102 protein-coding genes, 1 tRNA gene and 2 pseudogenes (2 of these 105 only partly in view) are annotated in these 112,768 nt (G+C 68.4%); 37 read left to right on the top strand and 68 right to left on the bottom strand.

What is annotated here, in order from left to right; translation table 11 throughout:
• The 3 genes from IU514_RS02990 to IU514_RS03000 form a co-directional block, all read right to left on the bottom strand.
• Nucleotides 1-195, bottom strand: the 5' portion of a protein-coding gene (locus IU514_RS02990; RefSeq protein WP_194929605.1) for a tyrosine-type recombinase/integrase. The gene continues 1,038 nt to the left of window position 1, outside the view; the window shows 195 of its 1,233 coding nt (coding positions 1-195); the start codon lies at nucleotides 193-195; the stop codon falls past the left edge of the window.
• 177 nt (nucleotides 196-372) lie between these two features.
• Nucleotides 373-448: transfer RNA gene (locus IU514_RS02995), tRNA-Ile, on the bottom strand.
• Between the two features lie 82 nt (nucleotides 449-530).
• On the bottom strand, nucleotides 531-2,891 hold the full coding sequence (locus tag IU514_RS03000; RefSeq protein WP_228760460.1) for a GH92 family glycosyl hydrolase: 2,361 nt from the start codon (nucleotides 2,889-2,891) through the stop codon (nucleotides 531-533).
• A 162-nt stretch (nucleotides 2,892-3,053) separates the two neighbouring features.
• Here IU514_RS03000 and IU514_RS03005 point away from each other — a divergent pair, with 162 nt between their 5' ends.
• The gene (locus IU514_RS03005) at nucleotides 3,054-3,425 is read left to right on the top strand and encodes a nuclear transport factor 2 family protein (RefSeq protein ID WP_194929606.1); all 372 of its coding nucleotides are present in this window, start codon (nucleotides 3,054-3,056) and stop codon (nucleotides 3,423-3,425) included.
• A 257-nt stretch (nucleotides 3,426-3,682) separates the two neighbouring features.
• Here IU514_RS03005 and IU514_RS03010 read toward each other — a convergent pair whose 3' ends face one another.
• The 3 genes from IU514_RS03010 to dtd all read right to left on the bottom strand — a co-directional run bounded on the left by IU514_RS03010 (nucleotide 3,683) and on the right by dtd (nucleotide 7,355).
• Nucleotides 3,683-4,843 (bottom strand): suppressor of fused domain protein, encoded by a 1,161-nt coding sequence (locus IU514_RS03010; protein ID WP_194929607.1) that lies wholly within the window; start codon nucleotides 4,841-4,843, stop codon nucleotides 3,683-3,685.
• A gap of 116 nt (nucleotides 4,844-4,959) precedes the next feature.
• Nucleotides 4,960-6,816, bottom strand: coding sequence for an RNA polymerase sigma factor RpoD (gene rpoD / locus IU514_RS03015; protein WP_194929608.1), 1,857 nt, complete (start codon nucleotides 6,814-6,816; stop codon nucleotides 4,960-4,962).
• 98 nt (nucleotides 6,817-6,914) lie between these two features.
• Nucleotides 6,915-7,355, bottom strand: coding sequence for a D-aminoacyl-tRNA deacylase (gene dtd / locus IU514_RS03020; RefSeq protein ID WP_194929609.1), 441 nt, complete (start codon nucleotides 7,353-7,355; stop codon nucleotides 6,915-6,917).
• Between the two features lie 145 nt (nucleotides 7,356-7,500).
• Between dtd and IU514_RS03025 the strand changes: the two genes are divergently transcribed.
• Genes IU514_RS03025 through IU514_RS03040 form a run of 4 tightly spaced genes read left to right on the top strand, consistent with a single transcriptional unit; the run spans nucleotide 7,501 to nucleotide 11,897 of the window.
• Complete coding sequence (locus IU514_RS03025; RefSeq protein WP_194929610.1) at nucleotides 7,501-8,433, top strand: lauroyl acyltransferase; 933 nt, start codon at nucleotides 7,501-7,503, stop codon at nucleotides 8,431-8,433.
• Between the two features lie 20 nt (nucleotides 8,434-8,453).
• Entirely contained in the window at nucleotides 8,454-9,899 is a 1,446-nt protein-coding gene (locus IU514_RS03030) for a tetratricopeptide repeat protein (RefSeq protein WP_194929611.1), read from the top strand.
• Nucleotides 9,896-10,411: a PH domain-containing protein gene (locus IU514_RS19135; RefSeq protein WP_324187772.1), complete on the top strand. Its 516-nt coding sequence runs from the start codon at nucleotides 9,896-9,898 to the stop codon at nucleotides 10,409-10,411. Before IU514_RS03030 ends, IU514_RS19135 begins: the two co-directional genes overlap by 4 nt.
• Entirely contained in the window at nucleotides 10,401-11,897 is a 1,497-nt protein-coding gene (locus IU514_RS03040; RefSeq protein ID WP_194929976.1) for a PH domain-containing protein, read from the top strand. The genes IU514_RS19135 and IU514_RS03040 overlap by 11 nt, the downstream gene beginning before the upstream one ends.
• An 88-nt stretch (nucleotides 11,898-11,985) precedes the next feature.
• On the opposite strand, the gene IU514_RS03045 is transcribed toward IU514_RS03040, so the two are convergent.
• Entirely contained in the window at nucleotides 11,986-13,044 is a 1,059-nt protein-coding gene (locus tag IU514_RS03045; protein WP_194929977.1) for a CDP-glycerol glycerophosphotransferase family protein, read from the bottom strand.
• Between the two features lie 58 nt (nucleotides 13,045-13,102).
• On the opposite strand from IU514_RS03045, the gene IU514_RS03050 reads away from it, so the two are divergent.
• Both IU514_RS03050 and IU514_RS03055 read left to right on the top strand, forming a co-directional pair.
• Entirely contained in the window at nucleotides 13,103-13,885 is a 783-nt protein-coding gene (locus IU514_RS03050) for a glycosyltransferase family 2 protein (RefSeq protein ID WP_194929978.1), read from the top strand.
• Entirely contained in the window at nucleotides 13,882-14,736 is an 855-nt protein-coding gene (locus IU514_RS03055) for a glycosyltransferase family 2 protein (RefSeq protein ID WP_194929612.1), read from the top strand. The genes IU514_RS03050 and IU514_RS03055 overlap by 4 nt, the downstream gene beginning before the upstream one ends.
• A 4-nt stretch (nucleotides 14,737-14,740) precedes the next feature.
• On the opposite strand, the gene IU514_RS03060 is transcribed toward IU514_RS03055, so the two are convergent.
• From IU514_RS03060 to def, 5 genes are all read right to left on the bottom strand, one after another.
• The gene (locus IU514_RS03060; RefSeq protein WP_194929613.1) at nucleotides 14,741-16,420 is read right to left on the bottom strand and encodes an ArnT family glycosyltransferase; all 1,680 of its coding nucleotides are present in this window, start codon (nucleotides 16,418-16,420) and stop codon (nucleotides 14,741-14,743) included.
• A 47-nt stretch (nucleotides 16,421-16,467) separates the two neighbouring features.
• The gene (gene rsmB, locus IU514_RS03065; protein ID WP_194929614.1) at nucleotides 16,468-17,763 is read right to left on the bottom strand and encodes a 16S rRNA (cytosine(967)-C(5))-methyltransferase RsmB; all 1,296 of its coding nucleotides are present in this window, start codon (nucleotides 17,761-17,763) and stop codon (nucleotides 16,468-16,470) included.
• 100 nt (nucleotides 17,764-17,863) lie between these two features.
• The gene (locus IU514_RS03070; protein WP_194929615.1) at nucleotides 17,864-18,301 is read right to left on the bottom strand and encodes a hypothetical protein; all 438 of its coding nucleotides are present in this window, start codon (nucleotides 18,299-18,301) and stop codon (nucleotides 17,864-17,866) included.
• 10 nt (nucleotides 18,302-18,311) lie between these two features.
• On the bottom strand, nucleotides 18,312-19,241 hold the full coding sequence (gene fmt / locus IU514_RS03075; RefSeq protein WP_194929616.1) for a methionyl-tRNA formyltransferase: 930 nt from the start codon (nucleotides 19,239-19,241) through the stop codon (nucleotides 18,312-18,314).
• A gap of 3 nt (nucleotides 19,242-19,244) precedes the next feature.
• Complete coding sequence (gene def, locus IU514_RS03080; RefSeq protein ID WP_194929617.1) at nucleotides 19,245-19,760, bottom strand: peptide deformylase; 516 nt, start codon at nucleotides 19,758-19,760, stop codon at nucleotides 19,245-19,247.
• 155 nt (nucleotides 19,761-19,915) lie between these two features.
• Here def and IU514_RS03085 point away from each other — a divergent pair, with 155 nt between their 5' ends.
• The 11 genes from IU514_RS03085 to IU514_RS03135 all read left to right on the top strand — a co-directional run bounded on the left by IU514_RS03085 (nucleotide 19,916) and on the right by IU514_RS03135 (nucleotide 30,817).
• Nucleotides 19,916-21,064, top strand: a complete 1,149-nt coding sequence (locus IU514_RS03085) for a LysM peptidoglycan-binding domain-containing protein (RefSeq protein WP_194929979.1) — start codon at nucleotides 19,916-19,918, stop codon at nucleotides 21,062-21,064.
• Nucleotides 21,065-21,155: 91 nt separating this feature from the next.
• Nucleotides 21,156-22,289, top strand: coding sequence for a DNA-processing protein DprA (dprA, locus tag IU514_RS03090; protein WP_194929618.1), 1,134 nt, complete (start codon nucleotides 21,156-21,158; stop codon nucleotides 22,287-22,289).
• A gap of 61 nt (nucleotides 22,290-22,350) precedes the next feature.
• Entirely contained in the window at nucleotides 22,351-22,839 is a 489-nt protein-coding gene (locus IU514_RS03095; RefSeq protein WP_194929619.1) for a DUF494 family protein, read from the top strand.
• A 78-nt stretch (nucleotides 22,840-22,917) separates the two neighbouring features.
• Nucleotides 22,918-23,619 (top strand): GYF domain-containing protein, encoded by a 702-nt coding sequence (locus IU514_RS03100; RefSeq protein ID WP_194929620.1) that lies wholly within the window; start codon nucleotides 22,918-22,920, stop codon nucleotides 23,617-23,619.
• A 34-nt stretch (nucleotides 23,620-23,653) separates the two neighbouring features.
• Nucleotides 23,654-24,589 (top strand): RDD family protein, encoded by a 936-nt coding sequence (locus tag IU514_RS03105; protein ID WP_194929621.1) that lies wholly within the window; start codon nucleotides 23,654-23,656, stop codon nucleotides 24,587-24,589.
• Nucleotides 24,590-24,789: 200 nt separating this feature from the next.
• On the top strand, nucleotides 24,790-27,303 hold the full coding sequence (locus tag IU514_RS03110) for a DNA topoisomerase I (RefSeq protein WP_194929622.1): 2,514 nt from the start codon (nucleotides 24,790-24,792) through the stop codon (nucleotides 27,301-27,303).
• Between the two features lie 91 nt (nucleotides 27,304-27,394).
• A complete protein-coding gene (gene tsaC, locus IU514_RS03115) occupies nucleotides 27,395-27,958 on the top strand; it encodes an L-threonylcarbamoyladenylate synthase type 1 TsaC (RefSeq protein WP_194929623.1) in 564 nt (187 codons plus the stop codon).
• 91 nt (nucleotides 27,959-28,049) lie between these two features.
• Nucleotides 28,050-28,655 carry a DUF1579 domain-containing protein gene (locus IU514_RS03120; RefSeq protein ID WP_194929624.1) on the top strand — a complete coding sequence of 202 codons (606 nt, stop codon included), beginning with the start codon at nucleotides 28,050-28,052 and terminating at the stop codon, nucleotides 28,653-28,655.
• Between the two features lie 79 nt (nucleotides 28,656-28,734).
• The gene (locus IU514_RS03125) at nucleotides 28,735-29,424 is read left to right on the top strand and encodes a DUF4124 domain-containing protein (protein ID WP_228760461.1); all 690 of its coding nucleotides are present in this window, start codon (nucleotides 28,735-28,737) and stop codon (nucleotides 29,422-29,424) included.
• On the top strand, nucleotides 29,424-30,068 hold the full coding sequence (locus IU514_RS03130) for a DUF4124 domain-containing protein (protein ID WP_228760462.1): 645 nt from the start codon (nucleotides 29,424-29,426) through the stop codon (nucleotides 30,066-30,068). The genes IU514_RS03125 and IU514_RS03130 overlap by 1 nt, the downstream gene beginning before the upstream one ends.
• Before the next feature lie 71 nt (nucleotides 30,069-30,139).
• Nucleotides 30,140-30,817, top strand: coding sequence for a VTT domain-containing protein (locus IU514_RS03135; protein ID WP_194929625.1), 678 nt, complete (start codon nucleotides 30,140-30,142; stop codon nucleotides 30,815-30,817).
• Nucleotides 30,818-30,820: 3 nt separating this feature from the next.
• Here the strand turns inward: IU514_RS03135 and IU514_RS03140 are convergent, their stop codons facing one another.
• On the bottom strand, nucleotides 30,821-31,597 hold the full coding sequence (locus IU514_RS03140) for an SDR family oxidoreductase (RefSeq protein WP_194929626.1): 777 nt from the start codon (nucleotides 31,595-31,597) through the stop codon (nucleotides 30,821-30,823).
• An 82-nt stretch (nucleotides 31,598-31,679) separates the two neighbouring features.
• On the opposite strand from IU514_RS03140, the gene IU514_RS03145 reads away from it, so the two are divergent.
• Entirely contained in the window at nucleotides 31,680-31,898 is a 219-nt protein-coding gene (locus tag IU514_RS03145) for a hypothetical protein (protein WP_194930012.1), read from the top strand.
• Nucleotides 31,899-31,993: 95 nt separating this feature from the next.
• Here IU514_RS03145 and sppA read toward each other — a convergent pair whose 3' ends face one another.
• Together sppA and IU514_RS03155 are read right to left on the bottom strand one after the other, a co-directional pair.
• The gene (sppA, locus tag IU514_RS03150) at nucleotides 31,994-33,877 is read right to left on the bottom strand and encodes a signal peptide peptidase SppA (RefSeq protein ID WP_194929627.1); all 1,884 of its coding nucleotides are present in this window, start codon (nucleotides 33,875-33,877) and stop codon (nucleotides 31,994-31,996) included.
• 108 nt (nucleotides 33,878-33,985) lie between these two features.
• Entirely contained in the window at nucleotides 33,986-35,365 is a 1,380-nt protein-coding gene (locus IU514_RS03155; protein WP_194929628.1) for an MATE family efflux transporter, read from the bottom strand.
• A 191-nt stretch (nucleotides 35,366-35,556) separates the two neighbouring features.
• On the opposite strand from IU514_RS03155, the gene IU514_RS18900 reads away from it, so the two are divergent.
• Together IU514_RS18900 and IU514_RS03165 are read left to right on the top strand one after the other, a co-directional pair.
• Nucleotides 35,557-37,074: a DUF3667 domain-containing protein gene (locus tag IU514_RS18900; protein WP_228760463.1), complete on the top strand. Its 1,518-nt coding sequence runs from the start codon at nucleotides 35,557-35,559 to the stop codon at nucleotides 37,072-37,074.
• A 5-nt stretch (nucleotides 37,075-37,079) separates the two neighbouring features.
• Nucleotides 37,080-37,400 (top strand): DUF4286 family protein, encoded by a 321-nt coding sequence (locus IU514_RS03165; RefSeq protein WP_194929629.1) that lies wholly within the window; start codon nucleotides 37,080-37,082, stop codon nucleotides 37,398-37,400.
• A gap of 37 nt (nucleotides 37,401-37,437) precedes the next feature.
• Here IU514_RS03165 and IU514_RS03170 read toward each other — a convergent pair whose 3' ends face one another.
• Nucleotides 37,438-38,103 (bottom strand): DUF3106 domain-containing protein, encoded by a 666-nt coding sequence (locus IU514_RS03170; protein ID WP_194929630.1) that lies wholly within the window; start codon nucleotides 38,101-38,103, stop codon nucleotides 37,438-37,440.
• Entirely contained in the window at nucleotides 38,087-39,070 is a 984-nt protein-coding gene (locus IU514_RS03175) for a sigma factor-like helix-turn-helix DNA-binding protein (RefSeq protein WP_194929631.1), read from the bottom strand. Before IU514_RS03175 ends, IU514_RS03170 begins: the two co-directional genes overlap by 17 nt.
• Before the next feature lie 450 nt (nucleotides 39,071-39,520).
• On the opposite strand from IU514_RS03175, the gene IU514_RS03180 reads away from it, so the two are divergent.
• Entirely contained in the window at nucleotides 39,521-41,728 is a 2,208-nt protein-coding gene (locus tag IU514_RS03180; RefSeq protein ID WP_194929632.1) for a primosomal protein N', read from the top strand.
• On the opposite strand, the gene IU514_RS03185 is transcribed toward IU514_RS03180, so the two are convergent.
• The 3 genes from IU514_RS03185 to IU514_RS03195 form a co-directional block, all read right to left on the bottom strand.
• Nucleotides 41,662-44,190, bottom strand: coding sequence for a polyamine aminopropyltransferase (locus tag IU514_RS03185; RefSeq protein WP_194929633.1), 2,529 nt, complete (start codon nucleotides 44,188-44,190; stop codon nucleotides 41,662-41,664). The genes IU514_RS03180 and IU514_RS03185 overlap by 67 nt on opposite strands.
• 2 nt (nucleotides 44,191-44,192) lie before the next feature.
• Nucleotides 44,193-44,930, bottom strand: a complete 738-nt coding sequence (locus tag IU514_RS03190; protein WP_228760464.1) for a protein-L-isoaspartate(D-aspartate) O-methyltransferase — start codon at nucleotides 44,928-44,930, stop codon at nucleotides 44,193-44,195.
• A 72-nt stretch (nucleotides 44,931-45,002) separates the two neighbouring features.
• On the bottom strand, nucleotides 45,003-45,776 hold the full coding sequence (locus tag IU514_RS03195; RefSeq protein WP_194929634.1) for an NYN domain-containing protein: 774 nt from the start codon (nucleotides 45,774-45,776) through the stop codon (nucleotides 45,003-45,005).
• Between the two features lie 118 nt (nucleotides 45,777-45,894).
• On the opposite strand from IU514_RS03195, the gene tal reads away from it, so the two are divergent.
• The 4 genes from tal (at nucleotide 45,895) to IU514_RS03215 (ending at nucleotide 50,606) form a co-directional block, all read left to right on the top strand.
• Nucleotides 45,895-46,848 carry a transaldolase gene (gene tal, locus IU514_RS03200; protein WP_194929635.1) on the top strand — a complete coding sequence of 318 codons (954 nt, stop codon included), beginning with the start codon at nucleotides 45,895-45,897 and terminating at the stop codon, nucleotides 46,846-46,848.
• A 7-nt stretch (nucleotides 46,849-46,855) separates the two neighbouring features.
• A complete protein-coding gene (locus tag IU514_RS03205; protein WP_194929636.1) occupies nucleotides 46,856-48,214 on the top strand; it encodes an MFS transporter in 1,359 nt (452 codons plus the stop codon).
• A gap of 67 nt (nucleotides 48,215-48,281) precedes the next feature.
• Nucleotides 48,282-49,334, top strand: coding sequence for a serine endopeptidase (locus IU514_RS03210; protein ID WP_194929637.1), 1,053 nt, complete (start codon nucleotides 48,282-48,284; stop codon nucleotides 49,332-49,334).
• A gap of 45 nt (nucleotides 49,335-49,379) precedes the next feature.
• On the top strand, nucleotides 49,380-50,606 hold the full coding sequence (locus tag IU514_RS03215; protein WP_324187782.1) for an NAD(P)/FAD-dependent oxidoreductase: 1,227 nt from the start codon (nucleotides 49,380-49,382) through the stop codon (nucleotides 50,604-50,606).
• Between the two features lie 135 nt (nucleotides 50,607-50,741).
• Here IU514_RS03215 and rpoH read toward each other — a convergent pair whose 3' ends face one another.
• The 8 genes and pseudogenes from rpoH to rhlB all read right to left on the bottom strand — a co-directional run bounded on the left by rpoH (nucleotide 50,742) and on the right by rhlB (nucleotide 60,095).
• Complete coding sequence (rpoH, locus tag IU514_RS03220) at nucleotides 50,742-51,632, bottom strand: RNA polymerase sigma factor RpoH (RefSeq protein WP_194929639.1); 891 nt, start codon at nucleotides 51,630-51,632, stop codon at nucleotides 50,742-50,744.
• Between the two features lie 175 nt (nucleotides 51,633-51,807).
• On the bottom strand, nucleotides 51,808-54,705 hold the full coding sequence (locus IU514_RS03225) for a DUF748 domain-containing protein (protein WP_194929640.1): 2,898 nt from the start codon (nucleotides 54,703-54,705) through the stop codon (nucleotides 51,808-51,810).
• A 103-nt stretch (nucleotides 54,706-54,808) separates the two neighbouring features.
• Nucleotides 54,809-55,555 carry a uracil-DNA glycosylase gene (gene ung, locus IU514_RS03230; protein ID WP_194929641.1) on the bottom strand — a complete coding sequence of 249 codons (747 nt, stop codon included), beginning with the start codon at nucleotides 55,553-55,555 and terminating at the stop codon, nucleotides 54,809-54,811.
• Nucleotides 55,552-55,908 (bottom strand): annotated as a pseudogene (locus IU514_RS19200) (response regulator); the annotation flags it as partial. The pseudogene IU514_RS19200 and the gene ung, both read right to left, overlap by 4 nt.
• Nucleotides 55,887-56,394: pseudogene (locus IU514_RS19205) on the bottom strand (response regulator); the annotation flags it as partial. The pseudogenes IU514_RS19200 and IU514_RS19205, both read right to left, overlap by 22 nt.
• Nucleotides 56,395-56,396: 2 nt before the next feature.
• Nucleotides 56,397-57,368 (bottom strand): permease-like cell division protein FtsX, encoded by a 972-nt coding sequence (ftsX, locus tag IU514_RS03240; RefSeq protein WP_324187773.1) that lies wholly within the window; start codon nucleotides 57,366-57,368, stop codon nucleotides 56,397-56,399.
• Nucleotides 57,365-58,051, bottom strand: a complete 687-nt coding sequence (ftsE, locus tag IU514_RS03245; RefSeq protein WP_194929643.1) for a cell division ATP-binding protein FtsE — start codon at nucleotides 58,049-58,051, stop codon at nucleotides 57,365-57,367. Before ftsE ends, ftsX begins: the two co-directional genes overlap by 4 nt.
• Before the next feature lie 325 nt (nucleotides 58,052-58,376).
• Nucleotides 58,377-60,095: an ATP-dependent RNA helicase RhlB gene (gene rhlB / locus IU514_RS03250; RefSeq protein ID WP_194929644.1), complete on the bottom strand. Its 1,719-nt coding sequence runs from the start codon at nucleotides 60,093-60,095 to the stop codon at nucleotides 58,377-58,379.
• Nucleotides 60,096-60,380: 285 nt separating this feature from the next.
• On the opposite strand from rhlB, the gene trxA reads away from it, so the two are divergent.
• Nucleotides 60,381-60,707, top strand: coding sequence for a thioredoxin TrxA (gene trxA / locus IU514_RS03255; protein ID WP_194929645.1), 327 nt, complete (start codon nucleotides 60,381-60,383; stop codon nucleotides 60,705-60,707).
• Nucleotides 60,708-60,977: 270 nt separating this feature from the next.
• Nucleotides 60,978-62,660, top strand: a complete 1,683-nt coding sequence (rho, locus tag IU514_RS03260) for a transcription termination factor Rho (protein WP_194929646.1) — start codon at nucleotides 60,978-60,980, stop codon at nucleotides 62,658-62,660.
• A 57-nt stretch (nucleotides 62,661-62,717) separates the two neighbouring features.
• Here rho and IU514_RS03265 read toward each other — a convergent pair whose 3' ends face one another.
• Genes IU514_RS03265 through IU514_RS03280 form a run of 4 tightly spaced genes read right to left on the bottom strand, consistent with a single transcriptional unit; the run spans nucleotide 62,718 to nucleotide 65,313 of the window.
• The gene (locus IU514_RS03265; protein ID WP_194929647.1) at nucleotides 62,718-63,542 is read right to left on the bottom strand and encodes an energy transducer TonB; all 825 of its coding nucleotides are present in this window, start codon (nucleotides 63,540-63,542) and stop codon (nucleotides 62,718-62,720) included.
• Between the two features lie 43 nt (nucleotides 63,543-63,585).
• On the bottom strand, nucleotides 63,586-64,257 hold the full coding sequence (locus IU514_RS03270) for an energy transducer TonB (protein ID WP_194929648.1): 672 nt from the start codon (nucleotides 64,255-64,257) through the stop codon (nucleotides 63,586-63,588).
• Nucleotides 64,258-64,266: 9 nt separating this feature from the next.
• A complete protein-coding gene (locus IU514_RS03275) occupies nucleotides 64,267-64,431 on the bottom strand; it encodes a hypothetical protein (RefSeq protein ID WP_194929649.1) in 165 nt (54 codons plus the stop codon).
• Between the two features lie 39 nt (nucleotides 64,432-64,470).
• Nucleotides 64,471-65,313 carry an energy transducer TonB gene (locus tag IU514_RS03280; RefSeq protein ID WP_194929650.1) on the bottom strand — a complete coding sequence of 281 codons (843 nt, stop codon included), beginning with the start codon at nucleotides 65,311-65,313 and terminating at the stop codon, nucleotides 64,471-64,473.
• Nucleotides 65,314-65,418: 105 nt separating this feature from the next.
• On the opposite strand from IU514_RS03280, the gene IU514_RS03285 reads away from it, so the two are divergent.
• Nucleotides 65,419-67,248: a monovalent cation:proton antiporter-2 (CPA2) family protein gene (locus tag IU514_RS03285; protein WP_194929651.1), complete on the top strand. Its 1,830-nt coding sequence runs from the start codon at nucleotides 65,419-65,421 to the stop codon at nucleotides 67,246-67,248.
• Nucleotides 67,249-67,286: 38 nt separating this feature from the next.
• On the opposite strand, the gene IU514_RS03290 is transcribed toward IU514_RS03285, so the two are convergent.
• From IU514_RS03290 to IU514_RS03305, 4 genes are all read right to left on the bottom strand, one after another.
• Nucleotides 67,287-70,598, bottom strand: coding sequence for an ankyrin repeat domain-containing protein (locus tag IU514_RS03290; RefSeq protein WP_194929652.1), 3,312 nt, complete (start codon nucleotides 70,596-70,598; stop codon nucleotides 67,287-67,289).
• Nucleotides 70,591-70,860: a YcgL domain-containing protein gene (locus IU514_RS03295; protein ID WP_194929653.1), complete on the bottom strand. Its 270-nt coding sequence runs from the start codon at nucleotides 70,858-70,860 to the stop codon at nucleotides 70,591-70,593. Before IU514_RS03295 ends, IU514_RS03290 begins: the two co-directional genes overlap by 8 nt.
• A 185-nt stretch (nucleotides 70,861-71,045) precedes the next feature.
• Nucleotides 71,046-72,059: a cytochrome d ubiquinol oxidase subunit II gene (cydB, locus tag IU514_RS03300; RefSeq protein ID WP_194929984.1), complete on the bottom strand. Its 1,014-nt coding sequence runs from the start codon at nucleotides 72,057-72,059 to the stop codon at nucleotides 71,046-71,048.
• Entirely contained in the window at nucleotides 72,059-73,471 is a 1,413-nt protein-coding gene (locus IU514_RS03305) for a cytochrome ubiquinol oxidase subunit I (protein WP_194929654.1), read from the bottom strand. Before IU514_RS03305 ends, cydB begins: the two co-directional genes overlap by 1 nt.
• A 265-nt stretch (nucleotides 73,472-73,736) precedes the next feature.
• On the opposite strand from IU514_RS03305, the gene IU514_RS03310 reads away from it, so the two are divergent.
• Nucleotides 73,737-76,127, top strand: a complete 2,391-nt coding sequence (locus IU514_RS03310) for a S9 family peptidase (protein ID WP_228760465.1) — start codon at nucleotides 73,737-73,739, stop codon at nucleotides 76,125-76,127.
• Nucleotides 76,128-76,195: 68 nt separating this feature from the next.
• Here the strand turns inward: IU514_RS03310 and IU514_RS03315 are convergent, their stop codons facing one another.
• The 4 genes from IU514_RS03315 to IU514_RS03330 form a co-directional block, all read right to left on the bottom strand.
• Nucleotides 76,196-77,092, bottom strand: a complete 897-nt coding sequence (locus IU514_RS03315) for a DUF2950 domain-containing protein (RefSeq protein WP_194929655.1) — start codon at nucleotides 77,090-77,092, stop codon at nucleotides 76,196-76,198.
• A gap of 30 nt (nucleotides 77,093-77,122) precedes the next feature.
• Nucleotides 77,123-78,532, bottom strand: a complete 1,410-nt coding sequence (locus tag IU514_RS03320) for a DUF3300 domain-containing protein (protein ID WP_194929656.1) — start codon at nucleotides 78,530-78,532, stop codon at nucleotides 77,123-77,125.
• Between the two features lie 164 nt (nucleotides 78,533-78,696).
• The gene (locus tag IU514_RS03325) at nucleotides 78,697-79,605 is read right to left on the bottom strand and encodes a DUF2950 domain-containing protein (protein WP_194929657.1); all 909 of its coding nucleotides are present in this window, start codon (nucleotides 79,603-79,605) and stop codon (nucleotides 78,697-78,699) included.
• Nucleotides 79,606-79,616: 11 nt separating this feature from the next.
• Complete coding sequence (locus IU514_RS03330; protein ID WP_194929658.1) at nucleotides 79,617-81,284, bottom strand: DUF3300 domain-containing protein; 1,668 nt, start codon at nucleotides 81,282-81,284, stop codon at nucleotides 79,617-79,619.
• A gap of 112 nt (nucleotides 81,285-81,396) precedes the next feature.
• Here IU514_RS03330 and hemF point away from each other — a divergent pair, with 112 nt between their 5' ends.
• On the top strand, nucleotides 81,397-82,323 hold the full coding sequence (gene hemF / locus IU514_RS03335; RefSeq protein WP_194929659.1) for an oxygen-dependent coproporphyrinogen oxidase: 927 nt from the start codon (nucleotides 81,397-81,399) through the stop codon (nucleotides 82,321-82,323).
• 18 nt (nucleotides 82,324-82,341) lie between these two features.
• On the opposite strand, the gene IU514_RS03340 is transcribed toward hemF, so the two are convergent.
• Together IU514_RS03340 and IU514_RS03345 are read right to left on the bottom strand one after the other, a co-directional pair.
• Nucleotides 82,342-82,836, bottom strand: coding sequence for a DUF421 domain-containing protein (locus IU514_RS03340; RefSeq protein WP_194929660.1), 495 nt, complete (start codon nucleotides 82,834-82,836; stop codon nucleotides 82,342-82,344).
• A 47-nt stretch (nucleotides 82,837-82,883) separates the two neighbouring features.
• Entirely contained in the window at nucleotides 82,884-83,222 is a 339-nt protein-coding gene (locus IU514_RS03345) for a P-II family nitrogen regulator (RefSeq protein ID WP_194929661.1), read from the bottom strand.
• A gap of 295 nt (nucleotides 83,223-83,517) precedes the next feature.
• On the opposite strand from IU514_RS03345, the gene ubiK reads away from it, so the two are divergent.
• Nucleotides 83,518-83,793, top strand: coding sequence for a ubiquinone biosynthesis accessory factor UbiK (ubiK, locus tag IU514_RS03350; protein WP_194929662.1), 276 nt, complete (start codon nucleotides 83,518-83,520; stop codon nucleotides 83,791-83,793).
• Between the two features lie 11 nt (nucleotides 83,794-83,804).
• Nucleotides 83,805-85,316 carry a YifB family Mg chelatase-like AAA ATPase gene (locus tag IU514_RS03355; RefSeq protein ID WP_194929663.1) on the top strand — a complete coding sequence of 504 codons (1,512 nt, stop codon included), beginning with the start codon at nucleotides 83,805-83,807 and terminating at the stop codon, nucleotides 85,314-85,316.
• A 48-nt stretch (nucleotides 85,317-85,364) separates the two neighbouring features.
• Here IU514_RS03355 and IU514_RS03360 read toward each other — a convergent pair whose 3' ends face one another.
• The 5 genes from IU514_RS03360 to IU514_RS03380 all read right to left on the bottom strand — a co-directional run bounded on the left by IU514_RS03360 (nucleotide 85,365) and on the right by IU514_RS03380 (nucleotide 88,819).
• Nucleotides 85,365-85,826: a hypothetical protein gene (locus IU514_RS03360; protein ID WP_194929664.1), complete on the bottom strand. Its 462-nt coding sequence runs from the start codon at nucleotides 85,824-85,826 to the stop codon at nucleotides 85,365-85,367.
• A 44-nt stretch (nucleotides 85,827-85,870) separates the two neighbouring features.
• Nucleotides 85,871-86,365 (bottom strand): hypothetical protein, encoded by a 495-nt coding sequence (locus IU514_RS03365; RefSeq protein WP_194929665.1) that lies wholly within the window; start codon nucleotides 86,363-86,365, stop codon nucleotides 85,871-85,873.
• Between the two features lie 65 nt (nucleotides 86,366-86,430).
• On the bottom strand, nucleotides 86,431-86,892 hold the full coding sequence (locus tag IU514_RS03370) for a hypothetical protein (protein WP_194929666.1): 462 nt from the start codon (nucleotides 86,890-86,892) through the stop codon (nucleotides 86,431-86,433).
• Nucleotides 86,893-87,076: 184 nt separating this feature from the next.
• The gene (locus tag IU514_RS03375) at nucleotides 87,077-87,598 is read right to left on the bottom strand and encodes a hypothetical protein (protein ID WP_194929667.1); all 522 of its coding nucleotides are present in this window, start codon (nucleotides 87,596-87,598) and stop codon (nucleotides 87,077-87,079) included.
• 54 nt (nucleotides 87,599-87,652) lie between these two features.
• Entirely contained in the window at nucleotides 87,653-88,819 is a 1,167-nt protein-coding gene (locus IU514_RS03380; protein WP_194929668.1) for a putative peptide maturation dehydrogenase, read from the bottom strand.
• A 127-nt stretch (nucleotides 88,820-88,946) separates the two neighbouring features.
• Between IU514_RS03380 and IU514_RS03385 the strand changes: the two genes are divergently transcribed.
• Nucleotides 88,947-89,282, top strand: a complete 336-nt coding sequence (locus IU514_RS03385) for an NHLP-related RiPP peptide (RefSeq protein WP_194929669.1) — start codon at nucleotides 88,947-88,949, stop codon at nucleotides 89,280-89,282.
• Here the strand turns inward: IU514_RS03385 and IU514_RS03390 are convergent.
• From IU514_RS03390 to aceB, 4 genes are all read right to left on the bottom strand, one after another.
• Nucleotides 89,237-91,822 carry a putative peptide modification system cyclase gene (locus IU514_RS03390; RefSeq protein WP_194929670.1) on the bottom strand — a complete coding sequence of 862 codons (2,586 nt, stop codon included), beginning with the start codon at nucleotides 91,820-91,822 and terminating at the stop codon, nucleotides 89,237-89,239. The genes IU514_RS03385 and IU514_RS03390 overlap by 46 nt on opposite strands.
• 26 nt (nucleotides 91,823-91,848) lie before the next feature.
• A complete protein-coding gene (locus IU514_RS03395; protein WP_194929671.1) occupies nucleotides 91,849-92,895 on the bottom strand; it encodes a diguanylate cyclase domain-containing protein in 1,047 nt (348 codons plus the stop codon).
• A 170-nt stretch (nucleotides 92,896-93,065) separates the two neighbouring features.
• The gene (aceA, locus tag IU514_RS03400) at nucleotides 93,066-94,367 is read right to left on the bottom strand and encodes an isocitrate lyase (protein WP_194929672.1); all 1,302 of its coding nucleotides are present in this window, start codon (nucleotides 94,365-94,367) and stop codon (nucleotides 93,066-93,068) included.
• A 75-nt stretch (nucleotides 94,368-94,442) separates the two neighbouring features.
• A complete protein-coding gene (gene aceB / locus IU514_RS03405; protein WP_194929673.1) occupies nucleotides 94,443-96,074 on the bottom strand; it encodes a malate synthase A in 1,632 nt (543 codons plus the stop codon).
• A gap of 123 nt (nucleotides 96,075-96,197) precedes the next feature.
• On the opposite strand from aceB, the gene IU514_RS03410 reads away from it, so the two are divergent.
• Nucleotides 96,198-97,166 (top strand): LysR family transcriptional regulator, encoded by a 969-nt coding sequence (locus IU514_RS03410; RefSeq protein WP_194929674.1) that lies wholly within the window; start codon nucleotides 96,198-96,200, stop codon nucleotides 97,164-97,166.
• 102 nt (nucleotides 97,167-97,268) lie between these two features.
• Here the strand turns inward: IU514_RS03410 and IU514_RS03415 are convergent, their stop codons facing one another.
• The 5 genes from IU514_RS03415 to arfB form a co-directional block, all read right to left on the bottom strand.
• Nucleotides 97,269-98,714, bottom strand: a complete 1,446-nt coding sequence (locus IU514_RS03415) for a PgaA family protein (RefSeq protein WP_228760466.1) — start codon at nucleotides 98,712-98,714, stop codon at nucleotides 97,269-97,271.
• Nucleotides 98,714-100,105, bottom strand: a complete 1,392-nt coding sequence (locus tag IU514_RS03420; RefSeq protein WP_194929675.1) for a glycosyltransferase family 2 protein — start codon at nucleotides 100,103-100,105, stop codon at nucleotides 98,714-98,716. Before IU514_RS03420 ends, IU514_RS03415 begins: the two co-directional genes overlap by 1 nt.
• Nucleotides 100,059-101,087, bottom strand: a complete 1,029-nt coding sequence (locus IU514_RS03425) for an NAD-dependent epimerase/dehydratase family protein (protein WP_194929676.1) — start codon at nucleotides 101,085-101,087, stop codon at nucleotides 100,059-100,061. Before IU514_RS03425 ends, IU514_RS03420 begins: the two co-directional genes overlap by 47 nt.
• A 137-nt stretch (nucleotides 101,088-101,224) precedes the next feature.
• Nucleotides 101,225-101,833, bottom strand: a complete 609-nt coding sequence (locus tag IU514_RS03430; RefSeq protein WP_194929677.1) for a lysophospholipid acyltransferase family protein — start codon at nucleotides 101,831-101,833, stop codon at nucleotides 101,225-101,227.
• A gap of 40 nt (nucleotides 101,834-101,873) precedes the next feature.
• Nucleotides 101,874-102,293, bottom strand: a complete 420-nt coding sequence (gene arfB / locus IU514_RS03435; RefSeq protein ID WP_194929678.1) for an alternative ribosome rescue aminoacyl-tRNA hydrolase ArfB — start codon at nucleotides 102,291-102,293, stop codon at nucleotides 101,874-101,876.
• Between arfB and IU514_RS03440 the strand changes: the two genes are divergently transcribed.
• Complete coding sequence (locus IU514_RS03440) at nucleotides 102,292-102,894, top strand: DUF2059 domain-containing protein (RefSeq protein WP_194929679.1); 603 nt, start codon at nucleotides 102,292-102,294, stop codon at nucleotides 102,892-102,894. The two genes, arfB and IU514_RS03440, sit on opposite strands and share 2 nt — an antisense overlap.
• A gap of 8 nt (nucleotides 102,895-102,902) precedes the next feature.
• Here the strand turns inward: IU514_RS03440 and IU514_RS03445 are convergent, their stop codons facing one another.
• The 7 genes from IU514_RS03445 to oleC form a co-directional block, all read right to left on the bottom strand.
• A complete protein-coding gene (locus IU514_RS03445; RefSeq protein WP_228760488.1) occupies nucleotides 102,903-103,580 on the bottom strand; it encodes a pseudouridine synthase in 678 nt (225 codons plus the stop codon).
• Nucleotides 103,581-103,672: 92 nt separating this feature from the next.
• Nucleotides 103,673-104,020, bottom strand: coding sequence for an endonuclease domain-containing protein (locus IU514_RS03450; protein ID WP_194929680.1), 348 nt, complete (start codon nucleotides 104,018-104,020; stop codon nucleotides 103,673-103,675).
• Between the two features lie 82 nt (nucleotides 104,021-104,102).
• A complete protein-coding gene (gene ubiB / locus IU514_RS03455) occupies nucleotides 104,103-105,779 on the bottom strand; it encodes a ubiquinone biosynthesis regulatory protein kinase UbiB (protein WP_194929681.1) in 1,677 nt (558 codons plus the stop codon).
• Entirely contained in the window at nucleotides 105,776-106,426 is a 651-nt protein-coding gene (locus IU514_RS03460; protein ID WP_194929682.1) for a ubiquinone biosynthesis accessory factor UbiJ, read from the bottom strand. Before IU514_RS03460 ends, ubiB begins: the two co-directional genes overlap by 4 nt.
• Nucleotides 106,427-106,504: 78 nt before the next feature.
• Nucleotides 106,505-106,663 carry a DUF1328 domain-containing protein gene (locus tag IU514_RS03465; RefSeq protein ID WP_194929683.1) on the bottom strand — a complete coding sequence of 53 codons (159 nt, stop codon included), beginning with the start codon at nucleotides 106,661-106,663 and terminating at the stop codon, nucleotides 106,505-106,507.
• A gap of 59 nt (nucleotides 106,664-106,722) precedes the next feature.
• Nucleotides 106,723-107,733 (bottom strand): 2-alkyl-3-oxoalkanoate reductase, encoded by a 1,011-nt coding sequence (oleD, locus tag IU514_RS03470; RefSeq protein ID WP_194929684.1) that lies wholly within the window; start codon nucleotides 107,731-107,733, stop codon nucleotides 106,723-106,725.
• 103 nt (nucleotides 107,734-107,836) lie between these two features.
• Nucleotides 107,837-109,489, bottom strand: a complete 1,653-nt coding sequence (oleC, locus tag IU514_RS03475) for an olefin beta-lactone synthetase (RefSeq protein ID WP_194929685.1) — start codon at nucleotides 109,487-109,489, stop codon at nucleotides 107,837-107,839.
• 104 nt (nucleotides 109,490-109,593) lie between these two features.
• On the opposite strand from oleC, the gene IU514_RS03480 reads away from it, so the two are divergent.
• Complete coding sequence (locus IU514_RS03480; RefSeq protein WP_194929686.1) at nucleotides 109,594-109,956, top strand: YkgJ family cysteine cluster protein; 363 nt, start codon at nucleotides 109,594-109,596, stop codon at nucleotides 109,954-109,956.
• Between the two features lie 50 nt (nucleotides 109,957-110,006).
• On the opposite strand, the gene IU514_RS03485 is transcribed toward IU514_RS03480, so the two are convergent.
• The 5 genes from IU514_RS03485 to IU514_RS03505 all read right to left on the bottom strand — a co-directional run.
• Entirely contained in the window at nucleotides 110,007-110,177 is a 171-nt protein-coding gene (locus tag IU514_RS03485; protein ID WP_194929687.1) for a hypothetical protein, read from the bottom strand.
• Between the two features lie 24 nt (nucleotides 110,178-110,201).
• Nucleotides 110,202-110,573, bottom strand: coding sequence for a hypothetical protein (locus IU514_RS03490; protein ID WP_194929688.1), 372 nt, complete (start codon nucleotides 110,571-110,573; stop codon nucleotides 110,202-110,204).
• 230 nt (nucleotides 110,574-110,803) lie between these two features.
• Nucleotides 110,804-111,223 (bottom strand): EF-hand domain-containing protein, encoded by a 420-nt coding sequence (locus IU514_RS03495; protein ID WP_194929689.1) that lies wholly within the window; start codon nucleotides 111,221-111,223, stop codon nucleotides 110,804-110,806.
• Between the two features lie 204 nt (nucleotides 111,224-111,427).
• Nucleotides 111,428-111,916 (bottom strand): GNAT family N-acetyltransferase, encoded by a 489-nt coding sequence (locus tag IU514_RS03500; protein ID WP_194929690.1) that lies wholly within the window; start codon nucleotides 111,914-111,916, stop codon nucleotides 111,428-111,430.
• Between the two features lie 63 nt (nucleotides 111,917-111,979).
• Nucleotides 111,980-112,768, bottom strand: the 3' portion of a protein-coding gene (locus tag IU514_RS03505; protein WP_194929691.1) for an alpha/beta fold hydrolase. It continues 126 nt past the right edge of the window; only the last 789 of its 915 coding nucleotides appear in the window; the start codon falls outside the window, past its right edge; it ends in the stop codon at nucleotides 111,980-111,982.

Raw genomic sequence — 112,768 nt, forward strand, 5'->3', positions numbered from 1 at the left:
GGCGCGTGCCTCCGCCAACCCCATGGCTGGGTACTCCGCCATCGTGATGATGCTCGGCTTGCCGGCGTAGCGGTATCGGTACCGCCACGCCTTGGCGCCACTCGGGCGCACCTCGATGCACAGGCCGTTGGTGTCAGCGACGCGATAAGCAGTATCGCGCGGCTTGAGTGTCCGGATCTTGGTGTCGGTGAGCATGTGAGTCAGCCATTTGTGAGTCAGCGACCCCAGCGCCGACCTCTGACTCACAGCCTGACTCACTTTTTTGCCGGATTCAACTGGACAACCACGGACTTGCACGCACAAAAAAACCCCGCGATTTGCGGGGTTTTTTGCCGATAACTGGACCAACCTGGACAACGTTAGACGCCGATGTGGTGGGCCCACCAGGATTCGAACCTGGAACCAAGGGATTATGAGTCCCCTGCTCTAACCGTTGAGCTATAGGCCCCCGTGCCGCGGCATTTTATCAGTCGCGGCGGTGGCGGCGCCCGCTGGTGTGCGGGCACCGGGTACCAGCCTGCCGGGCAGGATCAGGGCCGCGACATCGAGTACGGGCGCTGGTCCGCGGCCGTCGCCCAGCTGGTGTCAGCCCCGCCCTGCATGATGAAGTGCAGCTCGCCGCCGGCCATGATCTCCTCGTGGCGCAGGTACGCGCGCTCCAGCGGCTGGCCGTTGAGCATGGCGCGGCCGATGTAGGGGTGGGTGTCGTCCAGGCCTTCGGCGACCACGGTAAAGCGCTTGCCGTTGGGCAGGTTGAGCGTGGCGCGCGGCAGGAATGGGCGGCCGATGATGTACTCGTTGCTGCCCGGCGCGACCGGATAGAAGCCCAGCGCGGTGAACACGTACCAGGCCGACATCTGGCCCAGGTCGTCGTTGCCGGCCAGGCCGTCCGGGCGCGGCGCGTACTGGGTCTTCATGATCTGGCCCAACCGCTCCTGCGTGCGCCACGGCTGACCGGCGTAGGCGTAGAGGTAGGCGACGTGGTGGCTGGGCTCGTTGCCGTGCGCGTACCAGCCGATCAGGCCGGTGATGTCTTCCATGTGTTCGAAGATCTTCGGATCGACCTTGGCGTCGAACACCTGGTCCAGGCGCGCGATCAGCTTGTCCTCGCCGCCGTGCGCGTCGGCCAGGCCGGCGACGTCCTGCGGCACGTACCACGAGTACTGCCACGCGTTGCCTTCGGTGTAGTCGGTGCCGTAGCCGCTGGCGCTGGGATCGAACGGCTCGCGGAAGCTGCCGGTGCGGGTGCGTGCGCGCATGAAGCCGGTTGCGGGATCGAACGCGTTGCGCCAGTTCGCCGCGCGCTTGCCGAACTGCGCGGCGATGTCGGCGCGACCCATCTTTTCGGCCATGCGCGCGATGGTCCAGTCGTCGAACGCGTATTCGAGCGTCTTCGATGCGGCCTCGCCTTCTTCGTCGATCGGCACGTAGCCCAGCTGCATGTACTGTGCGACACCGTCGTAGGGGCCATAGCTGGCGCTCGCGACCATCGCCTGCAGCGCTTCGTCGGCATCGAAGCCGCCGATGCCCTTCATGTAGGCGTCGGCGATCACCGGCACGGCGTGGTAACCGACCATGCACCACGTCTCCAGGCCGTGGAACGACCACACCGGCAGCGTGCCGTACGCGCTTTCGCGGCGCGAGGCGAGCAGCGAGTTGACGAAGTCGCTGTTGCGCTGTTCGGGCTGCACCAGCGTCAACAACGGATGCAGCGCGCGGTAGGTGTCCCACAGCGAGAACGTCGAGTAGTTCGTGAATCCCTTGGCCTGGTGCACGGCGTTGTCCGGGCCGCGGTAACGGCCATCGCTGTCCATGAACAGACTCGGGCCCATCAGCGTGTGGTACAGCGCCGTGTAGAAGCTGCGTCGCATCGGTTCTGGCGCGTCGATGTCGACCGCGCCCAGCGCCTTGGCCCAGAGCGCCTTGGCGTCGCGGCGCACGCCGTCGAAATCCCAGCCCGGCACTTCCGCATCGAGGTTGGCGATCGCGTTGTCCTCGCTGACCGGCGAGATCGACACCTTCACGACCAGCGACTCGCCCGAGGCGTCGGCGAAATCGAATGCACCGACCAGCTGCCGGCCTTCGATCTGTGCACGCTGACGCGGCTCCTTCTCGCCCGGCGGCGGAAAACCCTTGTAGACCAAGTCCTGCTCGGTGTCGTGGAACTGATGTCCGCTGACCGGACGCGAGAAACGCATCGCGAAATACAGCTGGCGGCCCGGCGCCCAGCCACGGGTTTCGCGGTAGCCGGTGACGGTGCCGTCGGGACGCAGGCGCAGCCGCGACCACAGCACCTTGCCGGGGTAGTCGTACATGCTGGTGCGCAGATCGACCAGCACGTGCGCAGGCTTGCCTTTCGGGAAGCGGTATCGGTGCATGCCGACGCGTGCGGTCGCGGTGAGTTCGGCGCGGATCGAGTAATCCTGCAGCGTCACCGCGTAGTAGCCGGGCTCGGCGACTTCGCCGTCGTGACTGAAGCGAGAGGTATAGCCGCTGCCGGGTTTGGCGGCGGCGCCGCGCTCGAGCTTCACGTCGCCGGAGATCGGCATGATCAGCACGTCGCCGAGGTCGGAATGTCCGGTGCCGGAGAAATGCGTGTGCGAGAAGCCAACGATGGTGCTGTCACTGTGGCGGTAACCCGCGGCCCAGCCGTAGGCCTCCTTGCGCGGCTTGATCTGGGTGTCGGGGCTCAACTGCACCATGCCGAACGGCACGACCGCGCCGGGAAACGTGTGTCCTTCCCCACCGGTGCCGATGAAGGGGTCGACCGAGGCGAACGCTTTCGCTCCCGCGTCCTTTGCCGCCGGCGCGGCGGCTGCGGCGCCCGCCATCAGCACCGCCAGCACCATGCTCCAACGTGCCCCGATCGACGCCCCGCGTGTCACACCCATTCTTCACCCCGGATAGCCTGTGCGCGCCGCAAGCTAGCACGGGCGTTGACCGGCGGCACCGGCGGCCGGCACACCGCGCGCCAACAGACCGATCGGGACTGCTGCCACCGCGCTGTCAGCAGCGCGGCGCATGCTGTTCGAACCTCACCCCTGGAGATTGCGATGAATACCGAAGCTGTTGCGAAGCGCCTGGTCGAACTGTGCAGGACGGGACAATACGAGCAGGCGCAGCGCGAGCTGTATGCGGACGACGCCGTCAGCATCGAGCCCGTGTGGGCGCCGCCGGGAGCGATAGGCAACGCCGAGGGCCTGCCGGCGATCTACGAGAAGGGCCGCAAATTCGCCGAGGGCATCGAGGAGTTCCACGGCGCCAGCTGCGGCGACCCGGTGATCGCGGCGGACTGGTTCAGCGTCGCGATGGGCATGGACGCGACTTTCAAGGGCATGGGCCGCGTGAACATGCAGGAGATCTGCGTGTACCGCGTGCGCGACGGCAAGATCGTGCACGAGCAGTTCTTCTACTCGGCGGATTGACGGCGTCCAGCAGCGGGCAAGCTGCACCGTTCGTCCTGAGCGTAGCGAAGCGGAGTCGAAGGGCGACGGTTGCCCTCACCGTTTCATCCTTCGACTTCGGTGCTGCGCAGTACGCTCAGGACGAACGGTGAACGGGCACGGGGACTGATCCAATGCGTCGCCGCTGCAACGCGGCTTCGCGGCACCCCATGAGTCTTTGTCACCTGGATGTCCCGGGCGCGGCCTCCGCCTTACCCGGGCCATGCATTTCGGATCACCTACAACGACAGGCGATCGGCCTCGATCTCGCTGGCGTAGTCCTCCCAGCCGCGCTCCTCGAGATCCTCACGCTCCTGTGGCGTCAGGAAGTACAGGCACAGCATGCGCACGTTGCGGCCGTCCTTCAGCACGGTGCGCTGGAAACTCTCCGGCAGCGCACGCGGACGCGCCAGCAGCACGCTGTCGTAGGCGAAGTCGGGATGGATCGGTGCCGGCTCCTCGCCGTGCGTCAGCACGTGGCCCTCGCCGAGCCAGCGCCCGCTTTCATAGTGATGCCGCGCCACTCGCTTGAGCCAGCGCAGCGGCCACCAGTGGCGCTCGTCCTCCTGCCACGACTCGCGATCGAGCGGCCAATCGCTAGGCAGCAGCAGCACGAGTTCGATCCAGGCATCGCTGCGGCTGCCTTCCGGCAACTGCATCGCCCGCTCGGCCATGCCGGTGGTCGCAACGATGTGGAACGGACGATCGGCCGTGGCCGGATACGGATACAGATCGATGTGCGCGCTCGGCGAGACGATCTCGTGGAATACGTGTGGGATGCGGCCCAGGTGCGTTTCCAGGTGGGCGCCGATGCCTTCCATCAGCACGCGGTCGCCGTGGCTGTGCTCGACGGTCAGCGGTGCTCCCGGCATCGGTGCATCCGGCGGCCACGGCAGGTGCACCAGCTCGCGCGTATCCCAGCGTTGCTCCAACATCACCCGCGCCTGCTCGCGCTGCGCCTTGGGCATGCGCGGCAGCATCGCGCGCAGCGTGAAGTTGCCCTGCATCAGCCCTTCGCTGAAGAACGTCCAGTCGCTGAGCTGGTCGAGGCCACCGCGCCAGCGATCGCCGAGCTTCAGCGGCACCACCTGCGGGTCGTTGGCGATCTCGCCTTCGAAGCCGGTGCCGTCGACGCGCACGTTGGTCAGCCACAGGTGCTCGACATTGCCCTCATGGGTAACGCCGGCCTTGATCGCGAAGTTCTCGTCGCCGGGCTGCGGGCGGCGCAGGCGCTGGACGAAGAAGTGGAAGTCCTCGCGCGCTTTCCCTATCGCGCGCGCCATGTCGGGGTCGCCCGTCGGGACGAAGTTGATGCCGTCCTCCGACGCGATCATCCGCCGCGAGCGCCACCACCACGCGCCCCCGAGCAGCGCCAGCCCCACCACCAGCCATGCGGTCATGCCCCCTCCCCCAAGGGTCCCAATCGGGCGATCTGAGCACTGGCGGGCGGAAAATGAAAGCGGAAAAGAAAAAGCCCGCGCTGGGCGGGCTTTTTCTGGCCTTGAACGGACGCGACTCAGTCGATGTCGAGGAAGCTGCGCAGCTGCTCCGAACGGCTCGGATGACGCAGCTTGCGAAGCGCCTTGGCCTCGATCTGGCGGATGCGCTCGCGGGTGACGTCGAACTGCTTGCCGACCTCTTCCAGCGTGTGGTCGGTGTTCATGTCGATGCCGAAGCGCATGCGCAGCACCTTGGCCTCGCGCGGGGTCAGGCCGGCGAGCACGTCGCGGACCGTCTCCGACAGGTTGATGTTGGTGGTGGCCTCGACCGGGGACTCCACGTTGGTGTCCTCGATGAAATCGCCCAGGTGCGAGTCCTCGTCGTCGCCGATCGGGGTCTCCATGGAGATCGGCTCCTTGGCGATCTTCATGACCTTGCGGATCTTGTCCTCGGGCATGTCCATCTCCTTGGCCAGTTCCTCCGGCGTGGCCTCGCGGCCGTACTGCTGGAGCATCTGGCGGGAGATGCGGTTGAGCTTGTTGATCGTCTCGATCATGTGCACCGGGATGCGGATGGTGCGCGCCTGGTCGGCGATCGAGCGGGTGATCGCCTGGCGGATCCACCAGGTCGCATACGTCGAGAACTTGTAACCGCGGCGGTACTCGAACTTGTCCACGGCCTTCATCAGGCCGATGTTGCCTTCCTGGATCAGGTCGAGGAACTGCAGGCCACGGTTCGTGTACTTCTTGGCGATCGAGATCACCAGGCGCAGGTTGGCCTCGACCATCTCCTTCTTGGCCTTGCGGGCCTTGGCTTCGCCGTAGGCCAGCGCGCGGCTGATTTCCTTGATGTCGGTCAGCGACACGCGCTGCACCTGCTCAAGGGCGATGGTGGATTCCTGCTCGGAGATGATCTGGTCCTTGACGTCGCGCAGACCCGACGACCACTTCTGCTTGCGCTTGAGCAGGTCGTCGACCCATTCCAGGTTGGTCTGGTTGCCTTCCCAGGCGCGGATGAAGTCCTTGCGCGGCATCTTGGCGACGCGGGTGGACAGGTCGAGGATGCGGCGCTCGTGCTCCTTGATGGAGCTCAGCACTTCGCGCAGGTTCTTGACCAGCACGTCGGTCAGCGGCAGGGGCAGCTTGAACGTGACGAAGATGGCGGCCATGTCCTCGCGCAGCTTCACCACGCTCTTGTGGGCCGGGCCATGCTTGGCGTGGGCCTTCTCGAACTTGGCGTACTCGGCGGCCAGGGCCTCCATGCGCGATGCGACCTCGACCGGATCTGGACCGGTCGGAGTGTCGTCGGCTTCTTCCTCGGCGCCGGCTTCCACTTCGTCCTCATCGGCCTCGGCATCGGCGTCGACGGCCTCGGCGATCGCCGGCACCGGCGCTTCAGGCGCTTCCTGATCGTTGAAGCCGACGATGATCTCGGCCAGGCGCTTCTTGCCGGCCTTGTGCTGTTCGTAGTCTTCCAGGATCAGCTGGATCGTCGCCGGGAACGAAGCGAGCGAGGCCTGAACCTGGTTCAGGCCCTCCTCGATGCGCTTGGCGATGGCGATTTCGCCCTCGCGGGTCAGCAGCTCGACCGTGCCCATCTCGCGCATGTACATGCGCACCGGGTCGGTGGTGCGGCCGCCTTCGCCATCGAGTGCGGTAAGCGCGGCAGCGGCTTCTTCGGCCGCGGTGTCGTCGACTTCGCGATTGCCCGAGCCGCCATCGGCGAGCAGCAGGGTTTCGGCATCGGGAGCGACTTCATGGACTTCGATGCCCATGCCGTTGATCATGCCGATGATGTCTTCGATCTGTTCTGCGTCGACCAGATCGTCGGGCAGGTGATCGTTGACCTCGGCATAGGTCAGGTAGCCTTGCTCCAGGCCCTTGCTGATCAGCTGTTTGATATCGGACTGGGGGGCCTGACGTTCGTTGGCCATGGACTGGGCACCCGGAGGTAGGAGGCTTGGGGAACCGTGCATTATACCCGGCACGGGCTGGCTCTGGCTGAAGAGGACGGAGCGGCGTTGCCTGGCGGCTAGGCCTTCAGCAGGAAGGTCACCGGGCCGTCATTGACCAGGCTGATCACCATATGGGCGCCGAAACGGCCGGTTTCCACCCCCGGCGCGTGCTTTTGCCGGCAGGCCGCCACCAGCCGGTTGAACACAGGTTCAGCCATTTCCGGCGCGGCCGCGGTGCTGAAGCCCGGGCGCATGCCGCTGCGGGTGTCGGCAGCCAGGGTGAACTGACTGACCAGCAGCAGCCCCCCGCCGGTATCGCCCAGGCCGAGGTTCATGCGGCCGGCCTCGTCGGCAAAGACGCGGTAGCCCAGCAGCCGCTCGGCCATGCGCGCGACCTGGGTGTCGCCGTCGTCCGGCTCGACCCCGACCAGGGCCAGCAGCCCCGGACCGATCGAACCAACGACTTCACCCTCGACACGTACGGCAGCTTCGGTGACGCGTTGGATCAGGGCCAACATGGACGGGCTCACTCGCTGGAGGCGGTCGATGCTCGCCGGGGCCGCATGGGGCGGTCAACCGCCCCTCGCCTGAGTTGCAAGAAGCGGTCAACCGCCCCCGCCTGAGTCGCAAGAGCCGGTCAACCGCCCCAGTTAGACTCGTGCGATGACGCAAGCGCTCGCCCGACTCCTGTACCTGCTCGCCGGCCTGGCCGGCCGCCTGCCCTGGTCCTGGCTGATGCGGCTGGGCGACGCGATCGGCGCGGCCTGGCTGCGGCTGGACGCGCGCGAAAGCCGGGTGGCCCTGTGCAACCTCGAGCTGGCCTATCCCGACCTGCTGCCCGCGCAGCGAGAGCAGTGGCGCCGACAGATCCTGCGCACGACCGGCCGGCAGATGGTGGAGACGCTCCGGCTGTGGACCCGTCCGCATGCGCAGAACTTGGCGCTGATCCGCGAGCAGCACGGGGTCGAGCTGTTCGACGCGGCGATCAGGGCCGGCAAGGGCGTGATCGTGGCCGCGCCGCATCACGGCAACTGGGAACTGCTCAACCAGTGGCTGGCCTCGCGCACGCCGCTGGCGATCCTGTACCGGCCGCCGGAGTCGCCCGTCGGCGAGGCCTTCCTCAACCTGGTCCGCGCCGATGCCCGCGAAGCCGACGGCAGCGACCGGGTCACCCAGATCCGCGCCGAGGGTCCGGCGGTGCGCCAGTTGTTCAAGCTGCTCAACGGCGGCGGTGTCACCGGCATCCTGCCCGACCAGCAACCCAAGGCCGGCGACGGCGAGTTCGCGCCGTTCTTCGGCGTGCAGGCGCTGACGATGACGCTGCTCGGCCGACTCGCCGAGCGCACCGGCGCGGCGGTGCTGTTCGCTTGGTGCGAGCGCATCGGCACGGACCACGGCGCTCCCGTCTTCGCGCTGCGCATCGAGGCGGCACCGGCGGATGTCGCCGATCGCGATCCCGCGGTCGCGGTGGCGGCGCTCAACGCGACGGTGGAGCGGATCGCACGCCGCGATCCGGCGCAATATCAGTGGACCTACAAACGCTATACGCTGCGGCCACCGGGTTCAGGGGAAGAGAACCCGTACTGGAACCGCTGATCGAACACCGGGGAGCGTCGATGCGTCATTGGATGTTGTGGCACGCACTGTTTTGGAGCGCCCTGCTGGCCGGACCGGCGCAGGCGAACGAGGAACTGGCCGCGATCAACTCGGTCAGCCAGGCCTGGGACCGCTACGCGGCACTCAGCAGCAAGGACGACCCGGAAAGTGTCTCGCTGCTGCCGCGCGCCAGCCTCGACTACTTCGCATTCCTTCGCGATGCCGCGCTCTACGGCTCAACGGAGCAGGTGCGCCGTATTCCCGTTTCCGAACGCACCGTGGTCTACACGTTGCGCGCATCGATGAGCCCGGAGCAGCTCGCCGCGCTCGACGGAGCCGCAATCGCCCGGCACTGCTTCAAGGCAGGCCTGTACGGCGTTCCGGAGGCCGAGGACGGAGAGTCGCTGCCCAGGCTGACGCATGTGACGCTGATCGACGGCGACCGCGCGGTCGGCGAGCTCGGCCCGCCGACCGGCACGCAGTTCCAGTACGGCCCCGTGCTGGTCGACGAGGTCGGGCAATGGAAAGTGCGCCCGGAATCGATGGCGCTCGACGGTTCGGCCCTGATCCAGCAGCAGACCACCCGCGCCGGGCTGAGCGAGACGCAGATGCTCGAATACCTGGTCGGCGAGTTCCTGCACCAGCCCGGGCCGTCGCTGGCCAGCCTCGACCGGCCGATGCGCGACGACGCCGCGGCACGCACGCGCCTCAACGAATCCTGGCCGCAGTACGAAGACACGTATCGCGCGCGCTTGGCGGCGACCGAGAAAAAGGCCAACGACGGCGACGCCCTGGCGATGTTCGCGATGGGCTCGGTGCTGTACAGCGGCGCGATGCCGCAACTGGTGCCGAAGGACACGAAGCGCGGCGTGCAATGGCTCGAACGCGCCAGCGACGCCGGCCACGTCCCGGCTTCGGCGGCGCTGACGGTCCTGCTGCTGCAGGACTACAAACCAGTGAAGGGCAAGCCGGTGCCGCCCGAGCTGATCGCCAGGACCGTCGTGCACACGCGCCGTGCCGCCGAGGGCGGCGTGCCGGTGGCGATGGTGGCGCTGGGCAACTTCATCTTCAACGGCGCCGCCGGTTCGCGCGACTGCAGGCAGGCCGAAGAGTGGGCCGCGCGCGGCGAGGACGCCGGCATCGCACAGGCGCGCAACGAACGCGTCTGGTACCTGGCGACCTGCCCCAACCCGGCACAACGCGATCCGGCCCGCGCCATGGAACTGGCGGGCCACATGATCGCGAAGGCCGACACGCTGCCGGCGTCCGAGCTCGATACCGTCGCCGCCGCGCTCGCCGCCAGCGGCAGGTTTGGCGAGGCGGTGGATTTCCAGCAGCGCGCCATCGCCAAGCTGGATGCGGACCACAGCCAGAACCGTCGCGGCATGCAGGAGCGCCTCGGCCGCTATCAGAAGCGCCACGACTGGGTGCAGGACTACAACCAGTACGAGCGCCCCGCGCCATGATCGAGACGATCGCTTCCGTCGACACTCCGGGAACCGGCACCGGCCAGGACTGGCAACCGCTGCCGCCGCGCGCGCGCGCCGTCTTCATCATCGGCATGCTGCCGTTGGCGCTTCCGCCGGCCGCAGGCGGACTGATCATGGCCCTGGCCCGCGACATCCCGTGGCCGTGGACGCTGGTTCCCTGCATCGCGGGCCTGCTGCTGGGTGCGGCGGTTTGCTGGTGGCTCGCCGTGAAGTACCACCGCCACACCTGGTGGCGACTGGACGAGGACGGCCTCGCCATCCGGCGCGGACGCATGTGGCAGCGCGAGACGCGCGTGCCGGCGACCCGCGTGCAGCACCTGGACATCAAGCGCGGTCCGCTGCAGCGCCGGCGCGACCTGGCGACGCTGGTGGTGCACACCGCCGGCACGCGCCACAGCGCCGTCACGCTGCCGAACCTGGACGCCGGCGATGCGCAGCGCCTGCGCGACCGCCTCGGCCGCCAGCTGGATCTGGACGATGACGCCTGACGCGGCGCCGCCGCCGTTGCCCGCGGCTACGCAGCCGGAGCGGCGCCTGCACCCGATGTCGTGGCTGTTCGTGCTGCTGCAGCAACTCAAGCAGTTCATCGTGCCGCTGATCGCGCTGGTGGTGTTCGGCAGTGGCGACCGCGACGAGCTGTGGCCACTGATCGGCGTCGCGGTGCTGGTGGTGACGTCGCTGTGGCAGTACTTCACTTACCGCTACGGGGTCAGCGGCGACAGCCTGGTCGTGCGCAGCGGCCTGCTCGAACGCAGCGTGCGCGTGATCCCGTTCGCGCGCATCCACAACGTCGCGCTGCAGCAGTCGGTGCTGCACCGCGTGTTCGGCGTGGCCGAGGTGCGGCTCGAATCGGCCGGGGGAAAGAAGCCCGAGGCGCAGATGCGCGTGCTGAAGCTCGAAGACGCATTGGCGCTGGAAGCGCTGGTGCGCCGTCGCGGCACTGCCGCCAGCGATGCCGGCGAAGTGCGCGAGGCGGACACGCTGCTGGCACTGTCGCCGCTGGAGGTGCTGAAGGTCGGCCTGATCTCCAACCGCGGCCTGATCGTGATCGGCGCCGGCGTGGCCGGCGTTTCGCAGTTCAGCCCGCGCGTGCTGCCGAACTTCTTCGAGGCGTTCGGCACGCGCGTGCTCGGCTTTGCCGGCGAGCACCATTTCGGCCCGGCCGACTATGCGATCGCCGCGCTGAGCCTGTTAGCGCTGGGACTGGTGCTGCTGCGCCTGCTATCGGTGCTGCTGGCGTTGCTGCAGTACTTCGGCTTCCGCCTCAGCGAGCACGAACGCCGCCTCACCGTCGAGCGCGGCCTGCTGGCACGTTGGCGGACCAGCGCCTCGCGCCGCCGAATCCAGGCCTGGACGTTGCGCGAAGGCCTGATCCACCGCTTGTTGAAGCGCCGCAGCCTCGAAGTCGACACCGCCGTCGCCGAGGAGCAGAACCAGCAGCGCGCGCTGCGCGAGATCGCACCGGTCGCGACGCCCGCCCGCTGCGATGAACTGATCGAGCACCTGCTGCCGAAGGCGGCATGGACGCAACTGCAATGGCAGGCGTTGCCGACGTCGGCCTGGTGGCGGCTGCTGCTGCCCGAGATCGTGCCGACGCTGCTGGCCGCGGGGTTCGCCACCTGGCGCTTCGGCGCCTGGGGCCTGCTGGCGCTGCTATGGCTGCCGTGGTCGGCATGGCGTGCGCGCCAGCGCATCCGCCGTGCGGCCTATGGCGTCAACGCCAGCGTCGTCGCCGTGCGCGAAGGCTGGTGGAGCCGTCACTGGCGCTTCGCCGAGATCGACAAGCTGCAGGCGTTGCAGCTGACGCGCTCGCCGATCGATCGCCGTTGCGGAACCGCCACGCTGTGGATGGACACGTCCGGCGCCGGTGCGATGGCGCCGCCACTGCGCATCCGCTTCCTGCCCGAGGCCGAGGCTCAGGCGCTGTACGCGGCTTTGTCGCGCACGCTGGCGAAGCAGGCGTTGCGGTGGTGATGGCGCACTCACTCGTCGCAAACTGCGCGCTCGCATGAAAAACGCACCTCGCGCCCTTCTCCCGCTTGCGGGAGCGGGGTACTAAACCTCAGCCGCCCCGCCCCCAGTACCCCAGCTCACGCCGGATCTGCAGCGCGCGCAGCCACGACGAGAGCGGCTTGCGGCGCAGGCGTCCGAGATCGCCCTGCAGCAATGCTTCGGTCGCGTCGATCACGCGCTCGCTGGAGTGCCCGTCGCGATACGGATGGATCGCATCGCCGTAGGCCGTGATCGAGGCCATCAGTTCGGTCGAGGGCGCGAACGCCTGCGCAAGCATCTGCGGCAAGCGCGCCGGATCATCGAAGTCGAGCATGTGCGGCTTCGGTGCGCGGTTGCGGAACGTGACCACCGGCTTGCGCTGCACGACGAACTCCGACACCACCGAAGTCGTGTCGGCGAGCAGCACGTCGGCGGCGCGCTGGGCGGCGACCAGCTGTTCGGTCTCGAAGAACCTGGCATTGGCGCCGGCCAGCGCGCGGTAACGCTCGAACAGTTCCGGCGCGCACTTGGGATGCAGGGTCAGCAGCCAGTAGCGGTCGCCTCGCGCCACTTCGGCGGCAATCGCGTCGAACAGGTGTGGCGCCGCACTCAGGCGCTCGGTGAAGGTGGAGGCGAACATCACCACGGGGCGGCCGTTGGCCGGTGCCCGCAACGCCGCGGCAGCGCCGTCGTCGTCGCGGAACAGCGGATCGAGCTTGGGCCAACCGGTCTCGATCACGGCGAAGTGCCCGGCCTGGGCCGCCAGCGCCTGGAACGGCGCGGTCGTCGCCGGCCCCTGCGTGCAGTACAGGTCGAACATGCCGCGCACGCGGAAATGGCCGCGTTCGTCGGAGCGCTTCTCGACGTTGAAGCCGTGGAACACCTGGACCTTGGCGCCGGACACGAACGTCGGCACCCAGTTGGCGGCGCTGAACACGGCACGCGGTCGCAGCGCGACGGCCTCGCGCAGCCCTATCATGCGCACCGGCGCTGGCAGCGATGCACCGGCCGCGCCATCGACCAGCCAGGCGTGCACCGCATGGCCCTGCGCTTGCAGCGCCTGCGCCAGCGGTTGCAGGATGGGCAGCGCATAGCGCTCGCTCGCGAACAACAGGTAATCCGCCATCAACGCTTCCTCGCCATCCTCGCCCGCGTCACCGGCGGCGTCTTCGCCGTCGGCCCGCCGGCTGTCGGCCTGCCGGCTCTCAGCATGCATTATCGCGTTCAACGAGGCCGACCGCATCGGCGACTGCATAGCCTCGCTGGCGTTCTGCGACGAGGTGGTGGTGGTCGACTCGTATTCGACCGACTCCACGGTCGAGATCGCGCAGAAGATGGGCGCACGGGTGCTGCAACGCCCGTTCGAGGGTTTCCGCAGCCAGAAGCAGTTCGCCGTCGAGCAGGCCGCGCACGACTGGGTGCTGTGCCTGGATGCCGATGAACGCGTCGGCGACGAGCTGCGCACCGCCATCGAGGCCGAGCGCGCGCGCGGCTTCGATGGCGCCGGCGGTTACCGCTTCGCCCGGCTCAGCGATTACTTCGGCAAGTTCCTGCGCCACGGCAACGCCTATCCCGACCGGGTGCTGCGCCTGTTCGACCGCCGTCGCGGCGGCTGGCGCGGCAAGCGCGAGGTGCATGAGGCCGCCAGCGTCGACGGCACGGTGCGCACGCTGCGCGGCGACCTGATCCACTACCCGTACCGCTCGCTCGAACAGCAGCTGCTGAAGACCCAGCGTTATGCGCAGATGATGGCCGAGCACGATTTCGCACGCGGCAAGCGCGCCACGCTCGCCAAGCTGGTGCTGGCGCCGGCATGGCGGTTCTGGCGCGGCTACGTGCTGCGCGGCGGGTTCCTCGACGGCTGGCACGGCCTGGTCTACGCCTACGTGCGCGCCAACTACGTCCGCCAGAAGACCGTGATGCTGTGGCTGTTGCAGAACAGCCAGAACGTCACCACATCCAGGTCATGAGCCCCCACGCGCCCGGACGCGCCAGCGTCGTCATCACCACCTACAACTGGCCGCAGGCGCTGGAACTGGCGCTGCAGGCGCTGGCCCGCCAGCGCACGTTGCCCTGCGAGGTCGTAGTGGCCGACGACGGCTCGCGCGAGGACACGCGCGCGATGCTCGAAGGCGTCGCCTCCGGCTATCCGGTACCGCTGCGCCACAGCTGGATCGAGGACCGCGGCTTCCGCGTGTCGCTGGCGCGCAACCGCGCCATCGCCGCCACCAGCGGCGACTACGTGCTGCTGCTCGACGGCGACATGGTTCCGCACCCGATGTTCGTCGCCGACCACCTGGCCGCGGCGCGGCCCGGAAGCTTCGTCCAGGGCATGCGCGTGCTCACCGACGCCGAGGGCCGGGACCGCCTGCTGTCGCACGAGGTGCGGGAGCTGGGCTTCTTCGACCGCGGCCTAACCCGCCGCCGCCACACGCTGCGCATCCCGCCACTGGCGGCGCTGTCGCTGCGTGCCACGCGCGGGCAGAGCAGCAGCGCGATCAAGACCTGCAACCAGGGCTGGTGGCGCGAGGACCTGGTCGCGCTCAACGGGTTCGACGAGCGCTACGAGGGCTGGGGCCGCGAGGACAAAGACCTGGCCGTGCGCGCGTTCCATGCAGGGCTGGAGCGCCGCTCGCTGCGCTTCGCCGGGTTGGCCACGCACCTGTACCACCAGGAGCGCCACGAGGAAGGTGCCAGCCCCAACGATGCGTTGCTCGCCGAGGCCAAGGCCAGCGGCCGCGTACGCAGCCCACTCGGGCTGGATCGCCATATCGCCGAGTTCGCGAAGCAACCGTTGCCGGATCTGCGCGGCAGCGCTTGAGCTGCTAGCGACACCCCGCCGTCGCGCTCCCCGGCACTAGCGTCCATCCGCGACGGTTCGCATTGCCCAGGTGCTGCGTGTGCGCCTTGTCGACACACGGCGCCAGCGCGACGTCCTGCACCAGCAGCCAGCGCGTCTGCGGCGACTGCTTCTGCCAGGCCAGTCCGCGGCGCATCTGCTCGTCGAAGTCGACCTTGAAGCCGAACTCGGCGACGCGGCGGTCGGCCATCAGCAGGTTCTGTTCGCGCCACGCCACCAGGCCGAGCTCCGCCTCGGGGCCGATGCGGCGGCCGACTTCGGTCATCAGACCGCGCGCTGACGAGGAGTCGTTGAGCAGCGGCGCCATCAGCAGGCCGAACACGACCCACAGGCCGGTCAGCGTGGCGATGGTGGCCGCGACCGCGCGACGACGTCCGGCCCACAGCAGGCACGCCACGCCCCAGCCGCCGACCGCGGCGACGCTGGCGGCCAGCGCGGTGGAGACGTCCTCCAGTGAGCGCTCGGCGACGAATCGCCGCTCGAAGCCCGGATCGCCGAAGTACATCGCCAATCCGCCGAGCAACATCACGCCGGCCAGCACCGCGGTGAACGCGAACAGCGTGCGTTGCACGGCAACGCGGCGCAGCAGGCCCGGCAGCAGCGGGCCGAGTGCGAGCGCGGCCATCGGCAACGCCGGCAGGATGTACATGTCGCGCTTGCCGCCGGGAATCGAGAAGAACACCAGCACCAGTACCCACCACGCCAGCGGCAGCAGGTAGCGCGGATCGCGGCGGCGCAGGCGCCGGCGCCAGGCCGGGATCGCCCACGGCAGCGCCAGCATCGTCGGCAGCCACATCGTCACGACGACTTCGAGGAAGTACCACGCCGGCTGCCCGTGGTCCCACGACGAGCCATAACGCTTGGCGGTCTGGCGCAGGAGGATGTCATCGACGTAGGCGCGGTACTCCGGCCCGTGCTGGCCGGCAGCCGCCAGCAGCATCGGCACCAGCCACACGCATGCGGCGAGCACGAACGCCAGTGGACCGAGCCAGAACTTCGCACGGCCCGCGTGCACCTTCACGTCCCAGCCGCGCAGCGAGGCGATGCCGGCGGGAATCAGCATCAGCAGCGCGATCGCGCCGACGCCCTTGCTGATCGTGCCGAAGCCGGCCGCAGTCCAGCCCAGCATCCACATCGGCCAGTTCGGGCCCTGGTTGCGAGCGACCTGCAGCACGTGGCGCAGCAGGCCGTAGTTGGCCAGCGTGATCCAGAACACCACCAGCGGATCGATCTGCGCTTTCTTCGACTGCCATGTGAACTGCAGCGCGAACAGCAAGGCGTAACCGGCATACAGGCCGACGCGTCGCGTCCACAGGCGGCGGCCGAGGTCGACCACGCACCACAGCGTGCCGAGCGCGGCCAGCAGCGACGGCAGCAGGAAGGCGACGCGCCAGTCGCGCACCACCGTGTAGGCCGCGGCCTGCAGCCACATGAACAACGGCGGCTTGTCCGAGTACAGCTCGCTGCCGCGATGCGGGAACATCCAGTCGCCGCTCTCGACCATGTGCCTGGCGACGAGGGCGAAGCGCGGCTCGTCGGCCGGCCAGGGATCGCGCAGGCCGAGGCCGGCGCCGAGCACGAGGATGGCAAGGATCCAGAACAGCGTGGTGTCGCTGAGCCAGCGGGGGCGTTGGGTGAAGGTCATCCGCCGATGATAGCCGCCGCAGGTGGGAGCCTTGTCGGAGCGGCGGCTCAGTGCTTGCGCAGGCGTGCGTAGAAGAAGCCGTCGCCGCCCCGCTCGCCCGGGAGGCGCTGGCGGCCGGCGCCGCTGACACGGCCGAAGCGATCGTCGAGCGGCTCGGCGCGGGCGTCCGGCGTGCGCGCGAGGAAGGCGTCGACCTGAGCTTCGTTCTCTTCCTTGAGGATCGAGCAGGTCGCATACAGCAGCACGCCACCTGGCCTGAGCGTGCGCCACAGCGCATCGATCAGGCGGGCCTGCGTGGTGGTCAGCGCATCGAGATCGGCCGGCCGCCGGTGCAGCAGCACGTCGGGCTGGCGGCGGACGATGCCGGTGGCCGAGCACGGGGCGTCGAGCAGGACCGCGTCGAACGGCACACCGTCCCACCACGACGGCAGGTCGGCGGCATCGGCGGCGCGTAGCACGACATCGTGCTCCAGGTGCTGGCGAGCCAGGTTGGTTCGCACGCGGTCGAGCCGCTTGGCATCGATGTCGACGCCGGTGATGCGCAACGACGCATCGCGTTCGAGCAGGTGCGCGGCCTTGCCGCCCGGGGCGATGCACGCATCGAGCACGCGCGCGCCGGAGGCCGGCGCCAGAGCGTCGGCGACGAGCTGCGCGGAAGCGTCCTGCACCGACACCGCGCCGTCACCGAACATCGGCAGCGCGGCGACCGCCATCGCAGAATCAAGGCGCAGCGCGTCGGGCAACGAATCGTCCGCATGCGCGGTGATGCCAGCATCGTCCAGGCGCGTGCGATACGCATCGCGCGACAACACGCGGCGGTTCACGCGCAGCCACATCGGCGGCTCTTCGGCGCTGGCGGCGAGCACGGCCGATTCGTCCTGCGGCCAGTCGCGGGCGATGCGTTCGCGCAGCCATTGCGGCCAGTGCGCGCTGGCATCGACCGTGGGCAGGCCTTCGCGTTGCGCGCGCCGCAGCAGCGCATTGACCAGCCCGGCCTGGTGCTTGCGGCCGAGCGCGCGCGCAGCCTCGACCGTCGCCGCGACGGCCGCGTGCGGCGCCAGTTGCAGGGCGTCGAGCTGTGCGAACCCGGCGAACAGCAGCGCCTTCAGTTCGCTGTCGCGCCGGGGCAGCGGCTTCGGGATCCAGGCATCGAGCGCGGCCTGATAGCGCACCGGCTGGCGCAGCACAGCGAAGCAGATCGCCTCGACCAGCGCGCGATCACGCGGATCGTCGAGTTGCGGAAGCACCGCCGCCAGCTCGGCCTTCAACGAGCGGCCGCGATGCAATACCGCGTCGAGGACGCGTGCGGCGAGGGCGCGAGGTTGACTGCCGGAGTGGGTCATGGAGCGCTCGTTACTGTGGATCGGAGCGGTGCATTGGGCCGACCAGTACCGCTGCCGTTCGGACGACACCGGCCGCATAAGCGGCGTGGTTCGGATGATGTCAGGCCTTCACCGGCCACATCGGAGATTCGCTGTCATCGTAGCGAACGCCTATGTTGATGCAAGAAAGACTGCCGAACTCAAACTGCAGTTCCACCCAGCTTTCGGGATACGTGAACGACTCAAAGGATCTGTAGTCCTCTTTTTCAGGTCGCTCGCCCAGTGACTTGGTGAAGAGGTCAAGAACTTGGGGCTGCGGCATCCCCCAAGGCGATACTCCAAACACAGTCGACTGCTTGTCATGGACCTCGATCCATCCAAGCCGATCATCATTGTTGGGCTCAAACGTTAGCGCGAGCCTCAGCGCAAAGTACTGGACTTCGCGAGCTTCCGACTCCGTGAGGTAGCTTTTGTCGGGGAATCCGAGGCGTTCGAATACCTGGGATTTTGTCATCCCGAAGTTCAACTCACCGACCCCGATACCCGGAAGTATTTCCATCGGCTTGATGCTACTTCGCCGCCATCAGGTCCCGGCGCGCATTGAGGTAATCCGCCGCCGTGATCGCCTTGCCACCTTCACGCTGCAGCACGCGGATGCGCAGCACGCCTTCGCCGGCAGCCACGTCCAATCCGTCGCGGCTGGCGCGGAGCAGCGTGCCCGGTGCTGCGCCGTGCGCTTCGTCGAGGGCGACCGCGCCGTGCAGGCGCAGGCGTTCGCCGGCGACCTGCGCTTCGGCCATCGGCCAGGGATTGAACGCCCGTACCTTGTTCGCGAGCACGACGGCCGGCCGCGACCAGTCCAGCTTCGCTTCGGCCTTGTCGAGCTTGTGCGCGTAGGTGACGCCTTCTTCCGGCTGCGGTTGCGGTACCGGGCGGATGCCCGCACGCAGCAGCGTGAGGCCGTCGGCCAGCACCTGCGCGCCGAGCGCCGAAAGGCGATCGTGCACCTGGCCGCCGGTTTCGTCCGCTCCGATATCGAGCGCCTTCGACAGCAGGACCGGGCCGGTGTCCAGGCCCTTCTCCATCTGCATCAGGCAGACGCCACTTTCGCGGTCGCCGGACTCGATCGCACGCTGGATCGGCGCGGCGCCGCGCCAGCGCGGCAGCAGCGAGGCGTGCACGTTCCAGCAGCCATACGTGGGGATGTCGAGCACCGACTGCGGCAGAATCAGGCCGTACGCGACCACGACCATCAGGTCCGGCTGCAGCGCGCGCAGGGCGTCCTTCGACACCGCCGCCTTGAAGTTTTCCGGCTGCACGACCTCGATGCCGCGCAGCAGCGCCTCGCGCTTGACCGGCGACGGGGTCAGCTCGCGGCCGCGCCCAGCCGGACGGTCAGGCTGGGTGTAGACGGCGACGACTTCATGGTGCTGCGCGGCTGCACGCAGGCACGGCACGGCGAACTCCGGCGTGCCGGCAAAAACGATGCGAAGGGCCATCGGTCAGGCCGCGGCCTGACGGCGCTGCTTGGCCAGCTTCTTGCGCACCATCTCGCGCTTGAGCGGCGAGAGGTAATCGACGAACAGCTTGCCCGCCAGGTGGTCCATCTCGTGCTGGATGCAGACCGCGAGCAGCCCGTCGGCCTGCATCTCGAACGGCTGACCGTCGCGGCCGTATGCCTTGACGGTGATCTCGTTGGCGCGCGTCACGTCGGCGAAGATGCCGGGCACCGACAGGCAGCCTTCCTGGTAGACCTGCTCGCCGGCGCGGACGGTGATCTCCGGGTTGATGAAGACCAGCGGCCGGTCGCGCTCCTCGGACACGTCTATGACCATGAAACGCTGGTGGACGTCGACCTGGCTCGCGGCCAGGCCGATGCCCGGGGCCTCGTACATGGTCTCGAACATGTCGTCGAGCAGCTTCTGGAACTCCGGCTCGGCGATGCGCGCAGGGTCTACCGGCGCGGCGACGGTACGCAGGCGCGGGTCGGGGAACTCGAGGATCGGTAGCTGGGCCATGGCGTCGAAATGGGGGCGTCGGTCACAACCGCAAGTAGACGTGGGATTCTAACGCCGTTATCGGCGCTCGGTGCTTGCAACCGCGCGCACCTTCTGGGCTATAGTGCCCGGGCCCGTGGGGAAAACTGGCAAGGGGAATCAAGTAGATGGCCGCCATGCTTAAACCGATCCGCACGGTTCTGACCGCTGCGCTTTTGACTGTCGCGACCTTCGGGGTCACCGCACAGATGCGGACCGAACACCCGGACACCTATGTGGTGAAAAAGGGCGACACGCTCTGGGACATCGCCGGGCGTTTCCTGACCAAGCCGTGGCTGTGGCCGGAAATCTGGCAGGCCAACCCGCAGGTCAAGAATCCGCACCTGATCTACCCGGGCGACGTCCTGTCGCTGGCCTACCTCGATCGCGTGGCCGTGCAGGAAGGCCCGCGCGAGGAAGCGCCGATCAACGCGATCCCGCTGTCGGAGATCGAGCCGTTCCTGAAGAACCTGCGCGTGGTCGACGAGTTCGAGCAGCTGCCCTACGTGGTCGCGCTCGAGGAAGACCGCCTGCGCGGCAGCGAAGGCCAGGTCGCCTACATCCGCGGCCTGCCCGACGCCCAGCCGGGCCAGCGCTACGCCGTGGTCCGCGCCAACCAGCAGTACACCACCGTCGATCCGAAGCGCTGCTGCGAGAACTCCGGCCGCCGCGCCGAATCGCTGGACTACAGCGGCAAGCGCACCTGGGGTGCTGAGCGCCTGTGGAGCTACCAGATCCCGCATGGCGGCGGCGAGTTCCTCGGCTATGAGCTGGAGCAGCTGACCACCGGCACGATCAGCCGCAGCGAGGGTGACGGCGTCGAGGTCAGCACGCTGGTGATCGACCAGAAGGGTCGCGAGGTCCGCGCCGGCGACCGCCTGATCGCGGTCGACGCGCAGCCTTACGACCTGCAGTTCATGCCGCATCCGCCCAGCCAGCAGCTCGACTACGACCGCGCCCGCGTGATCGCGGTGGCCGACGCTGTCACCAGCGGCGGTCCGCGTGATGTCATCGCGCTGTCGGTCGGCTCGGCCGACGGCATCGACAATGGCACCGTGCTGTCGACCTGGCGCGTGGGCAGCACCGAAGTCGACCGCGTCGCGGTCGGCGTCGATCGTAGCTACGACTCGGTGGGCAGCGGCAATGAAGTGCGCCTGCCGGACGAGTTCGCCGGCCACGTGATGATCTTCCGCACCTTCGACAAGGTCAGCTACGGCCTGGTGATGGACAGCATCCGCCCGACCCGCCTGGGCTATGCGCTGAAGCATCCGGACGCGAAGAACTGAATGACATCGCGGCGCGGCCGCGGTCCATTCCTACGATCCAAAGCGACGGCGCCCTAGGGCGCCGTCGCCGTTTCCGGCCCAGGCTGCGTCGATGCAAGACGCCGACCTCCACGCCCTGCTCTGTCTCATCGCGGCGGCCGGCCCCACCGCCCCGCGCCGTCGTTTACTCGACACGCTTGCCCCGTCCGCTGCGTGGTCGGCCGGCCCGGCGACCTGGCGCGGATGCGGCCTGACCGATGCCCAGGTCGCCGCAATGCAACGCCCGGACGAGCCCCGCTTGCATCAGGCGTGGGCCTGGCTGCAGCAACCCGGCCGCTGCGTGCTTGGCTGGCACGACCCGGACTATCCGCCGCTGCTCAGGCGCGCACCCCATCCGCCGCTGGCGCTGTTCGTCGAAGGCGACGCGGCCCGCCTGTGGCATCCGGCCGTGGCGGTGGTCGGCAGCCGCTCGGCGACGCCCAACGGCCTCGACCACGCGCGTACGTTTTCGCGCACGCTGGCGCACGCAGGCTGGGGCGTCGCCAGCGGAATGGCCGCAGGCATCGACACCGCCGCGCACGAAGCGACGCTCGCCGCAGGCGGCCTGACCGTGGCGGTGCTGGGCACCGGGCCCGATGTCGCCTATCCGCGCGCCAATGAAGACCTGCGCGCGCGCATCGCCGCCGAAGGCGTGGTGGTCAGCGAGCACCTGCCCGGCACCGGCCCGCGCAAGGAGCACTTCCCCAGCCGCAACCGCATACTCGCCGGCCTGACGCTGGCGACGCTGGTGGTCGAGGCCGCCGCGCGGTCGGGCGCACTGATCACCGCCAGGCTCGCCGCCGAGGCCGGGCGCGAGGTATTCGCACTGCCCGGCTCGATCCACAACCCGATGGCACGCGGCTGCCACCGCCTGATCCGCGACGGCGCTTCCCTCATCGAGGACGCTGGCGAGATCGGGGAAGCACTTGCGCCCTTGGCCGCCGTGCTCGCCAGCGACTTGCGCGGACGCCTGAACGGCCCCACATCGACCGGCCACAGGGTTCCCGCGGCGGCCAGTCAGGCTTCAGCCGACGACGAACCCGACTACCAGAACTTGTGGAACGCACTCGGTCACGACCCCACGGATATGGATCAACTGGTGTCGCGCACCCGATTGACGACCGCCGAAGTGTCCTCCATGCTGCTACTCATGGAGCTTGACGGTCGAGTCGCTTCACACCACGGCCGGTACTTCCGCATTCGTTGAAGTTCACTGCGGTTTTGCAAGTTCTGACCCACCGCGCCGCATGCGGCGCAGGCCGAGGGAAATGAAAGAGAGCATCCTGGACGTCCTGCTGTACCTGTTCGAGCACTACCTCACCGACGATGCGGACCTGGTCCGCGACCGTGCTTCTCTCCAAAGCGGCCCGCTGTTCGACGAACTGGGCCAGGCCGGCTTCAGCCCCGCCGAGATCAACAAAGCCTTCGAATGGCTCGATGCGCTGGCCCGCCAGCGCCCGGACGCCAGCGCGCCACGTGCGGACGGCCCGACCCGGGTCTACGCCGGACCGGAGCTGGACAAGCTGGATGTCGAATCCCGGGGTTTCCTGCTGTTCCTCGAGCAGCACGGCGTGCTCGACGCCGGGCAGCGCGAGCTGGTGGTCGACCGGGCCATGGCGCTGGACCAGGACGAGCTCGATCTGGACGACCTCAAGTGGGTCGTGCTGATGGTGCTGTTCAACCAGCCGGGGTCCGAGGCGGCCTACGCCTGGATGGAAACCCAGATGTTCGAGGACGAGCCGGAACCGGTACATTAATTACCGGTTCGCGCGGCACGCCTGGGGAGGCATCGGTCGTCGCGCGGAGCCACCACTCAGGAAGAGACAGGGGGATCCGTGACTGACTGGTATTACCACGACCCGTTGCAGGGGCGTGTCGGGCCGCATACGGCCGAAGAAATCCGCAACCGTTACCGCGACCGCCGCATCCAGCACGACACGCTGGCCTGGCACGCAGGACTGCGCGAATGGCAGCCGCTGGAACGCCTCGCCGAAGCGCTGGGGCTCGACGGCGTGCAACCCGACCTGTCGATGCCGCCGCCGCTGCCGCCCGCCGCCGCGGTGCCCCGCGTTGCCGCGACCGCACGCACGTCACGCCGGGAAGCCGCTCCGCGCAGCGGCCTGTCCGGCTGCGCGATCGCCGCGATCGTGGTCGTCGCGCTGGCGGTTCCGGTCGTCGGCATCCTCGCCGCGATCGCGGTGCCGGCCTACAGCGACTACACCGTCCGTGCGCGCCTGATGGGCGTGTCGTCCGAGGTCCAGCGCGCGGTGGTGGAGCACGTGGATCGAACGGGCCAATGCCCGGACGGCAGCGACATGGCGCCGGTCATCCAGCGCGTCGCCGCGTTGCAGCCGCAGACCCGGCTGCGTTTCGGCCAGGGCGACAGCGGCGAATGCGCGTTCGAACTGACGTTCGGTGGCGTCGCCAAGGGCGTCGATGGCAGCACGTGGGTGCACGTAGCCTCGAACGAGGGCTGGGATTGCACGGGTGGCACCCTGCCCCGCCGCTACCGCTCCGCCGCGTGCCGCGCCCGATGACCCTTTCCAACCTTCACTGCGGGACCGCCCACCGATGAGCCAGTGGTACTACAGCGATTACGACCGCAACCGCCACGGCCCGGTCAGTGCCGGTGACCTCGCTGAGCTGCACGCGCACGGCCAGCTCTCGCCCGACACGCTGGTCTGGCGCGAAGGCCTGGCGCAGTGGCAGCCGTGGAGCTCGCTGGTCGGCGAAGTGATCGCAGGGGCCGGTCGCCCGGCCGTCTCCAGCGCCAGCTTCGCCACCGCGGCCGCCAGTGCGCCCGCGAGCATCGGCGCCAACCCGTACTCGGTGGCCGAACCGGCTTCGCCCTATGCGCCACCGCGCGCGGCGCTGCACGACGCGTCCGACTACGACGTCGGCGGCGAAATCGTCTATGCCGGTTTCTGGAAGCGCCTGGCGGCCTACTTCATCGACTCCTTCGTGCTGATCGTGCTGATCGGCATTCTTGGCGCGATCTTCGGCGTGCTCGGCGTGATGAGCCTGTCCGGCCTCGGCGATGCGAGCGCGATGTCGAGCGGCGGACTGGTGTTCTTCGCGGTGTTCTACGTGCTCGAGATCGCGATCATGGTGGCGTACTTCGCGATCATGCATGCCTCCAGCAGCCAGGCCACGCTGGGCAAGATGGCGGTAGGCATCAAGGTCACCGACGAGGACGGCCGGCGCATCAGCCTCGCCCGCGGCATCGGCCGCTTCTTCGCCACCATCCCCAGCAGCCTGATCCTGTTCATCGGCTACGTGATGGCCGCCTTCACGGACCGCAAGCGCGCGCTGCACGACATGATCGCCGGCACGCTCGTGGTGGATCGCTGGGCCTACACTTCGCATCCGGAAAGGCAGCGCGATGAGCTCGGCACGGTGACCATCGTGATCCTGGTGATCGGCGGCCTGCTGATGCTGGCCTATCTGGGCGTGATGGCGCTGGTCGGCGTGGCCGCCGGCATCGCGGCCAGCGGCGGCGCAAGCTGACTTCGCGAAGCTGAACACGTGACGGACGGCCGTTGCGGCGGCCGCCTTGCGTAACCGTTTGGCGCAGCCACGCTTGACAGTCGCGGCCACCGCGTGGTCCCAATAGAAAAGGAAACAACCTGAACGCCCGCGGCCGCAAGCCGCGGGCGTAGCCTTCTCAGATGCAGCCGGAGCCAGATCCCGGTTGCGGAGCCTCCCCCATGGCCAAGAACCTCCTCATCGTCGAGTCGCCTGCCAAGGCCAAGACGATCAACAAATACCTGGGCAAGGACTTCACCGTCCTGGCCTCGTACGGTCACGTGCGCGACCTGGTGCCCAAGGAGGGCGCCGTCGATCCCGAGCACGGCTTCGCCATGCGCTACGACCTGATCGACAAGAACGAAAAGCATGTCGATGCCATCGCCAAGGCCGCCAAGAGCGCCGAAACCCTGTACCTCGCGACCGACCCGGACCGCGAGGGCGAGGCGATCAGCTGGCATATCGCCGAGATCCTGAAGGAGCGTGGCCTGCTCGAGGGCAAGCCGCTGCACCGCGTGGTGTTCACCGAGATCACGCCACGCGCGATCAAGGAGGCGATGAACCAGCCCCGCGCCATCGCCAGCGACCTCGTCGATGCCCAGCAGGCGCGCCGCGCGCTCGACTACCTGGTCGGCTTCAACCTGTCGCCGGTGCTGTGGCGCAAGGTGCAGCGCGGCCTGTCCGCCGGCCGCGTGCAGTCGCCGGCGCTGCGCATGATCGTGGAGCGCGAGGAAGAGATCGAAGCCTTCGTCGCGCGCGAGTACTGGTCCATCGAGGCCGAGTGCGCGCATCCGAAGCAGGCCTTCACCGCCAAGCTGACGCGCCTGGACGGCCAGAAGTTCGAGCAGTTCACCGTCACCGACGGCGATACCGCCGAAGCCGCGCGCAAGCGCATCGTGGCCGCCGCCGCGGGCCTGCTGCACGTCACCGACGTCGTCAGCAAGGAACGCAAGCGCCGTCCGGCGCCGCCGTTCACGACGTCCACGCTGCAGCAGGAGGCCTCGCGCAAGCTCGGCTTCACCACACGCAAGACCATGCAGGTCGCGCAGAAGCTGTACGAAGGTGTGGCGATCGGCGACGAAGGCACGGTCGGCCTGATCAGCTACATGCGTACCGACTCGGTGACGCTGTCGGTGGACGCGGTGGCGGAAATCCGCGACGTGATCGCCCGCGACTACGGCACGCGTGCGCTGCCGGACAAGCCCAACACCTACCAGAACAAATCCAAGAACGCGCAGGAAGCGCACGAAGCGGTGCGTCCGACCTCGGCGCTGCGCACGCCGGCGCAGGTCTCGCGCTATCTCTCCGACGACGAGCGCCGTCTGTACGAGCTGATCTGGAAGCGTGCACTGGCCTCGCAGATGGTGCCGGCCACGCTCAACACGGTCAGCGTCGACCTGGCCGCGGGTACCGAGCACAGCTTCCGCGCTTCCGGCACGACCGTCGTGGATCCGGGCTTCCTCGCCGTGTACGAGGAAGGCAAGGACAGCAAGGCCGCGGAAGACGAGGACGAGGGCCGCAAGCTGCCGGCGATAAAGACCGGCGACCGCGTGCCGCTCGACAGCATCCACGCCGACCAGCATTTCACCCAGCCGCCGCCGCGCTTCACCGAAGCGGCGCTGGTGAAGGCGCTGGAGGAGTACGGCATCGGCCGTCCCTCGACCTACGCCTCGATCATCCAGACGCTGCTGTTCCGCAAGTACGTGGAGATGGAAGGCCGCAGCTTCCGTCCGTCCGACGTCGGTCGCGCGGTGTCGAAGTTCCTGTCCAGCCACTTCACCCAGTACGTCGACTACGACTTCACCGCCAAGCTCGAGGACGAGCTCGACGCGGTGAGCCGCGGCGAAGAGGAGTGGGTGCCGCTGATGGAGAAGTTCTGGGGCCCGTTCAAGGAACTGGTCGAGGACAAGACCGAATCGGTCGATCGCTCCGAGGCCACCGGTGCGCGCGAACTCGGCACCGATCCCAAGTCGGGCAAGCCGGTCAGCGTGCGCCTGGGGCGCTACGGGCCGTACGCGCAGATCGGCGACAAGGACACCGACGAGAAGCTCGAGTTCGCCTCGCTGCGTCCGGGCCAGTCGATGCACACGATCCTGCTGGAAGAAGCGCTGGAGCTGTTCAAGCTGCCGCGCAAACTCGGCCTCAGCGAAGGCCACGAGGTCAGCGTCGGCATTGGCCGCTTCGGCCCGTTCGCCAAGCGCGGCAGCACCTATGCCTCGCTGAAGAAAGAGGACGACCCGCACATCATCTCGCTGGAGCGGGCGGTCGAGCTGATCGAGGAAAAGGAAGAGATCGCGCGCAACCGCATCATCAAGGCGTGGGACGGCAGCGACATCCAGGTGCTCAACGGACGCTTCGGCCCGTACATCAGCGACGGCAAGCTCAACGGCAAGATCCCGAAAGACCGCGAGCCGGCGTCGCTGACGCTGGAGGAAGTGACGAAGCTGCTCGAAGAGACCGGCAAGCCGGTGCGCGGCCGCTTCGGCAAGAAGGCCGCGAAGAAGGAAACCGCCAAGAAGGAAACTGCCAAGAAGGAGCCGGCGGCCAAGAAGGCCGTGGCGAAGAAGGCGGTCGCGAAGAAGGCGCCGGCCAAGAAGGCCGCCGCCAAGAAGACGGTGAAGAAGGCGGCGAAGAAGACAGCGGCCAAGACCGCCACCAAGAAGGCGGTCAAGAAGGTCGCCAAGGCCAAGGCCTGATCGCAGCCGGGCGCGGCTTTGGCCGCGTCCGGTGCGGCGGTACCGACGGGCGGCGTCCGCCCGGACTTGCAGCGCCCGTTATCCTGTGACCATGACCGCGTCCCTGTCCCTCATCGAAGCCGCATCCGGCATGCAGCAGGGGGACGTTGTCGCCTATCCGACCGAGGCGGTGTGGGGACTGGGCTGCGATCCGTTCGACGAGAACGCGGTGATGCGTCTGCTGGCGATCAAGCAGCGTCCGCTCGAGAAGGGCCTGATCCTCGTGGCGTCCGAGTTGGAGCAGTTCGAAGGACTGCTCGACTGGGATGCGCTGTCGCAGGAAAGCCGCGACGAGGTACTGGCCAGCTGGCCGGGCCCGCATACCTGGATCGTGCCGACGACCAAGCGCGTGCCGCGCTGGATCACCGGATCGCACAACGGCGTCGCGGTGCGCATCAGCGCGCATCCAACCGTGTCGGCGCTGTGCACGGCCTTCGGTGGTCCGCTGGTGTCGACCAGCGCCAACCTCAGCGGGCGGCCACCGGCGCATAACCGCCGCGAACTGGACCCGCAGCTGCTGGAACGGATCGACGGCATCTGCATCGGCGAAACCGGCGGCCTGGCGACGCCGACGGCGATCCGCGACGCGCGCACCGGCGAAGTCCTGCGCGCCTGACGGCTCACCGCACACCACCTTAACGGTCCCGCACGTAGCGTCCCCGGCGCGGCGCCGATCGTCGGCGCCCGACCGAGGTCTGGAGGGTGTCATGAAGTACACGCAGGTTTCGCTGGCCGCGCTGGCGCTGCTGGTCGCGCTGCCGCTGGCGGCGCAGGACAAGCAGCCGCCGAAGATGACCGCCGAGCAGCAGGCGATGATGGCGGCGTGGGAGAAGGCCGCCGCGCCGGGCGAGCCGCACAAACAGCTGGCCGCGATGGCCGGCCAGTGGAACGTCAAGCAGACCATGTGGATGGACCCGAAGGGCGAGCCGATGGTGCAGACCGGATCGGCGACCAACACGATCGCGCTCGGCGGTCGTCATCTGCGCCAGGACTATCGCGGCGAATGGATGGGCCAGCCGTTCGAGGGCACCGGCTATACCGGCTACGACAACGTCACCGGCAAGTACTACAGCACCTGGGTGGACAGCGGTTCGACCGGCCTGTTCGTCGCGCGCGGCGATTACGACGCGGCGACGAAGACCTACACCTTCAAGGGCGAGATGGCCGATGCCGCGGCCGGCGGCAAGCTGGTGCCGATCCGCGACGTGCTGCGCGTCGTCGACAACGACCACCACGTGTTCGAGATGTACGAGACGCGCGACGGCAAGGAAGCGCGCGTGATGCAGCTCGACTACACACGCAGCAGCAAGTAGTGCGACGCCGCGGGTCGGCCGGCGCGACCGGCGCCGGCCGCGCTCGCCTCCTTCACCGGGGGTGGCGCATGATGCGCGCATGACCCGAATGCGTGCCCGCATGTCCGCCCTGCTGCTGACCGCGACGGTGGCCGCGGTGGCCGGCGTGCATGCGGCCGAGATCACCATCTATCGCTGCACCGATGCTTCGGGCCACCTGACTCTCCGCGACACACCGTGCCGCAAGGGCGAGACCCAGCAAGCCCTGCAGATGCAGCGCCCCACCGATCCGCCGCGCCGGGCGAAGGCGCCGGCAACGCCGGCACCCGCTGCGGTCGAGGAGGACGAAGCGCCTGCGCCGTACGAGACCGCGGTGGTCCTGCAGCCGCGACCGATGTACGAATGCATCGACCTCGAGGGCGAGCCCTATCTGAGCGACACCGCCGAGGGCAACCCGCGCTGGGTCGAGCTGTGGGCACTGGGCTATCCGGTCGCCACCCAACGCAACCCGCTCGGCGACAACGTCGGCGGTCCAAGGCCTCGCCCGCCCGAGACTGGCCCCGGTCCGCCGCGCCTGCCGGTAGACGTGGGCCTGGCGATGACGCCCGGCAGCTGGATCCGCGACCCGTGCTATGCATTGCCTCCGGAAGAGATCTGCGCGAGGCTGCGCGACCACCGCTACGAACTCGGGCGTCGCTACAACAGCGCCCTGCAGAGCGAGCGTGCGCGCATCGACACCGAGCAGCGGCAGCTCGATGCGCGCCTGGACAACGAATGCGGAGGACGTTGATGCGGTATGCAGTGATGCGCAATGCGGTGATGCTGGCCCTGCTCGGCTTGGCCGGTGCCGCACCGGCGCAGGTCGTGATCTATCGGTGCACCGATGCCAGCGGCGCGGTCACGATCCAGAACGACACGCCCTGCCCCAAGGGCAGCCAGCAGCAGCGCCGCGTCGTCGGTGCCGCGCCCACGGGTTCATTGCCGCCGGTGGCCGCCCCCGCACCTGCACCGCACCCCACGCCGCACAAGCCGGCGCCGCCGGTCGAGCGCAAGGCGGCACCGCCCGCGCCTGCGATGACGCGCGACACGGCTGTCGACGATGCCGACCGCCTGCCGCCGCCGGTGCTGTACGAGTGCCGTACTTACGACAACGGCCGCTACCTCAGCGACGACGCCAAGCCACCGCCGCGTTGTGCGCCGCTGCGCGTCACCGACCTGGGTGGCGGCGATTCGCGCGTCGCAGGCTCCGCCTGCCAGACGGTCGAGGACCAGTGCCAGCGCATCCCCGACGGCGCACTGTGCGAGAACTGGCGGCAGCGCCTGCGCGAGGCCGAGTCGCAGCTGCGCTTCGGCGTCGTCGAGCAGCGCGAGCAGGCCCAGGCCGAGGTGGATCGCATGCAGCGCATCGTCCGCGAGAGCACCTGCGGCCGCTGACTCCCGGCACCTGGTTCCACACCTGGCCTTCTCCGGCATGCGGGCACACTGGCGATAACCCGGCTGCCCGCATGCCCATGCACGCAATCCCCCTGCGGCACGCCCTCCTGCAATGGCGCACGCTGGCCGTGCTGCTCGGCTTCGCTTTGCTCGTCGCGCTGCTGTCGGTCGATCGCGTCCATGCCTGGCTCGCGGCACTGCTGGCGACGGCGGAGCCGGTGATCGCCGCGTACCCGGTGTGGGGCGCGGTTGCCTTCGTCCTGGTGTCCGCGCTGTCGGCGATGCTCGCCTTCCTTTCAAGCGCGCTGCTGGTGCCGGTGGCGGTGTACAGCTGGGGCACGACGACGACGGTGCTGCTGCTGTGGCTGGGCTGGTGGCTCGGCGGCGCCTGCGCGTTCGCGATCGGCCGCCTGTTGCGGCGACCACTGGTGCATTCGGTGCGCACGCAGCGCCTGGTCACGCTCTATGTCGACCGTGTGCCGCGCAACGCGCGTTTTCCGCTGGTGTTCGTATTGCAGCTGGCACTGCCATCCGAAGTGCCCGGCTACCTGTGCGGCCTGCTCGGCGTGCGCTTCTCCACGTATGCGCCGGCGCTGATGCTGGCCGAGCTGCCCTACGCGATCGGCACGGTGATGGTCGGCCAGGGCCTGATCGAACGCCAGGCCGGCATGCTGATGGCGGTCATCGCCGCCGGCCTCGCGCTGAGCCTGGGCGCGGTATGGCTGCTGCGTCGCTGGGTGAAGCGCTGATCGCTAGAAGCCGTAGCGCAGGAACCCGCCGTCCACCGCGATGCATTCGCCGGTGATGTAGCCGGCCGCCGGCAGGCACAGGAACGCCACCGCGGCGGCGACTTCCTCCGGCTCGCCGATGCGGCCCAACGGCGTGCGCAGCAGCACCTCGTCGAGATAATCCGGATCGGCGAGCTTGTCGGACGTCCGGCGCGTGCGGATGTACCACGGCGCGACCGCGTTGACGCGCACCCCGTCCTCGGCCCATTCGACCGCGAGGTTGCGCGTCATCTGGTGCATCGCCGCCTTGCTCATGCCGTAGGGCGCACCGGTACGCACATGGGTGATGCCGGACACGCTGCCGACGTTGACGATGCTCGATGCGGCATGGCGCGCCAGCAGCGGGTGGGCGTAACGCGACAGCTCGAACGCCGAGAACACATTGACCTCGAACACCTGGCGCCACTCGTCCTCGGTGTAATCGGTCGAGGGCTTGGTGAGGTTGCCGCCGGCATTGTTGACGAGGATGTGCAGCCCCTCGCCGAAGTCCTCGACCCAGTCCAGCAGTTCGCGTCGCTGCTCGTCGTCGGCGACGTCGGCGGTGAACGTCTGTATCTCGCGCTCGGGATGGTCCTCGATCAGTTCGGCACGCGCGGACTCCAGCGCGGTGGCGTCGCGCGCCACCAGCAGCACATCGGCGCCGAAGCCGAGCAGTTCGCGCGCGATGGCGCGGCCGATGCCGGCACTGCCACCGGTGACCAGCGCGAGTTGTCCGTCCAGGCGCCAACGCTTCGGATCCATGTCCACTCCGTGATGACCGTGCCCACCAGCCGGGTTGCCGCCGGCCGGGGTAGCATAGCCGCGGGCCAGGCAGGGAACCGACATGACGCGTGCGAGGATCGGCTGGGTAGTCTGCGGAATCACGGCGGCGATGCTGCTGCCGGGATGCGAGAAGCCGGAGAAGGAACGCCGTCCGGAGCCGCAGGCGACGGAACTGCGCGACGCGATCCAGGCCCCCATCCAAAAGGCCAAGCAGGTCGACACCGACGTGCAAGAAGCGGCCGACCAGCAGCGCGAGGCGATCGAGGCACAGGGCGGCTAGCCCGCAGCGCTAACTACCCGCCGCACCCTCTCCCTTCTCCCGTGCGCGGGAGAAGGGGCCGAAGGGGAGGATGAGGGCGCCTTCCCGGCGTCAGGTCAAAGCCCGCAGAAGCAGTGCGCCAGCGCCTTCACCGGCACGCCGCGGGTCGGCGTGATCGCGCCTTCGAGGAAGCGCAGGTCGTTCGCGGCCTGCGGCGAGGCCTTGGCGAGCAGCCGCTGCGCGATGTCCGAGTGGCTCAGCCAGGCGCCGCCGATGCGGCTTTCGGCAAAACCGGCGAAGAAACGCTCGAACGGCGTCGCCGTCTTCTCGACGTAACGCACCTGGTAGTCGCCGCTCTTGCCGAGCTTGGCGCGAGTGGCGGCGAAATCGACCGCCTGCTGCAGGCCGCCCAGCTCGTCAACGAGCCCGCGCTCCTTCGCCTGCGCGCCGCTCCACACGCGGCCGCGCGCGATCTCGTCGACCTGTTCGACCGGCTTGCGGCGAGCATCGGCGACGCGGCCGGTGAAGTCGCGGTAACCCTTGTCGATCACCGACTGGATCACCTGCCCGACTTCCGGCTGCAGCGGCCGGGTGATGTCGAACGCGCCGGCGAAGCGCGTGGTGCCTACGCCGTCCGAGTGCACGCCGATCTTGTCGAGCGCGCGCGGCAGCGTCGGGATCAGGCCGAAGATGCCGATCGAACCGGTGATGGTCGAAGCATCGGCGTAGATGCGGTCGGCATTCATCGAGATCCAGTAGCCGCCCGACGCGGCGAGGTCGCCCATCGACACCGCCACCGGCTTGCCCGCCTTCTTCAGCTCGACGATCTCGCGACGGATCTGCTCGGATGCGAACACCTCGCCGCCCGGCGAATCCACGCGCAGTACGACCGCCTTCACCTTCTCGTCGTCGCGCGCTTCGCGCAGCAGCTCAGCCGTGGTGATACCGCCAACGCGGCCCGGCGGCTGTTCACCACCGGCGATTTCGCCCTCGGCCACGACCACCGCCACCTGCGGACGCGGATCGACCGCCTGCAGTGCGGTGTCCAGGTGATTCAGGTATTCGTCCAGCGACACCTGGCGGAAGCCGCCGTCGGCATCGTCGTCGGCAATGCCGCGCTCCTTGAGCAGGTCATCGACCTGCTCGCGCGTCTTCAGGCCGTCGACCAGCTTGGCCTGCAGCGCGTACTTGGCGAGATCGCCCTGCACGGCGGCGATGCCTTCGGGCAGCTGCTCGATGCCTTGCGCGAGCTGGGCGGCGTCGAGCTTGCGTGCCTTGGCGACGTCGGCGAGGTAGCGCTGCCAGACATCGTTCATCCAGTACAGGTCCGCTTCCTTGGCCTCGGGCGAAGCGGCGTCGAGCACGTACGGTTCGGCGGCGGACTTGTACTCGCCGACCTTGAACAGGTGCACGTCGACGCCGAGCTTGTCCTGCAGCGCCTGGCGGTAGTACGTGCGGTAGCGGCCGAGGCCTTCCAGCACCATGCCACCCATCGGATCGAGATAGACCTCGCTGCCCTGCGCGGCGAGCAGGTACTGCTTCTGGTCCATCATCTCCGAGAACACGACGACCTGCTTGCCGCTGGCCTTGACCCGCGCGATCGCGTCGGCGACCTCGCGCAGCGAAGCCATGCCAGTGGGCTGCAACTCATCCAGCCGCAGCACGACGCGCTCGATGCGCTTGTCGGTGCGGGCAGACTCCAGCGCGCGCATCAGGTCGCGCTGCTGCACTTCGCCGCCACGCTCGCCGAGCGCACGGCTCAGCGCGCGCGTGGCCGGATCGCTGCTGTATTGCTCGACCAGGGCGCCCTGCGGCGCGATCACCAGCGTGGAGCGGTCGAGCAGCGGCTTGGTGCGCTGGCCGGAACCGAGGATGGACAGGAACAGGATCAACAACGCGAAGAACAGCAGGTTGAGGATCAACCGCCGGGTGAAGTTCATCGCATCCCACAAGCCGATGAAGAAGCGGGCGATCGGGCCGCGACGTGCAGGGACATTCATTGCAAAGGCTCCTTGACTACGACCGCAGCGTACTCGCAGGCGGTGCCGGATTCACCCGCCATTCGTAACACGGAACAGCGGCACCGGATCCGGCATGCCCACCTGTGATTACGGACCCCGCATCATCAGCCGGTCGGGATGACTGGAGCGCACGAAGCGCGTGCACAGCAGCACCGCGGCCACGGTCAGGCCGGCGATCAGCCCGACCCACATGCCCTTCGGCCCCCACCCCAGCCCCAGCCCGAGCCCGGCGCCGAGCGGCATGCCGATGCCCCAGTAGGCCAGCGCCGCCAGCACCATCGGCACGCGTGTGTCCTTCAACCCGCGCAGCGCGCCGGCCGACAGCACCTGCACGCCGTCGGGGAACTGGAATGCCGCCGCATACAGCAGCAGCGACGCGGCCAGCGTCGCCACCGCGGCGTCGCGCGTGTAGAAACCCACCAGCAGTTCGTTGCTGGTCAGCAGCACGATGCCCGACAGCAACTGCGTGCCAAGCACGATCGCATAACCGGCCCAGGCCGCGCGGCGCACGCCATGGAAGTCGCTGCGGCCGAGCGCGTGTCCGACGCGCACCGTGGTCGCCTCGGCCAGGCCCATCGGCACCATGAAGCACAACGCCGCCAGGTTGATCGCGATCTGGTGCGCGGCCGCCGGCACCTGGCCGAGCCGGCCCATCAGCAGCGCCGTGGCGATGAACAGGCCGCCTTCCATCAGGATCGTCACGCCGATGGGCAAGCCGGTCGAAAGCAGGTCGCGGATGGTCGGCCAGTGCGGCGCGTCGAAGCGCTCGAACAGGCGCAGGTCCTTGAAGCGCCTGGCGCGGGCCAGCACGATGAAGAAGCCGATCGCCTGCAGCCACAGCATTGCGGCCGATGCGAACCCGAGTCCGCCGGCACCGAGTTCAGGGAAGCCGAAGCGCCCGAACGTCAGCACGTAGCCCAGCGGCGCAAGCACCAGCAGGCCACCTGCGCTGAGCAGCATCGTCGGCAGCGTCCAGTGCAGGCCTTCGCTCAGGTAACGCATCGTGAAGAACAGCGTCAGCGCCAGCACGCCCCAGCGGATGCCGTGCAGGAAGGCGGTGACGCCCGGGATGATCTCGGGCGCAATGCCCATCGGCCCCAGCGCCAGCGGGATGAAGCTCAGGAAGGCAAACAGCAGCACGCCCAGCCCCAGCGCCAGCCACAGCGCCTGGCGGAACACCGCGCCGATCTCGCCGCGACGGCCGGCGCCGTCGAGTTGCGACACCGACGGCGGCACCGACAGCAGCGTGCCGATCGGCACCATCATCGGCAGGTACCACAACGCCGTGCCGATCGACACCGACGCCAGCGTCGAGGTGGAGTGGTGACCGGCCAGCACGTTGTCGACGAAACCGATCAGGCCGGTGGACACGTGCCCACCCACCAGCGGCGCGGCCAGCCAGGCGGTGGTGCGGATTTCGGCCGCCAACCCCTTGCGGGAGGCGGACGTGACGGAAGGATGCGACATGCGACAGCTCAAGCGCGCGACTGCGGCCGCGCGTCCGCATCCGGTGTCGGGCGCTGGCGCCGGGTCGTGGCGGCCCGCTATCTTAGCCGCCTGATCTGAACAGGCGGTTCACACCGTCGGCACGTTCGATGCCCGAAACGGCATCGCGCGGCCCGCGCGTTCGAACGCCGCGCTCCGGGAACAGGAACGAAATGAGTCAGTCCGACCACGCCGTGCCCAGCCATTGCGAGAACTGCCATGAACCGCTGCATGGCCATTACTGCCATGCCTGCGGCCAGTCGGTGATCAATCCCGTGCGCCACGCCGGGCATGCGCTGGAGGAAGTGCTCGAGTCGTTCTGGCACCTGGACGGCCGCATCTTCCGCACGCTGCGCGACCTGATGTCGCCGGGCCGCGTTGCCGCCAACTACCTTGCCGGCCATCGCGCGCGATATGTCGCACCGCTGCGCCTGTTCGTGATCCTCAGCGTGCTGTCGTTCTTCGTCGCGCAGTTCGCGATCCGCGTCGAAACCGGCTCGCCGGCGACGCCGGTGGTGCAGACCGACGGCGACGACGACGGCGACGTCATCGTCCGCACCGAGAAGGACGACAGGAAGCTCCAGAAGGCTGACTCCATCGCCGAAGTCGAGAAGATCCGCGCCGAAACGCTGCAGGAATTGGCACAGGCGCGCGAGACGATCCCGGCGGTCGTGCCCGGCGCGCGCAAGGGGCTGGATGCAGCGATGCAGGCGATCAACCGCAAGGCCGACCAGCGCGTTGCAGAACTGAGCAAGAAGCAGGGCCTGAGCGCCGCGCAGGTCGAGGCCGCCAAGGCCGAGGCCGCCGCCGCGCGCAAGGACCAGGCCCGTATCGAGGCCGGCGGCACGGCCAAGAAGCCGATGCTGGAAACCGCGCCGACGCTCGCCGACGTCGAACGCCTGCGCGACGAGAAGCTGAAGGTGCGCCAGGAGCGCCTGGCCAAGCTTCCGGCCGATGCAGCGACTGCACGCAAGGTCGAACTGCGCGAGATCCGCGCCGCCAACCTCGCGGCTGGCTGCCGTGCCGCGCAACTGCAGATCGAGCACGCCACCGCCACCGAAGGTCCGCGCAAGCGCAATGCCTCCGACGATGCGCGTGCTTACGGCGAGACTGACTGCGACAGCGTCGATTTCAACCTGTTCGGCACCGAGCCGTGGGACGAGGAAACCAATCCGCTGCGCATCGATTCGGCACCGGATTTCGTCAACCGCTGGATCAACCGCCAGATCGCGCACGGACGCGAGAACGTCGCGCGCACGCAGAAGGACCCGAGTCTGTACTTCCGCGCGCTGGTCGGCGCGATACCTTCGGCCCTGTTCCTGCTGGTGCCGGTATTCGCGCTGCTGCTCAAGCTCGCCTACCTCGGCTCCGGACGCGTCTATCTCGAGCATCTGGTCGTCGCGCTCTACAGCCACGCCTACATGTGCCTGGTGATGCTGGCGTTCTTCCTCGTGCTGGTGCTCGACCATGCGATCGCCCCAAAGTGGGCCGGATTCGGCTGGATCAGCGGGCTCATCGGCACACTGCTGTGGCTTTGGCTGCCCGTCTATCTGCTGCTGATGCAGAAGCGGGTCTACGGCAACGGCTGGCCGGTGACGGTGCTGCGCTACCTGGTGATCGGCACCTGTTACTTCATGCTGCTGTCATTCGCGGCCGCCGTGCTGGCAATCGCCAGCTTCGTCAGGATGTGACGGCCATGGCGGCGGGCGTGCTGTACGCGGTATCGCTGGATGTCGATTCCGCCGTGATCGACGAATACCTGGTGTGGCTGCGCGCCCACATGCGTGAGATCGCGGCGTTGCCCGGCTTCACCAGCGCGCAGCTGTTCGAGCAGGACGAACCGCCGGCGCAGCCAGGGCGCGTCGCCCTGAGCGTGCATTACACGCTGCGCGACGAACAGGCGCTCGCCGATTACCTGCGCGACCATGCACCGCGCATGCGCGCCGACGGCCTGGCCAGGTTCGGCGGGCGCTTCAATGCCACGCGGCAGGTGTTGCGACAGATCGACGCGGCCTAGGGCCTGTTGACGCTATCGGGATAGGCCTAGCCGCACGTCAGCGCGCCAGCCGCGTCCGCAGCCAGTCGTCGCGATTGATCGGCGCGGTCGCCTGCAGTTCGCGGCGCAGCTGGGCACGTTCGTGTGGCGGCGTGCGCCGCACCAGCACCGAGAGATCGGCGCGCTGCTGCGGTGCCATCGTGCGCAGCACCTGAAGCATCGCGCGGTGCTCCTCCGGCGGCAGTTGTGCCAACAGTGGCTGCAGCACCGCGTAATCCGCGCCGAGCAGCGGTCCCAGCAGCCAGCCACGCTGCTGGCTGCGATCGAGCGCTTCGAACTCCCGATGCAATGCCTGCTGCTCGTCGGACGGCAGCGCGGCATAGCGCTGCATCGCCGCTTGCACGTCGGTGCGCTCGGCGGGCGTCAGCGCGCGCCAGGCGGCGTAGCGCTCGCGCTGCCCGCCGCGATCGGCTGCGGGCAGTGCCTCCCAGTCCTTCAGGCGCACCGCGAAGGCGTCGCGTTCGCCGGCAGACCAGTTCATCCACTGCGCGGCGCGCTGTTGCAGGAGGACGCGGGCTTCGGCCGGCAGGTTCGGCAGGATGTCGGCGAAATCGCCCAGCACGGCGGTGGCGGCCAGGCCCGGGCCGGCCACCAGGCAAGCCATCAACGCGGCGAGCCGTGCCCATCGTGGACGGTGACGCACGCGATCAGGACCCGGCTGCATCGTCGTAATCCTCGGTGGTTTCCAGGCGCGAAGCGTCCTCGCCCGGTAACGGTGCTTCGCCCGGTTCGGTCGGCACCATGGCCACGGGATGCAGGCCGGCGTCGCGCGCAGCGAGCCAACTGTAGAAGCCCAGCTCGCGCGACTGCGCGCGGCCGTCGGGATCGGCGAGCAGTTCGAAGTCGCGATTCGACAGCGTCGCCGCCTCCGCTCCATAGCGCGAGGCCGGCTCCTCGACGGCCGCGAGCGGCTCGACGCGGATCTGGCGTCCCGCCAGCCCTGCGAATCCGCCGCCCGGCCACCAGAACGTGGCGGCGAAGGCGATCGCGCACAGCGCCAGCAGGCTCCACAGCGCCGGCATCAGCCAGCGCGGACGCCCCTTGGCCACCACGCCAGCCGGCGCCCGTGCAGGCGTGGCCGGCGCTTCGCCACGCAGCGCCGCCTCGCGCCGGCCCGCCAGGCGCAGCAGCCGATCCGGCGAAAGGGCCTTGATCCGGCGGTGGATCTCGTCGCGCAGCCGCTGCCAGGCCTCGGCGTCCGGCTGCCCGGCGGCGTCGCGCGGCAGAGCCCGCTGCAGGGCCAGCCGGTAGGCCGCGGGCGTCACGCCCAGCGCAGTCGCCGCTTCTTCCTCCGGAAGGCCGGCCGCCAGATGCAACAGCAGCGCGGCGCGCGGGCCGCTTCGCAGTTCGGCGAGACGGTCGCTGGCCGCCAGCGGCAACGTGACCTCGCTGCGGTAACGCAACCGGGGCTGGGCCAGCAGCAGTGCCCAGAATCGCCCTGGCCAGTCCGGCATCGCCAAGGCCGCGGCCTCAACACGGAAGCGCCGCATGGCCTCATCCAGCGCGGCGTCGCCGTCGCCGGCATCGCCGGACTGGAGCTCGGCCAACACGGCGCCCCGGCGTTCCACGCCGCGCAGGAAAGCCGCCAGCGCCGCAGACGACGCCGTATTCGAAACGGGGGAAGGACTCATCGGGACGGCATCACCATGGCCGAATCATAACGGGGCGGCCTTCGGGCAAAACCGCTTGACACATCTTGAAAACCAGCCTCCCCCACGTGGGTCATGGGTTGCGCGGCGAAATCGGTTGTGCACAGCAGTAAAAGCCTGACCGCAGGACATTTCCGCTGGAGCGCGTGAAGACGTACGTCACTTTTGTTTCACAATCAAGTTGTTGATTTTTATATGATTATCCACGTTGGCACTTTTTTCGCCATCGTGGGGAGAGGCCTTGTTACAGCGTGATCAGCCTGTTCTGCCGACCCGCCATGCACAGACTTATCCACAAATGATGTGGATAAAGGTGAATTTTGTTGTAACACATAGGGTTGCGTGAGCTTTGTCACGAAATGCGAAGCTATGGGTTGCAACCTGTAAGCGCGCTTGAAGGCGCTGGACGACCCCGACCGATAGACTGCCGGAATGCCGCAGGCCCCCATTCAGTCCAACCCGTCGACCCCGGTGTGGAAGGTGGCGCTGCCGCTGCCGCTGCCCCGGCTGTTCGACTATCTGCCGCCGGAGGGCGAGGCCGCCACCGAGGGCGACGTCGGCCTGCGGGTACGGGTTCCGTTCGGCAGCCGCGAGCTGGTCGGTGTCGTCGCCGCGGTGGCGGCTGCGGACGGCGACAGCCCCGACCTGAAGGCGGCGCTGGACCGGCTCGACCCCGAACCGCTGTTCCAAGGCGAGCTGCTGGAGTCCCTGCGCTGGCTCGCCCGCTACACCCATGCGCCGCTCGGCGAGGTGCTGGCGACCGCGCTGCCCGCGCCACTGCGCCGCGGCGAACCGCTGCCGGACACGCATGCCTGGGCTTGGCAACTCACCGAAGCCGGGCTGACCGCGCGCGAGCGCCTCCGCGCAGGCAAACCGCGCCGGCTGGCCGACCGGCTCGCCGCGGGCCCTTGCGACGAAGACCTGCTCGACGAATCCGAAGACGACTGGCGCAGCGCCGCCCGAGCGCTCGCCAAGCGCGGGCTGGCCGAGCGGGCCGCCATCCCCGCCGTGCCGCGGGCACCGGCGCCGCAGCCGGGTCCTGCGCTCAATGCCGAGCAGCAGGCCGCCGTCGATGCGGTGACCGCCGCCAGCGGCGGGTTCGCCGCACTGCTGCTCGACGGCGTCACCGGCAGCGGCAAGACCGAGGTCTACCTGCACGCCATCGCCGACTGCCTGGCGCGCGGCCGCCAGGCGCTGGTACTGGTGCCCGAGATCGGACTGACGCCGCAGACGCTGGCGCGTTTCCGCGCCCGCCTCGGCGTGCCGGTGCATGCATTGCACTCGGGCCTGGGCGATGGCGAACGCGCGCGCACCTGGATGGCATTCGCGCGGGGAGAGGCCCGCGTCGTCGTCGGCACGCGTTCGGCGGTGTTCCTGCCGCTGCCGGAGGCCGGGCTGATCGTCATCGACGAGGAACACGACGGCAGCTTCAAGCAGCTCGACGGCATCCGTTACCACGCCCGCGACTTCGCATTGGTGCGCGGCAAGGCGCTGGGCGTGCCGGTGCTGCTCGGCAGCGCGACGCCGTCGCTGGAATCGCTGCGCAATGCACAGGCCGGGCGTTTCCAGCACCTGCGCCTGCGCGAGCGTGCAGGCGCGGCGCAGCCGCCGCGCGTGCGCGTGATCGACGTGCGCAAGCGGCCGCTCGACGCAGGCCTCTCACCCGAGTTGTTCGACGCGATCGGACATGCGCTCGATGCCGACGGCCAGGTGCTGGTATTCAAGAACCGCCGCGGTTACGCCCCGGTGCTGATATGCCACGACTGCGGCTGGAGCGCGCAATGCCAGCGCTGCGACGCTCCGATGACCGTGCACGGCGGCGGGCGTCGCCTGCAATGCCACCACTGCGGCGCGCGGCGTCCGGCACCGGACGCATGCCCCGATTGCGGCGGCCTGGCGCTGCAGGCACAGGGCGCGGGCACCGAGCGCATTGAGGAAGCTTTGACGGCGCGCTTTCCCGACGTGCCGGTGCTGCGCATCGACCGCGGCACCACGCAGCGGCGCGATGCGCTGGAGCAGCACCTGGCCCGGTTCGGCAGCGAGCGCGGCATCCTGGTCGGCACGCAGATGCTGGCCAAGGGCCACGACCTGCCGCAGCTCACGCTGGTCGCGGTGGTGGGCATTGACGAAGGCCTGTTCTCGGCCGACTTCCGCGCACCGGAGAAACTCGCGCAGCTGCTGATCCAGGTAGCGGGACGCGCCGGACGCGCGCAGCGGCCCGGCGAAGTGCTGTTGCAGACGCACCATCCAGCGCATCCGCTGCTCGCGACGCTGCTCGCAGGCGGCTACGGCGCCTTCGCCGATAACGAGCTGGCACAACGCGAGGAAGCCGGTTTCCCGCCGTTCGCGCACTTGGCGATGCTGCGTGCCGAAGCCAGGCACACCGATGCGTGCGAAGCGTTTCTAAGGGCCGCGCGAGAACGCCTGCGCGATGCCGATCCATCGCTCGAACTGCACGGACCGCTGCCGGCACCGATGCCGCGCCGCGCCGGTTACCAGCGCATGCAGCTGCTGTTGTCGTCGCCCGAGCGGCGCACGCTGCACGCGTCGCTCGATAGCGCATTGCCCGCGATCTACGCGTTGCCGGAAGCGCGCAAGGTGCGCTGGTCGCTCGACGTCGATCCGCTCGACCTGTACTGACCGCCGCGCCAGACCCACGCCGCGAATACGTACAGCGCCAGTGCGATCAGCAACGTCGCGCGCAGCCCGAACGCCATCGACAACAGCAGCGCCGCGATCGCGGCAATCACCGACGCGCAGCCATTGATGCCCCATGCCCACGGCACCAGGGCCGGCGCGCTGCGTGCCAGCCGCGCCAGGCCCAGCGGGAACGGCATGCCCATCGCGAACGCCAGCGGCGCAATGCCGGCCAGCCCCAGCAGCGCACGCGCCCACACCGGCCAGGCCGCCGCGAACTCGAGGGCCACGTGGAACATCGCGAACTGCCACAGCAGTCCGAAGGCGATCACGTGCACGGCCCAGCGGATCCGGCGCGCGATGCCGGCATCGGATGTGGCGGCTTCCTCAGCAGGGCCCTCGCGTCCCAGCCAGCGTTGCGCCTGCAGGCTTCCGAGTCCCGCGCACAGCAGGAACGCCGCCAGTCCGGCGTTCACCGCCAGCAGTGGATGCCCGACCAGCAGCGTCAGCCGCGACAACGTCGCGATCTCGATGAAGAGGAATGCCAGACCGAGTGCAAGGAAGTAGCTCGCCGCGCGCCAGCGCGAAGGCGCCCACGCTCCTTCAGCGGCGGCACCATCGCCGCGCGGCAGTGCGCGCAACGGCAGCAGCACGAGCAGCAACGCGATCGGCAGCGCCTGCACCAGCGCCGCGACCAGAAGCAGATATCCGGAGTCCATCAGCACCGCGCTGCCCTGTTCGCGCAGGCGCCACAACTCGGGCAGGCTGCGCCAGCGGAAGAAGTGGCCGAAGTAAGGCCGGTCATCGGTGGCGGGTGCGATCTCGAACTTGTAGTCGCGCACGTATTCACGCGCCTTCGGCGCCAGCAACGCGTCGACGCCCTCGTACAGGGTCGGGGGCTCCAGCACGTGGAAACGATCGGCCGCAGGCATGCGATAGCCGGACACGTGCACCGGATCGAAGCCGCGCTCGTCGATGAACGTACGCAGCCCCGACAACGCGTTCGCATCCAGCGGCTCGCGCGCGATCACCCAGGTGCTCGCGTCCCAGTTGCGGATCGCCGCCAGGTACCGGGCCGGATCCCGGACACCTCGCTCGCGCAGCGCCTCGATCGCGGTGGCGAACAGCTTCAGCTCGTCGCGCGGCGGCTGCTTGTTCCAGCGTGTCACCACCACCATGCCTTGCGGCGTCAGCCGGTCCAGATAGTCGTGCATCGCCTCGACGGTCAGCGCGTACTGCTCGGAGGCCGCCTGCACGCCTGCCCCGGTACTGGCGAAGGAATCGCCACCGCCGAGCACGATCAGGTCGTAGCGCCGGGGCGTCGCCCGCACGTACGCGCGCGGCTCGGCGACGATCGCGCGCACCCGACGATCGCGGTACAGATTGCCGGAATAGCCCGCGTAGATGTCGCGCACCAGGTGCAGCCGCTGCGGATCGAGCTCGACCGCATCCACCTGCGCGGCGCCCATCTGCAGCGCCTGCAGGACGTCGAGGCCGCCTCCCGCTCCGAGCACGAGCACCGATCGTGGCGCACGCATGCGATAGGGAAGGGCCGACGTCATCACCCCCAGCCATTCCCGCGCGCACGCCGTGCCGTCATCGTGGACGATCACCGACATCGCATCGCCATCGGTGTACAGGCCCAGCTGCATCGGCGGTTCCAACGCATAGCCGAGGCTGAGTCCCGGCGCATGGCGCAGCGGCACGCGCGGACTTTCGAGCACGGCCAGGGAGCCGTAGGGGCCTGAGCGGCGCGCAAGCACGCGCGCCTGCGGCAACAGCAGCGTCTTGCTGAGCCCCTTGTACTCGTTCGCGCGGGGTGCGGTCAGCTGTCCGGGCAACAGCAGCACCAGCAATGCCGCGACCACGACCGCAGCGAACTGCAGGCGCCTGCGCTGAGCCACCAGCATGGCCGCGCACGGTGCGCACAGCGACGCCAGCACCAGACCGCGCCCTTCCGGCAGCCAGGTCAACGCCAACGCGGCCAGTGCGCCGGCACCGGCACCTATCAGGTCGGCGCCGTACAGCACCGGAATGCGCGACCCGTGCCGCGCGAATGCCAGGCCAAAGCAGCAGGCGGCGAAGAAGAACGGAACCGACAGCAGTAGATATAGCGCGCTGAGCCAGAGCAACTGGCGCGGGTCCCACGCCAGCTCCAGCCCGTTGAACGGGATCCAATGCGCCAGCATGGGCACCAGCGTCGCGGTCAGACCGAACAGCAGTGCACACGTGGCGAACGCGCTGTCGAACACCGTATCCAGTCGGGAACGCGTGCGCCCCAGCCACAGGCTCAACCAGGTGCCGCTGGCGCCGTGGCCGAGCAGCGCCAGGCTGATGATCATCACCGCGAACGGATGCCAGTGCTCGATCGCCAGCCAGCGCATCAGCAGCAACTGGTAGGCGAGCGCGGCCGCGGACACCAGCGCTATCGCGACCGCCAGCGGCCAGGGGCGCGGCTTGCCCACGCTCAGTGCCCGCCGGTCAAAGGAACGAATCGCACCGGCAGGATCTGCCGCGTGCGCACGCGGCCTTGCGCGTCCTTCTGCACCAGCAGCAATGTCTGCGTGAAGAAGCTGCTGCCCACCGGGATCACCAGGCGCCCGCCCGGCTTGAGCTGCGCGAGCAAGGGCGGTGGGATCGACGAGGCCGCGGCCGTCACGATGATCGAATCGAACGGCGCCGCGTCCTTCCACCCGTAGTAACCATCGCCGGTGCGGGTGACGACGTTGCGATAGCCGCGCAGGCGCTGTGCGGCCTGCGCCGCCAGCGGCTCGATGATCTCGATGGAGTGCACGCTGGCACCGGACTCGGCCAGCACGGCCGCCTGGTAGCCCGAGCCGGTGCCGATCTCCAGGATCCTCTGTCCGGCACGCGGCTGCACCAGCGTGGTCATCAGCGCGACGATGTAGGGCTGCGAAATCGTCTGCCCATGACCGATGGCCAGCGGCCGGTTCTCGTAGGCATGAGCCAGCTCATCCTTCGGCACATAGAGGTGCCTCGGCACGCGCCCCATCACCACCAGCACGTCGCTGTCGATGCGGGTCAGCGAGCCGGCATCACCGCGCGCCTCGGCCTGCAGCTCGGCGATCAGGGCGCGACGTGGCGCGGCGTAAGGATCGCGGGTCTGCGCCGGAGCGAGCGCGCAACACAACAGCGCCGCCAGGGCGGCGTAACGCATCCAGCCGGTGGTGGCGGCGCGTCGCATCCGGGAAGTCTAGGGTGAGGCGCGTTAGAGAGGCGTTTGCGACGGAGGCGTCCCGCGCAGCCGTATCGCTGCTCACTCGGGGGCCTTCTTCGCGATGGCCTTCGCCGTCCTGGCCCGCGCCCCCGGCCGGGCCCGCGAGCGGATCCACACGATCTGGTTGTCGCGACGCACCTCGAACAGTTCGGTGGCCTCGATCAGGTCGCTGAGCTTGCGGTAGCCGTAGTTGCGCGAGTCGAACGAGGCCTGGTTGCTGATCTGGTGTCCCACCGCACCCAGGTGCGACCAGCCATCGTCGCCGCTGGCCGACTCCACCGCGCTGCGCAGCATCTGTACCAGCCGGGTATCGCCGCGCAACTCCTTCGCCGGTTTCGGTTGCGTGGCCGCCTGCGCCACGCCGGTGCTGCTGGGCGGTACCAGCGCTTCGAGGTAGGTGAACTTGGAACAGGCGTTGACGAACGGCTTGGGCGTCTTCTGCTCACCGAATCCGTAGACCTTCAGCCCGTCGTTGAGCAGCCGCATCACCAGCGGAGTGAAGTCGGCATCGCTGGTGACGATGGCGATGCCATCGAGATTGCGCGCGTACAACAGGTCCATCGCGTCGATCACCATCGCCATGTCCGACGCGTTCTTGCCGCTGCTGTAGGCGAACTGCTGCATCGGGCGGATCGCGTACTCGTGCAGCGTCGCCTCCCAGCCTTTCAGGTGCGGGCTCTTCCAGTTGCCGTACGCGCGGCGCACGTTGGCAATGCCATAGCGCGCGACCTCGGCGAGGATCACGTTGATCTTTGCCGCGGGCGCGTTGTCGGCATCGATCAACAGGGCAATGCGGCGTTCCGGTTCGGCCATGACGCCCCTCCATCGGACGGCTTCCGGCTGGAACAACGCAACAACCGCCGCGTAAAGGTCGCGTGCATGACGCGCGCCCGGCAATCGCGCAGAATGCGCAAAACGCACCGATGCCCCCATGACCAGCCAGCTCGAACAGCTCCGCGCCCTTTCGGCCGTGGTCGCCGACACCGGCGACATCGAGGCCATCGCCCGCTTCCAGCCCCTGGACGCCACCACGAACCCGTCGCTGCTGCTCAAGGCGACCTCGCTGCCGGCGTACGCGCCGCTGATCGACGCCGCCATCGCCAAGGCGCGGGGCGACGACCTGCAGGCGCGCGTGGCCGACGCAGGCGATCGCCTTGCCGTGGCCGTCGGCGCCGAGATCCTCAAGCTGATCCCGGGCCGGGTTTCGACCGAGGTTGATGCGCGTCACAGCTTCGACACCGCCGCCACGCTGACGCAGGCGCACAAGCTGGTCGACCTGTACGAGGCCGAAGGCATCGGCCGCGACCGGCTGCTGATCAAGATCGCCTCGACCTGGGAAGGCATCCGCGCCGCCGAGCAGCTCGAACGCGAAGGCGTCCATTGCAACCTGACGCTGCTGTTCTCGTTCGCGCAGGCGGTTGCCTGCGCCGAGGCGGGCGTGTTCCTGATCTCGCCCTTCGTCGGCCGCATCCTCGACTGGCACCTGGGCAACGATGGGGAACGCCCATCGACGCCGCAGGACGACCCCGGCGTGCAGTCGGTCACCCGCATCTGGAACCACTACAAGCGTCACGGCTTCAAGACCGTGGTGATGGGTGCGAGCTTCCGCAACACCGCACAGGTGCTGGCGTTGGCCGGTTGCGACCGGCTGACGATCTCGCCGGACCTGCTGGCCGAACTGGCCGCGCAGGAGGGCGACGTGCCGCGCGCGCTGGCGGATTCCGGCCAGCGCAGCGACGCGCTGCCGCCGCTCGACGAGAACGCCTTCCGCTGGCAGCACAACGAGGATCCGATGGCGACCGACAAGCTCGCCGACGGCATCCGTCGCTTCGCTGCCGACCAGCGCAAGCTCGAGGCGCTGCTCGCCGGCCGCATGCAGGGCTGACCCGGGGATGACGGCCGCCACTGAAGCGCTGACGCCGGCCCGCCGCCTGCGCAGCATCTTCAGCGGTTCGGTCGGCAACCTGGTGGAGTGGTACGACTGGTACGCCTACTCGGCGTTCGCGATCTACTTCGCCCCGCACTTTTTCCCCAAGGGCGACACCACCGCGCAACTGCTCGACACCGCCGCGGTGTTCGCGGTCGGCTTCCTGATGCGCCCCGTCGGCGGTTGGCTGATGGGTCTGTACGCCGATCGCCATGGCCGCAAGGCAGCGCTGATGTTGTCGGTGCTGCTGATGTGCGCGGGCTCGCTGCTGATCGCCATCGCACCCGGCTATGAGCGCATCGGCATCGCCGCGCCGGCACTGCTGGTGTTCGCGCGGCTGCTGCAGGGGCTCAGCGTCGGTGGCGAATACGGCACCTCCGCGACCTACCTCAGCGAGATGGCGCATTCGCAGCAACGCGGATTCTGGTCGAGTTTCCAGTACGTGACGCTGGTGATGGGGCAACTGCTGGCGCTGGCCCTGCTTGTGATCCTGCAGCGCGCGCTGCTCAGCGAGGAGCAGTTGCACGACTGGGGCTGGCGGATCCCGTTCGTGTTCGGTGCGCTGTGCGCGGTGACCGCGCTGTACCTGCGCCGCGGCATGCAGGAGACCGAGTCCTTCGCCATCGCGCGCCGTAGCGAAGGCCCGCGCGGCAGCCTGCGCGTGCTGTTGCAGCATCCGCGCGAAGTGCTGACCGTGGTCGGCCTCACGCTGGGTGGCACGCTGTCGTTCTACACGTTCACGACCTACCCTCAGAAGTTCCTCGTCAACACCAGCGGTTTCAGCAAGGCCGATGCGACGCTGGTCTCGGCAGCGTCGCTGCTGGTCTTCATGCTGTTGCAGCCGCTGGTCGGCGCGCTGTCGGACCGCGTGGGCCGACGCCCAATCCTGATCGCCTTCGGCGTGCTCGGCACGCTGTCGACCTACACCATCCTCAGCGGCATCGCCGGTGCGACCAGCGTGTGGAGCGCTTTCGCCTGGGTGATGACGGGACTCGTGATCGTCAGCGGCTACACGTCGATCAATGCAGTGGTGAAGGCGGAGCTGTTCCCGGCGCACATTCGCGCGCTCGGCGTCGGCCTGCCGTACGCGCTGACCGTGTCGCTGTTCGGCGGCACCGCGGAGTATGTCGCGCTGTGGTTCAAGCAGGTCGGGCACGAATCCTGGTTCTACTGGTACGTCACCGCCTGTGTCGGTGTCTCGCTGTCGGTTTACGTGCTGATGCGGGATACACGCGACCATTCGCGCATTGATCGAGATGCCACGGAGCCGGCGGGTGATATCGATGTGTCGCAGGTGGCGTTGCCTCCGGATCGCGCCTGCTGATCGACAACCGTTTGCAACACTGCACTACCATTCCGGCACAACGCGTGCCCGAGACAAGGATGAGACGATGAGCAAATCCCTGCGCCTATCCGAGAAGTGGTTCCGCCGGGGCCTGTGGGTGGTGTCGCTGGTGTTCGCCGGCTTCCTGATCGGCCTCGGTAGCACCATCGTCGGCGACCTTCCGAAGGTCGAGCACCAGCTCGAACTCGACGACTTCATCGATCGCGCCGCCGCCGAGCCGCTGCGCAATACCATCCGCGCCAGCGAGGCGGCCGAGCAGAAGGCCGCCCGCGACCTCGAACAGAGCGAGCTCGCCCTGGACGTCGCGCAGCAGGCCAATCGAGCCGCGCGCGAGACGTTCTCGAACTGGCTGGCCACGCGCCAGGTCACCGCGCAGCCCGACCAAGATGCCGAGCTGATCGCGCGCACCAAGGGGTTGGACGCGCTGAAAGCCGAGGAGGACAAGGCCGAGCGTCGTGCCGCCGCGCAGCGCCAGATCGCGCTGGACGCGCGTCAGGCGCGCGAGCAGGCGGAACAGCGCCTGGCCGTGCTGAGCGCGCAGGCGGAAGAACGCCTGCAGGCGGAGTACCGCAAGGTCGAACTGCGCGTGTTCGCCTATCGGCTGGCCCTGACGCTTCCGCTGCTGGTGATTGCCGGCTGGCTGTTCGCGAGGAAGCGCCGGAGTACGTGGTGGCCGTTCGTGTGGGGTTTCGTTTTCTTCGCACTGTTCGCGTTCTTCGTGGAGCTGGTGCCGTACCTGCCCAGCTATGGCGGCTACGTGCGCTACGTCGTCGGCATCGTTGTGACCGTGCTGGTGGGGCGATATGCGATCCTCGCCCTCAACCGCTATCTGGAACGGCAGCGGCAGGCCGAAGCGCAACCCGACACAGTGCGGCGCAGCGAGCTCAGCTACGACACAGCGTTGGGCAGGCTGGCCAAGAGCGTGTGCCCGGGCTGCGAGCGGCCGCTTGATCTCAAGAACACCGCCATCGACTTCTGTCCGCACTGCGGCATCAACCTCTTCCACGGCTGTGGCGGTTGCGAGACGCGCAAGAGCGCATTCGCCCGCTTCTGCCATGCCTGCGGCAGCGGCGATGCCGCCCAGCACGCCATGCCCTGACCGAGGGAGGCCGCAATGAACGCCCCTTCCCGCACTGAGATAGTCATTGTCGGTGGCGGCTTCGCCGGCCTGTGGGCGACGCGCGCCCTCGCCGGCGACAACATCCGCATCACGCTGATCGACCGCCGCAACCATCACCTGTTCCAGCCGCTGCTGTACCAGGTCGCCACCGCTGGCCTGTCCTCGCCCGACATCGCCGCGCCGCTGCGCCACATCCTGCGCCGGCAGCGCAACGTGGAGGTGCGGCTGGGCGAGGTCACCGGCATCGACGCGGCGGCGCGCACGGTGGCGCTCGCCGATGGCGACGTGCTTGCGTACGACTATCTGCTGCTCGCCAGCGGCGCGACCCACGCGTACTTCGGCCACGACGAATGGAGCGGCGACGCACCAGGACTGAAGACGCTCGATGACGCGCTGGCGATCCGTCGCCGCCTGTTGATCGCATTCGAGCGCGCCGAAGCCTGCGACGACCCCGCCGAACGCGCGGCCTGGCTCAACTTCGCCGTTGTCGGCGGAGGGCCCACCGGCGTCGAACTCGCCGGCACGCTGGCGGAGATCGCGCGGCACACGCTCAAGCGCGAGTTCCGCCGCATCGATCCCTCGCAGGCCCGCGTGCGGCTGATCGAGGCCGGCCCGCGCGTGCTGGCCTCGTTCCCCGAATCGCTGTCGGAGAAAGCACGGCGGCAACTGGAAAAGCTTGGCGTCGAAGTGGCGACCGGCACGCCTGTCAGCGCGATCGACGCGCGCGGCTACACGTTGGGAGATACGTTCGTGCCGGCACGCACGGTGCTGTGGGCCGCCGGCGTCGCCGCTTCACCGCTCGGTGCGCTGCTCGACGCCCAGCGCGATCGCGCCGGACGCGTGCTGGTCGAACCCGACCTCAGCGTGGCGGGGCATCCGGAGATCTTCGTCGCCGGTGATCTCGCCAGCGTGCAGCAGAACGGCAAGCCCGTACCCGGCGTGGCACCGGCAGCCAAGCAGATGGGATCGCACGTCGCGCGTGCCATCCGCTCGCGCATCGCTGGACGCGCGCCGCCGGCATTCCGCTATCGCGACTTCGGCAACCTCGCCACGATCGGCCGCATGGCCGCGGTAGTCGACCTGCACGGCTTCAAGCTGTCAGGCCTGCTGGCGTGGTGGTTCTGGCTGGCCGCGCATGTGTTCTTCCTGATCGGCTTCCGCAACCGCCTGATCGTGCTGATCAACTGGGCCTGGGCGTACTGGAGCTACCAACGCCACGCCCGGATCATCCTCGGCGGCGACAAGCCGTAGCGAACAAAGCGCCCTCATCCGCCCTGCGGGCACCTTCTCCCGCGCGCGGGAGACGGCTGGGGTGTGGGCAGAAGGATCACCAAAGCAAACGGCCCGGAAATCCGGGCCGCTGCATGACACGCTCTATGGTGAGGCTTACGCCGCGAACAGCGCGCGCATCTTCTTCAGCGCGTTGGCTTCGATCTGGCGGATACGCTCGGCGCTGACGCCGTACTCGTCGGCCAGCTCCTGCAGCGTGATCTTGCTGTCGGCGTCCAGCCAGCGGCGCTTGACGATGTCGCGCGAACGCTGGTCGAGGCCGGCCAGACCCTCGCGCAGCAGGCCGAGCTGGTTGTCTTCCTCGTCCGCACGCTCGTAGGCCTGCGAAGGATCCTCGCTGTCGGCGCGCAGGTAGGCGGCCGGCGACGGCGGGGCGTGCTCGTCGTCCTCGTCGGCCGGGGCGTCGAAGCCGATGTCACGGCCGGACAGGCGCGACTCCATCTCCAGCACTTCGCGCTCGGAGACGTTGAGGTCCTGGGCGACCAGGCGCACTTCCTCGGCGTTCATCCAGCCCAGGCGGGTCTTGGACTTGCGCAGGTTGAAGAACAGCTTGCGCTGGGCCTTGGTCGTCGCGACCTTCACGATGCGCCAGTTCTTCAGGATGAACTCGTGCATCTCGGCGCGAATCCAGTGCACCGCGAAGCTCACCAGGCGCACGCCCTGCTCCGGGTCGAAACGCTTCACCGCCTTCATCAGGCCGATGTTGCCTTCCTGGATCAGATCGCCCATCTGCAGGCCGTAGCCGTTGTAGCCGCGGGCGACGTGCACGACGAAGCGCAGGTGCGAGTGCACCAGTTCACGGGCGGCGTCGAGGTCCTCCCCGTCGCGGAAGCGGCGGGCCAGTGCCTGCTCGTCCTCTGCGGTCAGCACCGGGATGCGGTGCACCGCGTTGACGTAGGCGTCCAGCGAACCGAGCGCCGCCAGCCCGTTGAAAGCGGGAACCGGCAGGTTGTTGGCGATGAGGGCGGTGGAGGGAGTCTGGGTCATGGCAGGCATCTTAGCAGTCGGGTTCTATGACTGCTAAAGGCCCCAGGAGTTCCGCAGTGTTGCACCGCTGGAACGCCGACCGGCCCCTGACAGCCCAGAACAGCGGGAGAGCCTGCCAAAGCGGGCGTAGGGCTAGGTCAACCGGGCAGAAAGCTGAACAGGTGATTCAACTTACTCACTCCAGCCCCAGCTCGATACGCACCTGGCCCTCCTGCTCGGTCGGCGGTTTGCCGGCGGCGGTCACGAAGACACGTGTCGGGTCGAGTTCGCCACCGGCGAGCAGGGCCTCCTGGATGGCATTGGCACGCGCCTGCCCGAGGGCGGTGAGTTCCGCCTCGCCGACCTTGTAATGGTCGATCAGCTCGGTCCTGAGCCAGGCGGCCTCGCCTTCGTCGCGTGCGGCGCGCCGCTCCTTTCGGCTGGCTTCCTCGGCCGCCGGAGCCTCTTGCGTTTCCGGCAACTTCGGCCGCTCGCCCATCTCCTGCTTGTAGAGCTTTGCGAGCAGTTCGGCCCGGCGCTCCGGATCGAGCTCATCCAGCGACGTCAGCCCTTCTTCCTTGCGTCGGCCGAGCGGTGCCATCGCCTGCACGATCTTCTTCTCGGCCAGCGCTTCTGGATCGGCGGGCGCCAACGTGGCGGTGGGGATCTCGATCTTCACCGCGGGCCGATCGACCAGCCCCTTGGCCAGGTTGCCCAGACTGGCGCGCGCTTCCTCGCCCAGATCCGCGGAGCCCGGCGCGAACGCGACGTACTGCGCCTTCTCCGCGCCCTTGAACAGCGAACCGATCCAGTCGAACGGCGCGGTCACTATCTTCACGAGCAGGTTCTTGATGATCTGCCAGATCACCGGCCACACCCGGAACTTCGGATCGTCGAGCGTGCCGGCCACCGGCACCTGCAGGTCAATCACGCCATGGCGGTCTTTCAGCAATGAAGTGGCCATCCGGATCGGCAGCGACACCTTGTCCTTGCTGTCGGTCGCCTCGCCCCATTCGAGCTGGTCGATGACGACGTGGTGCTCGGCCGCCAGGTTGCGGTTGTTGATCTCGTAGTGCAGGTCTGTATTGAGCTTGCCCTTGGCGATGGCGTAGCCGGCCCAGCGCCCGGAGTACGGATTGAACAGTGGCAGCTCGATGTTCTTGAACGACATCGCGATGTCGGTATAGCGGTCGTACGCGAGCGGACTGGTCTTGCCGCGTATGACCACGGGCGAGAAGCGGTTGATGACCTGGCCGCGCAGGTCGATCGTGGACACCGCGTCGGCCTTCGTCGAGAAATCGCTGATGGTGCCTGCCAGTGCCGAGATCTTCGCGCGGAAGTTCGGGTCGATCGAGTAGTCGGCGAAGTCCATCACGCCGTCGTCCAGGCGCAGACGGCCGATCTTTATCGGCATCTCGGGCTGCGCCGAGGTCGACGCAGGCAGCGTGGTATGGGCCGGCGTGGCGAATGCACGCGCCAAATTGAAGTTGCGATCCGGGGTTATGAATACGCGCATGTTCGGCTTGCGGGCGTGGATGCGCTCGATCGACAGCGCGTCGGGGGCCTGCGTGTAGCGCACGCCGTCGGCATCCAGCTTGGCCCACGAGATCAGCTCACTCTGGTCGGCGACCTCGATCACTTCGAAGTCCGTCACCGTCGCCGATCCGCTGAAGCTGATCGACGGACCCGGCGCGTCATCCGGCAACAACACCAGTTGCCCCTTGGCGCCGGCGTCGCCGGAACGCAGCGTCAGCTTCGGGTAGTCCGGCAGGTAACCCTGCACGTCCTTCAGCGGCATGCCCGCCACCTCGACATGCAGGTCGGCGGCCATCGTGTCGAGCACGACCTCACCTTCGATGCTGGCGGTCGCCTTGCCGTTGATCGTGGTCTGCGCGGTGATCGGCGCGGGTTTGGTGGTGTCCAGGCTTCCGGCTTTCGCCGACAGCGTCAGCGGCGCGAGCTTGAACGTGGCCGCTGGCTTAACCGTGCGATCCTCGAACTCGACGTCGCCCTGCTTCACCTCGATCCGGCCGACGTTGGTCTTCCACTTCGCCGCGGCGCCCGCGCGTGTCACCGCGAGAGGTTGCGGCGGCGCCGCCATCAGCCGGTCGATGTTGAACGAGCCGTCGGGATCCAGCCACGCCTTGGCTTTCAGGCCATCGATGCGGACCGCGTCGATGTCGATGCTCTGGCGGGCCAGCGACAGGCGCATGTTGTCGAGCGCGACCGACGGCACCGTGACCCAGTCGTCGCCGGCGCCGCGCGCGCGCAATCCGAGATCCGTGGCGACGGCCTTCGACATCGCGACATCGAGTTTCGTACCGGCGTTGGGCTGTACCGCGAAGTCGTAGCGCCCAGCGAAATCGATGCTGCCGCGGCTGAGCTGGAACGGCAGCTCCTCGCTGAGGAACTCGTACGCGGTGCGCGCCTTCAGTTTGCTCACCGCGATGCGACCATTGGAGGCGATCGGTTCGAGCGACAACTTGCCTTGCCAGTCGAAGCGTTCGCCATCCTCGCTCACCGCGTGCAGCGTGAATCCTCCGCTCTCGTCGCGCGTGCGGAAGTTCTTCAGCGTGAACTCGATCGGCGACAGCTGCTTCTCCGGCTTCAATGCACGGCTGCGATCGGCGAAGTCGATGCGTCCGTGCGACACCGACAGCTCGTCGATCCAGACGTTGGGCATCGGCTCGTCGCGCTCGTCCTTCGGCAGCAGCTCCGCGAGGTTCAGCGATCCGTCGGGACGGATGATCGCGCGCGCGAACGGACCGTCCAGGCGCACTTCGCGGAAGACATAGCCGCGCTTCCACAACGACGACACCTGGAAATCGGCATGCACCTGCTTCAAGGCGACCATCGGCTGGCGATCCTTTGGGTCGTCGATCGCGATGCCGTCGATGTCGAGCTGGAAATTGAACGGGTTGAAGCGGACCTCGCCGAGCTTGAGGTCCTTTCCCAGCTCTTCGCGGACGTACTTGGGCGCCTGCCAGTGGATCAGGCGCGGCACACCCCAGAATCCGCCCGCCGTATACAGGCCGAACGCCAGCAGCGGCAGCACGACCGCGAGCAACATCCAGGGCTTGATCCAGCGCAGCATGGCTCGCTTCCCGAGTGCGGACGGGTCGACGTGCCGTCGCAGGTTATTCACCGGGGGGTAAACGTCTTGTCGTGACCGCCGGTTCCTGAACCGGCGCGAGCGCTCAGGGCGACGTGAGATCTGCGCGCGCTGGCAGCGACCAGTCGATCGGCGCTTGTCCGCGCCTCGTGAGGTATTCGTTGGCGGCCGAGAAATGACCGCAGCCCAGGAATCCACGATGTGCGGACAGCGGCGACGGATGTGGGGCCTTCAGCACCTTGTGGCGGCGCGGATCGATGACCTTGCCCTTGGCCTGCGCGTAGCTGCCCCACAGCAGGAAGACCAGGCCTTCCCGTTCGCGGTTCAGCGAGTCGACGACGTGGTCGGTGAAGCCTTCCCAGCCTTTGCCCTGGTGCGCGCCGGCGCGGCCTTCCTCGACCGTCAGCACGGCATTGAGCAGCAGCACGCCCTGCCGCGCCCACGGCAAAAGACAGCCGTGATCGGGTCGGGCGATGCCGAGGTCGCGCTGGATTTCCTTGAAGATGTTGTCCAGCGACGGCGGCACCGGCACACCCGGCATCACCGAAAAACACAGGCCGTGCGCCTGGCCGGGACCGTGGTACGGATCCTGGCCGAGGACCACCACCTTCACGTCGTCGAAAGGCGTCGCGTCGAACGAAGCGAAGATCTGCGGCCCGGGCGGATAGATGCGCGCACCGGCTGCACGACGCTCACGCAGAAACGCCGACAGCGACTGCATCTCCGGACGCGCCAGGTAATCGCCGATGCGCGCTTTCCACGAGGGGTCCAGGCGGATGCGTTCGCCCGCGCCGTTCGCCTCGGCGCCGCCGGTCGGAGGTGCGAGGTTCATGCGTCCAGCGCGCGCTGCTCCGGCATGCGCGACAAGCGCAACTGGAACAGCGTCTTGGTCACCAGCAGGCGTTCCTCGATCGGCTTGAGCACCAGGTCGTTCGCACCCGCGCGCAGCAATGCGCTCTGGTTGTCGGCGTTGGCGTCGCCGGTCATCACCAGCACCGGCAAGCGGCGCTTGCCGTAGCCGAAGTCCTCGCGCAGCTTCGCGAGCAGGTCGTTGCCGTCGAGTTCGCCCTTCAGGTAGACGTCGGTCAGCACCATGTCGGTGCCGGCGTCTTCCTGGCCGCGATGTGCTTCCAGGTGTTCCAGCGCTTCCTCGACGCCGATGAAGTGCAGCACCTGCAGGCCGTGGCGTTCGAGCATGCGTTTGGTCGCCAGCGCGACCACCTTGCTGTCCTCGACGTACAGCACGCGTGCGCCGGGAATCGGCTGCGGCTGCACGTAGCCGCGGATGAACGCGGCCAGTGCGGTGTGGCCGAGCGATTTGTCGAAGTAGTCGGTGACGTCTTCGGTAAAACGGCGCGACTCCAGGTGCGATTGCGCGTCGCCGGAAACGACGATCACCGGCACGTATGCCTGCGCTGCCGCTTCGCGCACGGCGCGCGCCAGGCCGATGCCGTCGCCATCGGGCAGCACCAGCGACGTCGTCACCAGGTCGACCGCGCCATTGGCCAGCGCCTCGCGCGCCTCGGCGATGCTGCCGCACGGCACGATCACCGCGTCGGCGAGTTCGCGCGCGAGCACGTCGCCGATCAGCTTGCGCACGAGCTTGGAGCCGTCCACGACCATGATGCGTGGCGCGGCGTTGTCGAGGTGGCGGAGGTCCTGGGATTGCATGTTCACGTCGTCGGCCGGGTCTGGCGCAGGTAGTGGCCGGTGACGAAGCCGGCACCGAGCCAGCCCAGCAGGCCGGCGCCGAGCACGATCGCCAGCGCCTGGATCGGATTGAAACCCTGCAGCTCGAAGCCGCTGCCATAGCTGCCGGCCAGTTCGGCCAGCGGTGCGCGCAACGACCAGTCGGCCGCGGTCAGCAGCGTCAGGGCCAGCGCACCTGCGACCAGTCCGTAGCAGGCGCCGAGATACAGGAATGGCCGGCGTATGAAACCATCGCTAGCCCCGAGCAGTTGCAGCACGCCGATTTCCTCGCGTCGCGATTGGATGTCCAGGCGCACGGTATTGCCGACCACGAGCAGCGCACCAAGGCCCAGCAGCGCGGCGAGCACCAGCGCCAGGCGGCCGCCGAAACGCAGCCAGCCGTCGAGCCGCTGCCGCCAGCCGGCATCGTGCTGGACGACATCGACCTCGGGCAGGTTCTTCAGCGAACCGGCCAGCAATGCCTCGTCTCCCTTCGGCGTCACCACCAGCAGGCTCGGCAGCGGATTGCCGCCGGCACCCAGTGCGTCGATCGCCTCGCCGAGGCCGCCGCGTTCGCGCAACTCCGCCAAGCCCTGCTCGGGCGTGCGCAATTCAACCGATGCGATGTCGGCGCGACCACGCAATTCATCGCCGAGCGCGCGTGCGCGGTCGGCGGCCACCGACGTCTTCAGGAACAGGCTGATCTGCCGCGACTCCTGCACGCTGCCGGTGAAACGCTCGACGTTGGCCAGCGCCGCCCACAGGCCGAGCGGCAATGCGATGGCCACCGCCATCACGCCGATCGTCAGCGCCGTGGCCCACGGCTTGCCGAACATGCGGCCGAAGCTCGCCACCAGGCTGTAGACGTGATGGTCGAACCAGGTACCCAGGCGCGAGCGCGGCTTGCCGGGCTTGGTCTGTGCGGCTTTCGGCGGAGCGCTGTCCTGCGTGCTCACAGTGCAAGGTCCTCCGGCGCGATGTCGTCGACAAGGCGGCCCTGGTTGAGCACCAGCACGCGCTTCTTCATTCGTTTCACCAGCGCCAGGTCGTGGCTGGCGACCATCACGCTGGTGCCGCGCTCGGGGAGCGACTCGAACAGCGCCATGATCTCCGCCGACAACGTCGGATCGAGATTGCCGGTGGGTTCGTCCGCCACCAGCAGGCGCGGTTCGCCGACGATCGCTCGGGCGATGCCGACGCGCTGCTGCTCGCCGGCCGAAAGCTGCGACGGCAACGCATTGGCGCGCGCACCGAGCCCGACCTTGTCGAGCACGCTGCGCACGCGCTTGCCGATCTCGCCGCGGCGCAGCCCTCGCAGGATCAGCGGCAGGGCGACATTGTCGGCGACGCTGCGGTCGGTGAGCAGGCGATGGTCCTGGAACACGACACCGACGTCACGACGGTGCATCGCGACGCGGCTGCCGCGCACCTTCAGCAGATTCTTCTCGCCGAACAGGACGGCTCCGCGGCTGGGACGCTCGGCGAGGTGGATCAGCCTGAGCATCGTGCTCTTGCCGGCGCCGGAGTGGCCGGTGACGAACAGCATTTCTCCGGACGCCACCGAGAAGCTGACATCGTTCAGCGCATCATGGCCGCTGCCGTATCGCTTGCTGACGTTGTCGAAGCGCAAAACGCTCATCGTCCACCGAAGCCCTCACCCTGACGCCCAGTATCCGTGGCGGCGACGACGATGGCTAGGACCTGCGAAAGAATTCCGCGGCCCGACTCCGCGGCCGGCGACGATGCGCAGACGCGACGGGTCGTGAGTTTTCAACGACTTAAAGATGGCGCGACCGACAACCGGTCGACGTGACCGATGAAGGGATTTTCGCTGGTCACCGCGATCGCCGATCGCGGCTGCACGCGAAACCGTGCAACCGCTCAAGGAAACCGGTAGCCATCGCGCAAGCAGCGCGACGGGTGACCCGGGCGCGCTGCACCCGGGTTGCAGACCCCGCGAGGAATCAGTGCTGCGAACGCGGCGCGCGCGTGATCAGCGCCTTCAGCTTGCGGCCGATGCGGTGCAGCAGACCGGACTGCTCCTGGCCGGCATGAACGGGCGCGGGCTTCTGCGCGGGCACGTGCGAGGCCTTGCCCTGCGAAGCGGCCACTGCAGCGGCGGGAGCGGCGGCTTCGCCGTTGCCCTCGATGCGGCGGCCACCGCGGCGGCGGCGGCGCTTGCGCGTCGCACGCTCGCTGTCGGCGACGACGGCCGGCGCGGCATCCGGGGCCGACGCGGCCTGCTCTGGACGAGCATGTTCCGGACGAGCCTGCTCCGGACGCGGCTTGCGCTCGCCACGCGGCGGACGCGGCGCGCCGTCGCGCGGACCACGATCGCTGCGCTCGCCGCTGCGGCCGCGGCCACTGCCGCTGCCAGTGCCACGACGACCACCACCGCGGCGCTCCTCGTCGGCGGCGCGCTGTTCGCGCGCTTCCTTGAAGATCGCGCCGATGCTTTCCTGCTCACCCTCGGTGCCTTCCGGCAGTTCGCGCGGGGGACGCGGAATCGGCACCAGCAGATCCGCCTCGACCGTGGCCACCGGCAGCTTCTGCTCGATATAGGACTCGATGTCGGGCAGCGACATCGCGTAGCGCTCGCAGGCGAAGCTGATCGCATCGCCCTCCGCGCCCAGGCGGGCGGTACGGCCGATGCGGTGGACGTAGTCCTCGGCATCGAACGGCAGGTCGTAGTTGTAGACGTGCGAGACGCCGTCGATGTGGAGGCCGCGCGCGGCCACGTCGGTGGCGACGAGGATCTCGAGCTGGCCCTTCTGGAACTTGTTCAGCAGCGTCTCGCGCTTCTTCTGCGGCACGTCGCCGGAGAGCACGCCGACGCGATAGCCGCCCTTCTCAAGCGCGCGGGCGACGCGTTCGACGAACGCCTTGGTGTTGACGAACACCATCGTGCGCGCGCCCTCGCTGCGCGAGAGCAGGCCCAGCAGCAGCGGGATCTTCTCCTCGTCGGCCGGGAAGTACACCTTCTGGCGCACCTTGGCGGCGGTGATGAACTCGGTCTCGACGACGACCTTCTCAGGCTCGTTCATGTGCTCGTAGGCCAGCTCCAGCACGCGGTGGCTGAGCGTGGCCGAGAACAGCAGGGTCTGGCGCTCGGTGCGGATCGGCATGCGCCGCAGCAGGAAGCGGATGTCCTTGATGAAGCCCAGGTCGAACATGCGGTCGGCTTCGTCCAGCACGCACATCTCGCAGGCGTGCAGCGACACGACCTTGTGCTGCTTGACGTAGTCGATCAGGCGGCCGGGCGTGGCGATGATGACGTCGGCGCCTTCCTGCAACTGGGCGCGCTGCTTGTCGTAGTCGACGCCGCCGTAGACCAGGGCGAACTTCAGGCCCAGATCGGCGCCGAACTTCACCGCGTCCTTGTGGATCTGGATGGCCAGCTCGCGGGTCGGCGCCAGGATCAGCGCGCGCGGATCTTCCGGCTTGCGCTCGGCGAGGGCGGGACGGGTCAGCAGGCGGTTCATCACCGCGACCAGGAACGCCAGCGTCTTGCCGGTGCCGGTCTGCGCCTGGCCGGCGACGTCGCGCCCGGTCAATGCGATCGGCAGGGTCAGTGCCTGGATCGGCGTGCAGCGAGTGAAGCCGGCGGCCTCCAGGCCTGCCAGCAGACTCGGGTGCAGGTCGAAGGAGGAAAACGAAATATCGGTTAGGGGTTTGTCGCTCATTAGCCGTGAACTGTCGCGCGTATCGTGCGGCCTGCGATATGCAGCTTTGCACGGGTGCGCTTGCGTGGGTAGCGGTCCGCATCGCAGACTGCCGGGGCCGGTCCACCCGCCGCTGAAGGGGGGGAACCGGCTCGATTGGGTGTCCCGGCAGGCCTTGAAGCCGCCTCGAAACGCCCCAGTTTACCGTAACGCCCGTCCCGGCACCGGCCTGGCGCCGGGCCAGACCCTTTTTCCGCCCGGCCTGCCCGCCGTGCGGGTGACCGATCCATCCGCAGGAGATTCCTCGTGAGCGAGAAAATTTTGCACGTCGGCGACGCCGATTTCGACGCCGCCGTCCTTAATTCGTCCGAACCCGTGCTGGTGGACTTCTGGGCCGAGTGGTGCGGCCCGTGCAAGATGATCGCCCCGGCCCTGGACGAGCTCGCCGAGGCCTACGACGGCAAGGTCAAGATCGCCAAGGTCAATGTCGACCACAACCGCACCACGGCGATGAAGTACCACGTGCGCTCGATCCCGATGCTGCTCCTGTTCAAGAACGGCCAGGTCCAGGCCACGCAGATCGGCGCCGTGGGCAAGGCCCAGCTGAGCCAGATGATCGACAAGGCCCTTTGAGCCTCGCCGGTGAAGGGCCTTTCCGGCCCTTCCCGCCCCCGGCCGGCCCTGCCCGGCCGGCTGCAGCAGCCCCGTTTCACGCCCCCGCCCTGCCGGGAGCCTGAAAAGCCCGCATGAACGCAAGCCCCATGCCGCTTGCCCGGGCGCGGCGGCAGTGCTAGTTTCGTGTCACCCGGCGCTGTTCTGACGCCGCACCCCTTCTCGATAACCACGTCCATGACGTCCCGCTCGCCATCTGCGAGCGCTCGCCGCCTAGCGAGGATTCCCTGCTTGTCCGATAACACCCCCGATTCTGGCGACACCGCCGAAAAGCGCGTGCGCAAGACGCGTGTCAGTAAAGCGGCCGACACTGCCGCATCCGTCTCTTCCGAACCCAAGGCCGCACCGGCCGCTCCGGCTGCGCCTGCTCCTGCAGCGCCCGCGCCGCAGCCCCCGGCTGCGCCGGCCGAAGCCCCGCGCGCCGAAGCCCAGCGCGAAGGCCAGTCCTCCGGTGGCGAAGGTGGCGGCAACGCCCCGCGCGACCAGCGCGATTTCGATGGCGGCAACCGCGGCGGACAGCGCCGTGACCGCTTCCGCAACCGCCGCGATCGCCAGCGCGAACGCTTCCGCGACGGCGGCATGCAGGACGAAGGCGGCAATGGCGAGAACTTCGTGCCGCGCCCGCACCCGCAGGTGCCGGAAGGCTTCCCGCAGTATTCGCTGGGCGACCTCAAGCGCATGCCCGCCCCGCGCCTGCTGGACATCGCCGAACAGCTGCAGATCCACGAAGGCGTCGCCCGCGCCCGCAAGCAGGACGTCATCTTCGCCCTGCTGAAGGTGCTGACCCGCCATGGCGAGGGCGTCGCCGCCGACGGCGTGCTGGAAATCCTGCCTGACGGCTTCGGATTCCTGCGCGCCGCCGAGGCCAGCTACCTGGCCGGTCCGGACGATACCTACATCTCGCCCAGCCAGATCCGCCGTTTCAACCTGCGCACCGGCGACCATCTGTCGGGCCGCATCCGCTTCCCGAAGGACGGCGAGCGCTACTTCGCGCTGTCCGTGGTCGACAGCATCAACGGCGAACCGCTGGAAGCGTCTAAGAACAAGGTCCTGTTCGAGAACCTCACGCCGCTGTTCCCGCGCCGCAAGTTCAAGCTGGAGCGCGGTGACGGCTCGACCGAGGACATCACCGGCCGCATCCTCGACCTGATGGCGCCGCAGGGCAAAGGCCAGCGCGCACTGATCGTCTCGCCGCCCAAGGCGGGCAAGACGATGATGATGCAGCAGGTCGCCACGGCCATCACGACCAACCACCCGGACGTGCACCTGATCGTCCTGCTGGTCGACGAGCGTCCGGAAGAAGTGACCGAAATGCAGCGCACCGTGCGCGGCGAAGTGGTCTCGTCGACCTTCGACGAACCCGCCGCGCGCCACGTGCAGGTCGCCGAAATGGTGATCGAGCGCGCCAAGCGCCTGGTCGAGCACAAGAAGGATGTCGTCATCCTGCTCGACTCGATCACCCGCCTGGCCCGCGCCTACAACAACGTCGTGCCGTCCTCGGGCAAGGTCCTGACCGGCGGTGTCGACGCCAACGCGCTGCACCGCCCGAAGCGTTTCTTCGGCGCGGCCCGCAACGTCGAGGAAGGCGGCTCGCTGACCATCATCGCCACCGCGCTGATCGACACCGGCAGCAAGATGGACGAGGTGATCTACGAGGAGTTCAAGGGCACCGGCAACTCGGAAGTGCACCTGGACCGCCGTATCGCCGAGAAGCGCGTCTACCCGGCCATCAACATCAACCGCTCCGGCACCCGCCGCGAGGACCTGCTGATCGAGCCGGAACTGCTGCAGAAGATCTGGATCCTGCGCAAGCTGCTGCACGGCATGGACGAAATCGGCGCGATGGAGTTCCTGCTGGACAAGATGAAGACCAGCAAGTCGAACGACGAGTTCTTCAGCTCGATGAAGCGCTGACGTCGCGACATCCAGGCAAAAAAGAAACGCCCCGCATTGCGGGGCGTTTTTTTCTGCTCAGGCTCCGGACTGGTCCGGCGGATTCAGCAGCACGAGCTCCGGATCGGCCGGATAGATCCCGCCGGCGGGCAAGGCATCCACGCTCGCCGCCTGCTTGCCAGCATCCCGGGACCACGGCGCCACCTGGCGGGGGCCGGCAACGTACCCCTCCCATTCGCCGTACTGCGGTCGCACCGTCTTGCCGCGGATCATGAATTCGACGGGCACGCGCACGGACCAGTAGGGATCGCCGGCGTGGGGGCCCTTGGCCGGAGGAATGAACCTCCAGTCCTCGGCCGCCTCGAGAGCCACCTTGGCGAACATCACGCGCCATTCGTTCATGCCGGCTTCGTGGGTGATGACGCGCAGGTTCACCTGCTCGGCAATGACGTCCTCGACGCGGCCCTTGCGGTCGATGCGGGCCACGACGTAGACGATTCCGGTGACACCGCCCATGGCCGCGACGCGTGGATAACGCGGCGGCTTGAGCCCCTTCGACATCGGGTACTCATCCGGCGCATGACGGAAGAAGCTGGTTCCGGCGATGCGCACCACGTAGTTCGACGCGTCCACCTTACGGGCCAGGAAGCGCAGGCTCATCATGCTGCGCAGCGGGCCCGGACTGGTGCCATCGGGGCGCTTGAACGTCCATTCCGGGATCTTTCGCGCAGCCAGCTCCGTCACGGCCAACGGGAGCTTGTCGGGCTTGTCGAGGACATAGCCCTTGACCCTGCCGTCCGCATCCACGTCGATCGAACCCGTCACCAGCATGCTGAGTTCGGCGTGCCGTTCCACCACTTCCGGTTCGACCGCGCCGGCGAGCGCGGACGCGAACAGCAACAACGCCAGCGCGGCTTTCGTCGCAAGTCGTGTCATGCGTCAGTGCTCAGGTTCCATCGAGCGGCGTCAGCAGTTTCGGCCCCGACCCGATCGGATGCATGCCGCCACCGGCGACCGCGTCTGCGCCGAGCGCCGCATCCATCGCGCCCAGCCAGGGCGTGCTCGCGCGCGGCCCCGGGATGTAGGCCTCCCACTGCCCGTACGGCGTGAGTTTCTCGTCGTGCAGCAGGAAGTCCACCGGCACTCGCGCCAGCCAGAACGCCTTCCCGACTTCCTCACCGACGGTAGGCGGATTGAAGGTCCATCGGCGCGCCGTGGAAATGGCCGTCTTCGCCAGCATATTGCGCCAGCGCGTCATGCCGGATTCGTGGTCGACGACCTTGAGGTTCACCTGTTCGGCGATGACGTCCTCGACGGTGCCGTCGCGGCCAATCCGCACCACCAGGTACACCGTGCCCTTCACGCCGTTCATCGCGGCCATCTCGGGGTACTTCGGCGGCGCCAACTCCTTGCTGGTGATGAACTCGCCGGGATTGCCGCCTTCACCGAAGTTCGCGCTCGCGATGCGCACCTCGGCGCGATTCTCGTCGATGGGCTTGGCGACGATGCGCACGCTCATCTTCGTGCGAGCCCTCACGGTCTTGCCGTCGATCACGACCGGCTCGAACTTCCAGCCCTTCACGGCCTTGCCGAGCATCGTATTGGCCGCGACCGGCACCTTGTCCGCCTAGTCCAGCGCGTAACCACCGACGTGGCCATCGGTCTCGATATCGACCGTTCCGGTCACCAGCACGCTGGCTTCGGTCTGCTTGCGTACCTCGGCTTTGCCGCCGCCGGCCAGCGCGACGCCTGCACACAGCCACAGCGCCATCCCCATCCATGCGTTCTTCATGCGTGTCCCTTCCTCAGCTCCGTTCCATGTCCTGCGCGATCAGGATCCACCCAATGGCGTCAGCAGCTTAAGTCCTGCATTGGCCGAATACACCCCGCCCGGCGGCAGCGCATCCGGCCCGCCGGCCAGCGCCGCGCGGTCCGGCAGCCACGGCGCGCGCTGCACCGGGCCGGGCACGTATGCCTGCCACTGGCCATACGCGGGCGGGGTCTCGCCGCGCATCACGTAGTCGACCGGGACGCGCACCAGCCAGAAGGGCGCATCCACTTCCGGCCCCTTCGTGGGCGGCAGGAACTTCCAGTACGACGCTGCCCTCAACGTCGTCTTGGCGAACATCTCGCGCCAGAGCGGCATGTCCGATGGCTTGGCGACGGCACGCACGTTGACCTGCTCGATGAAGGAGTCCTCGACGCGCCCATCACGCCCGACTTTCACCACCACGTAGGCGGTGGCGGAGACGCCGGCGCGCGCCGCGCCGCCCGGGTATTCCGGCGGCGACAGCTTCTTGCTGGCAACCTCTTCGCCGGGAAGCTCTTCGCCGAAGAACGCATTGCGCAGCCATACGACCGTCTGTCCGGCTTCGTTGCTGCGGGCGCCCACGCGCAGGCTCATCTTGACGCGCGCCTTCACGACCCGGCCATCCACGCGCACTGGTTCGAACGTCCAGTCTTTCGCGAGCCGGTCGACCAGCCGCACCACCGCCTGCGGCAGCCGGTCGACCTGATCGATGGCATGCGCGACGACGCGGCCATCGGGGCCGATGTCGATCGTACCGGTCAGCAGCGTGCTCGCTTCGAGCTGGCTGCGCACCTCCTGATGCTTGTCCGCCGCGATCGCGCATGTGCTCATCGCGAGCAGCAGACCCAGCCACCATCCCTTCATGATCACCCCCATTCCCTGGACTGGCCGGCATCAGAACCCGAATTGCGGCATGGCGCAACGAGCCCGCCATGCCCCCGCAGGCATAATCGGGAAAAGGAGGTGTACATGCACGGCGGCGGACTCGAACTGGCCCTGGTATTCCTGCTGGCTGCGGTCATCGCGGTGCCGGTGTTCCGGCGCTTCGGCCTCGGCGCAGTGCTGGGCTACCTGACCGCGGGCGTCGCCCTTGGCCCTTACGGGCTGAAGTTCGTGCACAACGCCGAGCCGGTGCTGGCCGCGTCCGAGATCGGCGTGGTGATGATGCTGTTCGTGATCGGCCTGGAGCTGTCGCCGTCGCGCCTCAAGGTCATGCGCAAGCCCGTGTTCGGCGCCGGCGGTGCGCAGGTCGTGCTGTGCGGCCTGGCCCTCGGCGCGCTGACGATGCTGATGGATTACGGCTGGAAGGCCGGCGCGGTGGTCGGCCTGAGCCTGGCGCTCTCGTCGACCGCGGTGGGCCTGCAGCTGCTGTCCGAGCGCAAGGCGCTGACGGCCGAGCACGGCCGCCTCGCGTTCGCCATCCTGCTGTTCCAGGACCTCGCCGCGATCCCGCTGCTGGCGGCGATTCCGCTACTGGGCAAGGCGCGCGTGGCGGAGAACGGCCTGGGCTGGGACGAACTGGCCATCGCGATCGGCGCGATAGCGGTGATGGTGCTCGGCGGCCGCCTGGCGCTGCGCCACCTGTTCCGGGTCGTCGCGCGCACCCAGATGCCGGAAGTGTTCACCGGCGCGGCGCTGCTCAGCGTGCTGGGCGCGGCGTGGCTGATGCAGATGGCCGGCCTGTCGGCAGGCCTCGGGGCATTCCTCGCGGGCGTGCTGCTCGCCGATTCGGAGTTCCGCCACGAGCTCGAATCCCAGATCGATCCGTTCAAGGGACTGCTGCTCGGCCTGTTCTTCATGGCCGTGGGCATGAGCATCGACCTCAAGCGCGTGCTGTCGGAGCCACTGCTGATCGCCGGGCTGGTGGCGGCACTGATGACGGTGAAGTTCGCGATCCTGTTGCTGGTCGGGCGCGGGCCAGGCGGGCTCGGCTGGCGCGAATCGCTGCGGCTTGGTGCAGTGCTCGCGCTCGGCGGCGAGTTCGCATTCGTGGTGTTCCAGGAAGCACTGCGTGTCGGCCTGATCGACGGCGACATGCGCAACCGCCTGGTCGCGGTGGTCGGCCTGTCGATGGCACTGACGCCGCTGCTGGTGATCGCGGTGGACCGCTTCCTCGACGCCAATCCGCCCGAGAAGCATGTACGCGCCTACGACACGATCCCCGACCACCAGCCGCAGGTGCTGATCGCCGGCTTCGGCCGCTTTGGCCAGATCGTCGCGCGACTGCTGCTGGCGCATAAGACGCCCTTCATCGGCATCGAACACAGCGCCGACCAGGTCGACTTCGTGCGCCGCTTCGGCAGCCCGGTCTATTACGGCGATCCCGCGCGACCCGACCTGCTGCGCTCGGCGGGCGCGGCGGAGGTGAAGGTATTCGTGGTCGCGATCGACAAGGTCGACGACAACCTGCGCACCGTGCGCGCGATCCGCAAGCTGTATCCGCAGGCCAAGGTGTTCGCGCGTGCACGCGACCGCCGCCATGCATGGGAACTGATGGACCTCGGCGCGAGGCCGATGCGCGAGACGTTCCTGTCGAGCCTGAAGCTGGGCGAGGAAGTGCTGGTCGAACTGGGCGTGTCGCCCGAGACCGCACGCGACCACGCCGAGCGTTTCCGCGACCACGACCGCCGGCTGCTGCGCGCGCAGTACCTGATCCGCGACGACGAGGCCGCGCTGCTGCAGTCGACCAAGGATGCGCGCCGCGAGCTGGAAGAACTGTTCAACGCCGACCATGGCGAAGGCATGCTGCGCGAGATCGCCGACGCGACCGAGACGCCGGAAGAAGGCGAGGAAGAATGATCAATGCGCGGCGAGGCCAGTTGGCCCCGCCGCCATGATCAGCGCGGATCGCGCAGGAAGCGCGCCATCGACACGTTGCTGCCCGGCGCCGACGGCGCGAACTCGGCGGCGATGTCGACGAAGCCGCGCATCACCGCGATCTCGCGCGGCGTGCGGTTGAGGCTGTCGCGCTGGTCCGGGTCGGCGCCCGCGCGCAGCAGGCGCTGCACGACGCGCAACAGTCCGTGCAGTGACGCCAGGTGCAGCGGCGCGAAACCACGTGGATCCTGAGCGTCGAGCGCGGCGTCGTGGTCGAGCAGCAGGTCCAGGCCCGCGATCAGCACGTCTTCGTCGGCGGCGGTGCCCGGTTCGGCGCGCGCGCCCAGCAACAGCAGCAGCGGCGTCGCGCCGCCGGCCGGACGGTCGGCATCGACGCCTGCCAGCAGCAGCGTGTCGAGCAACGCGACCAGGCGCGCGCGGTCGCGTGCGGTGAAGCCGTACATCGCCGCGCAATGCAGCGCCTGGCGTCCCTGCGAATCGCAAGCCTGGACGTCGGCGCCGGCGGCGAGCAGGCGCGCGGCGAGGTCGGTCAGGCCGAGTGCGCAGGCCACCATCAGCACGGTCAGGTCGCCCGGCAGGCGCTGTTCCAGCGGCGCGCCGGCGGCGATCAGCCGGTCCATGATCTCGATGTGGCGCATGCTCACCGCCGCCGACAGCGGCGTCGCGCCGGAATGGGCGGCGCGCTGCGGATCGGCGCCGCGCGCCAGCAGCAGGTCGACCACCGCGCGATGACCGCCACCGGCCGCGCGCAGCAAAGCGGTGCAGCCTTGCGAGTCGAGCGCATCGACCGGCATGCCCAGGTCGAGCAGGCGGCGTACCGCGTCCGCATCGCCGACGATCGCGGCGGCGGGTACGTCCTGCGCCTGCAGCGGCCGCTTCGGCAGCGGCCAGCCGCGCCAGTCGAGCCAGTCGGCCAGGTCGCGCCGGCCCGAGGCCAGCGCCACGCCCAGCGGCGTCTGGCCGTCGGCCGCGAGCAGGTCGGGCGCCGCACCATGAGCGATGAGGCGCTTGAGCATGCTTTCGCGGCCGAGCGCGGCGGCCAGGTGCAGCGCGCTCATGCCATGGCTGTCGCGGACGTTGAGGTCGATGCCGGTCGCGAGCAGGCGATCCACCAGGCGCGTCCAGCCGAGCCGCACCGCGAGCGACAGCGGCGGATCGCCGGCCTTCGACGATGCGAACGCATCGGCGCCGCGATCGAGCAGGTCCAGCGCGCACTGCTCGAGACCGCGCGCGGCATGGTCGTTGGCCGCGCAGGCAGCGAGGAAACGCGCCAGGCCGCCGGTGCCAGCCGGCGAGACGCCACGGCGCAGCAACTGTTGCAGCGAAGGAATCGCCGCCGGGCCGCGATCGAGCAGATGGAACAGCACGGTGTCGCCGTTCGCGTTGCGGACGTCGGCATCGGCGCCCTGTCCCAGCAACCAGGCGACCTTGTCGGCGGCGAGCAGCGTGTCGTCCTCGTGCAGCAGCGCGCCGCGTTCGGCGGGCGTAAGCAGTTGCGCGAGTCCGCTCAACTCAGCGGCGCGGCCCTCCTGCAGGCCGTCGCGCAGCAGCGCCGACGGCACGCGATCGGGCAATCCGGCCTCGCCGTGGTCGGCATCGGTGACGACGCTGGCGGGTAGCGGATAGGCACGATCGAGCGCTGCCACCAGCGACCAGCGTCCGCCTTCGGCGGCACGATCGATCGCGCGCTTGCCGTCCTGGTCGCGCAGCTCCGGATCCAGGTCGAGGTCGAGCATGCGCTGCACCAGCACCGGCGTGCTGTGCTCGGCCATGCAGGCCAGCATCAGCGCGTTGCGTCCGTCGCGGTCGATGGCGGCCGCCTGAGCGCTGCCGCCGCGCGGGAGGTGATCGAGCAGGCGTTCGAACATCGCCTCGCGTCCACCGCGAGCCGCCTCCAGCAGCGGGCTGCGGCCGGCCTTGTCGGGAGAACCCGCATCGGCACCGGCAGCGAGCAGGGCCGCGGCGATCTCGAGATGGCCCGCATGCGCGGCGATGTGCAGCGCGCTGCGGCCTTCGCCATCGCGCGCATCCACTTTGGCGCGGTGCTTGAGCAGCAGTTGTACGCCGGCCAGATCGTCGTCTTCGCCGCCGGATGCCGCGAGCAGCGCCGGCTGGCCGCCGGCGGGTTCGGTGCGCGCGCCGCGTTCGAGCAGGAACTTGGCCAGCCGCCAGTTGCCCGCGGCACAGGCCACGCCCAGCGGCGACAGCCCGTCGCGGCCCAGCGGATCGAGTTCGGCCGCGGCATCGCGCAGCAGTGCCGCCACGCCCGGATCGGAACTGCGCGCGGCGTGGTGCATCGGCGTGTAGCCGTCGTTGTCGGTGGCGCGCGGGTCGGCACCGTTGGCGAGCAGCGTCATCACCGCGTCGGGACGGCCATGCCAGCTGTCGCGGGTCGCGGCCAGCAGCGGCGTCACGCCCGCGTGCGAATGGTTGAGGTCGATGCCCTGCGCGATCAGCGAGCGCAGCAGGCGCAGGTCGGGCAGCACCGCGGCGAGCACGGCGAGGCTGCGCTGGTCGCGCTCCTCGGCCGGCGGCGATGCGCCGATGTCGGCACCGGCCTCGATCAGCTCCAGCGCGCGTTCGACGCGTCCGGCACGCGCCGCAGCGTAAAGCGCGGGTTCCAGCGCCTCGCCGTAGACCGGCAGGTCGTCCTGGGCTTCGCCGGCATCTTCCGGCTCGAAGCCGGGCAGCGGGTCGGCGGGATCAGTCTGCTGCAGCAGGCCGTGCAGCAGCGGCGTGGCGACCGCGAGCAGTGCGGCCACGAGCCAGCGCGCATTGCCTTCGATCAGCCCCGGCCAGGCCAGCAGCACGATCAGCGCGGCCAGCGCCAGCACCGACGCGGCCACGGCCAGGCCGCGCCAGGCGCCCAGCTCCAGCTCGCTCAAAGCGCGCCAGTGTTCCTGCAGCGGTGCACCCTCGCGTTCCAGACCCAGCCACAGCGGCCAGATCCGCCACAGCCCCAGCAGCACCAGTCCGCCCACCGCGCTCAGCCCCAGCGCCGCCATCAGCGATCCGCTTTGCAGCAGCGAGGTCAGCGGCCAGGCGATCATCGCGGCGAATGCCGCCACGCCCGCGATCCACAAGCCGGCAAGTGCCAGGCCGTCGCGTTTCCACTCCCGCGGCAGCGAGTCCTCGCCGTCGCGCCAGGCGCGCACGGCCAATGCCACCACGGGCTGCGCCAGGGTGCCGAGGAGGGCGGCGACCGCATGGCCGGCCGCAGTGGCCAATGTCAGGGCTAGACCGACGGCGAACGTCGCGGCCAGTCGCCATCGCGACGACGGCCCTGTGGTCTGCGGCTTCGGCTCAGGCATCGGTGCCCCAATCCTCCTTCAGCGGATCTTCCACGGTCGGCGGGAACTGCAGGTGGAATCCCCGCGCCGACAGGTTCTCGCGCACCACCTCCGCGTCCTCGCGGGCCAGCTTGCGCTCCGCCGTCAGCGCCACTTCCAGCACGAACTGCAGCGCACCCAGCTGCGAGCGCAACGGCTCCGGCAGGCGCGTGAAATCGTCGCGCGAGGCGAGATAGACGTAGGTGTCGGCCTTGCGAAGGCTCTTGTAGACGTAGGCTTGCATCGGTCGGCGGGTAGCGTCGGCAACAGCGCGTCGCACATGACGTTGCGCACAGCATACCCGCGCAAGCGCGGAAAAGCGGGGATCAGCAAAGGATGGCGCGCACGCCGCTGTTCAGCCGCGTTCTGATCCGTTCTGATCCATGGAGCCGCCGCTATCGGCGATGGCGGCGCTTGCACCGTCCGCCTTCAGTGATACCCGGAGTCGGCCGAGACCTTGCCCCTGAACACGCGGTAGGACCAGTACGTGTAGCCCAGGATCGCCGGCAACAGCACCACCAGGCCGGCGAGCACGAAGCCCTGCGAGGACGGCGGTGAAGCGGCATCCCAGATGGTCATCGACGGCGGCACGATGTTCGGCCAGATGCCCAGCACCAGGCCGGCGAAGCCGAGCGCGAAGAAGCACAGCGTCAGCAGGAACGGCGCGGCATCGCGGCCCTGGTGCATCGCCGCGCGCCACAGCGCGAACGCGTTGGCCAGCGCCAGCAGCGGCACCGGCGCCAGCCACCAGAAGTTCCCGCCCTCGAACCAGCGCGCCATGATCCGCGAGTCGAGGAACGGCAGCCACGCGCTGACCAGCCCCATGAAGGCCACCACCACCAGCACCAGCGGCCGCGTCAGGCCGCGCGCGACCTGCTGCATGCGGCCATCGGTCTTGAGCACCAGCCACGTCGCGCCGAGCAGCGCGTAGCCGAACAACACCGCGACGCCGGTCAGCATCGAGAACGGGCTGAACCACGAGAACGCACCGCCGACGTACTTGCCGCCCTGCATGGGCATGCCTTCGACCAGCGCGCCGAGGATCACGCCCTGGGCGAACGCGGCGAACATCGAGCCGAGCGCGAACGCAGCGCCCCACGCCGGCTTGGCGCGCTGCGCCTTGAAGCGGAACTCGAAGGCGACGCCGCGGAACACCAGCGCGATCAGCATCAGCAGCACCGGCAGGTACAGCGCCGACAGCACCACCGCGTACGCCTTCGGGAAGGCCGCGAGCAGCCCGGCACCGCCGAGCACGAGCCAGGTCTCGTTGCCGTCCCAGATCGGCGCGGCGGTGTTCATCATGTGGTCGAGCTGATGCTCGTCCTCGGCGAACGGCGCAAGGATGCCGAGCCCGAGCACGAAGCCGTCGAGCAGCACGTACATCAGCACGCCGAAGCCGATCACGCCGAACCAGATCACCGGCAGCACGGTTGCCATGTCCATCATGCGCCCTCCCCGGTCGGCGCCACGGTCTCGTCGGCCGCCGACAGCGGACGCGCCGGTGTCTTGTCGCCGTGTTCCGTGTGCTGCGGTGGTTCGTGCGGGTGCGGACCCTGCACGATCAGGCGGCGCAGGTACCAGATGCCGGCACCGAACACGATCGAGTACACCGCGGCATAGACGATCAGCGACGTCATCACGCTGGCCGCGGCCACGGTCGGGCTGACCGCGTCGGCGGTGCGCAGCAGGCCGTAGACGACATAGGGCTGGCGGCCGATCTCGACCACGTACCAGCCCGCGAGCAGAGCGACGAAGCCCGACATCATCATCACGCGCCAGCCGCGCAGCACCCACCGGGATTCGTAGAGTCGCCCGCGCCGCCATGTCCACAGCGACGCCAGCACCAGCAGCAGCATCGCCGTGCCGATGCCGACCATCACGCGGAACGCGAAGAACACAGGCTTCACCGGCGGGCGCTCGCTCGCCGGCACCGACTTCAGCGGCTGGATCTCGCCGTCCAGCGAGTGGGTGAGGATCACGCTGCCCAGGCGCGGCAGCGCGATCTCGAAGTCGTTGCTTTCGGTCTTCTCGTTGGGCACGGCGAACAGGATCAGCGGCACGCCCTCACCCTTGGGTTCGTGCTCCCAATGACCTTCCATCGCGGCGACCTTGATCGGCTGGTGCTCGAGCGCGTTGAGACCGTGCTGGTCGCCGACCATGACCTGCGTCGGCACCGTGATCGCGGCGAAGATCACCGCGGCCTTGAGCAGGCGCCGCCCGGCTTCGATGTGCACGCCGCGCAGCAGGTACGAAGCGCCGACGCCACCGATCACGAAGCAGGTGGTGATGAACGCGGCCAGCACCATGTGCGCGAGCCGGTACGGGAACGACGGATTGAAGATGATCTGCCACCAGTTCGCCGGTTCGAAGACACCGTTGACGATCTGGTAGCCGGCCGGCGTCTGCATCCAGCTGTTGGCGGAGATGATCCAGAACGTCGAGATCAGCGTGCCCAGCGCGACCATGCAGGTGGCGAGGAAATGCATCTTCTCGCTGACGCGGCCCCAGCCGAACAGCATCACGCCGAGGAACGTCGCCTCGAGGAAGAACGCGGTCAACACTTCATAGCTGAGCAGCGGCCCGAGGATGTTGCCGGCCTGCTCGCTGAGCGTCGCCCAGTTCGTACCGAACTGGAAGCTCATGACGATGCCGGACACCACGCCCATGCCGAACGACACGGCGAATATCTTGGTCCAGAAGAAGAACAGGTCCCGCCAGAGCGTGTCGCGGGTGCGCAGCCATCGCCACTCGACGAAAGCCAGCCAGCTCGCCAGGCCGATCGTGAAGGCCGGGAACAGGATGTGGAACGAGATCACGAAGCCGAACTGGATCCGCGACAGCAGCAAGGCATCCATGGATGCTCATCTCCGCGGCACACGCAGCGGCGCCGCGACCGATATTGTCGGCGCCGCCGTAAGGCCGCGCAAAGGATCAGTTGCGGTCGGATAACAGGGGATCAGGTCCATCGGCGGGCGCAAAAGCCACACCCGGCGCGGGTTCCGGCCGTCCGGACGACGCCATGCCCGGGCTCGCGGGCATGACGCATGGCCCGATCCGGCAAACCCGCGGACTGATACGCTGCGGCGGTTTGTCCCATCGACCCGAGCTGCCCGACCGCACATGCGCCTGACACCGATCGCTTCCGCCGTTGCCCTGACCGCCCTGCTGCTCGCCCCGCAGGCGCAGGCGCAGACTCCCGCTTCCACCAGCGTGATCACCCTCGACCAGGCCATGGCCGATCCGGACTGGATCGGGCCGGCCGTCGAACAGGCCTGGTGGGCCTGGGACGGCCAGCACGTCCAGTACCAGCTCAAGCGCGAAGGCGCGACGATCCGCGACACCTGGCAGCAGGGCCTGGCGGCTGGCGGCGCGGCCAGGGTCGAAGGCGCCGCGCGCGCGGAACTGGATGCCACCAGCCCGGTGTTCGACGCCCAGCGCACCCGCATGGCTTTCGTCCGCAACGGCGACGTGTTCGTGCGCGACCTGCGCAGCGGCGCGCTGACCCAGGTCACGCGCAGCAACGAGGCCGACTCGCAGCCGCAGTGGAGCCATGACGGCAACCTCGTGTTCCGCAGCGGCGAGACGTGGTCGCAGTGGCGCGCCGGGCAGGGCGTGAGCCAGGCCGCCGTGGTCAAGGCCGAGAAGGATCCGGCTGCCGCCCCGAAGGCCGACGACCTGCGCGAGCGCCAGCTGGCGATGATCGCGACGCTGAAGAACGATCGCGCCCAGCGCGACGCCGCGCGCGCGCAGGACAGCGAATGGCGCAGCGCCGATCCGACCCGCGCGCCGGCCCCTGCGTACCTGGGCGACGACGTGAAGATCGTCGACAGCGCGCTGTCGCCGGATGCGAAGTGGATGCTGGTGGTGACACAGGCCAAGAGCGGCGACGAAGGCCAGGCCAGCAAGATGCCCAAGTACGTGACCGAGTCGGGTTACGAAGAGTTCGAGGAGGCACGCACGCGCGTCGGCCGCAATGCGCCGCTGCCGCAGAAGCTGTGGCTGGTCGACGTCGCCGGTGCCAAGGCTACCGAGCTGAAGTTCGACGCGCTGCCCGGCATCGGCGAAGACCCGCTCGCGGCGATGCGCAAGGCCGCCAAGAAGGACCCGCTGAAGGGCAATCGCGAGGTGCGCGTCGGCGACGGCAACAGCCCTGCCATCCACTGGAGCGATGACGGCCGCAATGCCGCCGTGCTCATCCGCGCGGTCGACAACAAGGATCGTTGGCTTGCAACGGTCACGCCCGCGACCGGCGACCTCGCCAACGCGAAGCTCGTCACGCGCGACCGCCTCACCGACAAGGCCTGGATCAACTGGGGCTTCAACGAGTTCGGCTGGACGCCTGACAACACGCTGTGGTTCCTCTCCGAGCGCAGCGGTTACTCGCACCTGTACCTCAACGACGGCGGCAAGGCGCGCGCGCTGACCTCGGGCAAGTGGGAGGTGTCCGCACCGCAGCTGTCGGCCGACGGCAAGGGCTTCTATTTCGTCTGCAACCAGAAGTGGCCGGGCGATTACGAAGTCTGCTTCGTCGACCGCAACGGCGGTGGCGTGCGCGAAGTCACCGCGCTCGACGGCGTCGAGGACTTCTCGCTGTCGCCGGACGGCGCGAAGCTGCTGGTGCGCCACTCCGACAGCTACACGCCGCCGCAGCTGGCAGTGGTCAACGCCAACGGCGACGGCGTCGTGCAGCTGACCGACACGCGCAAGCCGGAGTTCAGGAATCGCGAGTGGATCGAACCCGAGTACGTGCAGGTGCCGAGCAAGCATGGTGCCGGCGTGGTGTGGGGCAAGTTCTACGGCCCGAAGAACTATGAGGCCGGCCGCAAGTATCCGATCGTGATGTTCGTGCACGGTGCGGGCTACCTGCAGAACGTGTCCGACCGTTACCCGAACTACTTCCGCGAGCAGATGTTCCACAACCTGCTGGTTCAGCAGGGCTACGTCGTGCTCGACCTCGACTACCGCGCCAGCGAAGGCTATGGCCGCGACTGGCGCACCGCGATCTACCGCAACATGGGCCATCCGGAGCTCGAGGATTACCTGGACGGCCTGGACTGGCTGGTCGCCAACAAGCAGGGCGACCGTGATCGCGCTGGCATTTACGGCGGCAGCTACGGCGGCTTCATGACGTTCATGGCGCTGTTCCGCTCGCCGGGCACGTTCAAGGCCGGCGCCGCGCTGCGCCCCGTGGTGGACTGGTCCCAGTACAACCACGAGTACACCAGCAACATCCTCAACACGCCGGTGCTCGATCCGGAGGCCTACAAGACCTCCTCGCCGATCGAGTACGCCGACAAGCTGCAGGACAACCTGCTGATCGCGCACGGCATGATCGACGACAACGTGTTCTTCAAGGACTCGGTGATGCTGACGCAGAAGCTGATCGAGCTGCGCAAGGACAAGTGGGAGATCGCGCCGTATCCGCTGGAGCGCCATGGCTTCACGCATCCGGACGCTTGGTACGACGAGTACCGCCGGATCTACGAGCTGTTCCAGCGCACGCTGAAGTAAGCGAGTCCTGGCTTCGCAAACAGGAACGCCGCGACGATGACGTCGCGGCGTTCCTGTTTTTCATCCTGTCACGGCTTTGCGGCGGCAGTTTCATCCTTGCTGGCTTCCTTCCAGCTGCTGTCCGGATCGAACTTCGTCATCGCCCGCGCCACCTTGTCGGTGTCCGGCCCGATGTCCTTTTCGAAGACGTCGCCTTCGTGGCTGATCATGAACGTCATGACGCCGCTGTCGCCGTACCGTGCTGGCCACGCCACCAGTGCGAAACCGCGGCTCATCTTTCCGCCCAGCTGGTAGTCGTAGGCGCCACCGGGAGCCGACGTACCCTGCGCGGTGAGGATGCGGTAGTGGTAGCCCTCCCACTCGCCCTGCGGCGTGTCATCGCCGAACAGCGGTCCCAGCGGGCTTTCCTCGCCATCGTCGGCCCAGTACAGGCCGTCGTGCTTGCCGTCGCTGCTGAGGAACTTCTGCGCATATTCGAGCACGCCATCGCCGTTGCGATCGGCCGAGGCATAGTCCATCTGCGCATCGTGGTAGGCGAGCGCGGCCTGCATGGCGGCGAGCTCGTTGCGTCCGATGCGCCGCGCACGGATTTCGGGTTCGCCGGCCTTGAGATCGAAGGCCCAGCCGCCGCTCCCTTTCACCAGCGGAACCGGCAGCGTCCACGCGTCCTTGCCGACCGCGAGGACGGCGCGGTCCGGCGCAGGTTTCTCGAACGCGTGATGCTCCCGGTAGCGGGCGAGGAAGGCATCTACGTCGTCTCGTTCGACGCTGCCGGACGGAATGACGCTCTGCCATTGCGGCCCGAGCACGGCGTCGAGGCGGGCGGCATCGGCGTCCTTCGTTCCTAGTGCGGCGACCAGCGCGTCAGCCGCGGCGTCAGGCGTGGGATACGACTGCTGCGCCTGCGCCGCGGTCGCCAGCAGCGCGAAGCAGGTCATCGAAAGCAGGCGGATGGTTGCGATCATGGACGGTCTCCTTGCTCTGCGACGGCTGGCTCAGCGACGGCGCGCGCCACCGCCACCACGCGAGGGGCGCGACACGGGACGGCCACCGCCGCGCGAACTCGAGGGACGCTGCGACGACTGATAGCTGCCGTGCCCCCTGCTCGCGTTCGATCGCGACTGGCTGGGATTGCGCGATCCCGAAAACGCGTTGTTGTCTTGCGCGGCTCGCGATCCGGAATAGGCATCACGTGAACCCTGGCGTGCCTGCGCGTTGGATTGCGATGGACGCTGCGCGTCGCCGGTGCGTCCTTGCCGCGCGGAAGCCTGGTCGCGCGAACGCGGCTGCTGGGCGATGTCGCGCGACGCCTGGCCGGCCCGTTGCTGGGCCTCGCGGTTGCTGGCGGCCGGGGGTTGGATTCCGCGCTGCTCCATCGATTGCCGTGCGCGATCGCGATCGGCCGTGCGCGCGCCGTCGCGGCCGCGGTACTGGTCGCGCTGCCCCGCGCCGTCCAGTTGCCGTCCGTACTGCTCGCGGCTGGCGCGATCGCGGTACGGCACGCCATCTCGATTGGCGGCATTGTGGCGCCAGGTGTTGTCGCCGCGGTTGATCTGGCGGTTGCTGTTGAAGTTGTTGTAACGGTCGACGTCGATATCGATGTCGCCGCCCCCCCAGTTGCAGTTGCCCCACAGCGCGCCGCCCACGGCGACGCCGATGCCGAAGCTGAAGAGCGCCGCGCCCGGGTAGTAGTACGCCGGCGGCGGGTAGTAGTAGGGCGGGTACGACGGATAGGCCCAACTGCCGTACACCACGCTGGGGTTGTAGCTGGGCACGTAGACGACTTCGGGATTGGTCGGCTCGATGACGATGGTCTGCGACGCCGGCTGCGTGGTCGTCGTGGTGGCGCCAGCCGCCGGCGGGGGTGCCGGCTGCGTGGTCACTTTCTGCTGCTCGTTCGATTTCAGGTTGCCGGCCGCTTCGGCCTGGCGGCGCAACCGCTGCACCGAATCCATCACCGCTTCCGGCTGTGCCAGGAAGGCATCGCCCATCTTCTGCACCCAGGACGGGTCCTGGCCGAGCACCGCGAGTAGCTGCGGGAACGCCACCAGCGATTGCACGCTCGGGTCCCACGCTTCGTTGGCCACTTGCTTCACGGCGGCTTCGCCCTTCGCATCGGGATGCGCTTTCGACCACTTCACGGCGTCGGCGACGTCACCGGGATAGGTCGAGGCCATCAGGACCTGGGCGAGCAGCGAATCCGGATACAGCGCGACCTGCGCCATCATCTGGTCGAGCTCTTCGTTGCTGAACGTCTTCTCCGCCGGCGTCGATGCCGCTGTGGCCGATTGTGCGATCGCGGCCACGGAGAGCGAGGGCGAGGTGCGCGTGACGGGCGAGCCGTGCGCGCCGGCAGCCGACACAAGCAGCATGACCGCCAGGAAACGAGGTCCGTAAGTACGCATCGGAGTCCCTCCATCGCGAGCAAGGCAAGCTTGCGCCGCTCTTGCTGAATACCACGACCTTGTCGCCCCCATGGCGCGGTATTCCGCACCGGATTCGACACTGTGGACGGCGCCCGTGGCGATCGCCGTCCACTTCACCGCTGGCGCTGGACGAGCCGCCGCAATCAGGGTTGCGCCGACGCCGTCGTGCCCTCCGGCACTTCCTTCCAGCTGCTGTCCGGATCGAACTTCGTCATCGCCTTGGCGAGCTTTTCGCTGCCAGGCCCCATGTCCTTCTCGAACACCTCGCCGTCGTGGCTGATCATGAAGCTCATGACGCCGGTGTCGCCGTACTTGGCCGGCCACGCGACCAGCGCGAACCCGCGGCTCATGTTCTTGCCGAGGATGTAGTTGTAAGCACCGCCGGGCGCCGACGGACCTTGCGCGGTCAGGATGCGGTAGTGGTAGCCGTGCCAGTCGCTGCCGGGCGATGCATCGGCGAACAACGGCCCGAGCGGGCTGATCTCACCGCTGTCGTCGTCGGACCAGTACAGGCCGTCGTGCAGGCCGTCGGTACTGAGGATCTTCTGCGCGTACTCGAGCACGCCATCACCGTCGCGATCGACCTCGGCGTACTCCATCTGCGCATCGTCGTAGGCGCGCGCCGACTCCACCGTGGCCAGTTCATTGCGGCCGATGCGGCGCTCGCGGATCACCTCGGAACCAGCGCGGGTATCGAACTTCCACCCATTGCCCGACTTGGCCAGCGGGATCGGAAACTTCCAGCCATCCTTGCCCACCGAGAGGAATGCCTGGCCCTCAGGCGTGGACTCGAAGGAATGGCTCTGTCTGTATCCGCTGAGGAATGCGTCGACATCGCTGCGATCGACGCCCTCGGTCGGAATGTAGCTCTGCCAGTCCTTGCCGAGCAGCGCGGCGAGCTTCTGCGCGTCGGCCTTCTGCGTGCCGAGCGCCGCGACCAGCGCGTCGGCGGCTTCCTGCTGGCTGGGATACGCCTGCTGCGCCTGCACCAGCGGTGCCGCCGCGGCGATCGCCAGCGCGATGGTGAGCTTGAGCGTGCGGTTCGTCTTCATGGCTCCCCTCCTCAACGACGATGCCCACCGCCGCTACGCTGCGGCGCCGAGCGGGACTGGCGTGCGACCTGTTGTCCACCACCACCACGCGAGCCCTGCGGCCGGCTCGCGGAGGCGTGGCTGGACCGGCCGCGATCGGCTTGCGCGCGCGACTGCGACGGGTTGTGCGCACCGGAGAACGCATTGTTCTGGGGCGCCTGGCGCGAGGCCTGCTGGCGGCGAGCGGAGTCGCGTGCCTGCGTGTTGCCCTGGCGTTGCTGATGCTTCTGCCCACCCGCACGGCTTTGGGCCTGCGCGCGGTCACGCGCGGCCTGTCCTGATTGCGCGCGCTGGCGATCCTGCGCCTGCGAGCGATCGCGAGCCGCTTGTCCCGATTGCGCCCGCTGCCGGTCCTGCGCCTGCGCGCGATCGCGCGTCGCACCGGCCTGCTGGCGCTGCCGATCCTGCGCCTGCGCCCGCTCGGTGCTCTGACGGGCACGATCACGCGCCTGGTCGCGCGACTGGTTGTCGCGCAGATCCCGCTGCGCCGTCTGCGCGCGATCGCGAGCGGAGCGGTCGGCACTGCCCGGACGCTCGATGCCGCGCTGCTCCATCGACTGTCTCGCTTTCGCACGCTGGTCGGCACGTGCCGGGTCGTCGCCGCGAAACGCATCGCGCCGTCCGCTGTCGTTGAGCTGGCGCCCGTACTGTTCGCGGCTGGCGCGGTCGCGGTACGGCACGCCGTTGCGATTGGCGGCGTTGTGGCTCCAGTTGTTCGAATTGATCTGGCGGTTGGTATTGATGTTGTTGTAGCGGTTGACGTCGATATCGACGTCGCCGCCGCCCCAGCCGCCACCCCAGTCGCAATCGCCCCACAGCGCATTGGTGATGGCGATGCCGGTGCCGAAGGCAAGGCCGGTCATCAACGCGCTGCCGGCGTAGTAGCCCGGCGGCGGCGGATAGTAGGCCGGCGGATACGACGGATAGGCCCAGGTCCCGTACACGGTGGTCGGGTTGTAGCTGGGCACGTAGACCGTTTCGGGATTGCTCGGCTCGATGATGATGGTCGGCGAGGACTGGGTCTGGACCTCCTCGACGACCGCGCCGGTCGAAGGCGCGGATGCGGGCGGCGGCGCGGCGGTGGGAGGCTCCACCGTGACCTTCTGGTATTCATTCGACGCCAGGTTGCCGGCGGCTTGCGCCTGCCGGCGCAGCCGCTGCACGGCGTCCATGACGTCGTCCGGCTGCGCCAGGAACGCATCGCCCAGCCGTTGCACCCAGGCCGGATCCTGGCCGAGCGTGGCCAGCGCCTGCGGGAACGCCACCAGCGACTGCACGCTGGGATCCCAGGGCTGCGAGGCGACCTGAGTGACCGCGGCGTCGCCCTTGGCGTCCGGATGCGCCTTCGACCAGGCGACCGCGTCGGCCACGTTGCCGGGATAGGTCGATGCCATCAGCACCTGCGCCAGCAGCGAGTCCGGGTACAGCGCGATCGGCGCGACCATCTGGTCCAGTTCTTCCTGGCTGAATACCTTCTCGCTTGGCGCCGGTGCGGGCGCGGCGGCGGGCGGCGGGGCGGCGGGCGCCGGCTGGGCGGCCGGAGGCGGGGTCGCGGCGGTCGTCGCCGGAGGCGTCGGCTCTTTCGAGCAGGCGGCCAGGGCAAGTACGACCAGAGCGAGCGTTCGACGACGAATGCGCATGGCCTTCTCCCACGCAGGCAGCGGAGTTCCGAATCAAGGGTTTCAACGGCGCACGGCCCCTGAACCGGGCGGCGGCTATCATGCGCGCCGTCCCCGCTATGGCCTCGTGAACATGACCGCGCCAGATTCCGGCTTCGATGCCGTCCGCGAATACCTGACCGGTCTGCAGGACCGTATCTGCGCCGCCATCGAAGGTGCCGACGGGCGTGCCCGCTTCGCCGAGGACCGCTGGCAGCGCGCCGAAGGTGGCGGCGGCCGCACGCGCATCCTGCGCGACGGCGCCGTGTTCGAGCAGGCCGGCATCGGCTTTTCCGACGTGTCCGGCACCAAGCTGCCGCCGTCGGCGACGGCGGCGCGGCCGGAACTGGCCGGCGCCTCGTGGCGCGCGGTCGGCGTGTCGCTGGTGTTCCATCCGAACAACCCGTACCTGCCGACCACGCACGCCAACGTCCGCCATTTCCGCGCGATCCGCGACGGCGAGACCGTGGCCTGGTGGTTCGGCGGCGGCTTCGACCTGACACCGTTCTATCCGTTCGACGACGACGTGCTGCACTGGCACCGCACCGCGCGCGGGCTGTGCGAGCCGTTCGGCGCGAAGGCGCGTTACGAGAAGCACAAGCACTGGTGCGACGAGTACTTCTTCCTCAAGCACCGCAACGAGACGCGCGGCGTCGGCGGCCTGTTCTTCGACGACCTGCACGAGGACTTCGACCGCGACTTCGCCTACATGCGCGCGGTCGGCGACGGTTTCCTCGACGCCTACCTGCCGCTGGTGGCGCGCCGCAAGGACACGCCGTACGGCGAGCGCGAGCGCCAGTTCCAGCTCTACCGCCGAGGCCGCTACGTCGAGTTCAACCTGGTGTTCGACCGCGGCACGCTGTTCGGCTTGCAGTCCGGCGGCCGCACCGAGTCGATCCTGATGAGCCTGCCGCCGCTGGTGCGCTGGGAGTACGGCTTCGCGCCGGAAGCGGATTCTGCCGAGGCGAAGCTCGCCGATTACCTGCGTCCCCGCGACTGGCTGGGCGAACTCGGCGCTTGATGCCCGGCGCGCGCGGCCTCAACCCGCAGCATTCTTTTCGGAATCGCGCGTCAGGATCGTGATGTGGCCGTTGGTTTCCAGCAGCGCGAGATGGACATGATTGACATCGCTGCAGCCGGCCTCGCGCATCGCCTTGGCGAAATCGTCGCGACTGACCAGCTCGCGCTTCAGCACGTCGCGGAACACGTGTCCGTTGCGAGCGAGCACCACCGGCTCGCCCTCCAGCAGGCGCTCCACCTTCTGGCTGCGTGAGGCGAAGAACCCGACCAGCCAGTTCAGCGTGATGAGCGTGGCCGCCAGCAGCAAACCGCCGGCGATCGAGCTGTCCTCGCCCAGCAACGCGTTCTGGACGGCGTTGCCGAGCAGCACGATCAGCAGCATGTCGAAGGCGGTGAACTGCCCCATCGTGCGCTTGCCGGACAGGCGGATCATCGCCAGCAGCACGCCGTAGACCACGACCGCACGCAGCACGAACTCCCACCACGGCATGCTGAGCTGCAGCAATTGGCTCATCACGTCCTCCGTTGCGCGTGGGGCACCGGCCAGCGCCGGCTCCGGTGTTACAGCGCGTCCGAATCGACCTCGCCGGTGCGGATGCGCACCGCACGCTCCAGGTCCCAGACGAAGATCTTGCCGTCGCCGATCTTGCCGGTGCCGGCCGCCTTCATGATCGCCTCGACCACGGCATCGGCCTGGTCGTCGGTGACGGCCACTTCCAGCTTGATCTTGGGCAGGAAATCGACCACGTACTCCGCGCCCCGGTAGAGCTCGGTGTGACCCTTCTGCCGCCCGAAGCCCTTCACCTCGGTGGCGGTGATGCCGGCGACTCCGGCCTCGGCCAGCGCCTCGCGGACGTCGTCGAGCTTGAACGGCTTGATCACCGCCATGACCATCTTCATTGCATGTCTCCAATATTCCGGCGGCAGGATAGCGCGAGGCCGCCCCTGCGCCAGCGGGGTGTCGAGAACATCCCGTCGACGCGGCCAGGCAGACGCGTCGCGCATGCTGGCCTCGGCGAGTCCGGGCGTGAACCGGACCCGCGATTTGAACGTCGACTGGGATGGGCGCCCTTCAACAAGCTGCTAGAGTGGCGCCCCCCACCGCACCACCCTTTTCCGACAAGGGCCCGCGGCTGGCGCCTACGGCGGCATCACATCCGCCCCGCCATGCTCGGTCCCAATGCCGGAGGACATCATGATCGACCTCACCCAAATCGACGAACTGGCCCGCCGCCTCAGTGGACTGGTTCCCCCTGGCGTGCGTGAGAGCCGCGAGGAACTGCAGCAGAACTTCAAGGCGGTCCTGCAGTCGGGGCTGGCCAAGCTCGATCTGGTGACGCGTGAGGAATTCGACGTGCAGCGGGCCGTGCTGATGCGCACCCGCGAGAAGCTGGAAGAACTGCAGCGCGCGGTGGCCGACCTGGAAACGCAGATCGGCACCGGTACCGGCGGACAGACGCCCCGCCACTGAGGCCCCCACCGATGAACCTGGCACTCGTGCACAGCCGTGCGCGATCGGGGGTCCGTGCGCCTGCGGTTCGCGTGGAGGTGCATCTGGGCGGCGGGTTGCCGGCGATGTCGATCGTCGGCCTGCCCGAAGCGGCGGTCCGCGAAGCGCGCGACCGGGTGCGTGCCGCGATCCAGTGCGCCCAGTTCGAGTTCCCGGCGCGGCGCATCACCATCAACCTGGCACCCGCTGACCTGCCCAAGGATGGCGGCCGCTTCGACCTGGCCATCGCGCTGGGCATCCTCGCCGCCAGCGGCCAGGTGCCGCTGGAGCCACTGGAGCAGTACGAGTTCCTCGGTGAGCTTGGCCTGACCGGCGAGCTGCGCGCGGTCGATGGCGTGCTGCCCGCCGCACTGGCTGCCGCCGAGGCCGGACGCGGACTGGTGATTCCGGCCGGCAACGGTCCGGAAGCCGCCCTGGCCAGTCGCGTCGAAGCCTGCACGGCGCGGACGCTGCTGGAAGTCTGTGCCCTGCTGCACGGGCGCAAGGCGCTGCCGCGCGCGCAGGCCGACATGCTTCCCCGCAATCCCGGCCCCGACCTCGCCGACGTGCGCGGCCAGACCCAGGCGCGACGCGCATTGGAGGTTGCCGCGGCCGGGGCGCATCACCTGCTTCTCGTCGGACCACCGGGCTGCGGCAAGACCCTGCTCGCCTCGCGCCTGCCCGGCCTGTTGCCGGAGGCCTCGGAGGCCGAAGCCCTGGAAACGGCGGCGATCGCCTCGATCAGCGGCCGCGGCATCGATCCAGCCCGCTGGCGCGAGCGCCCGTTCCGGGCGCCGCACCACACGGCCAGCGCGGTGGCGCTGGTGGGCGGAGGGGCCGATCCGCGTCCAGGCGAGATCTCGCTGGCGCACCAGGGCGTGCTGTTCCTCGACGAACTGCCGGAGTGGGACCGTCGCGCACTGGAGGTGCTGCGGGAGCCGCTCGAATCCGGCGTCGTCACCGTCTCGCGCGCGGCGCGCAGCTCGGAGTTCCCGGCACGGTTCCAACTGGTCGCGGCAATGAACCCGTGTCCCTGCGGCTGGGCCGGCGATGCCAGTGGGCGCTGTCGCTGCAGCCCGGATGCGATCCGTCGCTACCGCGCACGCATCTCGGGCCCGCTGCTCGATCGCATCGACCTGCACATCGACGTTCCGCGGCTGCCGGCTGCGGACCTCCGGCCCGATGCGAGTCCGAGCGAGCCGAGCTCGCAGGTGCGCGAGCGCGTGGCCGACGCACGCCAGCGCCAGCAGCACCGCGCCGGCAAGCCGAATGCCCAGCTCGACCAGGCCGCGACCGCCGCCCACTGCCGGCTGTCCGAACGCGATCACGCGCTGCTCGAACGCGCCGTCGATACGCTGCAACTGTCGGCGCGTTCGATGCACCGGATACTGCGCGTCGCACGCACCATCGCCGATCTCGCTGGCCAGGCCGACATCCAGCGGGAGCACCTTGGCGAGGCGATCGGTTACCGGCGCGCCTGGGCGGGCGCGACGGCGTCCTCGTGATTTGCTCCTGACAAAGCAGGGCCGGCATGGCGCCGGCCCCGCAAACCCTCAGCCGCAGTTGACGCCGCAGACCTTGGGACGCTCGAGGAAATCGCGGGCGCCTTCGCGCGCTTCGCGCATCTCGGCTTCGGTACCGCAACGGGTCACGTTGACCTTGGTGCCGGAGACGCGTTCGCGCCAGCACACGTTCTGGTTGTCGCGAGCGGCCCGTGTGTTCTGCACCTCGGCGTTGATGCGCTCCAGCGCGTTCTCCAGGCGAACCTGCTCCTCGACCGTCAGCTGGCCCAGGCCAGTCTTGCCTTCGGTCACGGCGAACACTTCCACCTGCGCCTTGCGGATCTGGTTGACCTGGCGCGTGGTCAGGCCGTCGGTGCGACCCGCGTCGATGTCGGCTTTCAGCTCGTTCTGCTGCTTCAGGATCAACTGCAGGCCGCTCTCGGCCGTTACCGGCTCACCGGCCAGGGCAGCCAACGGCAACAACAACCAAAGGCATAGCGTGAGTCGTTTCATGGTCTCCTCCTGTTGAGACGTAAGTCCTTACTTCCGTATCGCCGTCAACGCTGACCGATGGGACTGCGGGCATTGCCTCCGCAGTCGACTCCCGCCCCCAGGTTGCCGCAGACGCTCGGCTCGCCCTTCCAGTCGTCCGCGCCCTGGCGGATCTGCTGGATCTCGGCGACCGTCGCGCAGCGCGTCTTCGGAATCGTCGAACCCAGTTTGTGCTCGCGCCAGCATTTCTGCTTGTCGGCTTCGTTGCTGGTGAGGACGGCCTTGACCTCCTCGATGGCGTTGAACAACTCGACCTGCTGGCCGGGCTTGAGCTGGTCCAGCGATGTCACGCCATCGAGCAGCGTGAAGATGCGGTCCTGCGCCGCATGCATCCGGGCCAACGCTTCACGATCGAAGCGCGAATAAGCACCGGTCGAACTTTCCGACTCGGTGCGGATCTCGCGTTGCTGGTCGAGGATCTGCACCAGCTTGTCGGCGTTGGCGAATGCCGGAAGCGATGCGCACAGCGAAAGAACAAGGACGACGACGGACACTTTCATGGGAGGTGCCTCCATCGCCAGGCGGGCTCACGGGCCCGCCGGCATCCAACGGTTGGGGGGACGTATCAGTTGTTCTTGCAGTCCGAGCAGATGCCGCCGGCGTCCATCATGTTGCGCGCGGCTTCGCGCTCTTCGCGCCACTGGCCGGCGGTCTTGCAGATGCGCTCTTTGCGGGTGCTGCCGAGGATCGCACGACGCTCGCAGACGATGCGCTCGTCCGCGGAGTTGTTGGCGACAGACTCGATCCATTCGAGGGTGTTGAACACCTCGGTTTTCTGCTGCTCGTTCAGCTCGTCGGTCGATTGCTTGCCATCGAGCATGTTGAGCATGCGCGACTGCTTCGCCAGCAGTTCGCTGCGCTCGGATGCGGACAGGTCGTCATACGGAGCCTTGCGCGACTCCACATCGACACGGATCTTGGCCTGCTCGGTCTTGATGTCATCGATCAGCAGGACACTGCGGTCGACCGAGGCCATGGCGGCCGTCGACATCAGCAGCAACGAAAGCACGAACACACCTATCTTCATGGCAACCTCGGGCGGGGGAAAACGTGACTTGCGACAAGTTAGCTCGCCGCCCCCCTCGCCACAACACCCCGCGAAGGCGCCCGCGACGCCCCAAAACCCGCCGCCAGCGCGTTCACGCTCGCTCTCACAAAGCTGAACAAAAAAGGCGGCCAGGAGGCCGCCTTTTTTCTTGGGATTGGCCCAATCAACGCTGGCCGAACGGGTCCCCGTGCTCCATGCGCTCGCGCGCCTCCTCACGGAAGCGGCGATCATCCGCGACGGTGCGGCAAACGCGCGTGATGCGCGTGGTGCCGATCACCTTCTCGCGATGGCAGATCATCCGCTCGTCATCGGTACCGTTGATGGCCGCCTCGATGTACTCGAGCGTATTGAACGCTTCGATGCGCTGCGGCTCGCTGAGATCATCGGTGGACGTCTTGCCCTTGAGCATTTCCATCAGGCCGGCCTGCTTGGAGAGCAGATCGACGCGCTTGGAGGCGGGGATGTTCTTGTAACGCCCCGTGCCGGCAATCACGCCATCCCGGATCTCTGCCTGCTGCTCGAGAATGGGGGCAATAGCCATCGGCTTGCGCTCGACGGCCTGCGCCGATGCACCGGCCGCAACGATGACGAAAAGCACACTGAACAAAAACGAACGCATCCTGGGAACTCCCTGTCGTTGGATATGGGTCGAGAAAATATCGGCGAACCTTAGCGGCCCCTTCACGCCGTGTCATGTGCCGTGTTGGAGGCGCTCCGGACAGTCCCGACGGACCCAGGCTCAGGCCGCCGTCCACACCGTTCCGGCCGGGTCCAGCTCCGCCGTTTCCATGACCTCGCCGCGCCAGCCGAAGCCGCAGATCGCGAGGGCGCCCTGGTGGATCGGGTCCAGCCCGAAGGCCTGTTCCAGCTCCTTCTCGTTGATCGCGCCGGTGATGAATGCGCCCAGGCCGGCCTCGGTCGCGGCCAGGTAGAGCGTCTGCGAGAGGTGGCCGGCTTCCAGCGCCACCACCCGGTAGCCCTTGGCATGGTGGCGGTACTTCCAGAAAGTCCGGTCGAAGCGCGGCGACAAGAGCACCATCACATGCGCGTCGGCGAACCAGTGCTGCTGCGCGACCATGTCCATCATGAACTCGCGCAGCGGCTTGTCCGCGCCGGACATCGGCTCCAGCGCGTGGTGTTGCGCGTGGTAGTGGTACAGGCCGGGCACGACGCCTTCGACGTGCTGCACCATCAGGTAGCACTCCATCGGATGCAGGCCGCCGCCGGAGGGCACGTTCTTCTTCAGGAACACGGTGTCGTCGCTGACCCGCACCTCGGCCTGCGCGGCGAACACGCGCTGCAGCAGCTGCGCGAACAGCTCGAGCGGCAGCTTGCGGTTCGCGTCGAAATTGCGGCAGGTGACGCGGCGGGCGAGCAGGTCGTCGAATGCGTTCGCGGCGATGCGAGGCAACATCAATCGCCCATCCTCGTCGCTGCGCACTTCCGCCTCGATGGGCGGCGCGCCCAGCACCTCGCGCATCTGCGCAGCGGTCTCGGTGCCGCTGTCTTTCATGTTCTGCACGGTGTCCACACCGCTCCAGCGGGTGAATGCGTGCAGCGTTGCGGCGAGCGGGTGCCAGTAGGTATTGCGCAGGACTTCGTCACGCTCGCGCATGACGGCGTGTTCCGCGGCATCGCAAATCAGCAGCCCCTCCTCGACCAGGCGATCGATGACGGATCGCGGTGCCGGCACCTCGTCGATGCGAACCCACTCGGAAGGGCCCAGCACTCCGAGACACTCGCGCGCATCGGCATCGACTTCCATCTCGCGGTCCAGGTGCGGTGCCAACGCCATCCAACGCCGCCGCCGGATCAGGCCGTCGCCTCCGGACAGCAGTTGTTCCCACTCGAAGCGGACCTCTTCCCGCGGCTCCAGGAACAGCACCGCGCATCGCCGAACTCGCATCTCTTCCCCAGAGCCGAACAGTTCCCCCAAGGTTATCGCGCCACTGCCAGCGCGTGATGGTTGTCGCAGAAAGATTCGGCGGTTAGATTCGCGAAGCCGGCGAAATGGCCGGGACAGGGGAATGGGGATGACCAACGAGAACAGGACCGCACCGCTGGATGCGGCGGTAGCCGACAAACTGTTGAATCTGCTAAGCAGCGACGATTCGTTCCGGGATCACTTCAGCCGCGACCCGGTGGCGGCGCTGGAGACCATCGGGTACAAACGCCCGGCACCCCAGTCGAAGCCGGAAGGCAGCGCGCAGCCGGAGTTGTTCGTAACCTGCTGCGTCAAGCAGCTCGCTTCAAAGGAAGCGATCTCCACGGCGCGTGCCGAGATCCGCGGCATGCTTCTGACCGGGCTCAACCACACCACGCCTCAGTTGGACGCGAATCCCAGCGACGACCGCCGCACTTTGAAGTGACCGTTCAGAGCCTCGGCCGGCCACAACCGGTCGAAGCTCGCGGCCGCCCGGGCAGCACCTGCGTTGTCCCCGGCAGCGTGGAGCAGTTCTGCCTGGCGCAGCACCGCAAGATTCGAGTCAGCGACATTCAACGCCTGCAGGCACTGCCCGCAACCCTGCTCGATGTAGGCCAGGCCACGTCGTTGTTGCAGCCATTTCGACTGCTCCAACGCACGTGCCCGCTCAGGTCCGGCCGCATAGGCCTCCATCAGCGCTACGCGCGTCTGATATCGCTCATTTCCGGTGATTAGCGGCAGCAGGATCGCAACCGCTTCGCCGGGCTTTCCACCCAGACGCAGCTCCTCGGCACGCAGCACCGCCATCTGCTCGCTCAGCTTCGGATGTCGCATCAGCTGCTCGTGCCGGGCGAGTGCCCGCTGGACTTCGCCGCTGATGGCGCGGTCGTCCAACCTCAGTCCCAGCATCGCGGCGGACATCGCCAGTCCCGCATCACCGACGGCATCGCCACTACCGGAATCCAGCGAAGCCAGCGAAGCCCGCATGGCGCTCGATGCCTTGCCCAGGGCCGCTGCGCGGTCGCCGGCGAGCCAATCCGCCACTGCGGCAGGCATAAGGAATGATCGAGCGTCGAACCCGTCCTGCCCTTGGAGCAACCTGAGTGCCGCGCCCGCCTGGCGTTGCGCCTCGCTCCAACGCCCCTGGTCGATGGCCAGGCTGGTACGGTCGAGATAGGCGTAGACATCATTCGCCGGGGCGGTGCCGAGCAGGCGCGCGGCGCTGGCGTACCGGCGCTGCGCGGCCTCGACGTCCGCCTGGCGTCGCAGACTGTTCTTGAACCCACGGATGGTGGCCTGGTCGAACGCCGTGGCGGCAAGCTCATACTGCTCGAGCCCCAGACGCACACGGCCCACCACGTCGTAGCCGATCGCCGCCAACTCGTTCTGCGGCGACGTATTGCGGATGGCAAACGGCAGCGCCTCCGCCAGGCGGTTCTGCCAATTGAGGCCCGCCGCGGCGTTGCCGTTGCCGGGCCAGAAGTCCGGATAGAGACTCGCCAGTTCGATCCAACGGTCGAGTGCCGCGCTGGGATCGTCGAACTCCGCCGCCCACGCGTCCAGGTACATGCGCTCACGTGTCGGGAGCCGCTGCTGCAGCGTCTGCGCGCGACGCAGCGGATCGACGGCCTGTGGGGCCTGCATGCTAGATACGCGGGCGCGCACCTGGCCCAACCAGGCCAGTGCAAACTGGGGGTCCAGATTGGTGGCGCTCGTATAGAGCTTCAGAGCATCGGCAAACGCCCCTCGGACGTAGGCTTTCTGCGCCAGCGCATAGGCACGCAGTGCGTCGAGGTTCACGGTCGTCACCTGCGGCAACGGTGCCGAGTCCTTCTCGATGGACTCCAAAGCCTCGCCCAGCTTGCCGCGCAGGGCTCCGGTTACGTCGTCGATCGAGGCGAGCGCGGACTGCGCGCCGTTGCCATCGGCCGACTCCGCATACACCGTCGCCTGCGTGTGCGGATCAATCACTTCCGCACTGACTCGCACGCGACCGCCCACCTCCGCCACGGTCGGCAGGATCACCGCGCGCGCGCCGTCGCGCAGCGCGATCTCGGATGCGATGGCACGGTCGAGCGTGGTATCGGGCGAGCGCTGCATGCGCGCCAGCGTGTCGCGCGCCTTCAGGTCGCTGAGCACGTTGACGTAGCGCGACTGCTCCAGGCTGATGCGGAATGCCTGCTCCAGCGAGTCGTCCAGCACGCTCTGGCCGGTCAGGTTGCGCAGGTCGGCGACGACGACCCAGTCGCGCTGGTTGAAGGCGATCGCCGGCTGCGGGCGTGTGACGAACCACGCGCCGACGCCGACCGCGGCAATCAGTGCGACTTCGGCGACCAGCGCGGCCGGTCGGCGCCACAGCGGGATGTCGCGCCAGGCCTTGGGTGTGTTCGGCGGCGCTCGCAGCGGCGCGATGCCGGGTTCGCCGACCTCGAAGATGTACTGCGACTCGGGCAAGCCCTTGAACCGCCAGCGGCCGAGCGATTTCCAGATCAGGTGCTGGCCACGCTCGCCGAGTTCACGCGCGGCGCGGTGCGCCAGCGGCTCGGCGACGGCCGACAGCAGGATCTGGCCGGGCCGCGCCATCGACATCAGGCGCGCCGCCATCGGCTTGGCCAGGCCTTCGACTTCCAGCGGCTTGGCGCCCAGCCGCACCGCGGTGTCGCTGTTGCGCCAGGTCAGCACTTCGCCGACGTGCAGGCCGGCGCGTGCGCGCAGCTCGAGGTTGCGCGAGCGACCGAGCATCTGCAGGCCGCGCTCGTAGTCGAGCGCGAAGCCAAGGCCGTCGATCGGACGTTCGAACAACAACAGCATGCCGTCGGAGCGATCAATCAGCCGTCCGCGCCATTGCTGCTGCAACTGCAGAACGAGGCCGTCGTGCTCGCGGAACAGGCCCGCGGCGGCGACATCGCCGATGCGCTCGACCAGAGAGGTCGAGTCGCACAGGTCGGTCAGCAGCAGGGTGCGCAGCTGCGGACCATCGGCCATGGTGCGTTGCGCCGCTTCCTTCATCGTCAGGTCTGGGCCGTCGCCGGCTCGTGCCAGTGGACGCGGTCGCCGCCGTCGCGCTTGGCGCTGTAGAGCGCGCTGTCGGCCAGCGCGTACCAATGGTCCCAGTCGCCGTCGGGGTCGATCAGGCATGCGCCGATGCTCACCGGGCAGATCAACGGCGGTTCCTGCCGCATCGCAGTCAGGCTCTGCACCGATCCGGTGATGTACTCGACGTAGCGGGCGACGTCCTCGTGCCGGTCAGAGGCGACCAGCAGGCAGAACTCGTCGCCACCGAGGCGGCAGGCCAGGTCGTACGGGCCGGCTACCGAACGCAGGATGCTCGCCACGCTCTGCAGCACGCGGTCGCCGGCGGCATGCCCGTACTCATCGTTGATCTGCTTGAAACTGTCGCAATCGATCAGCAGCAGCCCACCCCCTGGCGTCGCGCCGACCGAGCGGCTTTCCTGAAGGAACAGAGCCAGGCCACGGCGGTTGTACAGCCCGGTGAGCTCGTCGGTGCGGATCAGCTCTTCGGTGCGGTTGAGGCGGTGCGTCGTCGTGCGCAGGTTGTCCAGCGCGGCCTGCAGGTCGTAGTTGCGGCGGCGCAGGCGGCGGATCAGGCTCTGCTCGTTGCCCACCACGCGCATGATCGCGCGGCGCAGGAAGTGCGAAACACGCGCGGGGTCGCGATCGACCAGGCGCTGGAACTCCTCATGGCGCAGCTCCACCAGCAGACCTTCAGTGGCGGCGATCGCATCGGCGCTGCGGGCGTGGTCGCCCATCAGCAGGCCGAGCTCGCCGAAGAACTCGCACGGCCCCAGGCGCTTGCTGACGAGGTCGTCGCCGAAATCGAGATCGACCGAGCCCTGCGCGATCACGAACATCGTCGTGCCGAGTTCGCCACGGCGGAACAGCACCTGCCCGGCATCGACCCGGCGCATGCGGCCGAGCTCGGCGAACAGGTCGAACTCTTCGCTCGTGAGCGTGGTGCTCGCGATGTCGAGAGACGGCGCGAGCGTGGACGTGATCGATTGGCCGCTGTCCTGTTCGGCAGCGCTGTATTGCTTCATCCCACGACCCCGATTACGCGGCGTACGGCAGGATACACCGGCCCCCATGGCAACGGCAGGGGCGCGCGGCAGCGGACAGCGCGCGCGAATCGATCCACACGCAGATGCGGCGCGGTCACGACGCGACCGCGCCTCACCCTCCCCCTCGGACGGGGGAGCGCCCGGCAGAATCAGGCCGCGGCGGCCCGGCGCTCGTGGAACTGCTCTTCCTCGGTCGAGCCCTTCAGCGCGACGGTCGAGGACTGGCCGCCCTGGATGGTCTGGGTCACGGCGTCGAAGTAGCCGGTGCCGACCTCGCGCTGGTGCTTGACCGCGGTGAAACCCCTTTCGGCGGCGGCGAACTCGGCTTCCTGCAACTCGACGAACGCGCTCATCTGGCGGCGCGCATAGCCGTGCGCCAGGTTGAACATGCCGTAGTTGAGGCTGTGGAAGCCGGCCAGAGTGATGAACTGGAACTTGTAGCCGTAGCTCGCGATCTCCTTCTGGAAGCGCGCGATCGTGGCGTCGTCGAGGTTCTTCTTCCAGTTGAAGCTGGGCGAGCAGTTGTAGGCGAGCAGCTTGCCGGGGAACTTCGCGTGGATCGCCTCGGCGAACTTGCGTGCGAACTCCAGGTCCGGCTTGCCGGTCTCGCACCACACCAGGTCGGCGTACGGCGCGTAGGCCAGGCCGCGGCTGATCGCCTGGTCGATGCCGTTGCGCGTCTTGAAGAAGCCTTCGACGGTGCGCTCGCCGGTGCAGAACGGCTTGTCGTTGTCGTCGATGTCCGAAGTGATGAGATCGGCAGCCTCGGCATCGGTGCGCGCGACGATCAGCGTCGGCACGCCCATGACGTCGGCGGCCAGGCGCGCGGCGACCAGCTTCTCGACAGCTTCGCGGGTCGGCACCAGCACCTTGCCGCCCATGTGGCCGCACTTCTTCACCGAGGCGAGCTGGTCCTCGAAATGCACGCCGGAGGCACCGGCCTCGATCATGCCCTTCATCAGCTCGAACGCGTTGAGCACGCCGCCGAATCCGGCCTCGGCATCGGCCACGATCGGCTGCAGGAAGTCGATGTTGCCCGAGCCTTCCGCGCACTGGATCTGGTCGGCGCGCAGCAACGTGTTGTTGATGCGGCGCACGACCTGCGGCACCGAGTTGGCGGGGTACAGCGACTGGTCGGGGTACATCTCGCCGGCGATGTTGGCGTCGGCGGCGACCTGCCAGCCCGACAGGTAGATCGCCTTGAGGCCGGCCTTGACCTGCTGCATCGCCTGGTTGCCGGTCAGCGCGCCGAGCGCGTTGACGAAGGGCTCGCTGTGCAGTGAGTTCCACAGCTTCTGCGCGCCGAGCTTGGCGATGGTGTGCTCCACCGGCACCGTGCCGCGCAGCCGGACGACGTCCTGTGCGCAGTACGGGCGGGTGATGCCGGCCCAGCGCGGGTCATTGGCCCAGTCGTGGCGGAGTTGTTCAGCGGTCGGCAGTGCGGTGTTCATGGCGGCGTTCCTTTCTCGATATCGGTTTTGGAAAACGGCGGATGGCGCAACGGCGAAGCGAAAAGTCGGCGCGGCTCAGTCGAGGCGCGCGTAAGCCGGCAAAGTGAGGAACTCCTCGAGCGTGTCGGCATGGGTGAGGCGGTCGAGTACGCCGATCGCCTCGTTGATGCGGCTGGCGCCGGGCAGGCGCGAGCGGTCGCCAAGGTGGCCGGGCAGATTGATGAAGGCGCGTTCGAGCAGGGCGAAATCGACCGGCGTGCCGTCGTCGAGATGCAGGCTGTCACTGTGGAGCCATTGCCACAGCTGCGTGCGCGCGATCTCGGCGGTCGCGGCGTCCTCCATCAGCCAGTGGATCGGCACGCAGCCGTTGCCGTCGAGCCACGCGGCGAGGTAACGCACGCAGACCTCGACGTTGCCCTCGAATCCGGCGCGGGTGATCGTGCCGAGCGAAGGCTTGATCAGGTCGTCGCGCGTAACCCACACGTCCTCGCGCAGTACGTGGCGCTGGTTCGGTGCGGGCATGCGGTCGTCGAAGATCTGCTGCGCCAGCGGGATCAGCGCCGGATGCGCGACCCAGGTGCCGTCGTGGCCGGCAGTGACTTCGCGGAGCTTGTCGGCGCGCACCTTGGCCAGCGCGGCCTCGTTGGCTTCCTCGTCGCCGCTGATCGGGATCTGCGCGGCCATGCCACCCATCGCATGCGCGCCACGCTTGTGGCAGGTCTGGATCAGCAGTTCGGAATACGCGCGCAGGAACGGCTGCGTCATCGTCACCTGGCTGCGCTCCGGCAGCACTTTGTCGCGGTGGCGGCGGAAGGTCTTGATGTACGAGAACACGTAATCCCAACGGCCGCAGTTGAGGCCGGCGATGCGGTGGCGCAGCGCGTGCAGGATCTCGTCCATCTCGAACACCGCCGGCAGCGTCTCGATCAGCACGGTGACCTTGAGCTGCCCCGCCGCCAGGCCCAGCTCGCGCTCGATGTGGTCGAGCACGTCGTTCCACAGTTGCGCCTCTTCCATCGACTGCAGCTTGGGCAGGTAGAAATAAGGTCCGCGATCCTTCGCGGCGAGCACGTCCGAATTGTGGAAAGCGAACAGGCCGAGATCGAACAGGCTGGCCGACATCGGCACGCCGTCGACCTGCAGGTGTTTTTCGTCCAGGTGCCAGCCGCGCGGGCGCACCATCAGCACCGCCTGCTGCGCAAACGGCTTCAGCTGGTAATGCTTGCCGGGCGCGCCGGCCACGACGGGGGCCATCCACTGCAGCGTGCCGCGCACCGCTTCGATCAGGGAGCGCTGGCCGGCGATCAGGTTGTCCCAGGTCGGCGCGGTGCTGTCCTCGAAGTCCGCCATGTAGACCTTCGCGCCGGAGTTCAGCGCGTTGATGACCATCTTCGGATCGGTCGGGCCGGTGATCTCGACGCGGCGGTCCAGCAGGGCCTGCGGGAGCGGCGCCACCTTCCAGGCACCGGCGCGGATGGCGGCGGTGTCCTCGCGGAAGTCGGGCAGGCCGCCGGCGTCGAAGAACACCTGGCGCTCGCGGCGGGCGGCCAACCGGGCCTGGCGGAGCGGTTCGAACCGGCGGTGGAGCCCCGCCAGGAATCCGATCGCCTGGGGGGTGAGGACCTGATCCTGGCCCTCGGCTTGGGCGACGACCTCGACTCCGGTCGTTCCGGCCGCCTCGGGCCGCTGCGTCATCACTGCCGACATTCCTGCTTGCTCCTGGTTGTGGCCACCACCGGGCCGTGCTGGAACCATGCGGTGGCGTGTCGTATTTGACAAACAAGATTTCTCAATGCATATCATTTGCCTGCCTAATACTTGGTCCAACGAATGAGCACCAAGACACCGGCCAGCCCCCGCTTCGCCTACAAGGGCGACCGTCTGAAGCCGCTCCGGGCCTTCTGCCAGACGGCCCGGCTGGGCTCGATCTCGCGCGCGGCCGAGGCGCTGTACCTCAGCCAGCCGGCGGTGACCCTGCAATTGCAGGCACTTGAACGTGAATTGGGCGCCCGCCTGCTGGAGCGCAGCGGCCGGCGGATCACGCTGACCCGCGAGGGCCAGGAGCTGTACGAGCTGGCGCGTCCGCTGGTCGAGGGCCTGGACGGGCTGGATGGCGCGTTCCGCGAGCGGGTGCGCGGGCTGGATGCGGGCGAGCTGAATGTCGCCGCCGGCAGCTCGACGATCCTGTACCTGCTGCCGAAGATCGTCGAAGCCTTCCGCGCCGCCCATCCGGAAGTGCGCCTGACCCTGCACAACGTCACCGGCGCCGGCGGCCTGGACCTGCTGCGCTCGGATGCGGTCGACCTGGCCGTGGGCTCGATGCTCGATGTCCCCGCCGACCTGAGCTACGAGCCGGTCTACCGCTTCGAGCCGATGCTGATCGCCCCGCGCGACCATCCGCTGGCACGCAAGCCGGAACTGGAGCTGCAGGACCTGTCGCCCTACGGCCTGATCCTGCCGCCGCAGCGCCTGACCACCTACCGGCTGGTCGACCTGGTGTTCCAGCAGAACCGCGTGCCCTACACCGTCGCGCTGGAGGTGGGCGGCTGGGAGGTCATCAAGCAGTACGTGGCGATGGGCCTGGGAATCAGCATCGTGACCTCGATCTGCCTGACCGAGGCCGACCGCGAGCGGCTGGCGACGCGGTCGCTGGCGCGCTATTTCCCGTCCCGCAGTTACGGCGTGGTGGTGCGCAAGGGCAAATATTTATCGCCGCACGCCCGGGCATTTACGGAACTGATACGACCGGCGCTGTTCGAGCGCGAGGACTACTACGCCAACGGCCAGTCGGAGCGCTGAGACCCGCGCGCGGCAAATCCCGTTTCCGCTCGCCCCCCTTCAGGGTGGGGAAACGAGCGGAAACGGGCCCCAAGACTCTGCCGTCTTGCTGATCAATGCGGGTCAGTCGGCCGCGGCCGGGCATTCCTCGCGGCGGTGGTCGCAGAAGCGGTAGCGCAGTTCGAGGCCGACGCTGGTGCCGTCGTACTGGCCGAACTCGTTGATCCGCTCGCTGTAGCCGGCGCGCAGGGCCAGCTGCCAGCGCGAATAGATGCCGGTGGTGAGCTCGGCGCCGACATCCAGCGCGCGCTTCCAGTTGTCGAAGGTCTCGTCGCGCTGCACGCCCAGCGCCGCCTGCAGGTACAGGCCGGTGTCCTGGCCGAACGGGAAGTACGACGTGGCGAGCGGCGCGACGCGCCAGTAGCGCTCCGGGCTGTAGTAGCCATTGCCGGGCTGATCGCTGTAGCCGGACCACTCGACCTGGCCGCCCAGGTCCAGTGCGATGCGCTCGTTGCGCACCGTCGCATGGCGGTAATCGAGCAGCGCACCGCCCCGCTCGTTGCCGTCGCTGTAGTCGTCGTACGCCAGCGTGGCACTGATGCGGTCGCGCAGCGTCGGCGACCAGAGCAGGTCGGTCGCGAAGGTATTCCGCATCACGCCCAACGACAGCGACAGCGGCGAGAAACCAACGCGGTCGCGCTCGGCGCGCAGTCCGTAATGGAAGCTGTCGGTCGCGCGTTGCTGCAGATCGACGCGGCCTATCGTCTCGTTGTCGCCGGGGTCCATGTTGGACGCGCCGACCCAGCCGCCAAGGGAGGTATCCGGCGAGATGGCAAGGCGCACGCCGATGCCGCCGCGGTCCTCATCGACGTGGTCGCCACCGGTCACCGGTGCGAACGGGCCGCTGGCAGGTGCACTGGTCTCACGGCGCTGCGCGAATGCCGTCAACCGCCAGCGCTGCGACAGGCGCAGGCTGCCGTCGAGACCGTAGGTGTCGATCTCGATGTCGTCGGAGTCTTCCGAATGCGTCCACGGCAGGCCGACCCAGGAGAACATCGGCAACCGCACCGCCTTGGCGAGATCGCGTGTGTCGCGTGCATCGGGCTTGATCGCGGTGACGGTCGCCAGCGGCGCAAGCGCCTCGTGCGGCCACTCGCCCACGCGCGCGGCCAGTGCCTGCGTCCACGCGGTGTCGTAGTCGTCGGGATGCGCGGCGAACAACGGCGCATTCAATGCCAGTGCGGTATCGCGGCGGCCCAGCCAGGCATGGATGCGGGCACGCAGCGCGCGCATCTCGTCGTCGTCGCCACCGAGTGCGTCCAGCGCTTCGATGGCACCGGCGTAGTCGCTGCGCCAGGCCAGGAAGCGGGCGCGGTCGATCCGCGCGGCGCGGTCGTCTGGATGCTCGGCGATGTGCTTCTCGATCAGACGGAGACCGTCGCCGATGCGGCCCTGCCATGCGGCGCGGCGCCCCTGGTCGGCCAGCGACAGGATCTCGTCCTGCGCCTGCACCGGCAGCGTGGCCGCCAGCGCCAGCGCCAGCAGCGCGATGCGGAACGAGGGCCGCATCACTTGCGCCACCTGCGGTTGCCGGTGACCCACAGGTCGACGGCGAAGCGGCCGATCGTGGTGATTTCAGTCAGCATCAGGAAGTAGCGCAATGGCGTCACCACGATGGCCTTGCCGAGCATCTGCAGGCGCTTGCCCTTCGCCACCGCCACGAGCACTGACAGCGTCACCAGCATCTCGGCCACCAGCGTGACTGCCAGCGGCTCCCACATGCGCAGCGCGACCATGACGATCAACGCAGTCGGGAACGCGATCTTCTCGAAGGCAGACAGGAACATCGCCCAGCCGATCGGACGACCGTACTGCTGGGTGAAGCGCTCGCCGAACGGTTGCCGGTACTGTTCCTTGACCTGGCGCAGGTCCTCGACGCGGCGCGCTTCGCCGCTGGCGCGGTCGCGACGCCGCTTGTTCCAGCGCTTGATCGTGCGGAACGGCGTCCGCAGCAGTCCGTCGAAGTAGTAGCAGCTCTGCAAGAACGACGACGACCACAGGTACACCTGGCGCGGCAGGCGGTGCACTTCCGGCTCTTCGGAGCGGGCCTGCACGTTCTGCAGCTGGATGTTGCGGTAGCCCTCGTTGTTGAGGGCGAAGCCGATGAAGATGTCCTCGGAATTGGTCAGGTCGTCGCCGAAGACAGGCTCGTAACGGTCGAACAGGTTCTTGATGTAGATGCGGCGGTAGGCCACCGCGCAACCGACCGGATTGGTGATGCTGCCGAAGAACACCATCTGGCCGCGGTACACGAATCGCTGCAGGAACGTGTACAGGCATTCGCGGTAGACGTTGGTAAACCACCACCAGACCCGGCTCATCGCACCGCGTTGCGCGTGCGCATCGACGTATCCGGATGCTCCCGGCCAACGCTGGAACTCCGGCGACTTCTCCAGCGCGATACGGTCCTTGATCCGCATCGGCTCGATCACGCCGCAGGCACTGGCGATGCCCGCGCCCTTGTAGAGCTCCTGGACGCAACGCTCGATGTAATCCGGCGATTCGAGGAACGTATCGCCGTCGAGGATGAACTCGACGTCGGAGTCGAACTCGCGCGCCTGGCGCTTGATCGTCGGCGTCTTGCCGATCGAGGTAGCGCGCTCGATCACGCGCAGGTTCATCCCCACCGACTCGGCGAAGTCGCGCGCCAACTCGACGGTGCGGTCCTTGCCGCCGTCGTCGACCAGGATCACCTGCCGTGGCTGCTTCGTCTGCTGCTGGATCGAAGCCAGGCAGTGGACGATGTTGTCTTCTTCCTTGTAGGCGGGAATCACCACGTCGACCACCGCGGCCTGCCAGTCGTCGGCAGGCGTGGGTACGGTCTTGTCGGGCCCGCGCAGCAGCCCTACGGCACTAAGCAGCGCGTTCGGACTGAGTACGAACCAGGGTGCGGTGGCCATCGTTTCCTTCCTGCATGCGCGTGCGTTCGATGGCGATCAGGTCATCGATCGTGCGTTCCAATGAGTAGCGGTGCTGGAAATGCGTCAGCGTGCGCAGTCGCGCCAGGCTCGGACGACGCCGGCGGATGTCTTCGAAGTCCTCGCCGTAGGCCTCGCGCAGCGCCACGTGCTCGATCGTCGAGCGGCTGCCCGCGCGTTCGATCACCAGCTGGGCGAGCTCCAGGATGCTGATCTCGCGGTCGTTGCCGACGTTGCAGACCACGGTGTCGCGGCCGGTGCTGGTCGCCACGGCGTCGAGCGCGACCACGGTGTCGCGCACGTCGCAGAACGAACGCGTCTGCAGCCCGCCACCGAAGACGGTGATCGGCTCGTTGCGCACGGCCTGTGCGACGAAGCGCGGCACCACCATGCCGTAGCGGCCGATCTGGCGCGGACCCACGGTATTGAAGAAGCGCGCGACTACCGCCGGGATGCCGAAGCGCTGCGCGTATGACAGGCCCAGCGCCTCATCGGCGATCTTGCTGACCGAGTAGCCCCAGCGCGTGCCGGCACGCGAGCTGACCACCAGGTCCTGCTCCTCGTGAAGGATGTCCTCGTCGTTGTGGCCGTAGACCTCCGAGCTGGAAGCCAGCACGACCTGCGGCTGCCAGCCGCCTTCGCGCGCGGCGCGCAACAGCCGCTCGCAAGCGGCAATGTTGACGGCGAGCACCTTGGTCGGCTCGGCGATGACGCGGTACACGCCCACGACGGCAGCGAGGTTGTAGATGCGGTCGGCCCACGCCACGGCGCGGTCCAGGTACTGCCACGTGAGGATGTCGGCCTCATCGAAGCGCAGGTTGCCGTTGCCCTCGTGATGGGCCAGGTTGCTGCGCGAGCCGGTCGAAAGATCGTCGACCACGTGGACCTTGTCGCCCCGCGCAAGATGCAGGTCGACAAGGTGCGAGCCGATGAAACCGGCGCCTCCGGTAATCAATACGTGCATGTGGCCCTACCCCTGATTTAGGGCTGATGGAAGAAACCGGGTTCCCCAAACACACAAAATGTGACCCGGTGCCCAGATTACACGCAAAGGACGTGCCAGCGGGGTGGGTGCGGGAGACGGGCGGCGCCTTCGGGGGCTCAGACGGTTCCGTGGTGCTTGCCCTGCCAGGGGCGGTACCAGGCGCGGATACGGGCGATGTCCGCGGCCATGTCGTCACTCAGATGGAAGGGCTCACCGATACCGATGACCTTCTCCGGATAGTGGAAATAGGCGGGCAGCACCGGCACGTCGGCGGTTCGGGCGATCCGCCAGAAGCCCGGTTTCCAGCGTTCCACGGGTTTGCGCGTGCCCTCGGGGGCCAGGCCGAACCACAGCCTGTCCGCCTGCGTGATCATCATCGCGGCCTGCTCCACTACGCCCTGCGCGGCACTGCGATCGACGGGAATGACACCAAGGTGACGCAGAGCGGCACCCAGCAGCGGCACCCGGAACAGCGAATCCTTGCCGAGGATCTTGATGTCCAGCCCCAGCGCCATCTTGGCGGCGAAGCCCCACACCCCGTCCCAGTTGGACGAGTGCGGGGCCCCGATCAGGACCAGCTTGGGGATGTCGGGAAACCGCCCGACCATGCGCCATCCGCCCAGCCGCAGGATCGTGCGGCCGACCCAGGTCAGCACTGCGTTCGGCTTCACGCGCGGCGCATTGGGCGGCAGCGGCGGCACGATGTCGTCGGCGGTTTCGCTCATGGATGTCCTGTTGCGTCCTGCAGCACGCGGCCCATGCCGATCAATCCCAGTCCCGGCCCGTGCGTCCGCGCTTGATCGTACCTCGTTCGCGCTTGGCGCCCAGACGGCGCTCCTTCGACGCACGGCTGGGCCGGGTCGCGACGCGGGGCTTGGGCACCTCAAGTCCGGCCGCGATGAAGGCGGCCAGCCGTTCGCGCGCGTCCTCGCGGTTGCGTTCCTGCGTGCGGAAGCGTTGCGCGCTGATGACCAGCACCCCTTCGCCGGTGAGGCGGCGATCGCGACGCAGGAGCAGGCGGGCGCGCAGCGGCTCGGGCAGCGATGGCGAGCCCGCGATGTCGAAGCGCAACTCGACCGCCGTGGCGACCTTGTTGACGTTCTGCCCGCCCGGGCCGGCCGAACGCACGAAGCGCTCGACCAGTTCGGAATCGGGAATCGCGAGGCGTGGAGAGATCTGCAGCATGCGAAACACTTTAACCAAGGCCATGTCCAAAGGCATTGACCGTGCCTGCCACGCCGACGACGATGCAGGCACTTTCCTGGAGGCACACCGGATGAAGCGTTTCGTACTCGCCGCCCTGCTCGCCATGTCGGCGCCGTTCGCCCATGCCGCGCCGCCCAGCGATGCGCAGGTCGACCAGCTGCTGGAGGTGATGCGGGCGCGCCAGACCATCGAGGTGATGCTGCCGCAGATCGGCGACATGCAGCAGCGGATGGTCGAACAGATGACCGCGGGCCACCCGCTCACCGAGCAGCAACGCCGGGACCTGCAGCGCATCATCGACAGGACGTCGATCGGCATCCGCGACTCGCTGTCGTGGGACAAGCTGCAGCCGGTCTACCGCGACATCTACCGGCAGACCTTCAGCGCGCAGGACATGGACGCGATGATCGACTTCTACGGCAGCAGCGCCGGCCAGTCCCTGCTCGACAAGATGCCGCAACTGATGCAGAACACGATGGGCGCGATGCAGAAGGTGATCGTACCGATGGTCGACCAGATGCAGCGCGACATCGCAGCCGAGATGCAGGCGCCACCGGACGCGGGCGCCGCGGCGGAGTAAACATCGCTTCAGTGCGCAGGCGTGCCCGGGAACAGCGCCAGCGCCCGCGCGAACTCCGCATCGGGCGGCGCGATCGCTTCGACGCGCTCGCCACTCACCGGATGGACAAACGCCAGCCGTCGCGCATGCAGCAACATGCGATGGATGCCGAGCATGCGGAAATGCCGGTTGTGCCGGCCGTCGCCATGGCTGGTGTCGCCGATCAGATGATGGAAGACATGCTTGAGATGACGGCGGATCTGGCGGAAGCGCCCGGTTTCCGGCTGCGCGCACAGCAGCGCGTAGCGTGACGTCGGGAACGCGGCCGAAGGCAGGTCCAGCTCGACCGTGTCCAGGCGCGTGAAGCGGGTGATCGCCGGCTTCTTCACCGGCTTGCCCGGGCCGCCGTCGAGCGGATGATCAACGACGAAGCTTTCCTCCGGCCAGCCGCGACACACCGCCCAGTAATCCTTCTCAAAAGCCGCTTTCCCGACCTCGCGCGACATCAGCACCTTGCCCAGCGCGGAGGCGGTATCGCGATCGAACGCCAGCAGCAGGCAGCCGCTGGTGGCACGGTCGAGCCGGTGCACGAGGAAGATCGGCCTGCCGAACTGCTCGCGCAGGCGGTCGGCCGCAAAGTCGGTTTCGCCGCGCGCCAGCGCACTGTCATGCACCATCAGGCCGGCCGGCTTGTTGACCACGGCCAGGACGTCGTCGAGGTAAAGGACCTCAAGTGCGGCCGGCGCTTCTGGCTCCCTCCCCTGCGAATGGAGGGGAGGGTTGGGGAGGGGTGAAGCGTTCACCGACAATCTTCCACGGTCAGGTTGCGCATGATCTCCTCCAACACAGCTTCTGTTCGCAACAGCACATCATCGTTCCAGAATCGCAGGACGCGATATCCATTTGTCGCCAGCTTGCGCGTTCGCTGGGCATCGTATTGCACAGCGTCCAGGTGCTGGCCGCCATCCAGCTCTATCGCCAGGCGCGCTTCGACGCAGGCGAAGTCCGCGATGTAGCCGGCGATCGGAAACTGGCGGCGGAATTTGTGCCCGCCAAGTTGCCTGCCTTTCAGGTGACGCCAGAGCGTCCGCTCGGCGTCCGTTGCCTGGCGGCGCAGTTGACGCGACTTCTTCCAGATCGCTTCCATGCCAGTTCCCTGTCGGGGCTATCCAGTGCCCACTTCACCCCCTCCCAACCTCCCCCTGCATTCGCAGGGGGAGGAGCTTGGGTCAGCGTCGGCGCGGCCACGCCGCCAGCAGCGCCCAGATGCCGCCCAGGCCTGCGATCCACGCGGATGCCGGCACCGAGAGCAGACGCGGGCCTCCGGCCTGCAAGCCGTACAGCACGGACGCGACCACCAGCAGGCCGACGCCGAAGATCGCCGCCACCGTACGGCGCTGCGCCGAGCGGATCGTGCGGTTGAGTTCGATCAGGTCGTGCGAATGCAGTCGCAATTCGTGCCGGCCTTCGACCTGCTGCGTCAGCCAGGCATGCATAAGGCGCGGCATTTCAGGCGCGTGCGTCACCAGTTCCGGCAGGCGCTTGCGGAACTCCGCAGCCAGGCGTTGCGGGCTGTAGCGCTCGACCAGGATTTTCGACAACACCGGCCGCGCCACCGCCCAGATGTCGAGCTTCGGGTCCAGCAGACGGCCGACGCCTTCGATGTTGAGCAACGTCTTCTGCAGCAGGATCAGCTGCGGCTGCAACGTCAACTCGTAGCGCTGCGCGGTGCGGAACAGCTTCAGCAGCACCTCGGCCAGCGAGATCTCGCTGAGCGGCCGGGTGAAGTACGGCTCGCACACCGCGCGCGTCGCGGCTTCGAGTTCGTCGATGCGGATGTGCGACGGCATCCAGCCGGCGCGCACGTGCAGCTCGGCGATGCGGCGGTAGTCGCGGTTGAAGATCGCCATGAAGTTCTCGGCGAGGTAGTACTGATCCTCGTCCGAGAGCTGCCCCATGATGCCGAAGTCCAGCGCGATGAAGCGCGGATTGCCGCGACGCGCCGGGTCGCTGTCGACCCAGATGTTGCCCGCGTGTGCATCGGCGTGGAAGAAGTTGTCGCGGAACACCTGCGTGTAGAACACGCGCACGCCCTTCGCCGCCAGCGCGTGGCGGTCGATGCCCGCGGCGTCGAGCGCGGCGATGTCGTCGGAGGGAATGCCGCGCACGCGCTCGAGCGTCAGCGCGCGCTCGGCGGTGTGCGACCAGATCACCTCAGGCACGTAGAGGTCGTCGCTGTCCTGCCAGAACCTGCGCAGCACGCTGGCATTAGCGCCTTCACGCTGCAGGTCCAGCTCGGCGGCCAGCGTGTTCTCGATCTCGTCGACGATTTCGCGCGGTCGGATCTTGTCCGCGCTGGGGTGGGTGCGCTCGACGATCCCGGCCACGGCCTTCAGCAGCGCGATGTCGCCGGCAATCTGCTTCTCGATGTCCGGGCGCAGGACCTTGACCACGACCTCGCGGGACGTGCCGCTCTGGTCCGGCGGCAACGTGGCCGCATGCACCTGGGCGATCGAGGCCGACGCCAGCGGCGTGGTGTCGAAATGAGCGAAGGCTTCGGTGATCGGGCGCACCAGCGCGCGCTCGACGATGGCGCGCGCGGTCTCGCCGTCGAACGGGGCGACGCGGTCCTGCAGCAGCGCGAGTTCCGTGGCGACGTCCGGCGGCACCAGGTCGCGGCGCGTGGAGAGGATCTGCCCGAACTTGACGAAGATCGGACCCAGCTCCTGCAGCGCAAGCCGCAGGCGCGCGCCGCGCGACATCGCGGCAATCTCGGCCGAGGCACGCGGCACGAACGGCCGCGCGAGCGCGAGCCAGGCCTCAACCGGGGTGTCGTCGAGCAGGTCGTCGAGTCGGTACCGGAGCAGCACGCGGCCGATGCGCCACGCGCGGAACACCGGCTTCATGCCGCGCCCCCGGCGCGGACGCGCAGGCGTCCGACGCGCACGGTCAGCCGTTCGGCGTCGTCGCGCAGCGTGTCGACGTCGTCGTGGAAGGCGTTGAGCTCCTCGCGGCCGACCACGTCGCGCGATTCCTCGGTGACGTATTCGGCGGCATTGCTCGCGAACGTCCCGGCCGCATCGCGCGCATGGCGCAGCGCGCCTGCGAAGGCCCCCGCCACCTGCACACCGACGACCTCGCCGAACACCTGCACGAACGGGCGCTGCCAGTCCGGGTCGAAGCGCTCGGCCAGCCGCTGCAGGCGGCGGGCGAGGTCTGCGTCGCCCTCGATGCGCAGCTTGCCCACCGGCGGCGCATCGTCGTTGCGCAGGAAAGGAAGCTGCGACAGGAGCCCGCCCAGGGTGCTCCGGACCGACAGGTCGGGGTCGCTGGCCGGCTCGACGGGACCGACTTCGAGCCGCTCGCCGGTCACCCGGATCTGCAGCGCCAGCGGCGGCGCGGCCAGGTGCAGGGCCAGGCGTCGGCCATCGAGCGTGCGCAGGCCGTCGCGGGTTTCCGGGTCGAGGGCCAGCGCCCGGTTGAGCGCGGCTTCGAGCGCGCGCCCGGCGAGTGGCTTCAACGCGGACAGTGGCGATGGGGCGGTCGAGGTCATGCGTTCATTGTAGCCTCGCGCCCCCGCCCGCCACCGGAAGGACGCCGGCCCGCGTCAGCGGGCCGGGGATGGTCCAGGTCAGACGCGGCGGCCGCGCAGCATGGAGACGACGGCCAGGATCAGGAAGACGACGAACAGGATCCAGGCGATGTTGCTCGCCGCACCTGCGATGCCACTGAAGCCGAGCACGGCGGCGATGATCGCGACGACAAAAAAGATAACGGCATAGTGAAGCATCGGAAACCTCCTGACGGCGCCTCGTTGGACGCGTTCCGATCTTCACTCTTCCGCGGTGCTCAGGAAGTGATTTCGGCCGCGTGCATGCAGGCAGCCTTCAGCCGAGTGAGTCCTTCGTGAATGTTCACGCGCGGCACGTAACCGAAATCGCGACGCGCCGGCGCCATGTCGTACCAGTGCGTGGTGCTGAGCTGCTCGGCGAGGAAGCGCGTCATCGGCGGCTCCCCTTTCAATGGCAGCAGATGCCACATCCCTTCGCACACGACGCCGGCCGCGTACGCCACGCCGAACGGGATCGTCTTGGTCACGGTGGGTGCGCCTGCGGCCTGCAATAGCGAATTGACGATCTCGCGAACCGTCATGGGCTCGCCATTGCTGATGAAGTACGCGCGCCCTGCGCACGCCGAACCGGGAGCGAGATGCGCGAGCGCATCGAAATGCGCCTGCGCTGCGTTGTCCACATACGTGGTATCGATGCGGTTCTCGCCGCCGCCGACGAAGCGCAGGCGCCCCGCCCTGGAACGCTCGACCAGGCGCGGCAGCAACTGGTTGTCGCCGACGCCCCAGATCAGGCGCGGGCGCAGCGCCACGGTTGCCAGCGTGCCATCGTTGGCCGCCAGCACCGCCAGCTCGGCGAGTTTCTTGGTGGCCGCGTACGGCGCCTTGAGGTGCTCGCCATAGGGCACGGTCTCGGCGGTGCCGCCTTCCACCGGATGCGTGGCGCGGTGGGTGACGCTCGGCGTGGAGGTGTAAACCATCCGGCGGATGCCGTTCTCGCGGCAGGCGGCGATGACGTTGTCGGTGCCGACCACGTTGGCGAGGCGGTAGCTCTCGTAGCTGCCCCACGCACCGGCCTTGGCGGCGTTGTGGATGACCGCATCGCAACCCCGTGCAGCGGCGACGACGGCGTCTCGCTGCGCCAGGTCGCCCTGCACCTGCGCGACGCCGATCGCGTCGAGGGCGTCATAACGGCCACGGTTGAAGCTGACCACTTCGAACCCGCGCTCGCGCAATCCGCGACACAGCGCTTGTCCAAGGAAGCCGCCACCGCCGGTTACCAGAATCTTCATGTGTCGTTTTCGCTCGGATCGTTGTGTTGCTGACGCTGACGCTGCTTCTGCTTGCTGTGTTGCTGCTGGCTGTTTGCCGAGCCCGGAAGAGTTACCAGGCCGTCTAGCCAACCCGCCCAGCTGCCCACACCGCCAGCTTCTCCCGTCCGATCTTGGCGTTGTGGCGGATGTCGACCGGGAACTTCGGGTGCCGCAGGAAGCGGGCGATGCGCGCCGTGTGTGCATGCCCGTGGCCGATTGAACGCAATTCGCGCTCGATGCGCGGCCATTCCCGGGCGCTCACGCCGGGTGCCAGCTCCACGCACAGCGCCGGTTGCCGGGCGCCGGTTGCGCCGACGCCAACCAGGGCCGTTCGCCGCACCTCGGGGTGGGTGTTGAACACTGGCTCGACCTGCTCGGTGTACAGCGGACCGTCTGCCGCTTCGACGCGGTGTGACTTGCGCCCGCAGAACCACAGCCGGCCCTGCGCGTCAAAGTAGCCGACATCACCCATCCGGTGGACGATGCGCTCGCTGCCGTCTTGCAGGTGTTCGCGGATCTTCGCAAGACGCGTCTGCGCTTCGCGGTTGAAGTACAGATCGGTGACGGTCGGGCCAGCCACGGTGATCTCACCGACCACGCCATCTGCCACCTGCAATTCCTGGGACCAGTCGGCGACCGCTTCATCGCTGATGCGGATGATGCGGACCTCGTTCGGCGCTACCGGCCGGCCGACGCAGGTGCCGGCACCGGTTTCGGTCGCCGTGCGCGTGGCCTGCAGCTCGCGGCCCTCGATCACCGCCACCGGCAGGCATTCGGTGGCACCATAGGGCGTCCAGAACTGCGCGTCGTCGGGCAGCAGCTCGCGCATCTTCGCGACGACCTCGGCCGGCACCGGCGCGCCGGCGGAGGTGACCCGCTTCACCGTCGGCAGTGGTGCTCCGTGATTCGCCAGCACCGCCATCAGCGCCGGTGAGCCGAACAACTGATCGACGCCGAAACGCGCGATCGCATCGTGCAGTCGGCGTGGGTCGGCCAGCGCCGGCTTGGTCGGGTCCATGTCCGGGATCACCGAGGTCAGTCCCAGCGCCGGATCGAACAGCGCGAACGGCGGGAATGTCGGCAGGTCGACGCCGCCGGCCTGGATGCCGAACGCCTCGCGCAGCATCGCCACCTGCGCGACGAAGTGGCGATGCCGGTACACCACGCCTTTGGGCACACCCGTCGAACCGCTGGTGAAGAGGATCGCCGCGACGTCGTCCGGCCGGGTATCGGCCAGCTGCGAGCCGGCGCCGGCGCCGTCGCGCTCGACCTGCTCCAGCGTCGTCTCGGCCAGCCAGGCGCGCGCACCGGTGGTGATGCGGATCCGCGCCGACTTCGCCCAGCCCAGCAGCACGCGCGCGACCTGCGCCAACGGGATGCCGATGAAGGCCTCGGGCTGCGCTTCGTCCAGGCACTGCCGCAAGGCGCGCTTGTCGATGCCGGGATCGACCAGCACCGGCACCGCGCCCGCCTTGAACAGCGCGAACATCAACAGGAAGAACGAAGGCCCCGGCCGCACCATGACCACGGTGCGCGTGCCGCGCACGATGCCGCGGCGCGCCAGGCCGGCGGCGATCGCATCGCTGCGCTCGTCGAGCTCACGGTAGGTCAGGGTGACGTCGAAACGGGCCAGGCCATCCGGGCCGCGCCGGCCCGGGCAGCGCATGGCGACCCGGTCGGGTGCCTGCGCGGCCAGCGGCGGCAATGAGGAGGCGATGTTGCAGGGGGCGGTCATCCATTCATTTTCGCCTGTCCGCGGCGCACTTGCGCGTCCGGCGGAATCCCGCAAAATCTCGCCCCCACCCCGCAGCTTCCGGCCGGCTTTCGGCCCGCCCGTTCATGCAACACCCCTGCCTGACCTGCGGCGCCTGCTGCGCCTTCTTCCGAGTGAGCTTCCACTGGTCCGAGACCGACCCCTCGCTGGGCGGCACGGTGCCGGCCGAGCTGACCGAAAAGTTCGACGCGCACCGGGTGGTGATGCGCGGCACGTCGTCCAAGACGCCGCGCTGCGTGGCCCTGGATGCCGAGATCGGTGTGCGTGCCGGCTGCTCGATCCATCCGATCAAGCCCAGCGTATGCCGCGAAGTGCCGGCGTCATGGGAGTTCGGCGCGGCCAGCCCGCAATGCGACAAGGCGCGCATCGCGCATGGCATGCCGGCGCTCACGCCGGAAGATTGGCACGACGTCGAGCCGGCGGCATAGGCGCCCGCGGCGAGCCGCCCATTTCCAACTTCGGTAGTTGAGCGGAAGCGTCAGTCGATGATGTCGACCATGGCGCCGACGCTGCCACCGATGATGGCGCCCGTCGACGTATCTCCCGCTATCGCGCCGATGCCGGCGCCGACCACCGTGCCGGTCACCGTGGCGCAAGCCGCCACGAGCAGCAACGTGGCCGTTGCGATGAACCTGATCGTGCGTTTCATGAGATGTCTCCGTGCGGGATCGGCTTACTGACCTGCGGGTGCGGCCGGCTTGACCAGGTCGATCCAGATGACGCCCATCACCGGCACGTCGCGACGTTGCGGATTGGCTTCGTACCAGCGGGTGATGCGCTGCGAGACCTGGTCGAGGGTCATGCCTTCGACGGCCTTCGCCGCCATCGTGCCCACCGCCGGTTGCGCGGTTCCTTTCTTGCTGGCGTAGGCCTTTTCCATCGCGATCATGTTGCCGGCACCGACCAGGAAGGCCTTGCGGATCTCCGGCGACGACTTGAGCCACATGTCGCCGTTGACGACCACCTTCTGTGCAGGCGCGGTTGCAGCGAACAGCAATCCGGTGACCAGGAGCAATGCCGCGATGACGCGGGACGTCGTGTGCATGGAAATCTCCTTCGAAGGAAGATTGTCGACGCCGCTTCCGCGTCGACACGCGGGGCCTCACTCGCGTGGGTGGCATCGGCCGGTACACTGGCTTCGCGATCGTGGCCGGCCGGAGGACCTTGATCCCGGCCGCGTTAATGAGCCGTAGAGGCGGCTGCGCCCGGCATGCAAATGCAGGAAACCCCGGCAAGCCGGGGTTCCTGCGCGAAACCAAACGCTGCGATGGCGCGTTACTTCTCCTGCACCGCCATGGCCTCGTGGGCGGCCTTCATCTCGGCCTGGCTGAGGCTGCCGTCATGGTTGGTATCCATTTCGGTGAACTTGCGCTGCGCACCGGCCGAATGTTCGGCGGCCGACAGCATGCCGTCGCCGTTGGTGTCCATTCCCTTGATCTTGTCGGCCGACGACATCGAGTGCGCCATGGGCTTGCCTTCCTTCATCCTGGCCTGATGGCGCGCGTCCATCTCCGCTGCGGTGACGTTGCCGTCGCCGTTGCTGTCCATCGCGGTGAACATCTTCTGCGCACCGGCGCTGTGTTCACTGGCGGAGACCATGCCGTCGCCATTGCTGTCCATCGTCTTGTCGCCTGCGAACGCCAGAGGCGACAGCAGCAGGGTCATGGCCATTGCGAGCTTTGCACTGTTCTTCATCGGAAACCTCCATGGGGGGCCTATCGGGGCAGCGTGAGCCTGCGCGCGACGGCGTAGTTCCGGCGTGGTACCGGCGTCAACGTCGTGTTGACGTTCGGCCATGAACAGGGGCCGGCAACGCACTGATGGAACCGGAGTCCAGGTTTCACCGGGATCGTTGCGCCGGTGCAGATTCGACGGCTGTCTGCCGGCGAAACGAAGGCGTCAGCGGCCGACGCGCCACACCCATGGCACGACTTCCTCGCCGTCGGCATCGACCAGTGCGGTCTCCTGCTCGAACCCGAGCCTGCTGACCACCCGGCTGGAGGCGAGGTTGCGCGGCAGCACATGCGCGACCACCTGCCGCACGATGCCGCTAGCCGATGCGATCCGCAGCAGTTCGGCGACCGCGGCTGTGGCGACCCCGCGACCTCGATGGCTCGGCGCGACGCCGTAACCGATCTCGACCCGGCCCTGCATGGGCGCGGTCTTGAAGGTGCAGCCGCCGAGGATCGCGTCGCGCGAACGCGTCACGATCAGGAACGGCGTGCACCACAAGGGCGGCATGCCCGCCTGCAGATGGCTCAGCGAACGCTTCGCGACGTGATGCGGCGGCAGTGCTCCCGCTGCGACCTGTATGTCACCGAAGTCGACCGGCTCGCGATCCGCGAGGCGGCGCAGGTTGTCGACGTCGATGGGAATCAGATCGATCACGTTGAACAGCTACGCAAAGCGACGGTGGCGTGCGGCCATGGTCCACCATCCGGTGTCCTGCGGTCAGATCGTGTGCCGGTCGAGGAACTCGCGGATCGCAGGCACCAGCACCTCGGCCTTGTCTTCCAGCACGTAGTGGTTGGCATCCTCGAACGCATGCACCTGCGCCTGCGGCAGGGCGTCGGTGAAGCCCTTGAGGAAGTGGTGGTCGAAGACGAAATCGCGCAGGCCCCAGCCGATGAAGGCCGGACGGTCGGCGTACTCGGGCAGCTTGCGGCCCATCGCCTGCACCAGCGACCAGGCGGCATCGCCTTCGCCCAGCGGAATGTCCTGCACGAAGCGCGAGGTGGCGATGCGGTTGTTCCAGTTGTCGTACGGCGCGAGATAGGCGCGGCGCACATCGGCCGGCATCGGCCGCTCCACGCCGACGCGGGCCGCGACACCGGCAAAGCCGTTGAGGCCGCGGATGACGGCGGTACCCAGGCCCGAGTCGCGTCCGAAGCGCAGCGTCTTCGGCAGCGGCTTGGCGGCCGGCAGCGGGAACGCGCCGGTATTGAGCACGACCAGCCGGCGAATCCGCGACGAGTGCTTGATGCCCCAGCCGAAACCGATGCCGCCGCCCCAGTCGTGCACGGCCAGCGTGACCGGGCCATCGATGCCCAGGTGCTGCAGCAGCGTTTCGACGTCGTCGATACGCGACTGCAGCGTGTAGGTGTAGCGCGGGTTCGCGTCCGGCGCGTCATCGGGCTTGTCCGACAGGCCCATGCCGATGTGGTCGGGGACGATGCACCGATAGCGATCGCTCAGCCCCAGCACCAGCTTGCGCCAGTAGTAACTCCACGATGGATTGCC

Origin of the sequence: Lysobacter niastensis (genome assembly GCF_015453285.1) — a bacterium.
Classification (GTDB): domain Bacteria; phylum Pseudomonadota; class Gammaproteobacteria; order Xanthomonadales; family Xanthomonadaceae; genus Lysobacter_J; species Lysobacter_J niastensis.

Excerpts from the sequence above, each read along its gene's own strand:
- IU514_RS03130 (WP_228760462.1), top strand. The coding sequence starts at position 29,424 with ATGCGGTATGCAGTGATGCGCAATGCGGTGATGCTGGCCCTGCTCGGC.
- IU514_RS03205 (WP_194929636.1), top strand. The coding sequence starts at position 46,856 with ATGACGGCCGCCACTGAAGCGCTGACGCCGGCCCGCCGCCTGCGCAGC.
- IU514_RS03085 (WP_194929979.1), top strand. The coding sequence starts at position 19,916 with ATGCTTAAACCGATCCGCACGGTTCTGACCGCTGCGCTTTTGACTGTC.
- IU514_RS03110 (WP_194929622.1), top strand. The coding sequence starts at position 24,790 with ATGGCCAAGAACCTCCTCATCGTCGAGTCGCCTGCCAAGGCCAAGACG.
- IU514_RS03490 (WP_194929688.1), bottom strand. The coding sequence starts at position 110,573 with ATGCACACGACGTCCCGCGTCATCGCGGCATTGCTCCTGGTCACCGGA.
- IU514_RS03290 (WP_194929652.1), bottom strand. The coding sequence starts at position 70,598 with ATGCCTGAGCCGAAGCCGCAGACCACAGGGCCGTCGTCGCGATGGCGA.
- IU514_RS03190 (WP_228760464.1), bottom strand. The coding sequence starts at position 44,930 with ATGCGACGCGCCGCCACCACCGGCTGGATGCGTTACGCCGCCCTGGCG.
- IU514_RS03345 (WP_194929661.1), bottom strand. The coding sequence starts at position 83,222 with ATGAAGATGGTCATGGCGGTGATCAAGCCGTTCAAGCTCGACGACGTC.
- IU514_RS03370 (WP_194929666.1), bottom strand. The coding sequence starts at position 86,892 with ATGAAGATAGGTGTGTTCGTGCTTTCGTTGCTGCTGATGTCGACGGCC.
- IU514_RS03040 (WP_194929976.1), top strand. The coding sequence starts at position 10,401 with ATGACGCCTGACGCGGCGCCGCCGCCGTTGCCCGCGGCTACGCAGCCG.
- IU514_RS19135 (WP_324187772.1), top strand. The coding sequence starts at position 9,896 with ATGATCGAGACGATCGCTTCCGTCGACACTCCGGGAACCGGCACCGGC.
- IU514_RS03170 (WP_194929630.1), bottom strand. The coding sequence starts at position 38,103 with ATGCAGCCGGGTCCTGATCGCGTGCGTCACCGTCCACGATGGGCACGG.
- IU514_RS03030 (WP_194929611.1), top strand. The coding sequence starts at position 8,454 with ATGCGTCATTGGATGTTGTGGCACGCACTGTTTTGGAGCGCCCTGCTG.
- def (WP_194929617.1), bottom strand. The coding sequence starts at position 19,760 with ATGGCCCAGCTACCGATCCTCGAGTTCCCCGACCCGCGCCTGCGTACC.
- IU514_RS03485 (WP_194929687.1), bottom strand. The coding sequence starts at position 110,177 with ATGAAACGCACGATCAGGTTCATCGCAACGGCCACGTTGCTGCTCGTG.
- oleC (WP_194929685.1), bottom strand. The coding sequence starts at position 109,489 with ATGACCGCCCCCTGCAACATCGCCTCCTCATTGCCGCCGCTGGCCGCG.
- rpoH (WP_194929639.1), bottom strand. The coding sequence starts at position 51,632 with ATGACCCAGACTCCCTCCACCGCCCTCATCGCCAACAACCTGCCGGTT.
- IU514_RS03210 (WP_194929637.1), top strand. The coding sequence starts at position 48,282 with ATGAGCAAATCCCTGCGCCTATCCGAGAAGTGGTTCCGCCGGGGCCTG.
- rpoD (WP_194929608.1), bottom strand. The coding sequence starts at position 6,816 with ATGGCCAACGAACGTCAGGCCCCCCAGTCCGATATCAAACAGCTGATC.
- oleD (WP_194929684.1), bottom strand. The coding sequence starts at position 107,733 with ATGAAGATTCTGGTAACCGGCGGTGGCGGCTTCCTTGGACAAGCGCTG.
- IU514_RS03145 (WP_194930012.1), top strand. The coding sequence starts at position 31,680 with ATGACGCGTGCGAGGATCGGCTGGGTAGTCTGCGGAATCACGGCGGCG.
- fmt (WP_194929616.1), bottom strand. The coding sequence starts at position 19,241 with ATGGCCCTTCGCATCGTTTTTGCCGGCACGCCGGAGTTCGCCGTGCCG.
- IU514_RS03415 (WP_228760466.1), bottom strand. The coding sequence starts at position 98,714 with ATGCGGCCCTCGTTCCGCATCGCGCTGCTGGCGCTGGCGCTGGCGGCC.
- IU514_RS03430 (WP_194929677.1), bottom strand. The coding sequence starts at position 101,833 with ATGAGCGAAACCGCCGACGACATCGTGCCGCCGCTGCCGCCCAATGCG.
- IU514_RS03480 (WP_194929686.1), top strand. The coding sequence starts at position 109,594 with ATGCAACACCCCTGCCTGACCTGCGGCGCCTGCTGCGCCTTCTTCCGA.
- IU514_RS03225 (WP_194929640.1), bottom strand. The coding sequence starts at position 54,705 with ATGCTGCGCTGGATCAAGCCCTGGATGTTGCTCGCGGTCGTGCTGCCG.
- IU514_RS03165 (WP_194929629.1), top strand. The coding sequence starts at position 37,080 with ATGGCGGCGGGCGTGCTGTACGCGGTATCGCTGGATGTCGATTCCGCC.
- IU514_RS03275 (WP_194929649.1), bottom strand. The coding sequence starts at position 64,431 with ATGAAGAACGCATGGATGGGGATGGCGCTGTGGCTGTGTGCAGGCGTC.
- dtd (WP_194929609.1), bottom strand. The coding sequence starts at position 7,355 with ATGTTGGCCCTGATCCAACGCGTCACCGAAGCTGCCGTACGTGTCGAG.
- IU514_RS03395 (WP_194929671.1), bottom strand. The coding sequence starts at position 92,895 with ATGAAGCAATACAGCGCTGCCGAACAGGACAGCGGCCAATCGATCACG.
- IU514_RS03460 (WP_194929682.1), bottom strand. The coding sequence starts at position 106,426 with ATGACCTCGACCGCCCCATCGCCACTGTCCGCGTTGAAGCCACTCGCC.
- tal (WP_194929635.1), top strand. The coding sequence starts at position 45,895 with ATGACCAGCCAGCTCGAACAGCTCCGCGCCCTTTCGGCCGTGGTCGCC.
- IU514_RS03280 (WP_194929650.1), bottom strand. The coding sequence starts at position 65,313 with ATGAAGGGATGGTGGCTGGGTCTGCTGCTCGCGATGAGCACATGCGCG.
- IU514_RS03465 (WP_194929683.1), bottom strand. The coding sequence starts at position 106,663 with ATGCTTCACTATGCCGTTATCTTTTTTGTCGTCGCGATCATCGCCGCC.
- tsaC (WP_194929623.1), top strand. The coding sequence starts at position 27,395 with ATGACCGCGTCCCTGTCCCTCATCGAAGCCGCATCCGGCATGCAGCAG.
- IU514_RS03315 (WP_194929655.1), bottom strand. The coding sequence starts at position 77,092 with ATGATCGCAACCATCCGCCTGCTTTCGATGACCTGCTTCGCGCTGCTG.
- IU514_RS03390 (WP_194929670.1), bottom strand. The coding sequence starts at position 91,822 with ATGGCCGATGGTCCGCAGCTGCGCACCCTGCTGCTGACCGACCTGTGC.
- IU514_RS03180 (WP_194929632.1), top strand. The coding sequence starts at position 39,521 with ATGCCGCAGGCCCCCATTCAGTCCAACCCGTCGACCCCGGTGTGGAAG.
- IU514_RS03295 (WP_194929653.1), bottom strand. The coding sequence starts at position 70,860 with ATGCAAGCCTACGTCTACAAGAGCCTTCGCAAGGCCGACACCTACGTC.
- IU514_RS03060 (WP_194929613.1), bottom strand. The coding sequence starts at position 16,420 with ATGACCTTCACCCAACGCCCCCGCTGGCTCAGCGACACCACGCTGTTC.
- IU514_RS18900 (WP_228760463.1), top strand. The coding sequence starts at position 35,557 with ATGAGTCAGTCCGACCACGCCGTGCCCAGCCATTGCGAGAACTGCCAT.
- IU514_RS03010 (WP_194929607.1), bottom strand. The coding sequence starts at position 4,843 with ATGACCGCATGGCTGGTGGTGGGGCTGGCGCTGCTCGGGGGCGCGTGG.
- IU514_RS03355 (WP_194929663.1), top strand. The coding sequence starts at position 83,805 with ATGAACCTGGCACTCGTGCACAGCCGTGCGCGATCGGGGGTCCGTGCG.
- sppA (WP_194929627.1), bottom strand. The coding sequence starts at position 33,877 with ATGAATGTCCCTGCACGTCGCGGCCCGATCGCCCGCTTCTTCATCGGC.
- IU514_RS03305 (WP_194929654.1), bottom strand. The coding sequence starts at position 73,471 with ATGGATGCCTTGCTGCTGTCGCGGATCCAGTTCGGCTTCGTGATCTCG.
- IU514_RS03285 (WP_194929651.1), top strand. The coding sequence starts at position 65,419 with ATGCACGGCGGCGGACTCGAACTGGCCCTGGTATTCCTGCTGGCTGCG.
- dprA (WP_194929618.1), top strand. The coding sequence starts at position 21,156 with ATGCAAGACGCCGACCTCCACGCCCTGCTCTGTCTCATCGCGGCGGCC.
- hemF (WP_194929659.1), top strand. The coding sequence starts at position 81,397 with ATGACCGCGCCAGATTCCGGCTTCGATGCCGTCCGCGAATACCTGACC.
- IU514_RS03005 (WP_194929606.1), top strand. The coding sequence starts at position 3,054 with ATGAATACCGAAGCTGTTGCGAAGCGCCTGGTCGAACTGTGCAGGACG.
- IU514_RS03155 (WP_194929628.1), bottom strand. The coding sequence starts at position 35,365 with ATGTCGCATCCTTCCGTCACGTCCGCCTCCCGCAAGGGGTTGGCGGCC.
- IU514_RS03450 (WP_194929680.1), bottom strand. The coding sequence starts at position 104,020 with ATGGAAGCGATCTGGAAGAAGTCGCGTCAACTGCGCCGCCAGGCAACG.
- aceB (WP_194929673.1), bottom strand. The coding sequence starts at position 96,074 with ATGTCGGCAGTGATGACGCAGCGGCCCGAGGCGGCCGGAACGACCGGA.
- rhlB (WP_194929644.1), bottom strand. The coding sequence starts at position 60,095 with ATGAGCGACAAACCCCTAACCGATATTTCGTTTTCCTCCTTCGACCTG.
- ung (WP_194929641.1), bottom strand. The coding sequence starts at position 55,555 with ATGAACCTCGCACCTCCGACCGGCGGCGCCGAGGCGAACGGCGCGGGC.
- IU514_RS03055 (WP_194929612.1), top strand. The coding sequence starts at position 13,882 with ATGAGCCCCCACGCGCCCGGACGCGCCAGCGTCGTCATCACCACCTAC.
- IU514_RS03425 (WP_194929676.1), bottom strand. The coding sequence starts at position 101,087 with ATGCACGTATTGATTACCGGAGGCGCCGGTTTCATCGGCTCGCACCTT.
- IU514_RS03175 (WP_194929631.1), bottom strand. The coding sequence starts at position 39,070 with ATGAGTCCTTCCCCCGTTTCGAATACGGCGTCGTCTGCGGCGCTGGCG.
- IU514_RS03310 (WP_228760465.1), top strand. The coding sequence starts at position 73,737 with ATGCGCCTGACACCGATCGCTTCCGCCGTTGCCCTGACCGCCCTGCTG.
- IU514_RS03000 (WP_228760460.1), bottom strand. The coding sequence starts at position 2,891 with ATGGGTGTGACACGCGGGGCGTCGATCGGGGCACGTTGGAGCATGGTG.
- IU514_RS03095 (WP_194929619.1), top strand. The coding sequence starts at position 22,351 with ATGAAAGAGAGCATCCTGGACGTCCTGCTGTACCTGTTCGAGCACTAC.
- rsmB (WP_194929614.1), bottom strand. The coding sequence starts at position 17,763 with ATGACCCACTCCGGCAGTCAACCTCGCGCCCTCGCCGCACGCGTCCTC.
- IU514_RS03330 (WP_194929658.1), bottom strand. The coding sequence starts at position 81,284 with ATGCGCATTCGTCGTCGAACGCTCGCTCTGGTCGTACTTGCCCTGGCC.
- IU514_RS03325 (WP_194929657.1), bottom strand. The coding sequence starts at position 79,605 with ATGAAGACGAACCGCACGCTCAAGCTCACCATCGCGCTGGCGATCGCC.
- ftsE (WP_194929643.1), bottom strand. The coding sequence starts at position 58,051 with ATGAGCGTTTTGCGCTTCGACAACGTCAGCAAGCGATACGGCAGCGGC.
- IU514_RS03420 (WP_194929675.1), bottom strand. The coding sequence starts at position 100,105 with ATGGCCACCGCACCCTGGTTCGTACTCAGTCCGAACGCGCTGCTTAGT.
- IU514_RS03340 (WP_194929660.1), bottom strand. The coding sequence starts at position 82,836 with ATGAGCCAATTGCTGCAGCTCAGCATGCCGTGGTGGGAGTTCGTGCTG.
- ubiB (WP_194929681.1), bottom strand. The coding sequence starts at position 105,779 with ATGAAGCCGGTGTTCCGCGCGTGGCGCATCGGCCGCGTGCTGCTCCGG.
- IU514_RS03105 (WP_194929621.1), top strand. The coding sequence starts at position 23,654 with ATGAGCCAGTGGTACTACAGCGATTACGACCGCAACCGCCACGGCCCG.
- cydB (WP_194929984.1), bottom strand. The coding sequence starts at position 72,059 with ATGGACATGGCAACCGTGCTGCCGGTGATCTGGTTCGGCGTGATCGGC.
- IU514_RS03025 (WP_194929610.1), top strand. The coding sequence starts at position 7,501 with ATGACGCAAGCGCTCGCCCGACTCCTGTACCTGCTCGCCGGCCTGGCC.
- IU514_RS03495 (WP_194929689.1), bottom strand. The coding sequence starts at position 111,223 with ATGAAGAACAGTGCAAAGCTCGCAATGGCCATGACCCTGCTGCTGTCG.
- IU514_RS03125 (WP_228760461.1), top strand. The coding sequence starts at position 28,735 with ATGACCCGAATGCGTGCCCGCATGTCCGCCCTGCTGCTGACCGCGACG.
- ubiK (WP_194929662.1), top strand. The coding sequence starts at position 83,518 with ATGATCGACCTCACCCAAATCGACGAACTGGCCCGCCGCCTCAGTGGA.
- IU514_RS03380 (WP_194929668.1), bottom strand. The coding sequence starts at position 88,819 with ATGCGAGTTCGGCGATGCGCGGTGCTGTTCCTGGAGCCGCGGGAAGAG.
- IU514_RS03320 (WP_194929656.1), bottom strand. The coding sequence starts at position 78,532 with ATGCGTACTTACGGACCTCGTTTCCTGGCGGTCATGCTGCTTGTGTCG.
- IU514_RS03440 (WP_194929679.1), top strand. The coding sequence starts at position 102,292 with ATGCGAAACACTTTAACCAAGGCCATGTCCAAAGGCATTGACCGTGCC.
- arfB (WP_194929678.1), bottom strand. The coding sequence starts at position 102,293 with ATGCTGCAGATCTCTCCACGCCTCGCGATTCCCGATTCCGAACTGGTC.
- IU514_RS03140 (WP_194929626.1), bottom strand. The coding sequence starts at position 31,597 with ATGGATCCGAAGCGTTGGCGCCTGGACGGACAACTCGCGCTGGTCACC.
- IU514_RS03410 (WP_194929674.1), top strand. The coding sequence starts at position 96,198 with ATGAGCACCAAGACACCGGCCAGCCCCCGCTTCGCCTACAAGGGCGAC.
- IU514_RS03070 (WP_194929615.1), bottom strand. The coding sequence starts at position 18,301 with ATGGAAATACTTCCGGGTATCGGGGTCGGTGAGTTGAACTTCGGGATG.
- IU514_RS03360 (WP_194929664.1), bottom strand. The coding sequence starts at position 85,826 with ATGAAACGACTCACGCTATGCCTTTGGTTGTTGTTGCCGTTGGCTGCC.
- IU514_RS03135 (WP_194929625.1), top strand. The coding sequence starts at position 30,140 with ATGCCCATGCACGCAATCCCCCTGCGGCACGCCCTCCTGCAATGGCGC.
- IU514_RS03365 (WP_194929665.1), bottom strand. The coding sequence starts at position 86,365 with ATGAAAGTGTCCGTCGTCGTCCTTGTTCTTTCGCTGTGCGCATCGCTT.
- IU514_RS03120 (WP_194929624.1), top strand. The coding sequence starts at position 28,050 with ATGAAGTACACGCAGGTTTCGCTGGCCGCGCTGGCGCTGCTGGTCGCG.
- IU514_RS03195 (WP_194929634.1), bottom strand. The coding sequence starts at position 45,776 with ATGGCCGAACCGGAACGCCGCATTGCCCTGTTGATCGATGCCGACAAC.
- aceA (WP_194929672.1), bottom strand. The coding sequence starts at position 94,367 with ATGAACACCGCACTGCCGACCGCTGAACAACTCCGCCACGACTGGGCC.
- IU514_RS03385 (WP_194929669.1), top strand. The coding sequence starts at position 88,947 with ATGACCAACGAGAACAGGACCGCACCGCTGGATGCGGCGGTAGCCGAC.